This window comes from Exiguobacterium alkaliphilum, assembly GCF_018138125.1.
In the GTDB taxonomy this organism is placed as follows: domain Bacteria; phylum Bacillota; class Bacilli; order Exiguobacteriales; family Exiguobacteriaceae; genus Exiguobacterium; species Exiguobacterium alkaliphilum.
In genome coordinates, this window is sequence record NZ_CP073101.1 from 2,133,234 (window position 1) to 2,247,841 (window position 114,608).

A 114,608-nucleotide genomic window follows, 5' to 3' on the forward strand; every position below is an offset into this window, starting at 1 on the left:
GATGTCTTCGGTCGACATGAATCCTTGGGCCGCATGGGCGTGATGTTCGGCTTCGATGAGCGCGTCCATGACTGGTGTGTGCGGTTTTTCAAGTTCTTTCCCTTCGAGCGTGGCAAGGAACCCTTCATAGATGACGAGTAACCCTTGTCCACCAGAGTCGACGACGCCGACTTCTTTCAATACCGGAAGCAAGTCCGGTGTGCGATCGAGCGACGCTTTCGCCTCGGCGACGATTCGCTCCATCAACTCGTTGAAGTCACTTGTCGACTCGGCCGCGACGAGTGCCTCGTCTGCCGCTTCACGGGCGACCGTCAAAATCGTTCCTTCAACCGGTTTCATGACCGCTTTATACGCCGTATCGACACCGCGTTTGAGCGCTTCTGCGAAATCGAGAGTCGAGAGTTCTGACTTGCCTTCAATCGACTTGCCGAATCCACGGAATAATTGACTTAAGATGACGCCTGAGTTCCCACGCGCCCCCATCAATAACCCGCGCGCAAATTTCGCCGACACGTCGGCCGCGTTCTTTGTGTTGAGTGCCGCGACTTCCTTCGCTCCTGACGTTATCGTCAAGTTCATGTTCGTTCCTGTATCCCCGTCTGGGACCGGGAAAACGTTAAGCGAATCCACGTAATCCGCATTTTGACTTAAGTTGGCTGCTCCGTTTGCAATCATGTTCGCGAGCACCAATCCATCTAGACGTTTTAAACCCACACCAAATCCTCCTCCGTTTCCGTCAGTCATTCGTCAGCCGAACGCCTTGGACGAATATGTTTACTGACGAAACGTTTAATCCTAACGTTTCACCGAGCGTGTACTTCACGCGACTTTGCACGTTATATGCTACTTCTGACACTTTCGTACCGTAGCTGACAATAATGTGCATGTCGATATGTACATCATCACCATCTTGTCGTACGACGACACCGCGCGCGTAGTTCTCACGTTTCAATAGTTCCGCGATTCCGTCTTTCAATTGAGCTTGAGACGCCATGCCGACGACTCCGAAACATTCCATCGCCGCGCCACCCGCGAGTGTTGCCACGACGTCGTTCGTAATGTCAATATTGCCATATGTTGTCTTCATATCAATTGCCATATGGAGTAGCCTCCTTCATTCGGAATGATTCCTTCACTACATTCTACAATATCTACCTCGTTATTTAAAGGACCTGCTCCTAAACTCGGTCAATTGTGGTCGTAACCCTCATCCATTATTAAAATCCTTACCAGTAATGTCAAGTTTTTTTCTTGTCATACTATTATTTTCTAGTTGCATCGGGAAAAAACCCGTGCTAATATAAACGAGTGTCTATTAGGACGAACCCACATAAAAAAGGAGGGGAAACGCATGGCACGTAAATGCTACGTAACAGGTAAATCACCTAAGTCAGGTAACAACCGTTCGCACGCACTCAACAAGACGAAACGTACTTGGGGTGTAAACGTACAAAAAGTTCGTATTCTCGTTGACGGTAAACCGAAACGCGTTTGGGTTTCAGCTCGCGCTCTTAAATCAGGTCTCGTTGAACGCGTATAATCTTATACACGAACGAAACAAATCCCAGCGGCATGCGCCGATGGGATTTTTTTTGTGCTTATTTTTTGACGTACAAGACGAGGACCATACCGTCATGTACGACGAGTTCTGCCGTTTTTGCGTCCCACTCGTTTGAAATCGTCAACGCCTCGTGGCTGACGACGTCGTGACGGTCGAGCGGGTATTTGACGCCACGGATCGTGACGTTCGCCCGCTTCCATGGAATGAGCGACAAATAATGGTCGTCACGCCGCGCAAGCGCGTGTCGGCCCTCCCGTGCGAGAGAGACGATTTGGCCGTCGGCATAAAGACACATCTCCGGGTAAGCCTCGAGCAACCCGATGTTCCCGAGCGTCATGTCGAGCCTGCCTCCGAGCGCTCCGTAGACGAGCATCTCGTCAGCCCCATGCCCGCGTGCCGCCTCGAGGGCGATCTCGAGGTCGGTCACGTCTTTTTCAGACGGATAGCGTAACGCCTCATCCGGTACGACTCCCGTGAACGAATCGAAGTCGCCGACGACGAGGTTCGGTTCAATCCCTTGGGCGAGGAGCGTCGCGTAACCCCCGTCGACGGCGATGACGTAATCGACGTCGTCGGGAAGAGACGGAACGGGTGACGGACTAGCCGCCACAATCAAGACACGCATTAGCGGACGTCCCGCGTGGCGAGCGTCGCGAAGCGCGGCGCCGTCGTGAACAAGAGCACGAGCACAATCGTCGCAATCAAGAAGGACGGGAGCATATACGTCATGTTATAGCCGAGCGAATAGGCGACGACCGGCCCTTCCGCATATTGGGCGAAGAAGACGATTCCCGACAGGACGTGCGCGGCGTAACGGAGGAGCGAACCGAGGAGCGCCCCGAGCACCAAATAGAGGACGAGCGTCTTTTTCGAACCGTCTTTGGCGGCCCGTTTCACTTGTCCGGCGAAGACGCCCGCCATCCCGACGAGGCCATACGCGAACGTGTAGTCGACTAAAAATTGGACCGGCGTGAAGATGTAGGCGCCGAACAGCAGTTGGAGCGTCCCGACGAGCGCGCCGGTCGCGAGACCGCCTTTTAATCCATGGCGATACGCCATCACGAAAATCGGCAACATGACGAGTGTGATCGACCCACCTTGCGGCATCCGATACGGCATGAGCAAATCAAAGATCAAGGCGAGCGCCGAGAAGAGTGAAATCTCAATCAGCGCCTGTAGTGTTAATTTTTGTTTCATTTTCCATTTCCCCCTTTATCGTAAAGAACGACAAAAAGCAGCATGACGTAAACGCCATGCTGCTTGGATTCGCAACGTGCATTTTCGCCACATCCCTACGTCCGTGTGAACGGAACAGGTTCAAAGGGTTAGCGCATGCCTCTCAGCCACAGATGTGACACCCCTTGCGACAATATTTGTTGTTCTATCCTCGATTATACACGAGATGCGTTGCGAATGCCATCGATTGCTGCTTTATAGTCCGGTTCGTTGTAAATCGCCGAGCCCGCAACGAGGACGTCAGCCCCTGCGTCGATGCACAGTTTCGCCGTCGTCGCGTTCACGCCGCCATCAATCTCGATTTCAAAGTCGAGCCCACGTGCTTGACGCATCTCGCGGAGTGCCGCGATTTTCGGAACGACCGACTCGATGAACGCCTGCCCCCCAAAGCCCGGGTTCACGGTCATAAGAAGCACCATGTCGACGTCTTGGACGACATGCTCAATCGTACTGATTGGCGTATGCGGGTTCAAGACGACCCCACTTTTCGCCCCGGCCGCCTTGATTTGTTGCAAGACGCGATGTACGTGATTCGTCGCCTCGACGTGGATCGTGACGATGTCCGCTCCCGCTTTAATGAAATCATCGACGAACCGTTCCGGCTGGTCAATCATCAAGTGGACGTCCAATACCATGTCGGTCTTTTGACGTAAGCTCGAAAGGACAGGCAAGCCAATCGAGATGTTCGGGACGAACTGTCCGTCCATGACGTCAAAATGGATATAATCGGCCCCGGCCGTCTCGACCGCTTTCACTTCTGCTTCTAGGTTGGCGAAGTCCGCCGCTAAAATCGATGGTGCAATTTTAATCATCAGTTCAGTACCTCCGTTGTCTATCGTTAATCTCTTCCATAAACGTAACATAGTTGTCGTAACGAGTGGAAGCGATTTCGCCCGATTCGACGCCCGCCTTGACGGCACAGCCCGGCTCGTTCACGTGGGCACAGCCCCGGAACTTGCAGTCGTCATGTCGTTCGACGAACTCGGGGAAGCACCAACGCAACTCTTCCGCTTCGAGCTCTTGTGGGAACTCGAGGCTTGAGAAGCCAGGCGTGTCGGCGACGAGACCACCGCCGAGTTGAATCAGCGTGACATGACGCGTCGTATGCTTCCCGCGGCCGAGCGACTTCGAGATTTTCCCGGTCGCAAGCTCAAGATCTGGCGCGACGGCGTTCAACAGTGAACTCTTCCCGACACCGGTCTGGCCCGCAAATACACTTGTCTTCGCCTCGAACAAGTCCCGTATCGCCTCGACCCCAGACCCTTTCTCTGTCGACGTCTCGATGACGTCATAGCCAATCGACCGATAGAGCGAAGCCGCCTGTTCAATTGCTTCCATCTCATCCTCATTCAGCAGGTCCATCTTCGTCAACACGATGATCGGATGAATCTGTTTCGATTCAATCAAGACGAGAAAACGATCGAGCAAGTGATACGAGAACGCCGGTTCCTTCACCGAGAACAGTAAGAACGCTTGATCGATATTGGCGATCGGTGGTCGGACGAGGTGGTTCGACCGCTCGTCGACGGCTAAAATGTAGCCGGTCCCGTCTTTTTGATCTTGAATCTCAACATCGTCTCCGACGACCGGCGAGATGTTGCGATTACGGAAATTTCCGCGTGCACGACAGCGAATCTCTTGCTTTGTTTCTGTCATGACATCGTAAAAACCGCCTTGTAGGCGAATGATCGTTCCTTTCATCCTGTTTCCTCCTAGAAAAAGAGGTGACGCGCACGCCACCTCTTTGTTATTGTGCATCCTTCGCTTGGGCGTACGTGACCGAGTCGGTCCGAACGACTTCCCCATCGACTTCAATCGTCGCCGTCCCGACTTCGTCAGGCGCGATGACGAGCGTATAGGAGTATGTCGTCGTCTCCGTTATCTTATCACGGAGCACTTCAATCTCGCCACGCGCATCGACCGTCCGAATGACGACCTCGACGGGATCAGGCGTCTCGCCATCTGCCGGTGGTTCGATCTCTACGCTCACTTCTCGTTCGATGGACGCATCCGTCGGTTCGACACCGAGCGAGACGATGACCGTCAATTCCGTACCTGGGTCAACGGCCGTGCCTGCTGTCGGCAGCTGGCGGATGATTTGGTTCGAAGGTACGCTCGTCGAATACTCGTCACGCTTGACGATTTTCAAGTTGTTTTGTTCGGCGTACGTCGTCGCTTCTTCGAACGTGTAACCGGCCAAGTTGGCAAGTTCGATTTTATTGCTGCCCGTCGACACGACGAGCGTGACCGTCACTTCTGACGGGACGACTTCTTCGCCCGGAGCGAGCGATTGTGAGATGACATCTCCGTTATCGACCGTCTCCGAAGCTTCTTTTTGGATGTCGATATCCGTGAAGTCCAAGTCTTTCAACGTTCGCTCTGCCGCCGACTGGGACAACCCTTCGACGTCCGGCATCCGGACCGTCTCTTTCCCTGCCGAGACGACGAGCGTGACCGTCGTACCGCGTTTTGGCTTCCGTCCGGCCGGTGGATTTTGTGAAATGACGTTACCAGCTTCGATGTTGTCACTAGCCCGTTCCGTCACATCGACGACGAAGCCCGAAGCCTCGAGTTCTGTCGTCGCCTCGTCTTCAGTCATTCCGACGACGTCAGGTACGACGGACCGTGACATCTCGTCTGCGACGACGTACGCCCCGATTCCACCGCCGATGAGTAACAGCGCGAGCAATAACCAGAGCCACCATTTGCGTTTCTTCGGCTTCTTGGCGTCCGGTTTCGGTTCGACCGGTGCGACCGGTTTCGACGGCTGCTCGCTCGGTGGCGTCGTCTCTTCCGCGACGACCGGTGCCATGACGAGCGTCTGGTCGAACGCATCTTGTTCCGCATTCACTCGTTTCGGCTCGTTCGCGCGCGCCGGATCGAGTGAAGTCATGCAGTCTTTCTTGAATGAGGCGACCGACGTGTGTCGTGCGCCAGGCGATTTCGCGAGCGCCTGCATGATACAGTTCTCGAGCGCTTGCGGAATCTTCGGGTTCAAGTCCATCGGTCGAATCGGGTCGTCTTGCAGATGCTGAAGTGCGACGGCGACCGGTGTCTCTCCGATGAACGGAACACGTCCGGTCACGAGTTCGTACAACACGGCACCGAGCGAATAAATATCCGATTTCTCGTCGGCGAACTTTCCACGTGCCTGCTCTGGTGAGAAGTAATGGACCGAGCCGAGCACCGACATCGTATGCGTGAGCGTCGCGTTCGACATGGCGACGGCGATGCCGAAGTCCGTCACTTTCACGTTCCCGTTTTGGTCGATCATCATGTTTTGCGGTTTGATGTCGCGATGGATGATTCGGTTCGCATGGGCGTGGTCAATTGCATCACAAATCTGTCCCATGATGCGTAACGCCTCTTCGACAGATATGTATTCTTCTTGCAAGTATTGTTTGAGCGTCATCCCATCGACATGTTCCATGACGATATAATAGATGTCTTGCTCATCCCCGACGTCATAGATGGCGACGATGTTCGGATGGTTGAGGCTAGTTGCCGCGTGGGCTTCTCGTTCGAACCGTCGGATAAACTGTTCGTTATGCGAGAATTCAGATCGTAACACTTTGATGGCGACAGTACGGTTCAAAATCTCATCGTGGGCCCGATAGACATTTGCCATACCCCCGCTGCCGATTTGCTGTTCGATCCGATAACGATCGTTAATTCGTTCTCCGCTTCGCATCGGATTCATCCTCTCTTTCTATCTGTAAATTGGACGATAGCGACGGTAATGTTGTCGCTTCCGCCCAAGCGGTTGGCTTGATTGATCAATTGATCGGCTTTGACGTCAGCAGAAATCGGACGTTCGAGCACGAGCAAAATATCTTCATCCGTCAAGTGATTCGTCAACCCGTCCGTACAGATTAAGATTGTGTCGAATTCAGGTTCGGCAAATACTTGTAAATCAGGTTCGACGTGCTCGTTCGAACCAATCGCGCGCGTGATGATATTCCGTTTCGGATGGACCCGCATCTCTTCCTCGGTCAGTTCACCGAGCTGTTTCAAGACGTTGACGTAAGAATGGTCTTCGGTCAACTGATGCAGCGCCCCGTCGCGTAACGCGTAGACGCGGCTGTCCCCGACGTGAACGATGACGATCGTCTCATCGTGCCAGCACACCCCGGCAATCGTCGTCCCCATCATGACGAGGTTCGACTGTTTTGAAAAGGCGAGCACTTGTTCATTGGCTAGTTCCACGTTGTCGCGGAACCACTGCTCCATTTCCATCGGCGTGGCCGGAAGCGTCGGGAAAGCGCGTCGGAACTGTTCGATGACGAGTTCACTCGCGACTTCCCCGGCTTCATGCCCGCCCATCCCGTCGGCAACGAGGGCGATTCCGGCGTGCTCGTCCCCTAAAATCAGAACGGCATCCTCGTTTTGCGTCCTCACTTGCCCACGGTCGGTTCGATAGGCTAATTCCATCTTTCCCATTACCTCGTTTCTTGTTCGCGCTCCTTCGCTCGAAGCTGCCCACAAGCGGCATCGATATCCGAACCTTGTTCGCGACGAATCGTCACGTTCACTTTTCGATCTTTGAGCACTTTTTCAAAGGCAAAAATTTGTTTACGCGGTGTGCGGACGTAGTCACGCTCCAGTACGTGGTTGACCGGAATCAAGTTGACGTGACATTTGACGCCTTTCAACAAGTCGGCGAGTTGATGCGCGTGCTCTTCCGTGTCGTTGACGCCACCAAATAAACCGTATTCGAACGTGATGCGGCGACCGCTCTTCTCCGTATAGTAATTGACGGCTTCCATCAACTTATCCAAGTTGTAGGCCCGGTTGATCGGCATGAGACGTGTCCGGATTTCCGTCGTCGGCGCGTGAAGCGAGATGGCGAAGTTGATACGCATCCCTTCATCGGCGAACTTGTAGATTTTCGGTACGATCCCACTCGTCGAAACCGTGATGTGGCGTGAACCGATGTTCAAGCCGTCGTCGTGGTTGACCGTGCGCAAAAAGCGCATCAATTCGTCGTAGTTATCGAACGGTTCGCCAATTCCCATGACGACGATCGAGTCGACACGTTCACCGCTCGCGTCGAGCGCGCGTTGGACGTCGAGCACCTGGGCCGTGATTTCACCGGCTTCTAGGTTACGTTTCAAACCGCCGAGCGTCGAGGCACAAAACGTGCAGCCGATGCGGCAGCCGACTTGGGTCGTGACACAGACCGAGTTGCCGTACTCATGGCGCATGAGCACCGTCTCGATGGAATAACCGTCTTGAAGCTCGAACAAGAACTTGATCGTCCCGTCCTGTGACTCTTGACGGACGAGTTCTTTGAGTGTCGTCAATTGGAACGCCGCATCTAATTTCTCGCGGAGCGGTTTCGAGACGTTCGTCATGTCGTCGAACGATGTCACCCGCTTGACGTACATCCAGTCGTATAACTGTTTCGCGCGGAACGACTTTTCTCCTGCCTCGATGAGCCACTGTTCGAGCTCTGCGTACGTGAGGGAATAAAGTGACGGTTTGGCACCGACCAATGGATTTTTTTCAACTGCTTTTGGATTCATGTTTATACCTCTTTCTTGAATGCGGCGATATAGAAGCCGTCCGTCCCGAACGACGTCGGGAGTAATTTAAGTTCAGCACGGTCCGATGGCACCATCGAACGTACAGCGTGCGGGAGTCGCTCACGGAGCGTGTCATCCCACGTCAATCCGTTCGACAAGATATAGTCGGCCTGCTGCTCATTCTCAGACGGGTCGATTGTACATGTCGAGTACACTAGCGTACCACCTCGTTTTAAGAGAGGCAAGACAGCGTCGATAATTTCCCGCTGGACTTTCGGTAGCCCTGCGAGTCCGGCTTTGTCTTTTGTCCACTTGATGTCCGGTTTCCGGCGAATGACGCCTAACCCTGAACACGGGACGTCGAGCAAAATTCGGTCAAAGCTCTCTCGTTCGAACTTGTCTCCGGCGCTACGCGCATCGAGGGCAAGTGCGGTCACTCCATCGATCTGAAGACGTTTCGCTTGGCGTTCAATCAATTTTGCTTTGTGCGGGTGCAAGTCGAGCGCCGTGAGCGAGCCACCGTCCATCCGTTCGGCCGTATGCATCGCTTTCCCGCCCGGGGCGGCACATGCGTCGAGCACGTCATCATTCGCGTCGACACCGATCGCGTCGGCGACGAGCATCGAACTCTCATCTTGGACGGAGAGCAACCCTTCATCAATCAAGGATGTCGCGTGGACGTTCCCCGATTCGATGACGAGCCCGTCTTCTGACAACTCGGAACGTGACGTCAGTACCCCTTCGTCGGCTAAACGGTTCATCACCGCCTCGACGGTCGTCTGTTTCCGGTTGACCCGGACGGTGACCGGTGCCGGCTCATTGTTCAATTTACACATCGCCTCTGTCGCTTCGACGCCGTACGTATCGACCCAATCGGCGACGAGCCAATCGGGATGGCTATGTTCGATGGCGATGCGTTCCACGTCCGGCAATGTCGACAAATCAGGGAATCCGTCGCGAAGCACGTTTCGGAGTACGCCGTTCACGAATTTACCGGTGCCCGAATGGCCACGCTTTTTCGCGATTTCGACCGCCTCATGCAAGACGGCGCGGTCAGGCACTTTGTCGAGATAAAACAGTTGATACACACTCATGCGCAACAACGGCAAAACGAAACGGTCGAGCTTCCTCGGATTCTGAATCCGTTTCTCTAAAATATAATCGAGCGTCCGTTTCCGCCCGAGCGTCCCGTAGACGAGTTCTGTGTAGAGGCCGACATCTTTCGGGGCCAACTTCTTTTGTTTCAACAAATCGTTGACGGCAATCGTCGAATAGGCCCCGCCTTGTTCAATTTTAATCAGCGTATCAAGCGCTGCTTGTCTTACGTTCATGTCATCCTCCTAATTGGTCGCCCACTTGCAGTTTCTGTCCAGCTCCACGCATGAACGTGGCACCGTCCATTTGTTTTTTTCCAGCCGGTTGTAACAACGTCACTTTGATGGCGACATCATTTCCGGTCGCGACGACAAATCCGTCCTCCTCGAGGCGGACGATCGTGCCCGCTTCCCCGCTGCCCGTCGTCTTCTCGCTCGCGAACACTTTGACGCGTTCTCCGGCAATCGTCGTATAGGCGGTCGGGAACGGGTTCATCCCGCGGATATGGTTGTAAATCGTTTCGCCCGGTTGCGTCCAGTCGAGCGCTTCCCGCTCGCGACTGATGTTCGGCGCGAACGTGACGTCTTGCTCGTCTTGCGGCACTGCTTCAATCCAGCCTGCCAAAAATGCCGGTAGCGTCCGAATCAACAAGTCAGAGCCAGAAACGGCGAGCTTGTCGAACAGTGTGCCAACCGTATCCGTCTCCTCGATTGGCACGATCGTATTCGCAATCATGTCACCCGCGTCGAGTTGATCGACCATATACATGATCGTGACGCCCGTCTCGCGCTCTCCGTCGAGAATCGCTTGATGAATCGGCGCCCCGCCGCGGTACTTTGGTAGCAATGAAGCGTGAACGTTGATGGCGCCGTGTGGCGGTGCCTCTAACAGCTCCGTCGGGACGATTTGTCCATATGCGGCCGTCACGATCAAGTCTGGCTTGAGCGCGAGGATGTCCGCATAATCGGTGCGAACTTTTTCCGGCTGCAACACCGGGATGTCGTGGCGAAGCGCACACGCTTTCACCGGTGTCGGTTTCAATTCACGTTTGCGGCCGACCGGTTTATCCGGTTGCGAGACGACACCTACGACATTGTATCCTTCTTCGAGCAGGCGCTCAAGCACAGATACGGCAAACGTCGGCGTTCCCATGAAGACGATTCGCTTGTCCGTCCCTTTATCCGGAACGGCGAGCTTATCCGTGAACAACACACCATCTAAGTGGTCAATCTCATGTTGAATCGCTCGAGCGAAAAAACCGCTCGCTTTCACGCGCTGCTCGCGCCCTTTTAAATCTTGTGTCTTGACGACAATCGTCTCATGGCGTTCGACGAAACCGAATTCACCCGGAATGCTCAAACAGCCTTCGAGCCCGACTTCTTGACCCGACGTCTCGATGATCTCCGGGTTAATCAAGACGAGCGGTCCCGTCTCGTCATCCGTATGGACGACGGCGAGACGTTGGTTCAAGTTCACTTGCGGGGCGGCGACGCCGACCCCGTCATACTCGTACATCGTGTCGAACAGACGGTCGACCGTTTGACGCAACTTTTTATCAAACTTCGTCACCGGCTCACAGACGACCCGTAAAATCTCGTTTGGTACTTCTACTACTTTATACATCAAGTTCCACCTCACATGAATACGTATGGATTTACATCGATACTCAATTGATATTCTTTTTTGCTTATCGCTTTCGCCCGTGCCTGTTGGAGCGTGGCGAGCGCCGGATAGAGCGACTCGGGCTGTTTCGTCTTGATGAACAGCTGATAGCGATACATATTTTTCAATTTTGACAGCGGCGCCGGCATCGGTCCGTTCAATCGCGATTGGTCGATGTGCATGTTCATAAAGTCTTCGGCGAACTGCTCGGCCTCGGTCTGCGCGACGATCGGGTTCTCGGCCGCGATCGTGACGAGCGTGACGTACCAATACGGTGGATGCGTCCCGACTTGCCGCAGTCGCATCTCCTGCTCATAAAATGCTTCATAGTCATGTTCACTCGCCGTCTCGATGACGTAATGCTCCGGGTTGTACGTTTGGACGTACGCCTCTCCCGGAAGCTTACCTCGACCGGCACGGCCCGCCACTTGTGTGACGAGTTGGAACGTGCGCTCGGTCGCCCGAAAGTCCGGCATGCCGAGCGTCGCATCGGCCGCGAGTACCCCGACGAGCGTGACGTTCGGGAAGTCGAGCCCTTTGGCAATCATTTGCGTGCCGAGCAAGATGTCGGCCTCGCCGTCCTCGAACCGTTTCAGCAGTTGTTCATGCGCTCCTTTGCGTGACGTCGTGTCTTGGTCCATTCGGATGATTCTCGCGTCCGGGATGCGGTTGAGCAGCTCCGTCTCGATTTTCTGGGTACCGGTACCGAACTGTTTAATTTTTTTACTGTCGCACGATGGACATTTGGATGGCATCCCCATCTCATAACCACAATAGTGACACTTCAATCGATCGCCGTGTTGATGATACGTCAAGTTGACGGCACAGTGCGGGCACGTCAGTCCCTCCCCGCAATCCCGACACATGACGAACGTCGTGAACCCGCGCCGGTTGAGCAAGATGACACATTGTTCTTTTTTCGCGATGCGGTCGTTGATGGCGACAAACAAATCTTCCGAGAACATCGTCGTGTTGCCTCGTGCGAGTTCGCGCCGCATATCGATAATGTGCACCGGCGGCATCTTACCACCGTAACGCTCTTTCAAATGAAGATAGCGATAGACGCCGCGTTGCGCCCGTGCATACGACTCGAGCGACGGTGTCGCACTGCCGAGCACGACCGGACAGCCGTGATAGCGGGCCCGCCAAATCGCCACGTCCCGCGCATGATAGCGCGGGTTCTCTTCTTGCTTATACGTCGTCTCATGCTCTTCATCTAAAATGATGAGCCCGATGTTCTCGAGCGGGGCAAATACGGCCGAACGGGCCCCGACGACGACGTCGACTTCACGGCGCTTGATTTTACGCCATTCGTCGTATTTCTCTCCTTGGGAAAGCGCGCTATGGAGCACAGCGACGCGGTCCCCGAAACGGCGTTTGAATCGCTTCACCATCATCGGGGTCAAACTGATTTCCGGGACGAGTAAAATCGCTTGTCTGCCTTCATCGACGACTTGGCCAATCGCTTCGAGATATACTTCAGTCTTTCCGCTCCCTGTCACGCCATGCAACAACAGCGTCTCCCCGGCCTCCGCTTCACGAATCGCTCTCACGGCGACCGTCTGACTGTCGTTTAACTCGACCGTCTCGGTCACTTGCTCAATCAAGGCGTACGGGTCACGATTCAATTCAACCTCGGTCACCCGGACGGCGCCGAGCGCCTCGAGTTTTTGAAGCTGTGCCCGTGACAGGCCGATTTGCCTGAGCGACGACCAATACATGCGGGGCACGTCTTCAAGCAGACGCATCGCTTCTTGTTGCTTTTTCGCCCGGGCCGGAACGACACTCGCATCCAATCGTTCGATGACGAGGTCTGTCTTCACGGTCCGTTTTTCTTTTAATACAGGCGACAACGAGAGCTCGCCTTTTTTGGCGAGATCGAGAATGACGGACTGGACGTCTTTCGGATATTCCGACAAATGTGTACCGGCCCGAACCCCTTCCGGGAGCACCTCGCCTTTTATCTCTTTGTCATAACTGACTTTGAGCGCGGCCGGGAGCATGGCGAGTAAGGCTGATGATCGGAAACAGAGCGTCGTCTGTTTCACGTGGGTCGACAAATCGAGCAGCTCATCGGTCAAGGACGATTCCTCATCAAGAAGTGCCTCGAGCGGCTTGAGCCCGTCCCGGGTCCCTTCGGACAGACCGGTGACGATTCCAAGGAGTCGCCGCGTTCCGAACGGGACCGAGACACGCATCCCCGGCTCGATGAGCGATTCGAACTGGACCGGCACTTCGTAATCGAACGGCCGGTCTATCGTGATGACCGGTGCATCGACGTGGACGTGTGCAATCATCGAATCGCTTCCTTAAATTGAAGCAACAGCGCATGCGCCAACTCCTGTTTCGATTGGCGCGGTAGCCGGTGAACCGAGCCGTCCGCACGGAAGAGGGTGACCTCGTTCTCGTCTGCCCCGAACCCGATGCCCGGTGTCGCCACGTGATTCGCCACGAGATAATCGACACGCTTTTTCTCGAGTTTGGCGCGGGCATGCGTCTCGAGCTGCTCGGTCTCGGCGGCGAAACCGACGAGTATTTGGTCCCTTTTCTTCATCCCGAGCGTCTTTAATATATCTGTCGTCTCTTCGAGCTCGATCGTCAACGGCCCATGGACTTTCTTATGTTTCTCGGCATGGACGGTCGTCGGTCGATAGTCGGCGACCGCGGCCGATTTAATGACGAGGTGCTGGTCGTCGAAATGTGCGAGCACCGTCTCGAGCATTTCCGCGCTCGACTCGACGGGGAGCGCGGTCATGCCGTCGGGAATCGGGATTTGAAGCGGCCCGTGCACGAGCGTGACGTAGGCGCCCATATCCCGGGCCGCCTCGGCGAGGGCGACACCCATCTTCCCGGATGAGTCGTTCGAAAGAAACCGGACCGGATCAATCCGTTCGACCGTCGGGCCGGCTGTCACGAGCACGCGTTTACCGAGGAGATGTTTTGGGACGAATTGGCTCGCGATGATGCGCAGTAAGTCTTCCGGTTCCGGCAGACGTCCTCCGCCAATCCAACCGCAGGCGAGGTTGCCGACGCCAGGTTCAATGATTTGATACCCGTATGATTTGAGCGTCTCGATGTTACGGCGCGTCGCCGGATGGTCGAGCATGTTGACGTTCATCGCCGGCGAGATGATGACCGGACACGTCGCAGCTAAAATCGAAGTCGTGATAAAATCGTCCGCTAACCCGTTCGCGAGCTTTGCAATCATGTTCGCCGTCGCTGGTGCGACGACGATCAAGTCACTCGTATCCGGGACGTCGATGTGCGCGATTTTTGTCGGGTCATGTTCTTCGAACACATCCGTATAGACCGGATTCCGGCTGAGCGCTTGGAACGTCGCTTGACCGACGAACTGCTCGGCAGATGCGGTCATGGCGACGCGCACGTTCGCGCCCGCTTGTACGAGTTTCGACGTGAGTGCACACGCCTTGTAAGCAGCGATCCCACCGCTCACACAAAGCAAGATGTTCCGATCGTTCACCATTCACCATTCTCCCCTTTATAGACAATGAGACCCAAGTCGCAAACGACTTGGGTCACACTTCATCCGTTGTTCTTTTCGTTCGCGATGATTGTCGTGTCACCCGAATACAGTTCTTCTAGCGCTTGTCCGACCGGCTTATACGATTTTGGCGCGGCAACTTTCGGAGCTTTTCCGTCCTGAATTTGACGGGCCCGTTTAGCAGCGACCGTCACGATCGTGTACTTCGACGGGATTGTACGTTGTAAGGCATCAATCGAAGGGTATAACATTAAATGACCTCCATCATGGCTTTTTTATAGAGAGACGCGACACGTTCACGTTTGCAATGCTCGGCCGTCACGATCGCTTTGATGCGTTCAATCGCTTTTTCGACTTCATCATTGGTCACAACGTAATCATAGGCATCCATCAATTCGATTTCTTCACGAGCGACGAGCAGACGTTGTTTGATGACTTCTTCCGATTCCGTACCTCGACCGACGAGGCGGTTGCGGAGCTCTTGCAGGCTCGGCGGGGCCAAGAATAAAAAGACGGCTTCCGGGAAGCGTTCCTTCACTTGGAACGCACCTTGGACTTCAATCTCTAAAATGACGTCCTTCCCACCTTCGAGCGTTTCGCGTACCCACTCGACCGGTGTCCCGTAATAGTTCCCGACGAACTCGGCATGCTCGAGCAATTGCTTATGCTCAATCATGTCTTCAAACTGTTCTCTCGTTTTAAAGAAGTAATGCACTCCTTCAATCTCACCTTCACGTGGTTTCCGTGTCGTCGCCGATACAGAATATTGAAGGTTGTTATCCTCTTCCTCACGGAGTACGCGGCAAACGGTTCCTTTGCCGACACCGCTTGGACCGGACAAGACGATTAATAAACCTCGTTCTTTAAAATTCAATGCATTGCCCTCCATCTTCTAACATCACATTTCATAATAATAGCAGTCCACCGATTGTTACGGCAAGAAGAAGTTCGGATTTCCTACTTCATCGTACCATATTTTCCGTTAATCTGATAACGTAGAGACAGAAAAAGAACAAAGGTGATGAGACTAGTGGCATATGATGGATTAATGACATACCGAGTCGTGACGGAACTTCAGGCGCTCGTCGGTGGACGAATCAACCGCGTCCACCAGCCGTATGCGCTCGACTTGATGATGCAAGTGAGATCGAATCGACAGAACGTACAATTGCTCGTGTCAGCGAACGCGATGTACGCCCGACTTCAATTGACTGATACCGCAATTAAAAATCCGCAAGAACCTCCGATGTTTTGCATGATTTTACGAAAACATATCGAAGGTGGATTTATCACGGCTGTCGAACAAGTCGGCCGTGACCGTGTCATCGTCATTTCGGTCCGTTCGCGAAACGAGCTCGGTGACGAGGAGAACAAACGGGTGTATATCGAATTGATGGGGCGTCACTCGAACGTCGTCTTGACGAATGAGGACGGCAAAATTTTAGACGCCATCAAACATTTACCACCGTCCCAAAACACGTACCGGACAATCATGCCGGGTAGCGAGTACTTGTTGCCACCCGCTCAAGACAAATGCGACCCGCTGACAGAACGAGTGGAAGGATTAAAACGCATCGACTGGAATGCAGGCAAGCTCGATAAACAGCTCGTCTCAAGTTTCGCCGGGATGAGCCCACAAATCGCACAAGAAATCGTCTATCGGGCCAAAACGCCTAACCGCGCGAGTCTCGAGGCGGCGTTTGACAGTGTCATTGCTGACCTTGAAGGCGAATACGTCTTCCAACAGCTCGCCTCCGGAAAAGAACGGTTCGCTCCCGTCCGCTTGACGTTCGGTGACGTCATGTCAGAAGAGACGTATGACTCGAGTAAAGACGTGCTCGACCGCTTCTTCTATGAGAAAGCGAACCGCGACCGCGTCAAACAGCAGGCGCACGATGTCGAACGGTTGCTCAAATCCGAGCTCGAGAAAAATCAGTTGAAACGAAAACGTCTGCTCGATGATTTGAAGGCGACGGAACGGTCCGATGAGCTCCAAAAGTATGGCGAGCTGTTGACGACCTACTTATTCCAACTCGAGAAAGGGATGACCATCGCTCACGTCGTCGATTATTATGACGAGGACGGTGCCATGATCGACATCCCACTCGACCCGCTCAAGACACCGAACGAGAACGCGCAACGCTATTATAAGAAATACAACAAATTGAAAGTCGCAAAAGTCGAGGTGCAAAAGCAAATCGAGTTGAACGAAGCTGAGATCGTCTATTTGGAGACGTTGATCGCGCAACTCGATGTCGCCGCGCCGTCTGACATTATCGAGATTCGAGAAGAACTCGCTGAAGGCGGGTATATCCGTCAAAAGGCGCAAAAGAAGAAACAGACGAAAAAGATTGCCCTCGAAGGGTACGTCTCGTCGACCGGCACGGAGTTTTATGTCGGGAAGAACAACACGCAAAACGACCATTTGACGTTCAAATTCGCACGACGTGACGAGATTTGGCTTCACGTGAAAGACATTCCAGGCTCCCACGTCATCATCCGTTCGGTTGAACCGGACGAGACGACACTCCTCGAGGCGGCGACGGTCGCCGCCTACTTCTCGAAGGCGCGTGCCTCGAGCGGGGTTCCGGTCGACTACACGAAAGCGCGCCACGTGAAAAAACCGAGCGGCGCGAAGCCCGGGTTCGTCATCTACACGGATCAGCAGACGGTGTACGTCACGCCGGATGAGCGGCTCGTCAAATCACTCCAGCAATGAGCATTGGCCACGTCGCATGACGTGGTCTTGTTTGTGTAGATTCTTAGTATTGCCTTCGCTGGCACCCTCCGTTCCTGGGGCGATGCGACGGAGACCCAGCAGCGACTTCATGTCGCGATGCGGCTCCGGGATTGCCTGAGGAAAGCGTAGGCGCCGAGAGGACGAGCATTTTTATGAATCATGAACACAGGCTCCGTCATCGCGACGGAGCCTGTGTTTGTTTCGGGTCATGTTTGAACAACTCAAGCTGTTCATGGTAGTCAAGCAAGTGCCCGTGCAAGATTTCTGAGACGGATAAGTCTTCATGGGGCAACGTGAACAGCGAGTACGGCTTATCACACGTATAGAGGATGTCATGGTGATGGGCGAGTAAATATAAAAACTCGGCCTCGAACGTCTTTCGATCCTCCTCATCCATCAATAAGAGCGCCTCGCGATGTTCCGCTAAACTCTCGAGCAAGAGGACGAGCTTGTCCTCAAGGTGAATCAACAACCGATATTGTTTAATCGTTAAATGCTTCAACTTCACGTTCGTGACTTTCATGTCCTCTTGTAGCATCATGTGCAGTTCTTGATGACCGAGGATGCGGGCCCTCGTCTCGAGCAGTTCGGCCGGCGAACCGACGAGTTCACGCCAATGATGGAACATATAAGACGACGTCTTCCGAATCTCGCCGAGGAGTCGCTCCTCGTAACGCGGCGGCATGAACGCATAGTTCACACCGAGTGAGACGAAGACACCGACCGCGGTCAATAACGACCGGGTCCACGCGTAGTGGAAGAAGTCGGTCGTCGGATTCTCGAGCATGAGGACGATGGCGAACGCGGCGTACGTCGACATATGCGTCTTATCGAAAGTCGTGTTCAGCGTCAAGGCGACGATGACGGCGAGTCCTATTGAGATCGGGTTGACACCGAACGCATAGACGATGAGGAGGCCACACATCAGTCCGACCATCGTCCCGAAGATTCGACTGAAGACGATTTTTGACGAACGTTTGACGGTCGGCTGCATCGCGACGACCGCGGCGATGGCGCCCATACCGGAATAAATGCCGAACACGTACCACGATAACGCGATGGTGATGGCGACGGCGATGCCGGTCTTCAACGTCCGAAGACCGACTTTCGGGATGTATCGCTTATCCATCATCTCAACTCAACCTTCCCTGTCTCCGCAATCAAATCGATCGTCGGTCGGTTCGAGGTTGACAGCTGATACACACCGCTGCCAACCTCGTTGTAGCGTTCGGCAGCAGTCACGCTTCCTCCCGTATCGACGTTCACTTGACCAGTCGCATGTCGCGGCTCGAACGTGAGCGCTCCGGCTTCGGTTTGAACGGTCAACGCCCGGTTGACGACGATGTCGCGCACGGATGCCTCACGGTAAGAACGGATGTCCGCTTGGACGACCCGGACCGTCTCGAGCGTCACATCACTGCGCGTCTCGACACGTAGCCGGTCCGACTCGACTTTCGTCAAGTTGACCGCGTTCGCATCCAAGACGATCGACTTCCCAATCAACCCTTGACCCGTCACTTGCTCGGCAGTCACATCAATCGATGTCATCGAGCTCGGCAAGGCGACACGGATCTTATAGCGCGACGGGGATGCGCTCGGTCGGCTGCCGAACTGGCTGAAACGTCCGAACCGTTCGACGATTGAAATCGTATCCCCGACCGCCTTCACTTTGATCGTCCGTTCTTTCGAGTTTGTCTGTAGCACCTCGACTTGGACTTTTTCATTCGTGCTACGGACGAACTCGACGTTGCCATGCGCCGTCTCGAGCCGCAACTTCTTCATTTGATAACGGTCCTCATATTTGTCCCCGAGTGCCAACACGTCGCTAAATACGAATAAGTTCACGAAAAAGAGGGCGGGGAGGATGAGGAATACAAGGCCGAATGTGATTTTACGATGTTTCGGGACGTCTTGAAACCGGGCTTTCCATGACTTCCCTTTCATTCTAGAGTACGCCATATCTATCTCCTTCTTCATCTGCTTTCCCTATTCTAACACGTTCAGTATGTCATGATGCACAAAGAAAAAGAATCCGCCCGGAGGTGGATTCTTAGAAGAATGGATTATGATGTGACGCGTTCACTCCAACTTGTCGGGTCCGTTCGCCAATCATGTAAAGAAGCGGCCTCATCTTCACGGATGAGTTGTTGATCGACGGCGACATCAAGCAAATCTGATAAGGTCGTTAGCGCGAACGCAGTCAACCCCGAGTCCAACAGATTGGTGGTGAGTCGGTTTAAACTGTAGGAGAAGATCGCTTGAATCTTCACGACTTTCCCACCCGCTTTCTCGACCGCTTGAGCGGCCTTGATGCTCGATTCCCCGGTCGACAACAAATCTTCAATCACGACGACACGAGCACCTCGTTCGAACCGACCCTCGATTAAATTCCCTTTGCCATGCCCTTTGGCACTTGAACGGACGTAAACGAGAGGTAACCCGAGACGGTCGGCGACAAGCGTCGCATGCGGAATGCCTGCTGTCGCCGTTCCCGCGATGACATCGACGTCGAGTGGACGAATCGCTTCGACGAGCGCGTCGACAATCAAGTTCCGAACTTCGGGATGGCTAAGCGTCAAGCGGTTGTCACAATAGATCGGACTTTTCAGTCCGCTCGACCATGTGTACGGGTTCTCCGGCGAGAGTGTCACGGCTTCAATCTTTAGCAATGCTTCAGCGATTTGTTTCATACGTTCGACTCCATTCGTTAAGGTAATGTGTGTAAGCGGCGTTCGGGTCAACGGATCGGGTGATCGGTCGGCCGACGACGATGGCGGACACGCCGGCGTCGCGGGCTGCCTGAGGCGTGGCGACGCGTACTTGGTCGTCGGCTGCCTCGTTCAGTCGGATACCCGGCGTCACCGTCAAAAAGGTTGAGCCGAGCGCTCGGTGAATCGCCTCGGCTTCATGGACCGACGCGACGACCCCGTCGAGCCCCGCCCGTTGTGCCATCGACGCCTGCCTGAGGACGGCCTGTTCGAGCCCATCGCGAATGTGTAGCTCATCGGCGAGCATCCGTTCATCGGTCGACGTCAGTTGAGTGACCCCAATCAATCGCGTCGTGTCGGTCACGTCACGCAATCCCTCTAACGCATAGCGCATCATCGTCTCGCCCCCAAGCGTATGGACGTTTGTCAATTCGACGCCGAGGCGACCGATTTGACGGAGCGTCCGCCGTGCCGTCTCTGGGATGTCATGGACTTTGACGTCTAAAAACACCGGGTACCCTTCGCCGACGAGCCGCTCGACGAATCGCCCTCCTTCGCGATAGAACAGCTCCATGCCGACTTTTACGGCCGGTCGTGCCTCGATGCGCCGTAACAAGCGGAACGCATCGTCCGCCGTCTCGACATCAAGCGCGAGATACAGTCTGTTCATACGCTTTCCCCCTCACGTCTAAAATATGATCGATTCCGAGTTCGTCAAGTCTGTGCGGTAACGCTTCGATAATTTCTTGACAGACGTACGGATTCTCAAAGTTTGCCGTCCCGACGGCGACAGCCGATGCGCCCGCATAGATGAACTCGAGCACGTCATCGACCGTCCGCACGCCGCCCATGCCGATAATGGGGATATCGACTGCTTGGGCAACTTCGTATACCATCCGAATCGCGACCGGTTTGATGGCAGGCCCTGATAGACCCCCGATGCGGTTGGCAAGAATCGGTGTCCCCGTCGTGACGTCGATGCGCATGCCGACGAGCGTATTGATCATCGTGATGCCATCGGCTCCGGCCGCCTCAACCGCCTTCGCCATGTTCGTGATGGACGTGACGTTCGGTGACAACTTGACGTATACCGGTTTGGATGATGCCGCTTTGACGAGACGGGTCAGTTCGGCCGCCATGACCGGATCGGTCCCGAACTGCATCCCGCCACACTTCACGTTCGGGCACGAGATGTTCAGTTCGAGCGCTTTCACAGTCGGGTCCGCACTCATCGTCTCGGCGACGTACACGTACTCTTCCGGCGTTGAACCGGCGACGTTCGCGATAATCTCAGTATCGAACGTCGAGAGAAACGGAAGCTTGTCCGAAACAATCGCTTCAGCACCGGGATTTTGAAGCCCGATTGCGTTCAACATTCCTTCCGCCGTCTCAGCGACGCGCGGCGTCGCGTTACCGAACCGTGACTCGCCTGTCGCTGCCTTGATCATAATGCCGCCAAGCATCGATAAATCATATAATTTCGCGAACTCTTCCCCGAAACCGAAACAACCGGATGCCGGCATGATCGGATTCTTTAATTGAAGCCCAGGTAAACTGACATGTAACCTCATAGCGTCACCTCTTCTGCACGGAACACTGGCCCGTCACTACACACTTTGACATAACCGCCAGGCGCCTCGCACACACAAGCGAAACACGCGCCGATGCCGCAGCCCATCCGGTTTTCAATCGAGACGTAGCGCTCTTTGATATGCGACGCCGCAACCGCCTTGAGCATCGGTTCCGGTCCACAGCTGAACAAGACATCGGCCTCGATTCGCGCGAGCGGACCGGTCACAAATCCAGTTTCCCCGTAGGAACCATCGACCGTCGTAATGATTGTCTCTCCGAGCGCACAAAACGCCTCTTCATAAAACACACTTTCTTTTGTATCAAACCCGAGAATCGCAACCGTCTCAATCCCCTGATCGGCAAGCCGCCGTCTCGTATAGTAGAGCGGCGGCACGCCGATGCCACCACCGACGAGGACGACACGCTTACCCGTCTGTTCGAGTGGAAACCCGTTGCCGAGCGGACCGAGGACGTCTAATACGTCACCCGGCCGTCGTGCAGCGAGGTCTTGTGTCCCTTTCCCGATGACTTTGTATAGGAAGGTCACGACGTCCCCCTCGACGTTCGCGACCGACAGCGGGCGCCGGAGTAACTCGGACGTCTTCACATGGAAGAACGTCCCTGGCGCGATCACGCTGTCCTCGACCGACACTTTCATCTCCATCGCCCCTTTTGCGATTGGATGATTCGACAATACGGTTGCGAACTGTCTCATACGGTCACTCCGAACTCGGTGAATGCCGGCAGGCTCGTCGTCTGGAACGAGAGGCTCTCGATGACTTGGAGCAGCGCCTTCACCGTATCGAGCGACGTCAGGCAGAGCACCCCTTGCTCGGCCGCGGCCCGACGGATGATGAACCCGTCTTTCGTCGTGAGGGCGTCGCGTGTCGTCGTGTTCAAGACGATGTCGACACCACGTTCGATGACGCTCAGCATCGTCTCGCCTTCCTCACTGATTTTCCCGACCCGTTTTACTGGAAGTGCCGCTTGCTCGAGAGCGTGTGCCGTACCGCTCGTCGCCATCAATCGGAATCCGAGACGATGGAACCGCCGCGCGATGTCGAGCGCTTCGGCTTTATCTTGATCGGCGATTGTCAACAGGACGTTCCCTTTCAAGGCGATCGTCATGCCGGCGGCGACGAGCCCTTTATACAGCGCCTTCTCGAGCGTCCGGTCGGTCGCCATGACTTCACCGGTCGACTTCATTTCCGGCCCGAGCGTTGGATCGACTTCTTTTAGTTTTGCGAAACTGAATACCGGTACTTTGACCGAGATGGCGTCCGCTTCCGGATGCAAGCCGGTCCCAAGCCCGAGGTCTTTCAAACTCGTCCCGAGAATCGCCTGCGTGGCGATGCGCGCGACCGGGAGGCCTGTCACTTTCGAGATGAACGGGACGGTCCGGCTCGCCCGTGGATTGACCTCGATGACGTATAAGTCGTCGGCATAGACGAACTGGATGTTGAGCAGCCCTTTTATGCGGAACGCCTTGGCAAGTTTAATCGTGTAGTCGACGACTTGTCGTTTCAACTCGTCAGAGAGTCGCTGTGGTGGATAGACGGCGATTGAGTCGCCCGAGTGAACGCCAGCCCGCTCGATATGTTCCATGATGCCCGGGATATAGACGTCCGTCCCGTCACAGATGGCGTCGACTTCAATCTCGATGCCTGTCAAGTAGCGGTCGATGAGTACCGGGCGCTCTTTTGAGGCGACGACGGCATGGCGCATGTAGCGTTCGAGCTCCGACTGCTCATACACGATTTCCATCGCCCGTCCGCCGAGCACGTAGGACGGTCGGACGAGGACCGGATAGCCGAGCATGTCGGCACAGGCGACGGCTTCTTCGACCGTCACCGCTGTCTTCCCTGGTGGCTGGGCGAGTCCTTCTTTTGTCAACGTCGCCTCGAACGCTTTCCGGTCTTCGGCGCGGTCGAGGTCCTCGAGTGACGTCCCTAAAATCTTGACGCCTTCCGCTTCGAGCGAGGCCGCCAAGTTGATGGCCGTCTGACCGCCGAACTGGACGATGACGCCGAGCGGCTGTTCGTTCCGAATGACTTCGAGCACGTCTTCGGTCGTGAGCGGTTCGAAGTAGAGCCGGTCCGAGATGGAGAAGTCGGTGGACACCGTCTCCGGGTTGTTGTTGATGATGATTGCTTCATAGCCCGCGTCACGAATCGTCTGAATCGAGTGGACGGTCGCATAGTCGAACTCGACGCCTTGTCCGATGCGGATCGGACCCGAGCCGAGGACGAGAATCGACGGTTTTTCGGTCTTCACGGCCTCGTTCTCGACTTCGTACGTCCCATAAAAGTACGGCGTCTCCGAGGCGAACTCGGCGGCACACGTATCCACCATCTTATACACTGGCCGGACACCCCAGTCGTTCCGGAGCGATGTGATCGTCTCCACATTCTCGTTCACGATCCGGGCGATCATCTTGTCGCTGAAGCCGAGTCGTTTCGACTCGACGAGGCTGGCTGGTGTGAGCGGTTCACGCCGGAGCGTCGCTTCCTGTTGCCAAATGCGGGCGAGTTTCGACAGGAAGAAGCGGTCGATTTTCGTCAACTCATGTAACTGCTCTGGCGAATACCCGCGACGAAGCGCCTCATACAGCATCCATAACCGCTCGTCGGTCGGCGTCGTCAACTCGCGTTCAAGTTCATGTTGACTCAATTGTGCCAGTCGCGGCACGGCCAGGTCCTCTGTCCCGAGTTCGAGTGAGCGGACGGCCTTGAGGAGCGCCTCTTCGACGTTACGCCCAATCGCCATCACTTCCCCAGTCGCTTTCATTTGCGTGCCGAGACGGCGGTCAGCCGATTCGAACTTGTCGAAGGCGAAGCGCGGAATTTTGGCGACGACGTAGTCGAGCGCCGGTTCGAACGAGGCGTAACTCGTCTCCGTCACCGGGTTCTTCAGCTCCGACAGCTTATAGCCGACGGCGACCTTGGCCGCGAGCTTGGCAATCGGGTAGCCCGTCGCTTTCGAGGCGAGCGCCGAACTGCGCGACACGCGCGGGTTGACTTCGATGACGTAGTACGTGAAGCTGTCCGGGTCGAGGGCGAACTGGATGTTGCATCCCCCTTCGATGCCGAGGGCGCGGATGATGTCGAGCGAGACGCTACGGAGCATCTGATAGTCGCGATCCGACAACGTCTGAGTCGGGGCGAAGACGATCGAGTCGCCCGTATGGACCCCGACCGGATCAAAGTTTTCCATCGCACAGACGATGATCGCCTGGTCGCTCGAGTCGCGCATGACCTCATATTCGACTTCTTTCATCCCGGCGATCGACTTCTCGAGCAACACTTGTGTCACCGGGCTCGCCTTGAGACCCGACTCGACGATTTGCTCGAACGACGCCCGGTCGTGGGCGATCCCGCCACCGGTTCCTCCGAGCGTGTAGGCCGGACGGATGATGATCGGGTACCCGATTTGCTCCGCGAAACCCCAGGCCGCGTCGAGCGACTGGACGATCTCGCTTTCCGGTACCCCGTGGCCGAGCTTGTACATCAAGTCGCGGAACTGTTCCCGGTCCTCCGCTTGTTCGATGGCCGACAGTTTCGTCCCGAGCAATTCGACACCGCAGTCCGCCAAGACACCGCGACGGTCCAGTTCCATCGCCAAGTTGAGTCCGGTCTGGCCGCCGAGTGTGGCGAGAAGCGCGTCGGGACGCTCTTGACGAATGATCCGTTCGACGAACTCCGGTTCGAGCGGTTCGATATAGACACGGTCCGCCGTCGTCGGGTCGGTCATGATCGTAGCGGGGTTCGAGTTGACGAGGATGACTTCGTAGCCTTCTTCTTTCAAGGCAAGACATGCCTGTGTACCAGCATAGTCAAATTCTGCCGCCTGTCCGATGACGATGGGGCCTGATCCGATGACGAGGATTTTCTGAATATCTGGTCGTTTTGGCATGTCACATTCCTACTTTCTGTTTGTTTTCTTGAACGAGTTGCATGAAACGGTCGAATAAATCGTTAGCGTCGTACGGTCCAGGTGCCGCCTCAGGGTGGTATTGGACCGAGAACGTCGGATAGTGGAGATGTTTGACGCCTTCGACGGTCCCGTCGTTGACGGCACGGTGCGTGACGACGAGCCCAGTTGTCGCGAGTGACGACTCATCGACGGCGTAGCCGTGGTTTTGGGACGTGATCGTCACCGCCCCGGTCTCTAGTTCGAGCACGGGATGGTTGGCACCGCGATGGCCGAACGGGAGTTTGAACGTGTCTGCTCCGCCGGCGAGGCTAATCAATTGATGGCCGAGACAGATGCCAAACAGCGGTAACTTCGGCATGAGCGTCTCGATGAGCGGGAGCGCCGTCGGGACGTCTTTCGGGTCCCCCGGTCCGTTCGACAACATGATGCCGTCCGGTTCGTAGCGCAAAACTTCTTCCGCCGTCACGTCGTGCGGCAAGACGACGACTTCACAGTCACGTTTGACGAGTTCGCGCATAATCCCGAGCTTCGCCCCGAAATCGATGAGGGCGATGCGGGGACCGCTGCCGGTCGTCACATAGGCCCGCTTCGTCGAGACGCGTTCGACTTGGTTGGTCGGAAGCAGACCGTCTAAGCGGTCTTTGACGAGGTACCACGTCGATTCTCCGTCGACCATGACGCCGCGCATGACACCGCGAGAACGTAAGTGACGTGTGAGCATCCGTGTGTCGACGCCCGCAAGACCTGGAATGTTGAATCGTTTGAGCGTATCCGATAACGTCGCCGTCGAGCGGAAGTTTGAAGGTGCATCGCACACTTCCTTGACGATGAGACCTTTTGCCATCGGAACGGTCGTCTCGAAATCTTCACGGTTGACGCCATAGTTCCCAATCAACGGATTCGTCAGCACGATGAGTTGATCACAATAGGATGGATCGGACAACATCTCTTGATATCCGGTCATCCCAGTCTGGAAGACGACTTCCCCGGTCGTCTCGATGTCAGCACCAAACGCTGTCCCTACAAATGAAGTCCCGTCTTCAAGCCATAATGTTCGTTTCATCGAATCTCCCCTTATATACGATTTCTCCGGCCACGATCGTCAAGACCGGCCAGCCGACCAAGTGTTTCCCTGCGAACGGTGTGTTCTTTCCTTTCGACTTGAACGTCGTCGGGTCGACGACCCGTTCCGTCTCCGTGTCAACGAGGACGAGGTCCGCCGCTCGTCCGACTTCGATCGCACCGTACGGCAATCCGAATACGTCACTCGGACGTTTCGTCATCCACTCGATGAGCGCGACTTCTTCTAGCTGTTCCGTCTTGACGAACGTCGTGTATAGAAGCGGGAACGCCGTCTCGAATCCGGTGATGCCGAACGGGGCCCGCTCCATTCCTTCTGCTTTCTCTGCTGCCGTATGCGGAGCGTGATCGGTCGCAATCATGTCAATCGTCCCGTCCATCAACCCTTCGATAAGCGCCGCACGGTCGTCCGCACTTCGGAGCGGCGGGTTCATCTTGAAGTTTGGATCAAGACCCGGGATGTCGTCTTCACAGAGGACGAGGTGGTGTGGGGTCACTTCGGCCGTGACGTGGATGCCGGCACGTTTGGCGTCCCGGATGACGCGGACCGATTGCCGTGACGAGACGTGACAGACGTGATAGTGACAGCCCGTCTCTTCGGCGATTAAAACGTCGCGGGCGATATGGATACTCTCGGCGAGGCTCGGAATGCCTTGAATGCCGTGTTCTTCACTGAAGCGACCTTCGTGAACCGAACCGGCCTTCAGCGTATTGTCCTCACAGTGGGCGACGACTGCCTTGCCGAGTCGTTTCGCTTCCCGCATCGCCTGACGCATCATCGCGGCAGACTGTACGCCGACCCCGTCATCGGTGAAGGCGAACGCGTCCTTAAGCGAATCCATGTCGACTTGTTCGGTTCCGAGTTGCCGCTTCGTGATGGCAGCGTACGGAAGGACACGGACGATGGCGTCTTCTTCGATTTTACGAACCAGTCGATCCATCGTCTCGCGGTCGTCTGGGACAGGGCGCGTGTTCGGCATCGCACAGATTGTGGTGAAACCACCAGCTGCCGCGGCTTCGGTCCCGGTCTTAATCGTCTCTTTCTTCTCCCCGCCCGGTTCGCGCAGATGGACGTGGACGTCGACGAGTCCCGGGATGAGGAGCTTTCCGCTCGCGTCGATGACTTCGTGGCCATCGGTCGTGCCGTCATAGTCGACAGCGCGAATCTCGCCGTGTTCGATTAAGATGTTCGTCGTCCGTTTTGTGTTCCCGTCATACCAGGTTGCGTGTTGAAGTATCATGATTGTCCCCCTAATGCTCGATGTAAGATGGCCATCCGGGCGTATACGCCGTTCGTCATCTGTGGAAAGATGCGTGACTTTTCGTGTTCAATCAAACTGCCGGCAATCTCGACGTCCCGGTTGACCGGTGCCGGATGCATGATGATTGCGTCCGGTTTCATCCGTTCGACCCGATCGACCGTCAAGCCGAACTGGGTGTGATAGTCTTCTTTCGAGAAGATGTCGCCCATGATGTGACGCTCGTGTTGGACCCGGAGCAACATGATGACGTCACTCTCGTGTAACACGTCGTCGATGTTTCGCCGCTCGAGTCCCATCGACTCGTCCCACCACGACTCCGGGCTGCAGCCGACGACGTTCGCGCCGAGCCGTCGCAAGACCGAGGCGTTCGATCGGGCGACACGGCTATGGACGAGGTCGCCACAGATGGCGACGTTCAATCCTTGGAACGTCTTGAACTCCTCGTAAATCGTGACGAGGTCGAGGAGCGACTGGGACGGATGTTCCCCGCTCCCGTCCCCGCCGTTTAAGACCGGGATGTTCAATCTCTCGACGAGTTCGTGATAATAGCCCGCTTCCGGATGGCGGATGACGAGCGCATTGATGCCGATCGCCTCGAGCGTCTTGCACGTGTCGTAAAGCGTCTCGCCTTTCGTCACCGACGATGTCGCCACGTCGAACGGGATCTCTTGGATGTTCAAGTGACGCTCGGCCATTTGAAACGAGTTCTTCGTCCGCGTGGAGTTTTCAAAGAACAAGTTCGCGACCGTCTTCCCGTCAAACAGCGGCGGCATGTCGCCTTGCTTATAGCGGAGCGACTCTTCAATCAAGCCCATGATCTCATCGAGTGCGAGCGTGTCGAGACTGACAAAATGTTTCGGTTGTTGTTGAATCAAGTTCATGTTCGTCTCCTCCTTTTGTATAGAAGGCAAAGAGAAAAGGCGCCTCTTCACCTACGTGAAGGGACGCCTTCATTTGGGTGGACACACCCAAATAAACGAGCCTTCACTTTGCCGACCTCACGGGATCGAATTAAAAGTTACTTGCTTGTCGTGTTTCTTCAGTTGTTTCATTCGCTGATTCCGTCGGCTCTTCTTTCGGCAAGAAGGCGTTCAACAAAATGCCGACGATCGTCGCGAGTGCCATCCCTTGGACCGGGAAGCTGCCGAGTTGGACCATCGCCCCACCGAGACCGACGACGAGGATGACCGAGGCGATGATCAAGTTGCGTTTTTCGGCGAGGTCGACTTTGCTTTCGACCATCGTCCGAAGTCCGTTCGAGGCGATGACGCCGAACAAGAGAATCGAGATGCCGCCTTTGACCGGATTTGGAATCGTCGAGATGAACGCTTCGACGTGACCGAGGAAGCCGAAGCTGATGGCCATGAGCGCAGCACCGGCGATCACGTACACACTGTATACTTTCGTGATGGCCATGACACCGTTGTTTTCCCCGTACGTCGTACACGGTGGGCCACCGAGTGCCGAGGCGACCGCTTTCCCGACACCGTCGCCAAGGAGCGTGCGGTGAAGGCCCGGGTCTTTCATCGTCTCACGTCCGATAATCTTTGAGGTGACCATCTGGTCGCCGATATGTTCCGTCATCGTGACGAGGGCGACCGGGACGATGGCGAGGAGTGCCCCGATTTGCCACATCGGCATGTAGTCGACGAACACCATCGTGAAGTCCGGGAGTTGGAACAAGCTCGCTTGTCCGATGGCCGAGTAATCGATGATCCCGAACATGGCTGCGATGGCGTACCCTCCGACAATCCCGAACAAAATCGGCACGGCGCCCCAGACGCCTTTTAGCTTCGTCATCGCGAGCATCGTGATGCCGAGCGTGAGGAGTGCGATTGTGATGAACGTCCCGTTATACGCCCCGTTGTCATTCATCGACATGTCAATGGCGACCGGTGCGAGTGACAAGCCGATGACCATGATGACCGGGCCGACGACGACCGGCGGCAAGAGCCGTAACAGCCAGCGGACGCCCGTCTTATAAATGATGAGCGAGACGACGCCGTATACCGAGCCGGCGATGATGCCGCCGAACAAGGCGGCTTCGACGCCCCACTGTTGACTGACGGCGATAATCGGGGCGATGTAGGCGAAACTCGATCCGAGATACGTTGGGACTTTGAAGCGGGTGATGGCTAAGAATGAGAGCGTGGCCACGCCGGAAGCGACGAGGGCGACCGATGTGTTGAGCCCCGTCAAAATCGGGACTAAAATCGTCGCTCCGAACATGGCGAAGACGTGTTGCAAGCTGAAGAGCAGCCATTGCGGCAAGTGAGCGGGACGCTCGTGGATGTTGAGGATGGGTTGTTTCATGTCGTTCTCCTTCCTGGCCTCTCTGGACCACCTTAAAGGTTTATTGGGTTATTGCTGACTGATGAAGACTTCGTCTGTCGCGTCGACTTCACTGAGTCGAACGACGACTTGTTCCGACTTCGACGTCGGGACGTTTTTTCCGATAAAGTCTGGGCGAATCGGTAACTCGCGGTGTCCGCGGTCAATCAAGACGGCGAGTTGGATGTAATCTGGGCGACCGTGGTCGACAAGGGCGTCCATTGCGGCACGCACCGTCCGACCGGTGTAGAGGACGTCGTCGATGAGGACGACCGTCTTTCCGTTAATGTCATGCGGAAGTTCCGTCGCTTTCACTTCCGGGTCGAGCGACTTTTTCGACAAGTCGTCACGATACATCGTGATGTCTAAATTGCCGAGGGCGATCGGCTTGCCTTCAATCTCTTCAATCCGGCGTGCGAGCCGGTCGGCGAGCGTCTCGCCTCGGGTTTTTATCCCGACGAGCACGACGTTATCCGTCCCTTTGTTGCGTTCGATAATCTCATGGGCGATTCGTGTGAGCGCGCGTCGGATGGCGGCTTCATCTAAAATGGTAGAACGTTTCATGGCGTTCCTCCTTTCTACAAAAAAAGAAGACTTCCTCGTCCGGCTGGAAAAGGAAGTCTTCATATGTGAGGGCAGACGTCTGCCTCAAATAATCGACGTGTCGTGGCCGCGGCCACATTCCTTTCACAGCCTCTCTGGACTGGGTTTAAAGGTGTTATGCTTTCTAGACTATAAATCGGAATGAGCGGAATGTCAACGCGTTTTCTCGATTTTGTCCAATTTGGCAAGTTCTGTCTCGAAGTCGGCCGGGAGCTTCGCCTCGAATTCGAGCCATTCGTTCGTCCGCGGATGGAAGAACCCAAGCGTCGCCGCGTGAAGCGCCTGACCGTTCAATTGAATCGTCCGGCGCGGCCCATATTTCGGGTCTCCGGCGAGCGGGTGACCGATGTAGCGCATGTGGACGCGAATTTGGTGCGTCCGTCCCGTCTCGAGTTTACACTCGACGAGCGTGAAGTCTTTGTAACGCTCAAGCAGACGGAAGTGTGTCACCGCTTCTTTCGCGTTCTTATCCGTCACGGTCATACGCTGGCGGTCGTTCGTGTCGCGTCCGATCGGTGCCTCAATCGTGCCGAGCTCATGGACGAGTTCCCCGTGGACGAGCGCGATGTATTCACGCTTGATTTTACGGTCTTTCAACTGCGTCGCGAGCGACTCGTGAGCCAAGTCGTTTTTGGCGACCATCAAGAGGCCGGTCGTGTCTTTATCGATGCGGTGAACGATGCCGGGACGTTTGACGCCGTTGATGCCTGACAAGTCATCACAATGGTAAAGGAGCGCGTTGACGAGCGTCCCTGACGTGTGACCGGCCGCCGGATGGACGACCATGCCACGTGCCTTGTTGACGACGATGACGTCCTCATCCTCATAGACGATCTCGAGCGGGATGTCTTCCGGTAAGACTTCAAGCTCGACCGCTTCCGGTACGTTGACGATGATCTCGTCGCCGATTTGTAGTTTATAGTTCGGTTTCACGGCTTGACCGTTCACGAGCAGGTCGCCCGCTTTAATCCAATCTTGAATTTGCGAACGGGACCAATCGCTCTGTTCACTCATCCATTTATCGATTCGTGCCTTTTCTTCGGCGACAAATGTGAATGTTTCCATTACGCATGTCCCCTTTCTTTGTTTAGTTTTTCTTCGAACAAGACGCCGATGACCATAAAGATGACACCGAACGTGAGCGCCATATCGGCGACGTTAAAAATCGGGAAGTTGTAGCCGAACGGATACGTATCGACGAAATCGACGACTTCTCCTCGGAACAGTCGGTCGATGAAGTTCCCGATTGCTCCGGCAAGCAGTAACCCGACGCTATAGCCGAGCAAGTTGAATCCGTTCACTTCTTTATGCAGGAAGTAAATCAAGCCGACGACGACAATGGCCGTGACGATAAAGAAGAACGTCATCTGTCCTTCGAGCATGCCCCAAGCCGCTCCTTTATTGCGGTAAGACGTCAAATAGAGCCAGCCTGGAATGAGTTCAATCGACTGTCCAATCGTCATTGTCTGGACGACGATCCACTTCGTCACTTGATCGAGCACGATGAGAAATAGGGCCAATCCGTAATAGCGCTTCATCAAATTCTCCTTTCACGTCATAAGAAACCGGAGTGGACGTTCGCCACTCCGGTCCGGCTTATGCGATGACTTCCGTACAGCGCGGGCAAAGCTCTGGATGCTCGGCATGTTGACCAAGCTCCGTCGAGTACGTCCAACAACGGGCACAGGCGGCACCGTCGGCTTTCGTGACGGTGATTTCTGCCGTCGCATAATCGACATCCGCGTGCGCGACATAGTCGAGTTGCGACACTTGGAGCAGTTGACGAACGTTGTCGATCGTCTCGAGCAACGCTTTCGTCTCACCCTTCGGTGCGACGAGCAACTTCGCCTCGAGCGGTTTCCCAATCAATTTTTCACCGCGGGCGATCTCAATCGCTTTCAACACGTCATTACGGAACGTGAGGAACTTCGACCATTTCGCAAGTAACGCCGTCTCTTCTTCTGAGAGCGCGACGACTTCATCGAGATCCGACAAGAAGACGCTATCGGCTGTCTTCGCCGGAATCTCTTGCCACACTTCGTCCGCCGTGTGCGGAAGGATTGGCGCGATCAACTTCGTGAGCGCGATGACCGTATCGTACATGACCGTTTGAACGGCACGACGGCGTGCGTCATCTTCACGCTCGATGTAGAGGATGTCTTTCGTGAAGTCGAGATAAAACGAAGACAACTCGTTGACACAGAAGTTGTGAATCAAGTGGTAGACGGCCATGAAGTCGAACGTGTCGTATGCTTTGATGACTTTCGCCTGCAACTGCTTGAGTTTCGTCGCCATGAATTGATCGGCTTCTGGCATGTCTTCGAAAGCGACGCGCATCGACGGGTCGAACCCGTTCAAGTTCCCGAGTAAGAAACGGAGCGTGTTGCGGATTTTCCGGTACACTTCCGACACTTGCTTGAAGTTGTCGTGCGAAGCGCGTACGTCAGATTGGTAATCGACCGACGACACCCAAAGACGGACGATTTCGGCACCGTATTGTTTTACGAGATCGTTCGGCGCGATCGTGTTGCCGAGCGATTTCGACATCTTACGTCCGTCGCCGTCAAGCACGAATCCGTGACTGAGAACCGTACGATACGGCGCTTTCCCGGTCGTCGCGACAGCCGTCGAGAGCGATGAGTTGAACCAACCGCGATACTGGTCTGACCCTTCCAAGTAGAGGTCGGCCGGACGGCGAAGGTTGGCGCGTTCTTCGAGCACACCTGCGTGTGACGAGCCCGAGTCGAACCAAACGTCCATAATGTCGAGCTCTTTACGGAACTCCCCGTTCGGGCTGTTCGGATGCGTGAACCCTGCTGGGAGCAAGTCTTTCGCTTCGCGCTCATACCAGACGTTCGAGCCATGCTCGCGGAACAAGTTCGCGACGTGGTCGATCGTCTCGTTCGTGATGATCTCCGTGCCGTCTTCCGCGTAGAAGATCGGGATTGGCACACCCCATGCGCGTTGACGGCTGATGACCCAGTCCCCACGGTCACGGACCATGTTGTAAAGACGCGTCATGCCCCATTCCGGCACCCAGTTCACTTCTTCGATCTCACGAAGCAAGTCACTCCGGAAGTCTTTGATTGACGCGAACCATTGCGGCGTCGCACGGAAGATGACCGGTTTTTTCGTACGCCAGTCGTGCGGGTACGAGTGTTTGATGAACTTCAAGTTGAGGAGATAGCCGTTCTCTTCGAGCTTCATCCCGATTTGTTTGTTGGCATCTTCATAGAAGAGCCCTTCAAATCCTGGAGCCTCGTCCGTCATGTAGCCGCGATCATCGACCGGGCAGAGGACGTCGAGCCCGTACGCTTGTCCGACACGATAGTCGTCTTCCCCGTGTCCTGGTGCCGTATGGACGAGACCTGTCGCGTCAGCCGTGACGTGGTCACCAATCATGACGAGAGACGTCCGGTCGTAGAGCGGATGTTGCGCCGTCATATGTTCGAACGCCTGTCCGTTCCATGAACCGTCGACCGTGAAGTCGGTCCAGCCGAGCGCTGTCGTCACGTCTTCCACGAGGCTTTCTGCGACGATATAGCCTTTGCCGTCATGGTTGATTCGCGTGTACGTCAATTCATTGCTGACGGCGATCCCGAGGTTGGCCGGAATCGTCCACGGCGTCGTCGTCCAGATGACGAAGTGGTCCGTCGTATCGAGGACCCCTTTTCCGTCGACGACTTGGAACGCCACATAGATGGCGGGCGACTTCTTGTCATAGTACTCGATTTCCGCTTCGGCGAGGGCCGACTCCGAAGAAGGTGACCAATAGACCGGTTTCTTCCCTTTATAGATGTAGCCTTTTTCAGCCATCGTCCCGAATAGACGGATCTGGGCCGCCTCATATTCTGGAAGGAGCGTGATGTACGGGTTCTCAAAGTCTGCGAGTAAACCGAGACGTTTGAACTGTTCGCGCTGCGAGTTCACTTGCTCCATCGCATACGCCGCACATTTCTCACGGAACTCGGCGACCGTCATCTCTTTACGATTGACACCAGCTTTTTGGAGCGCGTTCTCGATTGGAAGACCGTGCGTGTCCCAGCCCGGAATCATCGGCGACTGATAGCCGTTGAGTGACTTGAAACGGACGATGATGTCTTTCAACACTTTGTTGAGGGCGTGCCCCATATGGATGTCGCCGTTCGCGTACGGCGGGCCGTCATGCAAGATGTATTGTGGTTTCCCCGCATTCTTTTCGAGCACACGGTTATAAAGGTCCATCTGTTCCCATGCTTCTTGCATTTGTGGTTCACGTTTCGGCAGGTTTCCGCGCATGGCGAAATCTGTTTCGGGCATCAATAGGGTGTCTTTATAGTTCATTGAAACTCCTCCTTATTTTTTGACAACAAAAAAACCCGTCCCTAAATAGGGACGAGTTGGTCGACTCGCGGTACCACCCTACTAGTCTCGACATAGGTCGAGACCGCTCTTGGCGACCGATAACGGGGTCAGGCGGTCGTGCTTACTCGTTTCAGCACGACACTCGTAGGGGATACCGAATAAAGTCTTTCTCTTAGGCTCCCACCTTCCCTAAGTCGCTTCGTAGGTATGACTTTATCGACGTGTCCTAGTCGACGTATTGTGTATTATCCGTGATGTTTGTTTGGTATGACTTCGTCGTCATTATACGGAAGTTCAGTCGTATCGTCAAGAACCGTTTGGACCGGGGGCTCCCCGACGATCGTATCCCATTCCGTACTGTTCAACAGCTCCATTTGGGCATCGACGAGAACGCGGAAACGTGTCCGGTACAGCTCGACTTTCTTCAACATTTGGACGACCTCGCGCTCGGCGAGTTGCTCTTTGCGTGCCGCTTCCTCTTCACGGGCGAGTGCTTCGCGCTCCGCCTGTTTCAAGATGAGGCTCGCTTCTTTCGTAGCGTTCGTCTTCACTTCTTCCGCCGCCTCTTGCGCGACGATAATCGATTTGTTCAACGTGTCTTCCATCGAGGAGAAGTAGTCAATCCGAGCTTGCATATCGTTGACGAGTTCTTCATACCTTCTATTCTCACGAATCAACAGTTCGAACTCTTTGATGATTTGATCTAAAAATTCATTGACCTCATCGATGTCGTACCCGCGAAAACGAGTCGAGAACTCTTTATTATGAATATCAATCGGTGTCAACGCCATTCGACTTTCCTCCTAAATTCAACGTATGATGCCATACTGGATTTTTATTTTCTCACGTTTCGTCGAGCCGAGAATCGCTGTCAATTTCACTCGACCGTAGCCGCGAATCGAGATTAAATCATCGGGCTCTAAGACGAAGCTTGCGTCCTCGATTTGTTTATGGTTTACTTTGCAGTCGCCGTGTTTGACGAGCGCCTGCGCTTTTTGCCGTGATAAGTTGAGTACTTCACTCACGACGACATCAAATCGAAGCGATGAGACGATTCCGAACTCTTCCGTCCACTTCGTCTCCGGTACGATGAGCACGGCTTCCGGTGCCACGTTTGAAATGCGGATGCGAGCCTTTCCGACCCGATCGACGTTCATTTCGATGAAACTGGCTGCCTCGGCGGTCGTCGCGAATTGAGCGATTCCGTCTTCTAACACGACGTCGCCAAACTTCTGACGCTTCAGTCCAGCGTTCAAGAGCGTGCCCGTCACTTGACGGTGGGTCAAGTCGACAAACTTCGTCGGATAGTCGATTTGACGGATTGCGATTTCAAAGTCGTTCGGCTCGAGTTCATAATAGTCCGGCGCCAAGATGAGCCGACGCCGTTCCGCTCCTTCAAAACCACCGTCATCGAAAATCACCAGACGCTTCCCGACGATTTGTTTGACGATTTGTTGTTCACGCGGGTCTAAAAAGTCCGTCAGTTTGAACAAGTAGTTGTCCTCGACTTGTTGCACCCAGTCGAGCACTTGCTCGATGAACGCCCGTTCGCTCGGACGATAATGGTCGAAGACGCTCATTTACAGACCGAAAATCGCTCGCACCCCAACCTGCGCCATTCGAAGTACGAACAAGGCGACGATTGGCGAGATGTCGAGCATGCCGCCGATTGGCGGAATGATGCGGCGGAACGGGTTGAGAAACGGTTCGCACAAATAAGACAAGATTTGTCCGAACTTAGACTCGCGCGCGTTCGGGAACCACGACAACAAAATATAAGCGATTAACACCCAGCTATAATACACGAGAAGCGTAACAATCGTATTTCCTAAAGCTTCTACTACGTTATTCATTCACTTACCATCCTTTACTATTGAGTTCGTCCTCCGAAATCAAGTTCGAGATCGACCCCGTCAACTCGATATTGTTCGGAGTACATAGAATCGTGTTATGTCCAATCGACGTCATCGTCCCTTCGAGTGCGTAGACGACACCCGATAAGAAATTGACGACTTGACGAGATTGTTCTTTTGACATGCGTTGAAGGTTGACGATGACAGCGCGGTTTTCTTTCAATTGGTCGCTAATGTCTTGCGCTTCGGCGAAGACGCGCGGCTCGGCAAGAACGACTTTCGAACGTTCTTTTTTCTTCGAGTTGAACGCGACGAGATTGTTTGACGTTTTGGGGCGATCGTCTGTCTTGACGATTTGCTCGGTCATCGGCTGTTGCTTCGTCTCGGCGACGACATACTCTTCTCCTTCATACGCATTCCGTTCTTCTTCTTCGAGTCCGAAGAAATCTTTCATCTTGTTTTTGATTGACATAACGGATTCCTCCTTAAGATATATTATTGCACAAGTATGGTTCCAATACGAACAAACGATGCGCCTTCTTCGACGGCAATCGGATAGTCATTCGACATGCCCATCGACAGTTCCGTACACGGGGCGTGAGCGTACCCTTTCGCCAACACGTCGTCACGTAACGTCCGCAACTGATGGAACGTGTCGCGAAGTACCGACTCATCTTCTGTCAACGGTGCCATGGTCATGAGACCGATCACCCGGATGTGCGGATACTGTTTACAGTTCTCGATGAAGGCGTGCACCTCCTCTTTTTCAATCCCATGTTTCGATGCCTCGCCCGACACGTTCACTTGGACGAAACAGTCGATGACACGATTCGCTCGCTTATCGATTTCCGCTGCGAGCGACAAGCGGTCGAGTGAGTGGATGGCCGCGACGCGGTCGATGATTTGTCGCACTTTGCGCGTCTGCAGGCTTCCGATGAAATGGATGAGCGCATCATCTGGCAACACTTCTGCCTTTGCCAACAGTCCTTCCGGTCGATTTTCTCCGAAATGACGTACGCCTTCTTCATAAAGGGCGGTCGCCACGTCCGGACCGACCGATTTCGTGACGGCGATAAGGGTCACGTCCTGTCCGGCTCGATGTTGTTCGATGGTTTGTCTGACATGTTTCACGTTATTCGCTATACTCACGACTTCTTCTCCTTGACGAGGACGGCCGCAAATCGACGTAACGCATCCCCGTTCCGATACGAGAAAAACGTTCGGTCCGAGACGGTCGACAAGTTCGATTGGGTGACGTCCAGTTTTCTTTCGACGGCGAGCGTCTCATTCACTTGTTGTAGCGACAAGTGCGCATGTCCGTCTCGCTCATCTGTGACCGCGGCGTCATATGCCGCTTCCGACACGTCTTTGACGGCGTCGAGCACTCGTTGGTCGACCTCATACGCGTCGGCCGTGATGGCCGGCCCGACGACCATGTCAATCGCATCAGCGGGCACCCCGAGTTTGGCGAACGCATCGGTCATCGAGGCGACGATGTTGCCGACCGTACCTTTCCAACCCGCATGGGCCATACCGATGACGCCATGATCTTTCGCACAAAAGAACAGTGGGACGCAGTCGGCGAAGACGAGGGCGAGCGGCATGTCCTCCGTCGTCGTGATGAGGCCGTCTGTCGCTTCAATCGCTTCCGCGTAATCATACGCCCCTTTGCCTCGATCGTTCGTATCGACGAATGCGACACGATTGCCATGAACTTGGTCGGCCCAAACCGAGTCAGTTAACGCAAGACCGGCGTCCATAAAGAAACGTTCTCGGTTTTTCACGACGAGGGCACGGTCGTCTCCGACGTGGAGGCCGACATTCCCTTCATTGTGCCAATCTGTGCGGGTCGTCACGTAGGCCGAGTAGCGCTCCGTTTCAGTTTCCCATGAATGAATCAATCGCATGTCGTTCTCCTTTTTTACAAAAAAGGAGTGCCGAGAACCGGCACCCCCTATTTTTTAGTTACGGCGTTGTCTTACGAACGCTGGGATGTTGATCGTCTCGTCTGGGACGTCACCACCATAGACCGGTCTATGGAAGTTCCCTTCTTCTTGTTGCGCAGAGTCCGCTTTCGGTTGAGCCTCTTTCTTCACTTCTGCCTCAGGTTGTTTCTTCGGCTGTTGAAGGAACGGGTTCGAGCCTTGTGCTTCTTCTGCAAATTCAGTTGCGATGACCGTCACGATAATCTCGTCGTTCAAGTTTTCGTTGATGACCGAACCGAAAATCAAGTTCACTTCTTCATCCGCAGCACTTTGAACGATTTGAGCCGCTTCCGTCACTTCATAAAGACTGAGGCTGAGACCGCCCGTGATGTTCATCAACACGCCTTTCGCGCCTTCGATTGAAGACTCGAGAAGCGGTGAAGAGATGGCTTTCTTCGCGGCTTCAACGGCACGGTTTTCACCTGTCGCGACACCGACACCCATAAGGGCCGAGCCTTTTTCAGTCATAATCGTCTTCACGTCAGCGAAGTCGAGGTTGATGAGACCTGGGATAGCAATCAAGTCCGTGATCCCTTGTACACCTTGGCGCAAGACGTTATCCGCTTCACGGAACGCCTCAATCATCGGCGTGTTGCGCTCGACGATTTCAAGAAGCTTGTCGTTCGGGATGACGATGAGCGTGTCAACTTTTTCTTTGAACGCTTGAATGCCGTGTTGGGCATGTTGCATCCGCTTGCGTCCTTCGAACATGAACGGTTTCGTGACGACACCGACCGTCAAGGCGCCGATTTCTTTCGAAATCTCTGCGATGACAGGGGCTGCCCCTGTACCCGTTCCGCCACCCATACCGGCTGTGACGAAGACCATGTCCGCGCCATCAAGCGCTTCAATCAACTGTTCACGGCTCTCTTCGGCTGCTTTCTTCCCGATATCAGGATTTGCACCGGCACCGAGTCCGCGTGTCAATTTCGCACCGAGTTGGAGCTTCACGTCCGCTTTCGACATGTTGAGTGCTTGCGCGTCCGTGTTGACCGCGATGAACTCGACACCTTGCACGCCGTGTTCGATCATGCGGTTGACGGCGTTTGAACCGCCGCCACCGACTCCAATTACTTTAATTTTTGCTACGGCGTCAATCGCCTCATCAAAGTACATCATTCAGGTATCCCCCTACGTAATTTCCGATTGTGAATCGCATCAGCTTACACGCCAAATAATTTTTCCATTAACCGTCCGAATCCGTTTTTCGATTCGCGCTCTGTCGAATCGTACTCGTCACCAGCATCCGGTTGTCGATCTGTCTTCGTTGTCGACGAGACGACTTCGCGTTCTTCCGGCTTCTCCAAGTTTTGCTTCGAGACGTGGTGATCGCTCATGAGCACGTACTTGAGGACGCCGACAGCTGTCGCATATTTCGGATGTCTGACACCGATGGACGATGGTTGATAAAGTCTCGTCTTTTGACCCATGACACGGGTCGCCAGCTCTTGGATGCCAGGCAAGGCAGCGGCGCCACCACAGAGCAAATAGCCTCCGCTCAGTGCCGGAACTCCTACCTTTTGCACTCTATTCAACACCAATGTAAACATTTCCTCTATTCTCGCCTCTAAAACATAACTAATTTCAGCTTGCGGCTCATACGCCACTTCCCCGTTAATGTTCGTGAACGAGAATCCTTCAGTCGCATCTGCCATTTCTTCAAGCGCAAGACCATATTCTTCTTTCGCGACTTTCGCATCTTGGTATTTGCAGTTGAGCTTGTATACCAAGTCGCGCGTCATATGATCGCCCCCGACTGGAAGGATGTAAGAATAGACGAGGTCACCACGGTAGAAGACAGATACAGTCGTCTTCTCGTGTCCGATGTCGATCAAGCCGATCCCAAGGTCAATCTCATCCACAGAAGCGGCACTCATGCCGAGCGCCAAATTGCCGAGCACGAATCCGTCGAGCTTCAGTCCCGCCCGCTCAATCGAACGACGGATGCTATGTAAGATTGTCTTCGAGCCCGTCACCATCTTCCCGTGCATCTCTAACCGATAGCCGAGCATCCCACGCGGGTCCACGACGCCGGTCTGTTGATCGACCGTGAACGAGGACGGAATGACGTCAATCACGCTCATCTCGTCGGGTAGACGCATCACTTGTGCCGAATTGATGACTTCAATCACGTCGGCATCCGTAATTTCTTGGTCTTCTCGTTTGACCGAGGCGATTCCATGACATGGGGCAATTTGGATATGTTCCCCTTCGATGGCAACGTATACCGAACGAACTTGATCACCGAGTGCCGCTTCGGCATGTTCGACGGCTTGTTTGATGGCTTGAACCGTCTTATCGATGTCGACGACGGCGCCACGTTTTACTCCTGCAGACGGAGCACAACCTTCTGCCAAAATGTTAAGCGTTCCCCCGAGCAATTCACCCACGACAAGCTTAATTTCTGACGTTCCAATATCTAATGCGGCTACATAACCATTCGCTTCCAACAGGGAAACACCTCCGCGCTAAAATTTCAGTTTCAGTCTTCCATTACAATATTACAGATATCCAAAAATATTGTTAGGTCCGGCAAGATATCTCACGTCTAAGTTTACAACAAATAAGATAGTGAGAAAAGGTAGAATCCTACAAATTAAGCGGTTTTGGGGTGTCAATTCGATTACAAACGATAAAAAAACAGCCCCGGCATGTCGCAGGGCTGTAAAAATTCAGACTATTCTTCCGATTTTTCATATGGGACGAAATAATAGCCTCCATCCATGACGACCGTTCCTCGCTGTCCTTTAGGGATATTTTCAAAAATTTCACCGTACTTGGACACCGTTTGACTCAGTTTGAACGTCGGTGTGAGCAACGTGTTCCCGTCGTTCATGTAAATCTCATAACGTGTCGGTTCGCCTTCTTGTTGTTTGAACACGATCTCAGACATTCTCGCCCGTAACGCGTCATCGACCTGCTCGAGCTCACCGGCCACTTTCTCAAGATCGGCCTCTTTGTCAAACTGTCTCAAGAGCGGCCCGTCTTTCAACTTTGCCGGGTCATCGATTTGCCCGGTCGGATGAAGCGAGCCGTCCGCTAAGACGACGACTTCCCGGTCGTCCGTCCTCGAATAGGCGATCATCTTCTCCTCTTCGAGCTTGATGGTGACGATATTGTACCAACTTCGATCCACTTCAACGTCTTTTACGCCGGGAAGTTCACGAATCGCCGTCTCGAGTCGGCTAGGAGACACTTCGACGATTTTTGACTTCGTGTCTAGGTCAATTTGTTCCAACACGTAAGACTCGGTCAACCAAGCCAAGCCAGACACGTTCACCGCCTTCACGTCAGACACCGACGTCTGCATATAGACGACGAGGGCGATCAATACGGCGAACAGCAGCAAAATCGCAGACAATCGACGGTTCGCCTTCTTCCGTCGCTGATCTTTCATATATGGAATCCGGTCTTCCAAACTACGGACGGTGTTCTGACGTGTCTCCATGCTTCCTCTCCTTTAGCGACTTACTTCTTCTACAAGCGCGGCGAGGGATTCCGCGGCCTGCGGGAACCCTAACCGTTTCGACGCTTCCGCCATCTGTTGTTCGTTTTCCAAGACGTGCTGTATCTTCTCGACGAGCGTTTTGCCCGTCAAGTCCGCTTCTCGAATCAAGACGGCAGCTCCGCTCTCAACGAGTGCCGAAGCATTTTTCGTTTGATGGTCGGCCGTGACATACGGGCTCGGAATCAAAATGCTCGGCAAACCGAGCGCCGTCAATTCAGAAATGGTCGATGCACCCGCCCGTGACACGACGAGCGTCGCACAGGCGAGCAGGGCAGGCATATCGTAAACGTATGGCAAGATATGGACGTTTTCCGCCGGCTTCGCTTCGGCGACGACCGCCTCATAGTGCACGTTCCCGGTCACATACAGTACGTTGACCGGTTGTTGGCTCAGTTCCGGAATCGCTTCGAGCACGGCCCGGTTGATCGCCTCGGCCCCACGGCTCCCGCCATAGATGACGATAATCGGACGCTCATCGATTCCGTACGTCGCTCGGATTTGAGTCGGGTCGGCGACTGTCTGTAACACTTCGCTCCCGCGCGGGTTGCCGATGACGCGAACGTTCGCCCCCGGGAACTGTGACTCGGACCCGGCGAACGACAGCGCGACACGGTCAGCTTTCTTCGATAAGAACTTGTTCGTCAGCCCTGGGATGCTGTTTTGTTCGTGAAGGATTGTCGGGATGCCCAACTGCTGGGCCGTGAACACGACCGGCCCGGACACGAAACCGCCTGTCCCGATGACGACGTCCGGACGGAACGCCTTCATTTCTTTTCTTAGCTGACGGACCGATTTCAAGAACCAATAGCCCGTCTTCACGTTCTCAAGCGACAATGACCGCTTCAACCCGGCGATTCGAATCGATTTGAACGGGATGCCGGCCCGTGGCACGAGATCGGCCTCGAGTCCGTTCTCGGTTCCGATATAGAGCACCTCTAAATCGTCGTGACGCGCCTTTAACGTGTCGAGCAATGCGAGGGCCGGATAAATATGGCCTCCCGTCCCGCCTCCTGAAATGATGACTCTCATCGACTCGCCTCCTCGATTGAACGGACGAGGTCGACGAAATGGGCACCGCGTTCCTCGAACGTCTTGTATTGATCCCAACTTGCGCAAGCTGGCGATAATAAGATCACGTCTTCTTCTGCCGACTGCTCGAACGCGAGCGGTACGGCTTCTTCTAATGTTTCGACAGCAAAGGCCGGGACTCCTTGGGATTCTCCGAGCGTCTTGAACCGTTCGGCCGTCTCCCCGTACGCGACGACCGCTTTGACACGTGACATCGCCGGGACGAGTGAAGACAAGTCAGCGCCTCGCTCGAGTCCGCCGCAAAGCCAGACGATTGGCGCATCGAAACCGGCAAGTGCCGCTTCGGTCGCCACGTTGTTCGTCGCTTTCGAGTCGTTGTAAACTCGGCGGCCAAGCACGCGGCCGACGTTCTCCGTCCGGTGGGCGACCCCGCCGAACGTGCGCAACACACGCTCAACATGTTCACGCGGGATGTTGAATGGTTCGACGAGGAGCAGTGCAGCCAAGACGTTTTCCACGTTATGGGCACCGCCGAGCGCGAGTTCAGACACGCGGACGATGTTGTCCCCATGAAGTGTAATCCAGCCGTCTCGTACGGAAGCATCGCCGGCATCATAACCGAACGTCGATGCGTGTAACGCGTCAGGGACACGCTTCATCACTTCTTCGTCGGCTCCTTTGACGACGATTCGGTCCGAAGAAGTCATGTTGCGGAACAAGTTTGCCTTCGCATCGGCATAGGAATCAAAGTCGCCGTGATAATCAAGGTGCGCTTCCGATAAGTTCAGTAGCGCCGCTGCTTTCGGATGGAACGTCTCGACGCCCATCAGTTGAAAGCTCGACAGTTCGATGACGATGAGATCATCCGGCTTGGCGCGGGTCGCCACCTCGATTGCTGGGAAGCCGATGTTTCCCGCCACGTGCACGGGACGGTCACCGCCTTTTAACAGTTCGTGGACGAGCGTTGTCGTCGTCGTCTTCCCGTTCGACCCGGTGATGGCGACGAACGCAGCGTCTGTCGCCATATAAGCGAGTTCGACTTCTGTATAAATCGGGATGCCTCGATCCATCGCTGCTTGGAGGAGCGGGATATGGTACGGGATTCCCGGATTTTTGACGATGACGTCTGTGTCATCCAATAAGTCGAGTGGGTGCGAGCCGAACACCGACGTGATGCCCAACTGCTCAACTTTCGTCCGCTCTTCTGTCGACGGCTCCGAACCTGTGTTCATCGTCACGATCGCCCCGACACCTACCAAATAAGTGGCGGCGGCGATGCCGCTGCGTGCGGCGCCGAGGACGAGTACGCGCTTACCTTTCCACTGTGCTTCCATTTGTTCCACCATCCATTACATAAGAAGTAACGACAACACTGCCGTGATCAAGCTGATTCCACCGAACGTCAAGACGATGCGCCATTCCGACCATCCGACCATTTCAAAGTGGTGATGAATCGGGCTCATCTTGAAGATGCGCTTCCCGGTCGTCTTAAATGAGATGACTTGCAAGATGACGCTGAGCGTCTCGATGACGAAGATGATTCCGACGAAGACGAGCAACAGCTCGAGCTTCAACATGAGCGCAAGTCCGGCGACCGCGCCACCAAGTGCGAGCGATCCCGTGTCACCCATGAAGATTTTCGCCGGATATTTGTTGAAGACGAGGAATCCGAGAAGTGCCCCGACCGCACTGAAGGCGAACCAGGCGATTCCGGCCTCGTCTTGCCCAAGCGCATAAATCCCGAAGAACGCGAACGTCGGGAGGGCCGAGAACGAGACGAGACCATCGAGACCGTCCGTCAAGTTGACGGCGTTCGAGAATCCGACGAGCCAGAAGATGACGATGGCGACATACAACCAACCCGTATCAAACGCGATCGAAGTGAACGGGATTTGAATCGTCGTATCCAAGCCGTCTCCGAGTGACAAGAACCAGACGAACAAGACCGAGACGACAATTTGTCCAATCAACTTTTGGAGTGATGTCAGACCGAGGTTTCGTTTGTTCACGACTTTAATATAGTCGTCGAGGAAGCCGATCACACCGAACGCGAGCGTGACGAACAAGAGCGTGCCGAAACCCGCGACCGCGTCTCCGAAGATGAGCGAGACGATGAATCCGATGACGAGCGCGAGCAAGATGACAATCCCGCCCATCGTTGGCGTTCCCGATTTCTTTTGATGCCAATCCGGACCTTCATCCCGAATCTCTTGACCGAACTTCAGCTGCCGGAGCGCGGGAATCGCGCGCGGCATGACGACCAAAACGGTCAATAATGAACTGATTAAGACGATTAAACTAATTAACATGTTCGTACCTCACTACTCTCTATTATTGAACTAGACGCTCGAGCGCCAGTCCTCGCGATGCTTTTAACAATATCACAGTCTGTGGTCGTTGATAACTGCCAAGGAGCGGTTTCGCCTCTTCGACCGTCTCGACGTGCGTCACGTTGACGGACGCGTCCGAAATCCCTTCGGCAATCCATTTCGCCTTGTCGCCAATCAAAATGACATCCGTCACCGGGGCCGTGATGGCATGCCCGACTTTTACGTGTTGCGCCTGTTCGTCGGCACCGAGCTCATACATGTCGCCGAGCACGAGGACACGGCGCGAGAATCCAACGAGCGACTTTACCGTCTCAATCGCCGCAATCATCGAGGTCGGACTCGCATTGTAAGCATCGTTGATCAAGTGCGCATCCCCGAACATCTGTTTCTCCATGCGCATCGTCGTCAGCTTGACCCGGTCGAGACCGCGTTGGATCATGGCATGGTCGAGCCCGAACTGACGGCCACACGCAATCGCGTACGCGGCGTTTCGAATCTGATGGGCACCGAGCACTTTCAATTCAAACAGTTCGCCATCATATCGGAAAATCGACGCGTCGAACGTCGTCTCGACAACCTCGATTTTCCCATCGGCATCGTCAGCGTAGCCGACGCGGAACCCTTGATCAGATAGAAGCGGCTCATCCGCATCGACAATCAAGAGGCCTTGTTCTTTCAACCCGGCCTTGATTTCAAGTTTCGCTTTCGCGATGCCTTGACGGCCCCCGACTTGTTCCCCGTGCGACTCACCGATATTCGTGACGAACGCGACGTCCGGCTTCGCGATGTTCGACAACAGTTCGATTTGCCCGAACCCGTTCATGCCCATCTCGAGGACGGCCACTTCGGTATCGCGTGGCATGCGGAGCACCGTGAGCGGCAAGCCGACGTCCGAGTTAAAGTTTCCGGCCGTCTTGTGCGTCTTGAACTTTTCCTCGAGCACGACCGCGACCATATCTTTCGTCGACGTCTTGCCGTTCGAACCGGTGATGGCGACGACGAGCGGATCGATTTCTGCCAAATAGCGGGCTGCCGCTTCTTGGAGTGCCTTGAGCGGTGACGGCACCGGGATGACAATGATCCCTTCCGGTCGTTCCCGTCCTTCTTCCCAAAACGTGACGATGGCGCCTTGCTCGATCGCCTTGTCAATAAAGTCGTGCCCGTCGACGCGCGCCCCGATGATTGGGACGAATAGTCCGTCGCCGTTCTCATCACGCGAGTCCGTCGCCACTCGGCGTACTTCCCGTGTGTCTTCAATCGTCACACCGAACCAGCTGGCCAATGTTTGAATCGTTAGTTGTTCCATCGTATTTCCTCCTGTGACAAAGGAAAAGAGAGCCGAGGCCCTCTTGATCCTGTTGCGTTAATTCGACGGGGATTGGAGCTTCACCTTAAGTGTCGCCCCGGTTTTGACAGGCTTGTCTTTCCCGATAGACTGGGAAGTGACGAAGCCGGTCCCGTCGATTTCTAAATTCAATTGATACAACGTTGCCAATCGTTTCACATCTCGGAGTGACCAACCCGACAAGTTCGGCATCGCGAACGTATCGTCGGTCTTGAGCAATAACCGTTCGCCCGTGACGTACGACTGACCTTCGACTGGGCTTTGGGCCGTCACACTACCGCCACTGCCGAGAAGGACCGGTGCGAACGCGGCTGCTCGCGACGTGTCGACTGCTTCCTTCCGACTGAGGTCGATGTAGGATGCAGTCGTCTTCGCTGAGGCCTCGACCGCTTTCTCTTGCTTCTCCGGCTCGACGCTCCGATAGCGGAGCGCCACGTCCATGACGTCCTTGAACAACGGGGCCATGATCCGCGGACCGGTCGTCGACGAGTCGCTGTTCGGACGATCGACGGCGATATACATGACGAGCTCCGGATCCTCTTCTGGGGCCATGCCGACGAACGAGTGAATGTACTGGCCACTTAAATACTTCCCGTTCTCGGCAATCTGGGCCGTTCCCGTCTTCCCGATGACGCGGTAGTTTTCGAGGGCGTACAGTTGCCCGGTACCGAGGTCGCTGTTGACGACCCCGTCGAGTGCTTCTCGCGTCTTTTGGGCCGCCTCGGCCGTAATCGGTTGTCCGACGACTTTCGGGTTCGTCGTCCGAATCGTCTCACCGGTCTCGCGATTGACGACTTTTTTAATGACGTGGGGCTGTTTCATCGTCCCATCCGTCGCAATCGCCGACGTCGCTTGCAAGATTTGCATCGGCGTCACCGCGGTCGATTGTCCCCATGCGGTGATGAGCACGTTGAGCGGGCTGTCGAAGTCGTATTGACTGTTGACCTCGCCCGGCAAATCGACGCCTGTCCGTTGATCGAACTTGAAGGCGTTGAAGTAGTCTTCGTAACGCCCGAGACCGAGCCGTTCGTTCGCCATGATGGAGAATGCGACGTTCGACGAATGCCAGACACCTTCTACCATAGGGATGGTACCCCATCCGGTAATATTGTAATCATTGAACGTCGTCCGTCCATACGTGTAAGAGCCGGACTTGTACAGTTCGTTCGGATCGAACACGCCTTCGTTGATCGCCGCGGCGAGGGTGAAGATTTTCATCGTCGATCCCGGCTCGAAACGTGACGAGACGGAAAAGTTGCTGTACGACGTGATTTCACGCGTGTTCGGGTCGAACGACGGCCGGTCAGACAAGGCGACGATCTCACCCGTCTTCGGGTCCATGATGATGGCCGTCGCATTTTTCGGTGCGTACTCTTTATACAATTCATCCATCTTCGTGTCGAGTAGTTGCTGAATCCGGTGGTCGATCGTCAACTGGACGTCGGCCCCGTCTTCCGGCTCGATTCGCAGCTGCTCGTCGCTCGCGATGAGCGGACGACCGGCCAAATCTTTCTCGAACCGGGTCAGTCCATACGACTCGCTCAAGATGTCGTTTAGTGACTTCTCAATCCCGAGTTCGCCGACGAGTTCGATTCGTCCGTTCTGATCGATTTTTTGCGCATACCCGATGACGCTTGATGCGAACACTTTGTTCGGGTAATAGCGTTTCGGTTCCTCGACGAACGTGATGCCTGGAATCTCGAACGCTTCAAGCTCTTCTTTTTGCTCGACCGTCAAATCACGTCCGGGGACACCGAACTCGATTTGTCCACGGTCGACGTTTTGTTCGAGCCGTTTTAAGATGTCCGCTTCGGTCATAGGAATGACGCTCGCGAGTTCGCGTGCGGCTTCTGGAAACTCTTCGGGCATGAGCGTCTTTCCTTCGACGCGCTCGCCGCCGAGCTTCAAGACCGCCACGACCCGGTAAGACGGGATGTTGATGGCAATCGGCTGACCGAACCGGTCAAAGATTTCGCCACGTTCTGCTTTCAACGTGCTGACCGCTTTCCACCGTTCTTCTTCGGCGAACGCGAGCATATTCTCACCTTTGTACGTTTGAAAGACAGATAGATAGAAGAACCAACCGACAAAAAATAAAAAGAGTGGTGTGAAGCAAACAATCGCTACCCACGCCACTCTTTTTTTACTCTGTTGTAGAGAGTTCATCTGTCAATCACCTTGACGTTCTTTTCGTTGAACTGCATTCCGAGCTTTTCAGCTATCGCATAGATTCTCTCTGGCGAGCTTAATTGGGCGATCTCATATTTCAATTCTTCATTTTCTTTGGCGAGGGCGTTCGTCTCTTGCGTGATTAACGCCGTGTCGCGCATGATGTTGTACGCTTCGTTATGTTTCGACACCGTGATGCCACCGAACAAGACGACAGAACCAATCATGGTCGGATACAAAATAGCTTCGAACAAAGTTAACGTACGTCGTTTTGGAGCAGGTATCGGTCGTTCTTGCGGAATCGGATTTCGATTCGGTGAAATGTGAGGCTGCAAAGCCTTGCGGGCAGCTTCTGGCATCAGGTATCCCTCCTACGTACAGTCTATTTTTGTTTTTCAGCGACGCGCAGTTTCGCAGAGCGGGCGCGGCGGTTGTCTTCGAGCTCTTCCCCGCCGGCCGTAATCGGCTTTCGGGTGATGAGTTTAAGTTCAGGTTCAAACTCTTTCGGAATGACCGGCAACCCTGGCGGAAGCGGCGGGTGCTGACTTTTCTCTTTAAAGACTTGTTTACAAATCCGGTCCTCTAATGAGTGGAACGTGATGACACAGATGCGGCCGTTGATGGCGAGCATGTCAATCGCGTCTTGCACGGCGCGGTCGAACACGTTCAATTCATCGTTGACCGCGATACGAATCGCTTGGAACGTCCGCTTGGCAGGATGTCCGCCTTTGCGTCGTGCCGGTGCCGGGATCGCATCTTTAATCAAGTCGACGAGTTCGAACGTCGTCTCAATCGGTTTTTCGGCACGTGCCTGCTCAATCTTTCGGGCAATCTGTTTCGAGAACTTCTCTTCCCCATATGTATAGAAGATGCGGGCAAGGTCCCCGAACGCCCATTCATTTACGACGTGATAAGCCGAAAACGGCTTCGAGCGATCCATTCGCATGTCGAGCGGCGCGTCAAAGTTGTAACTGAACCCTCGTTCCGCCTCGTCGAGTTGTGGCGAGGAGACGCCGAGGTCAAATAAGACGCCGTCAACTTGTGTCACACCGCGACTGAGAAGCTCGTCTTTCAAATGGACGAAGTTGCTCTGTATAAAAGTAACCCGGTCTTCATATGGAGCCAATCGCTCTTTCGCATGTGCGAGTGCGACGTCATCTTGGTCGAACGCGTACAGATGACCGGTCGTCAATCGCTTCACAATCTCTTCGCTATGACCCGCTCCACCTAATGTACAGTCGACATAAATGCCGTCCGGCTTGATGTTCAATCCTTCGATGGACTCCATTTTTAAAACCGTTTCATGCTCAAACATACAAAAACCCTCTCAACCTACAAATTTCAACTGTTTTATTACACTTACTTTATCATAAAAATGTCAAGCACCGCATTCGTTTTTAGCGAAAAGAGGAAACAAAAAGGTAACAAACGAAAAAAGATTCCCTGTTTTCAAGGGAATCAAATTTTAAACATCCTTTTTCTTACAATTTAACTAAACATCGCTCAATTTCAGAGGTTTCATACGCACGGAACAGACGTTTGAACAAATCGAGACCGTGCCGGTTCAACATCGGCACCATCGACCAAATCCGCTCTTGCGGCGCATTCATCGGGACGAGACGGGTCGACAGATGGATGCGACGATCGTTCAACCGGTACTGTTCACGCTTCGCCTCGGCCCGCATCTCGTCGGCGAGCCGCTCGAGCAATTGTTTCGCGCTCGATTCAAACCGATGACCGTGACGCCCTGCTTCTTTACCGACCGCCGCGGCTAACGCCCGATAGCTATACAGTTGTTCATCGAAAGCCGCATCGTCGAACGCATGGTCCGGGAGCGGCGTTGCCAAGTATTCCGCGAGGTCGACCCCTTCTTGCCGTAACTTCTTCTCATCATTTGACGAGAGGAGGACCGCACCGAGCCGCGGAAGCAGGATCGGCATCTTCCAGCCGAAGACGTGGAACAACGGACGCAACTGAAGCCAATAGGCGATCTCACCTGGCCCGGCGACATAGGCGAGCGTCGGGAACAGATAGTCTTGCATGAGCGGACGCGAGACGACGTTGTTCGAGAACCGCTCCGGGTGCGCTTCGATTTCTGCGAGCAGCTCCGCCTCTGTGAAACGATGTCCCCGCTTCGTCGTGAAGACATCACCTTCTTTCGTCAACAGCTCACGCGTCCCGTCATGATAGAAGACGTGTGCCGCTTCTCGGTTCAGCTCCACTTCCGGCATCCCCGGTTCGTACGCCTGCAGGAAAGCCTGTTTTACTTCGTCGTGCCCTTTGATGAGCCGACCGAACGCCGTCTGTCCGAGTGTCCGCACTTCTTTTTGGTGCGGGTCGAAGAGGAGGAACTCCTGACCGACAAAGCGACGCATCATCTTCCCGAAAAATTGGGCGAACGAATGCGACTGTTGCAACACGTCCACGAGCTCACGATAGAGGGAAGGGGTGTGGACCGTCTCCGTCTCGGCGAGGAGCATGCGCTGTAGCATTTGAACGAGTTCAATTTTCAACCGATCGAACTCGAGCTCTCCGACCGAAGCCTTTCCGGCAAGCGGGACGACCGAGAGTGTTTCTTTACGGAACTGACGGGACATCGGTTGCGGGATGAAGACATGGTTGATTTCGGCGTAATCATGGTCCTCCGTCGCCATCCAGAAAATCGGCAATACCGGTTTATTCAACACGGCCTCGGCTTGTTTGGCCCGTTTGAGCACGGTCAACAGCTTGTACACCGCGAACAATGGACCGCCGAACACACCGACTTGTTGTCCGGTCACCATCGTATACGCGTCACCGTTCGCGAACGCTTCAAGCTTTCGTTCCATCGCTTCTGATAGCGGGCCGTACTCGGCTTGTTGGGTTCGTAAGATTGACGCGAGCGCTTCTCGATGCGGATACGTCCGTCCATCGAGCTCTTCTGCCCGCGCCTTCAACTCACCCATTCCTTTATAATCAAGCCAATCTGCATACCCTTCCTCGATTTGAATCATCGGAGAAGACGAGGCATACATGGCATCAAGCGACTCTATCCTCACGTATAACGACTTCCTTTCAATCAATCAATACATCATATGCTTGGCGATGCCGACGATGAACAAGACGGCATGGGTCGGGACGAGCAATAAAAAGAGCAAGCGCCAACCATGGATAAACATCTTCGTGAAGATGACCTCCTCGTGCCTCACCCGCTGCCAAATCGCGTTTATCGGAAAAATGGCAACGCACGCGGCGAGCAACAACCAAAACAGGTCATCCCCGACAATCGCCTCTAACAGGACGGCGCACGCATAAAACCAGAGCACGACGCCGACATCACAAACCAGCTTGAACGTATTGACCGATTTCGGCATAATTTTTCTAAGTATCATATACACCATAAACCAAATGATGAGTGGAAATGAAACGATATACACTAACACGATGCGCTCGCCCCTATAATCAATTTTTGCATGAGCGGGATGGCCGTCAGTTCGACCCCTCGCGTCTCCGCCCGTTTCAAGAGCGGCGTCAGGATAGCGTCCACTTCGGTCGGCCGGCCGGCTTCTATGTCCCGTAACATCGAGGAGCGATTGGTCGCCGTTTTCTCGATGATCGACTCGATATATGTATAGGGTACGGACTCGTCGAACAGCGACGTCAATTCCTTATAAATCGCGAGTGCGATGTCTCGGCACGGCGGTTGCCCGACCATACCGTTTGGCACCCGACAAAGCGCCGTGATCGGATTGATGATGGCGTTCGCGAACAACTTCTCGACGACGACGTACCGGATATCGGATTCCCAGACGATCTGTAACGGGGACGCGCTAAAAACGAGCGGCTCCATACCTGTCAGGCTGCCGATTCGGACACGCCCGAGTCCGCTATGGCGGATGGTCGTCCCGTCACGTGTCACGCCGTGTTCGACGACTCCAAGCTGAAACCCACGCCGTTCTGCATAATCGAGATGGGCAATCCCGTTCGCACAGATAAACACGGGCACGTTCCCCGTCAACCGCTCGGTCGCCGCTTCCACGTGATGCGCTTTTGTCGTCACAAAAAAGACGTCCGCTTCCGTCTCGTCAAGCAGATGAATCGGTTTGGACACGACACGTGCCGTCCCGCTCGTCACCCCAACGCGTTCGATTGTGACGTCACCGTGTTCGCCGTTTCGACCGTATAACGTCACCGTATACTCTTCTGCGAGGAACGACGCCATCAACATGCCGACGGCTCCGTTCCCGATGATGCCTATCCGTTCAATCGGTCGCATCGGCAACCCTCCTTCTCGTCATACACAAAAAGAGTTTACCACAATCCGAATCGATGACCATAAAAAAAGAAGCGGCCTCCTAAGAGACCGCTTCTTCAAGCATTATTTGCTTGTTACTTCTTTACCGTTGTAATGTCCGCAAGATTTGCAAACACGGTGTGAAAGTTTCATTTCGCCACAGTTCGGGCACTCGTTCATACCAGGTACGTTGAGTTTGAAGTGAGTACGACGAAGACGTTTGCGAGTTTTCGACGTTCTACGGAATGGTACTGCCATCGTTGTCCACCTCCTTGAAAAGTTAGCCTTTCTCGTCCTCTTTTTTCGAGAACAAGTCGGCAAGTCCCGCGAGGCGCGGGTCAATTTTTGGTTGGTCGTCCAGCTGATCCTCTACGAGGGCCCAGCCTTCCCCTTCAACCTGAGTTTTGTCTGTTTCGTTCCCGAACACTTGCATCGGGACGTCTAACATGATGAGCTCACGTACGATCGGTCGCAGATCAATCGTATTTCCTTCTGGCAAATTGACGTCATCGAATTGCTCCGTGTAACGCCCGTTCTCCAAAAAGAAAGGCTCGAGTGATTCAATATCGAATTCATACATGACATCGTCTAACGTACGCGCATCTGGCAACGTCAGGTCACCTTGAATCTTCAGATTGAATGTAACTTGATTAGATGTGAACGACGCATCCCCGTGCACATGCACTGAGCGAATCGATCGGATATCCGGATGGAGCTGAGTCAGCTCCGGAAGTTCGACCGTCTCATCGACGATAAAACTGTCACCTTGGTTTCGAAGCTTAAGTAGCTGTGCAATAGACCATTTCATCCGAATCACCTCAATTGCAACAATATGAATTATAGATAGGCCAACTTGTTTTGTCAATGTTTTTTCTTTACACTAAAATCAGTTGACGACGGCGCTTTGTCAAAGCGTACTTATCCATCTTACACCAATCCAATCGACATTGCAAAGGAGTAATTTTATGCAAAAGACGGCCATCATCGCCGAGTATAATCCGTTTCACAACGGTCACCTGTATCAAGCGGAAACCGCCCGGCTCGAGACCGAGGCCGAAGCCGTCATCGCCATCATGAGTGGACAGTTCACCCAGCGCGGCGAACCGGCCGCCTTCGACAAGTGGTCACGGGCTCGAGCGGCGGTCGAGACCGGGGCAATCGACCTCGTCGTCGAACTCCCGACCCGCTACGGCGTTCAACGCGCCGACCGCTTCGCGAGCGCAGCCGTCCATCTCGCCGAGCGGATGGATTGCCAGACACTGTCGTTCGGAAGCGAGAGCGGTGACGTATCGGCAATTCAGCAGGCCGCCAAGTCCGAGGTCGAATCGACACCGGCCTATCGTGACGCGTTCCAATCTGCGTTAAAGGAAGGATCGTCCCCGGCGAAGGCATCGAGTACGGCGTTCGCTTCCCTGTATCCCGATTTTGACTTGACGCTCCCGAACAATATTTTGGCCTACCACTACGCGCAAGCGGCCAGTTCCATCAATCTTCATACCGTCCGGCGTCTCGGGGCCGGTTATCACGACACCGGCGTCTCGGACGTCATGTCGGCCACGGGCGTCCGCGCCCATTACCTTGAGGCCGGAAGCGTGCGAGCGGTGCCTGAGGCCACGCGGAGGCTGTTTGAACGTCAGTCGATGGCGCATTGGTCGCTCTATTGGCCGATGCTTCAATATAAGCTACGGACGACGCCAAAATACGTGCTCGAGCAGCTCGTCGGCATCGACGCCTCGCTCTCGCCGCGTCTCATCGAGGCCGGGATGGAACCGACGTTCGAACGGGCCCTCTCGAAGATGCTGACGCGCCGGTATACGCGGACGGCGATTCAGCGGGCGCTCGTCTCGGTGCTCATCCACTTCGAGCGGACAGAGTTGCCCGTCCGTTTCGATGACGTCCCTTACGTGCGTCCCCTCGCCTTCAATCCGGTCGGCCGACGCGTCTTGAACGAATTAAAAAAGACGGTACCGCTTCTCAGCAAGTACCATCCTGACCTCGCCTTCGAGGCGCGCGTCACCGAGGCGTACCGCCTCCCGCTCGGCCTGTCCCGGCCCGAATATAGGGAGACGCCTCAGTTCATCGACTCCAAATAACGAATCGCCTCTTCGACCGTCTTGACCGGTACGACTTCAATGTCGGACTCGAGCCGGTCGAGGGACGACCTCGCTTCCTCGTAGTTCGGTCCGTCCGGCACGAAGAACACGGTCGCCCCGGCACGGTCGGCGGCGACAATCTTTTGCCACGCCCCACCAATTGGTCCGACGTTCCCTTCCTCATCGACCGTACCGGTCCCGGCAATCCTCTCTCCGTTCGCCAAGTCACCCGGCGTCAATTGATCATAAATCTCAAGCGTGAACATGAGACCGGCCGACGGTCCCCCGACGTTCGTGAGTTCAAAGGCGACGGACGGGTCCGTGACGACGTCCTGGACAGGTAGTGGCTCATAGATGCCGATGCCGACCCGATCGCCGGAGCGGTCGAGCGGTTGGACGAGCGTGGTGACGACTCGTTCCCGCCCGTCCCGTTCAATCGTGAGTGTCACCTCGTCGCCTGCCTCAAACGTCGCCACTTGATCGAGAAAGTCAAGTCGTGACATGAAGGCGCGGCCGTCGATTGCCGTGATCACGTCGCCGGGCTTCAATACGTTCGAAGCGAGCGACCCGGTGATTGGGGCCGAGACGTACATGCCATTGAAATCGACGTCTACGTCCGCCTCGGCGAGCGCGTAGGCATATTGGATCGCCGCTTGTTGCGAGGAAGCCATGAGCAGCTGTTGACGCCGTTCGTAGTCCCGTTCACCTTCCCCGTCATATAAATAACGGCTCGATGGGCTCGATTCGGTGAACGGCGTGAACCAGCTCCCGACGAGCCACAGTGGTGTCGCCCGTCGCTGCGAGATGGTGACCATCATGAGCTCGCCCGGCTCTTTCTCTCCATCTTCGACCGTCATGAACCGTTCAATCGATGTCGCCTCGCCCGGATACGTGATGTAATACGGGAGCGGGACGAACAAGAACATGAGCACGGCGACGAGTAAGCCGAGTCCGATTTTTAACGACTTCATGGTTGTCGGCTCGCTTCAAACTTTCTGCGGAGCGCCTCTTCGACTTGAACCGGAACGAGCTCATTGACGGAAGCCCCGTATTTCGCGACTTCTTTGACGATGGAAGAGCTGAGGAACGAGTATTGACTGTTCGTCATCATGAAAAGTGTCTCGACGTCTTCGTTCAACTTTTTGTTAATGGACGCGATTTGCAACTCATACTCAAAGTCGGAAACGGCACGCAAGCCTCGGACGATTGTCGCCGCTTCCCGCTCGGCGGCGTATTCGACGAGCAAACCGCCGAACGCGTCGGCCGTCACGTTCGGCAAATGTATCGTCACGTCACGGATGAGCGTGAGCCGCTCCTCGACGTCAAATAACGGTGCTTTGCTCGAGTTTTCGAGGACGGCGACAATCACTTCGTCAAAGATGGCCGCGGCGCGCTCGATGATATCTAAATGACCGTTCGTAATCGGGTCAAAGCTTCCTGGACAGATGGCGATGCGTTTGGACATGTTCTCACTCCTCAGTTGATGCGTACTCATAAAAACTGATCGTGATCACGTCTGAGTAGCGCTGAACTTTTATTTTTTCGAGTCGCCCGACACGTTCCGGCAACTCGGCCTCACTCCCATGTTCGCAGACGACGACCCCGTTATCGGTCAGGAGGTGGTTCGCCTCGATGAGCTGTAAAAACGTCTCATGTGCTTCGGCGTGATACGGTGGATCCATGAAAATGAGCTTGAATTCTCGTCCGCTCGTGATCAGCTCGTCGAGCGCTTGTCGTGCGTCTTGACGATAAACGGTCGCATTCGCTTCGTAGCGCGTGACGCGCAAGTTCTCTTGAATCGTCTGAATCGCCTTCGTCTGCTTGTCGACGAACACCGCGTGGTCACAGCCACGGGAGAGCGCTTCGATTCCGAGCCCGCCACTTCCGGCATACAAATCGAGCGCGTCTCCCCCCGCGAAATAAGGACCGATGATGTTAAATAACGATTCTTTTACTTTATCTGTCGTCGGACGTGTCGCCGACCCCGGGACCGCTTTTAATCGTGTCCCTTTGCGTTCTCCTGAAATGACGCGCATGGTTCTCTCCCCCACCAGAAAAGATGAAGGTGTCGCCACCTTCATCTTGTTTCGTTTTATTTCTGTTTCGGCGCATACGTCTCGGCGATGAACGGCCGTTCGCTACGCACGACGTCCTCGACGAACGGCAACGCCCGCATTTGCTCGATGACCGCCTCGTGTCCGTCCAAGTCCGTATACAAAAAGGCATACTTCTCCCGTTTCGACACATAATACAAGTTCGCGTATCGTCTGAGCACTTTCACTTGTTTAAGCGACTGGACGTACACGACAAGGCCGATGCGTCCGTTCAGCTCAAACGAGTTAGACAGCACATCCACAGCTTCCGCCTCCTCCGCCACAGCTTCCTCCGCCGGAACAGCCACCCTCATCGAAGAACGGGTTGCCCGTCGGGACTTTTATTTTCGGGGATACGGAGTGGGCCAGTAAGCCGCTCACTTCCCCGAGCAGTTTGTCCAAATTCCGCTCCGCTTTCTTGAAAGCGGCCACTTCCGGTTGGACGTCGAGCCGACGCTTGACGAGATGCATCTCTTTTTTGATGCGGTCATGGTCCGGGTGATGTTTGCCGAACCGCTGCACGTACTCGTAATCTTCTTTCATGCGTAAAAACTCACGCTCTACGTCACGCGCCTCGTCTGACGCCAGGCGTGCCCGCTTCGTCGTGATATATGTTTGGAACGACTCGCTCGACTCAATCCATTCGGCCAACGTTTCGGCCTGGTCGAGAAGTGCGATCGTCTGTTCAGTGATAATCATGGCTTTCACCCTTTCTGACATGATTTTACCACAATTGATTCCCTCTGTGAGCAATCGGCTTTATAATTGAATGTGACTCATGCGTTCAGAACAGAAAGGAAGTGAATCACCGTGCCTGCACGGTGTCCGATGAAAAAAGTCTCGTTCAATATGATTCGCTCGGCCGGCATCAAAACCGACTACGCGAAACCAGAATACTACTTTGACCAACTCGATAAAGTACGCGCCGCTGAACTCGTCTTGTTCCCCGAATATTGGATGGTCAATTCCATCATCTACGGTTTAAATAAACCGATTTATCCGTCTCCAGCGACGTATCACCTCGGCCACGATAAAATCGAGATGACGCGGGCGTTCAAGGCGACGTTCCCGGACCGCATCCCAAAGACCCTCATTTACGGAAAGAACGCGTACACGATTGAACGCGTGCTCGAGGAGTTCACCTATCCGTTCGTCGCCAAGACGGCAAAATCGTCGATGGGGCAAGGCGTCTGGCTCATCAAACAGGAGCAAGACTGGCTCGAGTATGTCGAGAAACACGATACGTTTTACGTACAGGAATACATCCCGAACGACCGTGACCTTCGCATCATCATCATCGGCGAAGACGTCGCCGGCGCCTACTGGCGTGTCAGCGAGGCGTTCCTAAACAACGTCGCCCAAGGCGCTCACTTCTCATATGACGATATCCCGCAAGACGTCGTCGACGAAGTGCTCGAGATTGCGAAGACGCTGCACATCAACCACGCGGCGTTCGATGTCATCGTCACCGCCGAAGGCTTTTATATCCTCGAGTTCAACGTCTTCTTCGGTTCAGAAGGCCTGATGCCGCTCGGAGTCCGCTTGGCAGAGAAGATTGACGCCTACCTCGAGACGCTTCGTTGACCGTTCATCTTTTTTTCACAATTTGAACACACGTTATTCCAACAATGTTTTTGGATATGATATGATGACATATGAGGTTTATTGAAAAAAGGGGGATTATGATGAAATTTGAGCAGTTCCACATCGAGGGAAAAGAGATCCGCTTCGGTTTGCTCGAGACGATCATGGATCATCATCATTTCATCCGTGAAGGCGCTTGGGACTATGAGCGTGCGACGTATGATATGAAATACGAGAAGCAATCGACGGGCGAGACGTTCTACCTTCGCTTACCGGTCTACGCGATTGAAGGCCAAATCGAGGACCGTCACGCTGTCGTAAAAATGTTGACACCGATTCTCGGAAAACACTATTACCCACACGGCGTCGAATATGACGAAGAGTTTCCGGAAGAGATTGTCCGCGACTGCGAGCGTCGCTTGACGGCTCTCGCCGACACATTAGAAGTCAAACCCCTTTAATCGTAAAGGGGTTTTTCATTTGAAGACATATGTCTGTCAACGAAAAAGGACCCCCTATAGAGTCCGTATCCTGTCATGTTCAACCCCCAAGTCAAGCAGGTAAGTCCTCCACTCGAATAATCTTGCAGCCTTTCCCTTCATAATACTGAATCATCTCGGCAATCTTCTTTTGATCATAACTTGTTATACAATCGGACAAGACTTGAACATCATAGTTTGATTTTCGCATGTTGTAACACGTCGACTTCACGCAGGCGATGGCATCCGCCCCGGTGATGTAGAACGTCTCGACTTCATGCTGCTCGATGAAGGTTGCGAACGCTTCGCTCGTTAACGCGTTTCCTTTATATTTCGTGAAGACGTGGTCAGACACCACCTTCAAGTCCGGGACGAGCTCGGCCCCGCGCGTACCCGTTTTAAACGTCCTCGTCCCTGCCGAGAGATTCTCATGACGGATGTAGACGACCGGCACGTCATGCTCGACGGCCCAATCAATCGAGTGATTGACGTTTTCAATCACGGTTTTGTAATTTTTCGTAATATCGTTTTGAAGATCAATGACGACTAACGCTTCTTTTCCCATCCTCTTTCCTCCTCATATCGAACAAATGGCTCGGTAGTCTTTTCTTTTCCTAATCATAACAGAGTTCACTTATGGAAAATATAGGTACAAAGAAAACAGGACTGCGTTGTTGCCCTCGAGCTGTGGATGAGACGAATCGTGACCTGCGATTCGGTTCGTCTTCTTTGGGTTCAATGGTCCCGAGGCGCACGGCCCGACATAAAAATTGAAGAAACGCAAAGACGAGAGGCCGCACAAAGGCGGCCTCTCGCGGCGCTCATCCGACGGCGCCGTAGACAATAGCGAGCGGAGGGAGACCCGGCAGCGTTACCCGATGCGGCTCCCTGCTCGCCCTAAGAGCGGAGACGCCAAGAGGATGAGTGAAAACATTCTGTTCGTCAACAAACGGAGGACCGCAACGCGGCCCTCCGTTGTCGTTACCTCGCGATGACGTTCAACGTCACATCGACTTGCCCGAGCAACAAATCGAATTGATCTCGGATGTAACGGTACAACCGTTCCGCCTCTGCGAGCGAGAGCGGTGCGATCACTTGATAATCGTAGCGATCTTTCGACAAAGAAACGACTTTCACTTCAGCCAAGCCGAACTCGATTGCACTACATGCAATCAAATCCTCAATCGCCCGTTCCGCAATCGTCACATCTCCATACGAATAATCGTTCCCAATCACAGCCATCGTATCGTTCATCGTCTTCACTCCTTTTCAGCAACGAGCACGTTCACGTCCTCCATGATAGATTCTATATCGACCGGCTGATCTCCTGTCGTCGCCATTTGCGCGACGGCCCGCACGTCATGCTGTCGATCGACGATATACATCGTCGTGGCGTGCGTGACGAGCCCGCTGTTCGCCTTCGAATAATAGAATTGAAGCTGGCGCGTGATGCGGTCGATGTCCGCTTTCTCACCCGTCAACACTTTCCATCCTGTAGGTTCCGCTTGAAAGGCGGCACCGTAATTTTCAAGCACCGGTACCGTATCGACTTCCGGGTCGACCGTGATGGCGACGAGTTCGACATCGGTCCCATACAATCCGTCGGCCTTCAACTCTTGCTCGAGTTTCATAAAGTCCCGGAGCGTGAGCGGACAGATGTCCGGACAGTTCGTGTAAAAGAACGTAATCACTTTTACTTTCCCGTTGTCGGAGTTGTACGTCTCACCATCTAGTGCATTCGTGAGTGTGAACGGTGTCGGTTCTTGAATGACCGGCAAATCGTCCTGTTTAAAGAATAAGAAATAAGATGCGACGCCGATGGTGATTAGGACGGCTACCGTCAAACCGACCGTCATATAACTGTTCCGTTTCATCCTCATCCCCCTCTCTTGGGTCACCCTCCGATAATGGCGCGGAAGACGTTCGTCGTCTCACCCGGCTCGAACGCGACATAGAGGAGAACGTATACCGTGACACCGGTAATCGCCGTGAAGAACCAGACGACCGAGGCTTTCGGGGCAATCTTGCGGTGTTTTGCGACTTTGTTTTTATAACCGAGGTAGAGCGTGATCAAACCGAGCACGCCCCCCGTCGTCGCGAGTAAGATATGGAAAATCATGAACGCCAAATAATATGGTTTGATGCTGTCCGGACCGCCGAACGCCGTGTTGCCGACGAAGATGGTGCGTGACACGTAAAGAATGAAGAACGTCGTGGCGGCCACCGCTGCGGCCGTCATGACTTTTTTGTGCTTCTCGATGTCACGGCGGTCCCGTGCGATGATGACCCAGCCGATGGCGACTAAAATCGCGCTGAGCACAATGAATGAAACACTAATCAATGCAAGATAATTCATCGTTGTTTCCCCTTTGCCTTAACTCATTTTTTCTCTTGTTGCTCTTGCGGCGAGAACGACATGCCTTCCTCGAGCGCGAGCGACTTCGTCCGGCGAACCCAGCCAAAGAACGTCCAACCGAAGAAGAAGCCGTAGACGAGTTCTTGACCAAGCTTCATCAATACCCCGCCGAAGCGTTGGTCTTCTAGCGCACTATTCGTCGCACCCATGAGCGCGTTCAAATCGAGTCCTGACACGTCGCCGTTCGGCATACAGTAGCCGAGTACTGTCGCGAACGTCTCGACGTCCGTGTACGCATCGTAAAGGATATTATGACTAAAGATGATGAGCGCACATGCGGGCGTCAAAAGCACCCCGTTGGCGATGATGTATACCATCCGTTTCAAATCGGACATGCCTTCTTCTTCCTCTGAGAGGAACGGTGCGATCACCGGATACCACATCGTCAAACTGAAGACGAGGAGCGCACCGTGGAAAATACGGTGGACTTCATAATTCGTCAACACGTAATCGAAGATGAATGGCATATGATACAACGTGAATAACGCGTTGAACAAGATGAGCGCGATGAGCGGCTTCGTCATGAACTTGAGTGTCGGCCCAATCACTTTATAGCTAAATAATTTTTCAAATACCCAATACGGCAACCCGTAGACGACGAGCGCCGGTGCGAGCACGTAGACGAGCACCATTTGGAACATATGCACCGAGAAGATGATGTGCGCGAGCACGTCGACCGGGCTTCCGAATCCGATGTAATACAAAACGATGGCAAATAGCATACTGAACTTTTGCAACAACGTGGTCGACTCATATCCCCGCTTCGCCATTTTCTCTGTGACGACCGCGTACAGGACGTACAGTCCTACCATGAGCAATCCGAAGAATGGACTCCAAAGCGTCATCCAATCGAACTGCCTGAGTAGCTCTGATGTATTCCAGAGCATCCCTTCACCCCTTTTCTCTCTCTCCCAAACCGATGAAACCGTTCACTTCAAGATTACTATTCCTTTATTTTTGAAGTAAAGCAAAAAGGACCGAATCATCTGTGTTTCCACAGATGTTCAATCCTTTGTCACATTTACCAAATGAGCAAACGAAGTGCCGCTACCGTGATGACGGCGACAAAAATGCCGAGCCACATCATCCCAACGATCCATGTGTTACCACGGTTGTTCATATGCATGAACATGTACAACTGCAAGAACACTTGAATGATGGCGAGGATAATCAAGAAACCACCCGCCGCCCACACCGGCATGAGTTCAGCGTACACAGCGCCGAACGCTAGGAATGTGAGTAAAATCATCATGGCGAAACTGATCAACTGGAGCTGATATTCGCGTTTCGACTCGGCTTTTACTTCGAGCTCTAACTGCTTGTGCGATTCGTTCATTGGACGTTTTTCCATATTAGCTCACCATCCCTAGGAGATAGACGATCGAGAAGATGAAAACCCAGACGACATCGATGAAGTGCCAATACAGGCTCGACACATAAAACTTCGGTGCGTTGTACACATCGATTGGACGGTTCCAGTTCCGGATGAGAAGCGTCCCAATCCAGAATAGACCGAACGTGACGTGCGCGCCGTGGAATCCGACGAGCGTGTAGAACGCTGAACCGAACGCGCTCGACGTGAACGTATGACCGATATGGTAGTAGTGAATGAACTCGTAAATCTCAGCTGCAAGGAAGCCCGCACCGAGAACGAGCGTGACGATCAACCAGAACTTCATGCGGCCAGGGTTGTTCGCTTTCATATTCATCATCGCGAGCACGCTCGTAAGCGAACTCGTGAGGAGGAGCATCGTCATGAAGAAGACGAGCCCCATCTCAAAGATATTGTACGAGCGGAGTTCCTCTGGCGCACCAGAGTTCAATAGGCCGACATACGTTCCGAATAGCGAGGCGAAGAGAACGGTCTCTCCACCAAGGAAGAACCAGAAGGCCACATATTTATTTTTCCCATCCAGCGTGGCTTTCTCTGGATTGGCCGGAAGGCCGGTTACCGGGTGTTTTTCAACTGCATGTGCCATTTATTGTTCTCCTTTCTCACGAATCGCTTTCAAATCCGCTTCGACTTGTGATTTTGGAATGTAGTACCCGTGATCGTCGATCCATGAACGGAGGAACATCGATACGAATGTCATGAGTAAACCGAATGCGATGAGCGACCAACCGATGATCATGTTTTCCTTTTGGAAAATCGCGCCAAGACCGGCGATGAACAGTCCAAGTGACATGAAGAACGGAATCAACGAGTTGTTCGGCATGTGAATGTCTGTCACCGGTTCAGAGACAGACACCCGTTTGTTGCCAGCCATCTTCTCGAGCCAGAACGTATCGAGACCTTTGACGAGTGGCGTTTGCGCGAAGTTGTACTCTGGCGTCGGCACGGGAAGTGTCCACTCCAATGTACGACCGTCTTCCCAATGGTCTGGTTTGACAACTTGTTTCGACATGAATGCTTTCACGACTGCGACGAGCAAGATGATCGTCGACACACCCATGAAGAAGGCACCGATTGTCGACAGTAAGTTCATCGTTTCAAACCCTTGGTTCGGAAGGTATGTGAAGACGCGGCGTGGCATCCCGAACAATCCGAGGAAGTGTTGAGGGAAGAACGTCAAGTGGAAGCCAATAAAGAACAACCAGAACTGCCAATAGCCGAGCTTCTCAGAGAGTGCCTTACCGAACATGAGCGGGAACCAGTAGTAAAGTCCAGCAAACAGTCCGTAGACGACCCCACCTACGATTACGTAGTGGAAGTGAGCGACAACGAAGTAACTATCATGGTACTGATAATCCGCCGGTGCAACCGAGAGCATGACCCCTGTCATCCCTCCGACGAGAAACGATGGAATGAATGCGACCGAATAAAGCATCGCGACGTTGAACTTAATTTGGCCGCCCCATAGCGTGAACAACCAGTTAAAGATTTTAACCCCGGTCGGGACAGCGATCGCCATCGTCGCGACCGCGAAGATTGAGTTGGCAACCGGTCCGAGACCGACTGTGAACATATGGTGGACCCAAACCATGAATCCTAAGAACCCGATGAGCATCGTCGCAAATACCATCGTCGTGTAACCGAAGAGGCGTTTACGTGCGAACGTCGGGATGATTTCCGAGAAAATACCGAAAGCCGGTAAAATCAAAATGTATACTTCCGGGTGACCGAAAATCCAGAAGAGGTGTTCCCAGATGATGACGTTTCCGCCCATCGCCGGGTTGAAGTAAACGGCTCCGAACAGTCGTTCGAACATCAACATGAACAATCCGACCGTAAGTGGCGGGAATGCGAAGACGATCAAAGCCGAAGCGACGAACGTCGTCCATGTGAAGAGCGGCATGCGCATGAGCTTCATGCCCGGTGCACGCATGTTTAAAATCGTGACGAGGAAGTTAATCCCGGCCATGAGTGAACCAAAACCTGAAATTTGAAGACCGAGCGCATAGAAGTCAACGCCCGTCGCTTCCGGTTGTGTCGAGAGCGGCGCATAAGCCGTCCACCCTGCGTTCGGTGCAGCGCCGAAGAACCAGCTCAAGTTGAGCATGACGCCACCGAAGAAGAACAACCAGAATCCAAGTGAGTTAATGAACGGGAACGCGACGTCGCGTGCCCCGATTTGAAGCGGTACGACGGCGTTCATGAAACCGAAGAGCATCGGCATCGCCGCTAGGAAAATCATCGTCGTTCCGTGCATTGTGATCAATTGGTTAAACGTCTCACCGCTGACGAAGTCGTTCATCGGACGAACGAGTTGCCAACGAATGAGTAACGCTTCAATTCCACCGAGAAGGAGGAAGAAAATCCCTGAGAACAAATACAAAATACCGATCTTTTTGTGGTCAACCGTCGTAATCCAGTCCATAAGGCCATTGTATTTACGCGATTGCTGCAATGCAGTGGTCTGTGCCACGTGAAATCCCCCTTTTCCCGTTAGTCAATCTTCTGATCGTACAAGAAGTCAACGAGTGCGTCTAACTCTTCATCACTGATTTGGCCTTCCGTGAAGCCAGGCATGAGCGCGCCTTGTTTCAAGCTTTGCGGGTCACGAATCCATTGCTTCAACTCTTCCTCGTTGTTCTCGAGGTAGCCAGCCAACCATTCGCGATCCCCATAGTTCGTCAAACTCGGCGCAACTTTCCCACCACCGTGACAGCTCAAGCAGCTCTCGACGTATACGGCTTCGCCGACTGTGAGATTTTCGTTGTTCGCTGTGAGGCGTTCCGCATCTTCATCTTGCTTCGCTTTCATGTCCTCAAGCCATTGATCGTAATCCGCTTGATCGAGCGCGATGACTTTAAAGTCCATGAGTGCGTGTGACGGACCGCAAAGCTCGGCACACTTCCCGTAAAACGTACCTGGTTCGTTTGCATGGAGCCACATTTCGTTGTCGAGTCCAGGGTTCGTATCCGTTTTACCAGACAATGCCGGAACCCAGAACGAGTGAATGACATCTTTTGACGTCAAGTTGATGCCGACACGCTTGCCTGTCGGGATGACGAGTTCTTGACCAGTGACGACGCCCGCGTTCGGGTACTCGAATTCCCACCAATAAAGGTTCGCCGTGACGTTGATTTCTTCTTCTTTTTTCGCTTCTTTCGCTTTCGCGAGTTCGACGGTCGTCGTGATCGTCGGGACAGCGAGAATGATAAGCAAGATGATTGGAACGACTGTCCAAATCAATTCGAGTGTACTGCTTCCTTCTACCTGTTTCGGAATCGAATCATCTTTCCGACGGAATTTCATAAGGACGTACACGTAAATAACCGTAACGATGACGAGTACGAAGAGCATGATTGCCAAACTGATGAGAATGATTCGAAGCTGAATCTCAGCCCCTTCTCCCATCGGCCGCAATGCAGACAATCCCTCAACGCCACACCCTGATAACAGGAGTGCAAACATCATCATCGGGACGATGCCAAACAGAAGCTTCTTAAATGATTTCACAACAATCCCCACTTTCTCCCAAAATGATGTGCAAAAGTATCTATATAGTGAGTGCGATTAAAACTTGCCGTCACGATGAAGGCAATGCCGTCAACATGAGGGCGACAATCCACACGACTAAATAAATTAATGAATAAAAGAACATTTTATTGGCCCACTTGATTTCGTCATCGGCTTTAAACCCTTTCAAACCGAGATACAACCAGTACCCCCCGAGTACGGCCGCGATAATCACGTAGACTGTACCGTAGTGCATGAAGAGAAGCGATGCCGGAATGAGCGTTGCGATCCACCAAATGATTTGGCGTTTCGTAATGGCGAATCCGTTCACGACAGGTAGCATCGGGATGCCAGCTGCGCGATATTCCTCGACGCGACGCATCGCGAGCGCGAGGAAGTGCGGCGGTTGCCACAAGAACATGACGAGGAACATAAGCCACGCATCGATATGAAGCGCCGGGTCGATTGCTGCCCATCCGATAAGCGGTGGGACCGCTCCCGAAATGCTACCAACGACCGTGTTCAACGTGTGCGTCCGTTTCAGCCACATCGTATAGATGACGACATAAAAAAATGCCCCGATTAAACCGAATACTGCTGCCACATACGACACAATCAAAAGCATGAATGTCCCGACCGCAAGTTGCGTCAATCCGAGGAGTAAAATGCGTTCTCCTGAAATTTTTCCGGTGACACTCGGTCGATTGTCTGTACGTCCCATCAAGTAATCGATATCTCGGTCCACGAAGTTGTTTAGGTAACAACTCCCGGAGATGACGAGTGCGCTGCCTAACATGGTTAATAAGAGCTGTGGCCATACTTCAAATAAATAAAGCACAGGCGTGTCGCTCTGATATGTTGCTGCTACAAAGAAACCGGCAAACACTAACAATAAGTTAGCACGGACGATTCCCATTTTTGCGAGAGCAACATAGTCACGGAATGAGGCGGATTCTGTATATTCTACTTCTGCCATCATTCTTGGGTTGACTTTTGTCATACTGACCCCCCCACATAATCACGAAATCCTCGTATTCTTTTCACAAAAAAAACACAATATAAGCAAAGTACACCTAACTCATAACAAAGATACCATATTTTTAAAAAGAATACGTCGTTTATGCTTGTAAAATAGCGAGTTTTTTGTGACGAACGTGTGATAATTGTCACACCAAAAACCCATTACTAATACTAGAATAACGATTTTGATAGCGATTGCAAGCTTTTCCGTTTCGTTTTTTGGATCGAAACCCGTATAATAAGTATGGCGAAAAAAATAACAACTTACAAGGCGCAATTGTCGTGATTTTTCTCAAAAGCAGGTGGTAACGAATGCATAAAAAACTCGCACTCTTCTCTGGGTTTGTCACCCTCGGGATGATGCTCGTCCTCATCATGGGTGGAACCGTGACGAAGACGGACTCGGGTGACGGCTGCGGCACGGACTGGCCGCTCTGTCACGGAAAACTGATTCCGACGAACCCGAGCATCGAGACGATGATTGAATACAGTCACCGGGTCGTCTCCGGGATTGAAGGGCTTCTCATCATCGCCTTGACGATTTGGACGTTCGCGGTCGTGAAAAACCGCTTCGACGTCAAAGTGTTCGCGTTCCTCGCGTTCATCTTCATGTTGATTCAGTCGATCATCGGAGCCGGTGCCGTCATCTGGCAACAGTCGGATGCGATTCTCGCCCTCCATTTCGGCATCTCGCTCGTCTCGTTCGCATCCTTACTCATCTTGACGATTCTTTTATTTGAGGGTGAGCGGGTTCATAAGACCGTGTCTGAAAAATTAAAGATCCATCTGTACGGCTTGACGATTTACACGATGGTCGTCGTCTACACCGGCGCTTACGTCCGTCACCTCGGCGCCACGTACTCATGCGTCGGCTGGCCGATTTGCGCACAAGAAGTGTGGACGTTCGAATCCTGGGTCCAAATGGGCCACCGTGCCATGGCCGCGTTGCTCGTTTTCTATACGCTATACGTCCTGTACTTGGCACGCCGGGAGACGAACCGTCTCGTTGAACGTGGCATGTGGGCCTCGCTCTTCTTCATCATGCTGCAAGTCGGCACTGGCGCTTGGATCGTCCTCGGGGGGCACGCGACATACGTTCCACTCCTTCACGCTTTCTTGATCACATGCTATTTCGGGATTATCTCGTACTTGGCGTATCATGCGTACCGAGCCCAAGCACGTAACGACGCCTCGAAACAACAGATCAGTTAATACGAAAACGAACCAAGCCGCTTTCGCGACCTGGTTCGTATCTCGCCTTCCGACACGTCGGAAGGCCTTTTTTATTGCGCCTCTTTAAATCGTTCGAGCGCCCTTGCCCGTGCTTCTTTATGGTCGACGACCGGGTCGACGTACCCGTCCCGTTCGCTTGCATCAGGGAAATGAATCGCCTTCGCGTCGAGATGGTCCAGCTCAGGCACAAACTTCCGGATGAACGTCCCGTCTTTGTCGAACTTCTCCGACTGCGTCGTCGGGTTAAAGATGCGGAAGTACGGTACGGCGTCCGTTCCGACCGAGGCGGCCCATTGCCATCCGCCGATGTTCGAGGCGGCCTCATAGTCGATCAACTTCTGTTCAAAGTAGCGTTCACCTTTACGCCAATCGATGAGCAAATGTTTTGATAAGAACGAGGCGACAATCATCCGTAAACGGTTGTGCATCCAACCCGTCTCGTTCATTTGGCGCATCGCCGCATCGACGATCGGATAACCGGTCTCCCCTCGGCACCAGCGGTCGAACTGTTCGTCGTTGTCCTCCCAGTCGAGGTGTTTATACTTGTCGTTGAACGGCCGGTCTTTCAGCCCTGGGAATTGGACCATAATCATGTAGTAGAACTCGCGCCACAACAGTTCGTCGTAATACGTGTCACGTCCTTTCGACTTCGGTGCCGACAAGACGGCGTCGGCGACGGTCCGAATCGATAAGACGCCGGTCCGTAAATACGGGGACAGACGGCTCGTCCCGGCGATGGACGGAACGTCACGGTCCTCGTCATACTGGTTGATCCGTTCGTTCACGAAGTCGGTCAACCGGCGTTTCGCAGCCGTTTCCCCGAGCGCTTTCCATTCCCGCTCGCACCGGTCGAACTGTTTCTTCAGTTCAGGCGGTACCTCGTTTTTTGACGTCACAAGTCGTTTCAAACGGTCACGACTCACTTCATACGGTTTTGGCGGCACCTCTTCATAGGCCGCCTTTTTGAACGGAGTGTACACTTTATAGGGATCACCGTCTTTTTTCGTGAAGGCGTTCGGTGCGAACAAGTGTCGATCGAGCAACCGGACGACGAGCACCTCATCCCCGAGTAACTTGATGACGTTGTCGTCCCGTTGTTTGAACGGCTCGACATACTCCGCATTGAAGTAAAGCGCCCCCACCGCTCCGAGTTGGTCGACAAAATCATCTTCCGTCTCAGCCACGATTACGTGAAGGCCGAGGCCGTGTTCGTCGAGGTCATCCATGAAATGGCGCATCGTTGAGAAGTAATAATCGTGTCGCGTGTCGAACGGGTCGTAATATTTCGGGTTCAGCCAAAACACGAACGCTACCTCGTCCCCTTCTTCCGCGTCTTTCAAAGCGCGATGCAGCATATGGTTGTCATGCAACCGAAAATCGGACCGGAACCAACAAACTCGTCTCATCTTTCCCTCTCCCATCTAAAAAAGAAGCATAGCCATGCTATGCTTCTTCCCATTATACGAACTCGATTAACAAGTCGTCACTTTGTATTGTGTCGCCTTCCTTGATGTGGATGGCTTTAATCTCTCCGTCCTGGGCGGCTTGGACGGTCGTTTCCATCTTCATCGCTTCCGTGACGAGCAGCTGCTCGCCCCGGTGGACGCGACTTCCTGGCTCGACGAGCACTTTCAACACCGAGCCTGGCATCGAGGCCCCGACTTGTTTCGGGTTCGAGCGGTCGACTTTCGGACGGCTCGTCGTCGCCGATTTTACGTTCACGTCTTTAATCTCGATTTCACGCGGTACCCCGTTCATCTCGTACGAGACGAGACGGATGCCATCCTCGTTCGGCGCACTCACCTGGACGAGCTTGATGATGAGCGTTTTCCCTGTCTCAATCTCGACTTGAATCGTCTCACCGACGTTCAATCCGTAGAAGAACGTTAACGTGTCGAGCACCGAGACGTCACCGTACGTGTTCGTATGTTTGACGTAGTCGTCATACACTTTCGGATAAAGCGCATGGGCGAGCAACTCGAAGTCTGTGACCGGACGTTCGAACTTCTCGAACAGCTCCGTCCGCGCCGCTTCGAAATTATACGGTTCAATCAACTTGCCAGGACGAACCTCGAGCGGGTTCTCCCCTTTCAAGATCGCTTGTTGCACATCGGTCGGGAAACCACCCGGAGGCGTCCCGAGCTCGCCACGCATCATCTCGACGACCGAATCCGGGAAGTCGAGTTGGTGGCCACGGTCAATCACATCTTGTTCATTCAAGTCGTGTTGGACCATGAAGAGCGCCATATCGCCGACGACTTTCGACGACGGGGTCACTTTGACGATATCTCCGAACAACATGTTCACCCGAGCGTACATCGCCTTCACCTCGCCCCAGCGGTCGCCGAGACCGACGGCTTTCGCCTGCTGTTGCAAGTTCGAGTACTGGCCGCCCGGCATCTCGTGCTCATACACGGATGGATGCGGCGCGCGCATATCGCTCTCGAACGGCTCGTAGTTGTGGCGCACGTCTTGCCAGTAGTCGCTGATGACCTCGTAATGTTTCACATCGACTTTCGGCTGGCGTTCGTGATGGTCGAGCGCATAGATCAAACTGCCACCTGAAGGTTGCGACGTCATCCCTGACATCGAGCTAGCGGCGACGTCGACGATATCGACACCTGCATCCGTCGCCCGCGCGTACGTGAAGATCCCGTTGCCGGAAGCATCGTGCGTGTGCAAGTGGATTGGTAAATCGACGGCGTCTTTCAATGCCGAGACGAGCGCGTACGCGGACTCCGGCTTCAAGAGACCCGCCATATCTTTAATCGCCAAGATGTGGGCGCCGCTCGCTTCGAGTTGCTTCGCAAGGTCGACGTAATACGGCAAGTGATACTTCGGACGGTTGCCGTCGTACAAGTCACCCGTATAACAGATGGCCGCCTCGGCGACTTTCCCAGTCGGAAGCGTCGCATCGATGGCGAGTTGAATCGATTCGATATTGTTCAAGCTGTCGAAGATCCGGAAGACGTCGACACCGGCATACGCCGCCTCGTGCACGAACTTCTCGATGACGTTGTCGGCATAGTTTTTATAGCCGACGGCGTTCGCCCCACGTAAGAGCATTTGAATCAAGACGTTCGGCATCCGTTCACGCAGGCGCATGAGTCGGACCCATGGGTCTTCTGACAAGAAACGGTACGCCACATCGAACGTCGCCCCGCCCCACGCCTCGACCGAGAACAGTTCCGGCATGAGCTTGCTCGTCGGCTCCGCGATATTTAAGATGTCTTGCGTGCGCATCCGGGTCGCGAGGAGCGACTGATGGGCGTCGCGCATCGTCGTATCGGTCAATAACAGCTCAGGCTGACGTTTGACCCAATCGGCGAGACCGGTCGGACCGAGCTCCGTCAAGATTTGTTTCGAGCCCGGCTTCGCCTCGGCCGGAAGGTCGTGCGGAATCCGGACCGAGCGACTGATTGGTTTGTCTTTCAATCCGACGCCCGGGAATCCGTTCACCGTGACGTCGCCGATATAGTTGAGTAACTTCGTTCCACGGTCTTTCCGTTTCGGGAAGACGAACAGTTCCGGCGTTTCATCGATGAACGACGTGTTATAGTCACCGCTAATAAAGTTCTGGTGCTTCATCACGTTAATCAAGAACGGGATGTTCGTCTTGATGCCGCGAATCCGGAACTCGTTCAAGTTACGGACCATCTTCGAAGCAGCTTGTTCGAACGTCATCCCATGCGTCGACAACTTGACGAGGAGCGAGTCATAATATGGTGAGATTTCAGCCCCGACATAAGCGTTCCCGCCGTCAAGGCGAACCCCGAAACCGCCCGGTGAACGATACGCCATGATCTTCCCGGTGTCCGGCATGAAACTGTTGGCCGGGTCTTCTGACGTGACGCGCGATTGAATCGCGAAACCGAGCAACTTGATATCTTCTTGCTTCGGCATGTGAATCATTTCACCGTGGAGCGACTCGCCTTGCGCGATCATGAGTTGCGTCTGGACGATATCGAATCCGGTCACCATCTCGGTGATTGTATGCTCGACTTGGATGCGCGGGTTGACCTCGATGAAGTAGAACGACTCGTCTTCTGTGACGAGGAACTCGACCGTCCCGGCGTTCACGTAGCCGACATGGCGCATCAGCTGGACGGCCGCGTCGCAAATCGCTTGGCGCGACTCCTCCGAGAGCGTCACACACGGTGCGACTTCGACAACTTTTTGGTGACGGCGCTGGACCGAGCAGTCGCGTTCGAACAAGTGGATGATGTTACCGTGGTCATCACCGAGGATTTGGACCTCGATATGTTTTGGTCGTTCGACCAGTTTCTCTATGTACACTTCGTCCGAACCGAACGCTTGCTTCGCTTCTGACTTGGCACGTTCAATCAAATCTTTCATCTCGGCTTCTGAACGGATGACACGCATCCCCCGTCCGCCTCCGCCCATCGCGGCTTTGACCATGAGCGGGAAGCCGTGTTCGTTTGAGAACGCCAAGGCGTCTTCATATGATGTGAGCGGCCCATCTGAACCCGGAATGACCGGAAGCCCGGCCGCAATCGCATTTTGACGGGCGCGCACTTTGTCGCCGAACGCATGCAAATGCGCTTCGTTCGGTCCGACAAAGATGATCCCTTCTTCGCGGCAACGACGTGCGAGTTCAATGTTCTCCGACAAGAAGCCGTAGCCTGGGTGAATCGCGTCAGCCCCCGACTGTTTCGCGATTCGAATCACGTCCTCGATATCGAGGTACGCATCGATCGGCTTTTTATCCAGACCGACCAAGTACGCTTCGTCCGCTTTAAAACGGTGTAACGACCCGCTGTCTTCTTGTGAATAGATGGCGACAGTGCGCATCCCTAACTCTGTGGCGGCACGAAATACGCGAATGGCGATTTCCCCACGGTTGGCTACTAGTAATTTGCTAATTGGTTTCAAATGAATTCCCCCCATTAAAGTAGTCCTTTCAGTCTTACCTTACTACATGCAACGACGAGCTTTGAACGTTTTCTGCTGACTTTTCTCGAATCTCAGCCCGTCTCGTCGCTTCGCGATGCCGGTTTCGCATCGAGATGCTACTCAATACGCCGAGGATGCCCATCGTCATGATGAGTGACGTCCCCCCGTAACTGACGAGCGGAAGTGTGACCCCGGTACCCGGGAACCAGCCGGACATCGCCCCGATATTGATGGCCGTTTGAACCATCAACTGGGCCGCAATCCCGAACGAGACGAACATGGCGAAATGGTTGTCCGAATGGTTGGCGATGTTGATGGCCCGGAACGCGATGAAAAAGAGTAGCGTCAAGACGGCGACCACGCCGACAAAACCGAGCTCTTCCGCGATGATGGACATAATATAGTCCGTCTCCGGCTCCGGCAAGTACCCGTACTTCTGATAACTGTTGCCGAGCCCGACGCCCGTCAAGCCCCCATGGACGATGGAGATGATCGACATGAGCAACTGATGTCCGTAACCTTCCGGGTCCATGAACGGATTGAACACGACGTCGACGCGACTCACTTGGTTATCGGTGAAGACGAACGTATACATCGCATAGACGAAGCCGATCCCCGCCAAGATTGCCGGGACGATAATCCGAAGCGGTGAACCGACAGCGAGCCACATCATGAACATGATGGCCCCGAGGACGAACAGCCCCCCATGGTCCGGCTGACCATTGATGGCGATGGCGTACGGTAGGAAAAAGTAAATGATCGGAATCAAGAAAAATGCGCCGATTTGAGCACGCCACCCTTTTTTGACGATGGCGGCCCGTCCGATTCGGCCCGGGAGACCTTTGAGGTCATCGTTCCACAGGCGGTGATAATAGTTCGCCAAGAGCAAGATGAGCGCGAACTTGGCGATCTCGACCGGCTGCATCGTGAAGCCGCCGACGACGAGCCACGCCCGAGCCCCGTTTAGTGGCGGCATCGCCCATGTGACGAACAACAGGATGACCGTTAACGCATACAGCCCATACAGGATATGTGGTTTCCGAAAGTTCTCATAGCGGAATAGCGTCGCCACCAAATAGACGACGATCCCGATTCCGGCGTAGACGAGTTGTCGGTAAAACAGACCACTATTCGCATAATCCCCGCGGTTCCACACACTGGCACTGTAAATCATGACCGAGCTGATGCCAACGAGCATGAGCACGGCGATAAACAACGTAAAATCAAAATACTGAAATCTCGTTTTCATCTGTTCACTTCCTTATGTACAGCAATCCGATTGACCATTATAAAAAAATACTCAAACAGCGCCGCTTGCACAGTTTGAGTATAAGGTTCATAGTTCTGAAGCTTCCGCGAGCGCGGATAACTTTTGTTCCAATGAATCGAGCAGTCCTTTACCTTCAATGTCTGAAATGAGTCCAAGACGGACCGCGAAATCAATTTGGCGTGATAGACCGAACATATGTGTATCAAGCACCTCTTCATAAAGCGGGCACTTCGGCATTTTTAGGTTTTCTAACTGCACTTCAATCAAACAACGGATTTTCTCCGCATCGGCTTCAAGTAATTGAAGCGCTTGCTCCCGTTGGACTGCAGCCAAATTTGTCGCCACTACGACCCCTCCTCCGTACAATGACAGACTGTTTGTCATAACTCAACTGTACATTATATTTCATCATAATTCAATGAACAGTCGTGATTCAAAGCGAGTTTCTGTCTTGTTCCCAAATTGATGCCAAACCTTGTATAATGAACAGTGTATCGTGAATAAAGGGGGACTACCAATGATTTTTCCGTTGGACGGGGCCGTGCGTCACGCGTTGACGATCGACCCGACCGTTTGGATTTTTGACGAACGCAAGCGAAATGTCGAAGCACTTGATTCTGAACTCGAAAGCGATCAGGACGCCTACTATGCCAAAATGGGGAAGGCATGGGACGAGGGACTGACCCAAGGCGCTCGGATTGACCACAACAAGCCGATGTCACGCGCCGATAAAGATGCTGCGCTCCGCGATTCGTTCGCCATGCCGTTCGCTCCGTTTTTGCAAAACGCCGAACCGCTCACGACGGCGACCCACGTCAGCTTTTACGGGGAGACGACGTTGACGCTTTCGCTCGCAGAAGCGCGCACCGTCTATCTTCAATTCTCAAAGGACGGCAAAGTGCTCACAGACGGGCCTGTATATGTGCTCTATGACAATCAGTGCATTCGCTCGGTCGACCATATCGTCGTCCGGAGCAATGGATGAGGAGGCTTCGGCCTTCTCTTTTTTTTAGACTTTTTACTTCATAAAGTGTAAGATATACCGTATGTAGAATATGATGGAAAGGAAGTGACGCTCACGGTGCCACTGTGGAAAAAGAATCTACTCATCGTTTGGCTCGGGAGTTTCTTGACGGCCGCTTCGATGAGTCTCGTGTTGCCGTTCCTGCCGCTCTTCATTGAAGAGCTGGGTGTGCACGACCCGGACGACGTCGTCACGTGGTCGGCCATCGCGTTCGGTGCCACGTTCCTCGTCGCCGCAATCGTCTCCCCGCTGTGGGGACGGCTCGCCGACCAAAAAGGGCGCAAGTTGATGCTCATCCGGGCAAGCCTCGGGATGGCAACGGTCATGACGCTCATCAGCTTCGTCCAAGACGTCTATCAGCTCGTCGGGCTTCGGCTCTTGATGGGTGCCGTCTCCGGGTTCATCTCGGCCGGCATCACGCTTGTCGCTTCACAAACACCAAAAGAGAAAAGTGGCTGGGCGCTCGGTACGTTGTCGACCGGCGGCATCACCGGTGGTCTCCTCGGTCCGTTGATTGGCGGACTGCTCGCTGACTGGGTTGGGCTTCGATCCGTTTTTCTCTTTACCGGAAGCGCGCTCTTCTTGACGTTCCTCATCACGCTCGTCTTCGTCAAAGAAGACTTCGTGCCCGTGGCGCGCGAAAAACTCGATTCGACGAAATCGATTATCCGCTCCGTGCGTCACCCGCAATTGATTCTCAGCTTGTTTCTCACGACGTTCTTAATCACGTTCTCGACACAATCGATCGGTCCGTTGTTGACGCTATACGTCCGCGAGTTGAACCCATACACGACGTCGCTCGCATTTCTTGCTGGAATCGTCGCCTCGGCCCCGGGAGTCGCCGCCCTGATTTCGGCGCCGCGGCTCGGCCAATGGTCGGACCGATTCGGCGCGGAACGCATCTTGTTTTGGGCGCTCATCGTCTATAGCGCGCTCCTCATCCCACAGGCGTTCGTCACATCGACAACACAGCTCGTCTTCTTGCGCTTCGGTCTCGGGTTCGCGACAGCGGCGCTCCTGCCGTCCGTACAGTCGTTGCTGCGGCAACATACGCCGAGCTTCGCCACAGGTCGAATCTTCTCATACAATCAGTCCGCCCAGTTTATGGGGAACTTGCTCGGTCCGTTGTTCGGATCTCAAATCGTCGTCCATTTTGGATTTTCGGCTTTGTTCGTCGTCACCGGGCTCATCATGTTGATGAACGCATTATTAGAGAAATCAAACGTTCGTTCACTTGTTGCAAAGCCAAAATAAAACGCCGAACGTTAACTCGGCGCAGGATGTTGACGAACCAAATCGCCCCTTGCGATTTGATTCGTCTTTTTTGTGTTCAACGAGTTCAATCTACTCACCCCGACACGGAATGGATGACGTACGATGTCGACGTTCGTTTCGGCTATCATGGCGACAGAAATAGAAAAACGGCCGTCAGATGGCGACCGTTTGCGTTGCTCGTCCGACGGCGCCCCGACTCCTGCAGGAGAGCAATCCGACGGAGACCCAACAGCGACGCTAGTCGCGATGCGGCTCCGGGATTGCCTGCGGAAAGCGTGGACGCCGGAAGGACGAGCGATTCGATTGATGTTAGTCAACAAGCTGAAAACGCCGAGCGCGCGCTCGGCGTTTTTTGTTATAGCAAGTCGGCGGCCAACCGGGCGAGCGACGAACGCTCCCCTTTGACGAGTTGGACGTGACCGAACACGTTTTGTCCTTTGAATCGTTCGACCGCATACGTCAACCCGTTCGAATACTCATCCAAGTACGGATGGTCGATTTGATACGGATCGCCGACGAGGACGATTTTCGAGTTTTCGCCGACACGGGTTAAAATCGTCTTAATCTCATGCTTCGTCAAGTTCTGCGCCTCATCGATGATGATGAACTGGTCCGGCATGCTGCGTCCGCGAATATACGTGAGCGCCTCGAGTTGAATCGATTTGATGCCGGCCAAGATATTGCCGAGTTCGTCTTTTGAATTGGCGTTGAATAAAAATTCCAAGTTATCATAAATCGGTTGCATCCACGGACGGAGTTTCTCTTCCATCTCGCCCGGTAGATACCCGATATCGTTCCCCATCGGGACGACCGGCCGCGCGACGACGAGCTTGTTGAAGCGATGTTCGTCCTCGACGAGGGAGAGGCCCGCCGCGAGCGCGAGCAACGTCTTCCCGGTCCCGGCTTTACCGAGCAGCGTGACGAACGGGATGTCATCACGGAGCAGTAAATCGAGTGCCATCCGTTGTTGGACGTTACGCGGGTGGATGCCCCAAACATGGTCGGCATCGAGCGATAAAGGCCGGATGATCGGTTGCAACGCGTCGACGACGGCGAGAACGCTCGCTTTCGAGACGTTGCTTTTCAAGACGACGAACGAGTTCGGATACAGCTGATTTTTCGAAATGGCCGACACAGGCAATTGACGCACTTTATAGAATTCGTCGATGAGCGTTTGGTCGACCTCAAATTCGCGGTACCCGGCATACAGGTTCGTCGTATCGACGATATGGTCCGTCAAATAGTCCTCGGCTTCGATGCCGATGGCGTCCGCTTTGACACGGACGAGTATATCTTTCGACACGACCACGACTTTTCGGTTCGGGTCGTGCTCGTATTGTTTCATAAGTCCTAATGCGACGGTCAAGATCCGGTTGTCATTCGTCATGACGTCGAACGGAAAATCGACCGAATGTTCATGGCCGATCTCGACGAACAACCGGCCTCCGTTTTCGAGCGGCACCCCGTCGTGCAGTTTCGCGGTCGTCCGAAGTTGGTCGAGGACACGCGCCGTCTCTCGGGCGTTGCGACCGACCTCATCCATGTTTCGCTTCTTCCCATCGAGTTCCTCTAAGACGATCGCCGGGATGACGACATCGTGCTCATCAAATTGAAATAAAGAGAGTGGATCGTGTAAGAGTACGTTCGTATCGAGCACATATGTTTTTTTCATAGACTTTGCCGCCCCTCGCAAATTGTTGGTGATCAGGAGTTCAAGCTTTCCTTGACTTCACGGTCCAACTTTTCTGCTGCTTCCACATCGTACGTCTTGATGATTTCCGGTTGCCCGAACATGGCGCCGTAAAACGAGATGTTTCGAACTTCCTCGATCCGCCCTTCGAAAAAGCGAAGGTGTAGCGCCGGAACGATACTAGGTTCAAACTCCGCGACCGGAGATAACGTCGCGTTGTACGCCGAGCCGTCTTCGATAAAGACGAGGCTCGCTGTTCTCTCTTGCTGTAATAGCGTGATTAAATGTGAGTTTTTCGTCAGGGCGAACCGAATCGTCTGTCGCGTCGGGGCTTGCACCCAACTGATGGCATGTGTCGTCGGCCATCGCTTCGCTTCGTCGAACGCGACTAATATCGATAACGGCATGTCGTTCAACGCACCCTGTTGCGCGTCAGACAGCTCAAACATCGCTTTACTTGCCATACACTCCCCTCCTCCACGGGTATATGAATTGCTTTCGCCCTTACCTCATTCATTCCCTGCTTTTCTATTGTGAAATCATGCTATAATCGAGAAAGAGGAAGGTGAGACCATGCGCGTAAAGTGCTCTCTTTGTGATAAAGTCGAAACGATTGACTCGTGGTCGTTTGAAGCGAAACGGCTTCGCAACAAACCCGCCAAAACGTATATGTGCCAAACGTGCCAAGAACGTATTTCCGAACGAACGGCAGAGCGGAATGCGACCGGTCACTTCAACTTATATCCGTCGTTCCGCCAAAAGCGGAGATGGTAATCAAAAATGACGCCCCGCATAGTGCGGGACGTCATTTTTTTAGTGGGATTCGATCCCTTGGCGGCGGTTCCACCAAAGGCGTCCTCGATAAATCGCCAAGACGATCGCCATGACGAGAAGCACTTCGGGAATCGGCCACGTGAAGAAGACGAGCGCCATCGTTCCGGCACCGAGTGACAAGAGAATGTAGACGACGAGTGATTTCCACCACGTCAACTGTTTGGCAAAACCTAGTTTGAACACGAGAATCGTAAGTAAGATGACCGTGATAATCAACGCGTTAAACCCGACCGAAAAGTCGTTCGCGTCACTGCCGACGCCGAGGAGCGAGGCAATCCACGGCACATCGATTTGTGTGATGTCCATCGTTTGAGAAGCTTTCAAGCTGATAATCCCCCTTTACTTCATACACATCCATTCTACACTATCCAAAACAAAAGGGAACGCCGAGGCGCTCCCATTTCATTATTCTTTACCAAGTTTACGACGCTTGTCAGCTTTCTCGCGTTCGTTCTTGTTCAAGACTTTCTTACGGAGACGAATTGACTCCGGCGTGATTTCGCAGTACTCGTCGTCGTTCAAGAATGTGAGCGACTCTTCGAGTGAGAAGACGCGTGGACGCTTCAAGACTTGTGTCGAGTCTTTTGATGACGCACGCATGTTCGTTAACTGCTTCCCTTTGACGGCGTTGATGGCGAGGTCGACGTCACGGTTACATTCACCGATGATCATTCCCTCGTACACATCCGTACCTGGCTCGATGAAGATCGTTCCACGGTCTTCAAGCGCACCGATTGAGTAAGCCGTCGACTTACCAGGTTCGATACAAACCATGACACCGCTACGGCGGCCGCCGATGTCAGCAGAGATGAACGGACGGTATTCTTCGAACGTGTGGTTCAAGATTCCGTATCCGCGTGTCGCTGACAAGAACTCGTTACGGTATCCGATGAGCCCACGTGAAGGAACGATGAATTCCATACGCGTCTGACCGTTGTCGTTCGTGTTCATGTTCGCAAGTTCACCTTTACGGAGACCGATCGACTCCATGACTGAACCTGTGTACTCTTCTGGCACGTCGATGATGACGCGCTCGAACGGCTCGATTTTCGTACCATCTTCGTCCTCACGGATGATAACTTGTGGCTTCGAAACTTGAAGCTCATACCCTTCACGACGCATGTTCTCGATCAAGATCCCGAGGTGAAGTTCACCACGGCCTGAAACGATCCATTGGTCAGGTGAGTCTGTGTTTTCGACACGGAGCGAAACGTCCGTCTCGAGTTGTTTCATCAAACGCTCTTCGATTTTACGTGCTGTCACGAAATCGCCTTCGCGTCCTGCGAACGGTGAGTTGTTTGTCATGAAGCGCATTTGAAGCGTCGGCTCATCAATGCGGAGGAGCGGAAGCGGCTCTTCTTTTCCGACCGGTGTGACCGTCTCCCCGACGTTGATGTCTTCCATCCCGGCGATGGCAATCAAGTCACCGGCTTTCGCTTCGTCGATTTCAACGCGCTTGAGGCCGAAGTAACCGAACAATTTCGTTACACGAAGTTGCTTGATTGAACCGTCTGTTTTGCAAAGTGACACAGACTCGCCGACTTTGATTTTTCCACGGAAGACGCGACCGACACCGATCCGGCCGAGGTAGTTGTCGTAGTCGAGCATCGTGACTTGGAACTGAAGCGGCTCATCCGAGTTGTCGATTGGCGCTGGCGTGTTCTCAAGGATTGTGTCGAGCACGTACGTGATCGTATCTTCTTGCTTCTCTGGATCAGGATCGAACGAACTTGAACCGCTGACTGCAGACGTATAGACGACAGGGAATTCAAGTTGATCTTCATCTGCTCCAAGGTCAATCAACAAGTCGACAACTTCATCGACGACGTCGAGTGGACGTACCATCGGCTTGTCAATCTTGTTGACGACGACGATTGGACGGAGACCTTGGTCGAGTGCTTTCTTCAATACGAAACGCGTTTGCGGCATGCAGCCTTCACGCGCGTCGACGACGAGGATAACGCCGTCAACCATACGCATGATTCGCTCAACTTCTCCACCGAAATCGGCGTGACCTGGCGTATCTACGATGTTGATGCGTGTGTCTTTATAATCGATTGCCGTGTTTTTCGCGAGAATCGTGATTCCGCGCTCACGTTCGATATCGTTCGAGTCCATGGCGCGCTCAGCGACCATTTCATTTGTCCGGAATGTCCCAGACTGTTTCAACAATTCATCGACTAGCGTTGTTTTACCGTGGTCAACGTGGGCGATGATGGCTACGTTCCGAAGGTTTGTTCTTACGTTCATGTAGTTAGTCCTCTCTTATTTAAAAAAGTTTCATCTTTTATTCAACTTTAAGAGTATAGCACACGTCCCACTACCTTTGTCGAGCGTTATCGACTGTTACCGTTTCCATTTATCATCTTTTTTGCATACAATAGAGGAGATTAGACAATAAGGGGGAATCTCCATGCAAAAGCTGTTCGTGCTCATCGCCATCGCCGTCGTTGCCGGGTTTGTCGGTATCGGGGTCGGCGTCGCCGAAAGAAGTGCCGCCATCATCATCGGTAGCCTCGCGTTAAGCGCGGTCGCCACGTATTTCGGAATCAACTTACGCCGTCGCATCCTCTCGAACCAACAATCATGACAAAAGCCCGGGCACAGTCGATGCCCGGGCTTTTCCAATTTATAAATCTCGCGTCAAACAGATTCGGTCGAGAAGTGGGAGACCGTCCTCTTCAATCGCCGCGTACCCATGGTTCGGGAAGTAATCGCGTTCGACCGATTCGAAACGAAAACCGGCTTGTTGATAGAAACGGAGCTGGACGACACTCGAGTTGCCCGTGCAGACGAGCATCCGCTTTGCACCGCTCCCCTTCGATCGCCGAATCGCGTCTTGGAGCAATCGTTGGCCAATCGTCTGATTTTGGCGTTCCGGCTTGACGGCGATGTTGACGAGCTCAATCAACTCGTCGCTGCGCCGAACGAGCATGTATGCCCCGACGAGTTCGCCTCCGAGCATCGCGACATACGTCTCCCCCGCTTTGAACTGTTCTTGAATCATCGCTTCCTGCGGGTTTGCCAAAAGCAGTAACGTCTCGACATCTTTGTAAGACGCCTGTGGCTGAATCTCTAAGTCAGGCCGTACTTCCGGCGTCGCGCCTTTGGCGATGACGTAATGCTTGACGACATCGTTGACGAACGTCTCGCTTCCGGCGAGGACCGACGTCTTGCCATCGTAACGAATCGGCTCCCCATATAAGGAAGCGACCCGTCCACCTACTTCTTCGACAAGCAACTTACCGGCCGCATAATCCCAGGGCATGTTGCGCATTGTGATATAGCCGTCGACGCGACCTGCCGCAAGCCACGCCAGTTCGAGCGAGGCGGCACCGTGCGCACGTGTCCCGACCGAATCTTTGACGATCGGCGCCAACACTTCCGGTGCGATTTGTCGGTTCGGCGTCACCCACGTCGCGTTCATGCTGAGGAATGCATCTCTTACGTAATGCTCTCTGATGGCAGGCAAGATCCTACCGTTTAACGTCGCCCCCTGATTTCGACGCGCGACGAACAGTTCGTCCGCCATCACATCGTAGACGAACCCATATTCGACGACCTCGTCAATCATGATAGCGACCGAGATGGCGAACATCCGCTTTTGATGGATAAAGTTCAGCGTGCCGTCAATCGGGTCGACGAACCAAACCGTCCCCGTCAAGTCGGCCGGTCCGGTTGAGATGCCCTCTTCGCCTACAATATGATGGTTCGGATAGGCGTCTTGGATCCGGTCGACAATCAGCTGTTCGACGGCCCGGTCGATCTCCGTTACCAAGTCGCCTTTCCCGGTCTTTCGCTCAATCTCGTACCGCTCGTCAATCTGTTGCCGAATATATTCCCCCGCTTGCTTGATTAAGTCGATTGCAAACCATTCCAACATGTATATCACCTCTATCTGCATTGTACCAAACAAAAACCAGTATTCGCATGGAATACTGGTTGAATGGGTGGTTGTGGGTCAGGCTTCGAGACGCAAAAGTTCTTGGCGGTATTTCTCTAACCGATGCTTGCTAGCCTGGACAGTGGCATCATCTTGTGACGCCATTGCATCGAAGAGCGTTGCCAATTCATAATCAATCTCTAAGCGCAGCACCGGAATCCGTTTTTCTGCGTCTTTTCTTTTGAATGCCTCGATCACTTGTTTCATGAGATGCCACACTCCTTTAGTTGGGCTACAAGTTACGGTTTAGTGAGTTGAATTGAGTATATCAGATGAGATTCAAAAAAGAAAGAGAATTGTCTGACTATTTTGAATTTTTTATCTTAGAGAGTATATTCCCACTTCAACCGGTCCTAAACCTGATTTAACTGTTAGTGATATGTACCCTATTTCTGCAGGAATTAACAAAAAAAGCATGAGAAAACGGTTGCGTCTCCTCACACTTTCTACACTCACACTTTTAAAATCTTTGTATTTGATTTTAATGCCGCTTGGACCGTACGATAGGTGGAGTATCCGGTCTGTTCATCGTGGACGGCACTCAATTGTTTTTCCTCGGACTTCGACGTCACGATTCGTTTGAACGTCCGATACGCGTCTAAAAATGCCTCCCGTTCGACGCCACCTTCGTTCGCGAGTGCGACTTGGTTATAGAACTCGACGACGTCGATTAACTCCTCGGTCGTCCAGTCCGGATTGATTGGATAGTTGATTTGCATATTGTTCACCTCGTCACTCATTGTATCAACAAAAAAAACTATTGCAAGTTGGGTTGGAAATCTCTATAGTTTTTTTGTTGCATCATTTTTATCACTAGTTCCTAAACGTCAATTGGGGAAAGACATATAGTTTGATTTTATTGACCGACCTCACCTACAAACTGATTCCAAGGAGGGCTCACTATTGAAATTGAAAGCTGCCACACAGCTCGAGACACCGCTTTTTGACACGTTGCTCAAACACGTCGACACGAATCCAATCGCATTCCACATTCCTGGCCATAAAGGCGGAAAAGGAATGGATCCTGCGTTTCGCGACTTCATCGGCGAGAACGCACTCAAAATCGATTTAATCAACATCGCACCGCTCGATGACTTGCATCACCCGAAAGCAGCTATCGCTGAAGCGGAACGACTTGCCGCCGACGCGTTCCGTGCCGACGAGACATTCTTCTCGGTGCAAGGGACGTCAAGCGCCATCATGGCGATGATCATGGGTGTCGTCGGACCGAACGAAAAGATTATCGTCCCGCGCAACGTGCATAAGTCTGTCATGTCGGCGCTCGTTTTGACAGGAGCCCACCCGGTCTTCATCCATCCGGAGTTTGACGAGACGTATGGCATCGCCCACGGCATCACGGCGAGCGCTGTCGAACGTGCGCTCGAGTTGCACCCGGACACGAAAGCCGTCCTCGTCATCAACCCGACATACTTCGGGGTGGCCGGTGACTTAGAGCGCATCGTCGCGGTCGCGCACGCTCAGGACGTGCCTGTCCTCGTCGATGAGGCGCACGGCGTCCACTTGCCGTTCCATGACGAATTGCCGCTCTCGGCCATGCAAGCTGGGGCTGACGTCGCGGCGACGAGCGTGCATAAGCTCGGAGGTTCGATGACGGGAAGCTCAATTTTGAACGTCCGTCGGGGCCTCGTCTCACCTGAGCGAATTCACGCGATGTTGTCGATGATCACGACGACATCGACGTCTTATTTGTTGCTCGCCTCGCTCGACGCGGCCCGGCGACAACTCGCGACGAAAGGTGAGGCGATGAACAACCGTGCCCTCTCGCTCGCTCGTACAGCGCGTTCGGCCATCAATAACATGCCGCACCTATCCGTATACGGCCACGCCGAACTGCATTCTGAGTCGACGTACGCCCTTGACGAGACGAAAGTGCTCGTCTCGGTCAGAGAGCTCGGAATTACCGGCTTCGAGATTGAGAAGTATTTACGTGAGAAGCATCAGATTGAAGTCGAGATGTCCGATTTATTGAACGTCCTCTTCATCGTGACGAGCGCGGACGACGAATCGACGATCCAAGCATTGATTGACGCGATGCGCGACGTCGTTTCGGTGTATAACACGTCTGACAACGATTCGTTGTCCATCATGCTCCCGGAGATTCCACCGCTCGCGCTCAGCCCGCGTGACGCGTTCTACGAAGAGACGGAGACGATTCCGCTCGAGAACGCCGTCGGGCGCATCTCGGCCGAGTTTATCATGGTCTACCCGCCAGGAATCCCAATCATCATCCCGGGCGAGCTCATCACCGCATCGACGCTCGAGTATATCATGGCGAACATCGAGGCAGGCCTTCCGGTCCAAGGACTCGAGGACGAGTCGCTCCAAATGATTAAAGTGATTCAACAGACGAAAGCCATCCGTTAACACGAAAGCGCACCGGTCGATTGACCGGTGCGCTTTGTTGTCATCAAAAGAAAAGGTGGCTTATGATGATCGAATTGCTTCCCCTTCACCCATTATAAGAAAACGCTTACATTTTTTCAAGAGAAGATTCTTCCGAGTCTATTTCTTTTTCTTCTAAACATAACCGCAAAAACTCAGCGACATGATCCGTGTCTCGTAATGCAATCCCGAGCATCGGGTACAGCTGTCTCGGCTCTTCTAATGCATGTTGATCGAGAAGCGCGGACTGGCCGGTCTGCATGCAGACGACGAGTACCTTGCCCATGAATTGATGCGTATAGACGAAACCGAAATCGTAGCGGGCCCTCTCCGTCTCGATGCCCGTGAAACGGACACGGCTCGTCTCAGAGACCGTATATAAGAGTTCTTCATCGAACGCCATCATGGAGTCCCTCCTTTCTAACATCTCTATATATTTTTCCTTTATACTTGATGTATGAAACCTAAAAGGAGGTGGCGCGATGCAGATTAAAAAGGCGACGTCACGTGACGTACACACCCTAGTCCGTTTGATGCATCAGCTTTGGCCGGATGCGCCAGTCGCCGAGCTGTCGGCCGAAGTCCGACTTGGCCTTCGTTCCGACAAGATGCATTACTTCCTCGCCATCACGGAGGAGCCGATCGGATTTTGCCAACTGAGCTTTCGATATGACTATGTCCCTGGGGCCACGGAAGAACCGACGGCATTCATCGAAGGGATTTACGTCATCGGTCCGGAACGAGGCAACGACGTGGCGACGCAACTGATCGAGACGGCTACAAAGTTTGCCCGCTCGAACGGTTGCTATGAGCTCGCCTCGGATACCGAGATTGACAATACAGGTAGCCAACAGTTTCACGAGCGTCTCGGCTTTGAAGAGGTCGAGCGGACGGTCCATTACATTAAAAAAATCTCTCGCTACGAATAGCGAGAGATTTTTTGTCGTTACTTGACGACGTGGATTGGCATACCGATTGCGATTTCTGCAGCTTCCATTGCCATCTCACCGAGTGATGGGTGAGCGTGGATTGTAAGTGCGATATCTTCAGCCGTCATACCTGCTTCGATGGCGAGGCCGAGCTCGGCGATCATATCAGAAGCGCCTGTACCCGCGATTTGAGCACCGATCAAGAGACCGTCCTCTTTACGCGTGATGAGCTTCATGAAGCCGTCTGGCTCGTCGAGAGCGAGGGCACGACCGTTTGCAGCGAATGGGAATTTCGACACTGTGATGTCGAGTCCTTCTTCTTTTGCGAGCGGCTCTGTGTAACCGACTGTCGCGAGCTCAGGGTCAGTGAAGACGACCGCTGGGATTGCTGAGTAGTCGAGGTACGCAGGCTTGCCTGCAGCTGCTTCTGCCGCGATTTTCGCTTCATACGAAGCTTTGTGCGCGAGCGGTGGTCCCGGTACGATGTCACCGATCGCGTAGATGTTTTCGTTAGACGTCTTGCACTGGTCGTCGATTTCGATGATGCCGCGGTCGCTGACTTTCACTTCCGCGTTCTCAAGACCGATATCACCAGTGTTTGGACGACGGCCGACTGTGACGAGGACGTAGTCCGCTTCCACAGATTGCTCTTCGCCGTTCACTTCAAACTTAACGGTTACGCCGTCTTCTGTCTCTTCGACGCCTTTTGCAAGCGCGTTCGTGTGAATCGTGACGTTCCCTTTTTGTTTGAGCTTCTTCTTGACGATTTGCGTCATTTGCGGCTCGAAGCCAGACAAGATGTCGCTAGCGCCTTCAACGACGACGACTTCTGTATCGAAGTTCGCGTACGCTGTTCCAAGCTCCATACCGATGTATCCGCCGCCGATGACGACGAGCTTTTTCGGTACTTCTGGAAGCGCCAATGCGCCAGTTGAAGAAAGGACGCGTTTTGACCATTTGAACGATGGAATCTCGATTGGTGTCGAACCAGTCGCGATGATCGCTTTTTTGAACTTGTAAGGAGTCGAGCTGTCTTCTGTGATGACACGGACTGTGTCTTCAGATGCGAAGAACGCTTCCCCTTGAACGATTTCAATCTTGTTGCCTTTCAAGAGGCCTTTAACGCCGCCAGTCAACTTGTTGACGACCGACTGTTTCCAGTCTTGGACTTTCGTGAAGTCGACAGCAACGTTATCCGACGTGATCCCCATTGATGAGTGACCTTTCGCGTGCTGGAAGTTGTGACCAGCCGTGATTAACGCTTTTGACGGGATACATCCGACGTTCAAGCAGACGCCGCCGAAGTTACCCTTCTCGACGATCGTCACTTTGAGGCCGAGTTGCGCGCCACGGATGGCTGCGACGTATCCGCCAGGACCGGCGCCGATGACGATTAAATCAGTTTCTTGTGCGAATTCTCCTACTACCATGTTCTTATCCCTCCATCATTAGAAGTGCTGGATCTTGAAGCAAACGTTTCACCATGTTGAGTGCGTTTTGAGCAGTCGCACCGTCGATGAGGCGGTGGTCAAAGCTGAATGAAAGCGCGAGCACTGGTGCTGCAACGATTTCGCCGTCTTTGACGACAGCTTTTTCAGCGATGCGGCCGATACCGAGAATCGCAACTTCTGGGTGGTTGATGACAGGTGTGAACCATTGTCCACCAGCAGAACCGATGTTCGTGATTGTGATCGATCCGCCTTTCATGTCGTCCCCAGCGAGTTTACCTTCACGTGCTTTACCGGCAAGCTCATTGATGTTTGTAGCGAGTGCATAGATTGATTTACGGTCTGCTTCTTTGACGACAGGAACGACGAGGCCGTTGTCCGTGTCAGCAGCGATACCGATGTTGTAGTAGTTTTTGTAGACGATTTCTTCGTTCACATCGTCGATTGATGCGTTGATCGCTGGGTAAGCTTTCGCTGCAGCTGTCAATGCTTTCACGACGAACGGCAAGTACGTGAGTTTCACGCCTTGGTCAGCCGCGACTTGTTTGAACTCTTTACGGAGTGCGACGAGTTTCGTGACGTCGACTTCGTCCATGAGTGTAACGTGTGGCGCTGTGTGTTTCGAGTTGACCATCGCTTTCGAGATCGCTTTACGGATTCCACGGATCTTCTCACGCGTTTCGAGTTCAGGTGTAGCTGACTCGTAAGGCTTGATTTCCGTTTTCGCTGCCGCTGCCGGAGCTACAGATTCTGTTTTCTCTGTTGTAGCTTCTGCTGCTGGTGCTTCACCGTTAGCGAACGCATCGATGTCTTCTTTCAAGACGCGACCGTTATCGCCTGAACCTTTGACTTCACGGATGTCGACGCCTTTTTCGCGAGCGTACTTGCGAATCGAAGGCATCGCGATGACGCGCTCCGACTTGTGAAGTTGAACTTCACGCGGGCCGTCTTCTTTCACGTCAGCTTGAACTGTCTCTTCAGTCTTCTCTTCAGCTTTTGGCTGTTCAGGAGCTGCTTCCTCTTCGCCTGCTGGCGCGTCACCTTCGATGTCGAACGTGATGAGGACGTCACCGACGACGGCAACTGTTCCTTCAGAGACTTTGACTTCTTTGACTGTTCCATCAACTGGAGCTGGGATTTCAACGACAGCCTTGTCGTTTTGTACTTCGAGGAGGATATCATCCTCTTTTACTGTGTCCCCGTCTTTTACGAACCACTTGACGATTTCACCTTCGTGAATTCCTTCACCGATGTCTGGTAATTTAAATTCAAATACTGCCACTGGTTTTTCCTCCCATCAAATAATCATGTAAACACGACGAGGGAGACAATTCTCCCTCATCGCCAAATGAACACGATCAGAAGTTGATAACTTCCTTAACTTTTGCAACGACATCTTTATGGTCAGGTAACCATGCGTCTTCTCCTTGTGCGAAGGCGAAAACTGTGTCAGGTGCAGTCACACGAAGCACTGGTGCTTCGAGGTGAAGAATTGCGCGTTCTTGAATTTCAGTTACAACGTTTGCCGCGATACCTGCTTGACGCTGTGCCTCTTGAACGACGATCGCACGGCCAGTCTTTTTAACAGACTCGACGATTGTATCGATATCAAGCGGGCTCACTGTCATGAGGTCGATGACTTCTACGTTGATGTTTTCTTTTTCGAGTTCTTCCGCTGCTTTGAGTGACGTGTGGACCATCGCACCGTATGTGATGATTGAAACGTCAGTCCCTTCACGCTTCACGTCTGCTTTTCCAAGCTCGATCGTGTATTCGCCTTCAGGTACTTCGCCACGGAATGAACGGTAAAGCTTCATGTGCTCGAGGAAAACGACAGGGTCGTTGTCGCGGATTGACGCGATCAAGAGTCCTTTTGCATCGTACGGAGTCGACGGGATGACGACTTTAAGACCAGGTGTCTGAGCCATCAAGCCTTCGAGGCTATCCGCATGAAGTTCAGGTGTTTTTACACCGCCACCGAATGGTGAACGGATTGTGATTGGCTGGCTGTAAGCGCCGCCTGAACGGTAACGCATCCGTGCCATTTGAGCTGCGATTGAGTCAAATACTTCGAATACGAAACCGAAGAATTGAACTTCCATGATTGGACGGAAACCAGTGAGACCGAGACCGATGGCAAGACCACCGATACCAGACTCAGCAAGCGGCGTGTCGAAGACGCGGTCTTCGCCGAGCTCGTCTTGGAGGCCTTCTGTCGCACGGAATACCCCACCGTTTTTACCAACGTCTTCTCCGAAAAGAAGTACTTTCTCGTCGCGCTTCATTTCAACGCGCATCGCATCAGTAATCGCTTGGATCATTGTCATTTGAGCCATAACTTACTTCGACTCCTTTGCAGTATATTCTTCGAGCTGCTCTTTCAAGTTAGCAGGAAGTTCTTCGAACATGTTGTTGATGAAGTCCGAAACTTTTTGTTTTGGTTCTTTGTCAGCGAGGCTGATTGCTTCTTTCACGTCAGCTTTCGCTTGCTCGATCACTTCGTTCTCCATGTCTTCGTTCCAAAGCTTTTTGCCTTCGAGGAAGAGACGGAAGCGTACGAGTGGATCTTTTTCCTGATACTCTGTGTCGAGTTCTTTCGTACGGTAACGTGTTGGGTCATCCCCAGCGAGCGTATGTGGTCCGTAGCGGTATGTGAGTGCTTCGATGAGCGTCGGCGTTCCGTCAAGTGCGTCTTTACGCGCTTGTTGCGTTGCGGCGAGGACAGCGAGAACGTCCATTCCGTCAACTTGGATTCCGTTGATGCCCGCTGCGACAGCTTTTTGCGCGATCGTTTTAGCTGCAGTTTGCTTCTCGACAGGAGTCGAGATCGCGAAGCGGTTGTTTTGAACGACGAAGATGGCTGGTGATTTGAATGCACCTGCAAAGTTCAAACCTTCGTAGAAGTCACCTTGTGATGAACCACCGTCACCCGTGTAAGTAATGGCGACGTTTGTGTTGCCGTTGCGTTTGAGGCCCATGGCCACGCCCGCTGCTTGGATGATTTGTGCGCCGATGATGATTTGTGGCATCAAGACGTTGACGTCTTCAGGGATGCGGTTCCCTGCAACGTGTCCACGTGAGAACAAGAACGCTTGATAAAGCGGAAGTCCGTGGAATACGAGTTGTGGGATATCACGGTAGCCTGGAAGGATCCAGTCTTGTTTGTCGAGCGCGTATTGCGTTCCGATCATCGTTGCTTCTTGACCTGCCACTGGCGCGTAGAAACCTAGGCGACCTTGACGGTTAAGTGAGATTGCACGTTGGTCCCAGATTCGAGTATAGACCATGCGGCGCATAAGCTCCTGAAGTTGCTCGTCCGTTACGTCGGGCATAGCGTCTTGGTTGACGACTTCGCCCTTCTCGTCGAGAATACGGAACGTTTGGAAGTTTTCTTCCACGTTTTGAAGTACCTGAACGTTGTTCATTCGTTTCACCTCATCCTTTCAACTATGAGACAATTGTCTTTTTTGTGATCAAACACTACCTCAAATCTTAAGTGTATCTGTCCAAAAAAGCAATCTGTATTAACGTGATACAGGAAAGTAATTCTGTTCCTGCCGTTTCTTAGACAGTATAAAACGGGTTGTTATAATAACGCAAAAAATATGCTTACCTTATAAGAACGCTTACATGAACACATCTTTTCACTCATTTCGCCTCTGTATCATTTTCGTTTCACCTTCTGTACCATCTCGAGGATTTCCCCATTAAATATGATATAATGAGGCATATCGAAATTGGAAAGGAAGTTGTACATGTTAACGATGAAAGATGTGATTCGTGAAGGGGACGACCGACTTCGCCTTCGCTCGACAGAAGTCCCAATCCCTCCTACGGCTGAAGATTTGGCATTGCTTGACGAGATGGAGACGTTCCTCGTCAATAGCCAGGACCCGGAGATTAGCGAAAAATATGAGCTTCGCGGAGGCGTCGGAATTGCGGCACCGCAACTCGGCGTCAATCGCCGCTTCTTCACCGTCCTGTTGCAAGAGGAAGACGAGACGTTCAAGCTGTCCATTTTCAACCCAAGGATTACGAGCCACTCGGTGGAGCAGACGTACTTGAACGGCGGTGAAGGGTGCTTGTCTGTCGACCGTGTCGTCAACGGAAATGTGCCGCGCCATCGCCGTATCACCCTCGAAGGGTTCGATTGTGACGGCAACCCAATCAAATTGCGCCTTCGTGGCATGCGGGCCATCGTCTGCCAACACGAGCTCGACCACTTAGACGGCGTCATGTTCTACGACCGCATCAACCCGACCAATCCGCTTGAGACTTATGGTGAGCCAATCTGAGGTGACGAACGTGAAAAAAAAGGCGCTGTTGTTAGTATTCCCATTTTTATTTCTTTTAATCGGGGGATGTGTCCGCATCGAATATGACGCCACTGTTCATTATGATCAATCGGTCACGCTCGAGACGACGTATGCGTTTCGCGACCACCCCGTCATGAAGCTGCTCAATTTGCGGCTCGATTGGGATACGTGGAAGCAACAAGCGAACGATAACGGTTACGCGACACGTGACTACTCGAGCGAAGACGATTACGAGGGCATGGTGCTTAAGAAGACGTTCGACAATGTCGATGAGTTACAAAACATTAAAGAAGAATGGAAGACCGGTCCAGCCGGTATCCTCGTCCCGCCTGACATGGAGTTCGATGTGCAAAAAGAAGAAGGCATTTGGTTCGACTCCTATGTGCTCAACACGAACCTGGATTTACGTCTCGACCGAATCGAGCTACCAGGCCTCAACTTGAGCGGCTCACCGAAACAGCTCGCCGAACGCTATGTCCGTCAAGCCGATATTCGTTTTAACTTGACCGTACCGACGGGTGTGTTTGTTGAAGACGGCACCGGGCTCGACCTCCGTTCGATGAAGCATGTCCAATGGCAAGTGTACGGAGGCCGGCAAAACAATATGACGCTCGTCGCCCATGTGCCGAACGTGAAGGCGTGGATCATCACGGTCGTCGCTTTCGTCGTCGTTAGCCTCGCCAGTTTCTTCATTTGGCGGAAATATCGACAGAACGCCGGCGACCCGAACAAAACGTCCATTCGCTCGCGTCTACTCGGTGTGCTCATCGTCGTCTTGGCACTCTCCATCATCATCGTGACCGTCCGGGAAGAGTTGACGACCGAACGGAAAGCCGAGGCGGTGCGCCAAGCGGCCCAGACCGACGAGTTCATCCCGACGTTCGCCGTCCATGGCCTGCTCGGGACGGACCGGACGTTCCTGCGCTTCTCCCAGTTCATGGAGCAGCGTGGCCTCGCCAAGGATGGCGCCCTCTGTACCGTTTCGACAGAGAGCGAGGTCGACTGCGTCATCAACGACTATAGCTCGAACCGTCCGATCGTCCGCATCGAATATGAAGACGCCGAGGCTTCGCTGAACAATCAAACGAAATGGTTGAACGCGGCGATTGAGACGTATAAGGCCGAACGCAACAAGTCGTTCGAGCGAATGTATTTGATCGGCCATAGTATGGGCGGCGTCGCGGCCGCGAACTATATCTTGAACCAAGACGAGTACTTGATTGATAAATTCGTCTCGTTCGACAGCCCGTTCGCCGGCACTCGCCTCGCCAACTTCGGTCTATCGGCGAGCAACTTCGGCGTCAACACAGGGAGTGCCGCCATCCGGGACTTGTCCCCAACATCGGACGGACTTGTGGCGTTCCAGTCGAAGCTCGAGACGTGGCCGCGTTCCGTTCAAGTATTGTCGTTCGCCGGGCGCGGCGGGGAGTTCAATTTGATCGAGCCCTCGAGCTCCCTCCTCCTCGAAGACTATACGAACAACATCACGACGGAGACCGTCCCGTACGACCACTTCTCGCTTCATCGGAAGACGGACGTGCTCCGCGATACGGGACGATTCCTGTACGAGTATACGAACGAGTTCAACCCGGTCGAAACGAACTGACGAAAGCCCGCCTTCGTGAATGTTTCTCTATCTCTCGTTTAAAAAAGGAACGGGGTACGAAAGAGCGATGGAGGCGTGGACCTACCGATGGTACGGCGAGACTTCTAGGGGAATAGCAAGCATTGGGAGACCCAGCAGCGTTAAGCGATGCGGCTCCCTGCTTGCCCCCAGAAAAGCGAGCTGTGCCTAGTCGGGCAAATAAAAAAACTGCAGACAATGTTTTGTCTACAGTCTGAACCCGCCCTCTTCACGAAGGCGGGTTTCTTTGTTAGTACGTCATCGTCCACGTCAGTTTTTGCAACCAGTAAATCAAGTACTTACCAATTGGCAAGTCCGTTTGAATCTCTTCGTACGCGAGCGTATACGTTCCTTCTTCATTGTTCCACAACCGTTTGAAGTAGCCGTCGACTTCGTTCATAAACTCCGTCTCGGTCGTCGCGACGACTTCGACATCGGCTTCTAAATTGTAGTCGTTCATGTTACGCGCCGTATAGTTCCCAGAACCGATGACGACGACTTGTCGTTCCCCTTCCACATACAACAGTTTCGGATGATACTGTTCGTCACCGACTTCGTACCACCGAATCTCGATTTGATCAGGGTTGACCGTGTTCAGTTCGGCTGTCACCGGCAAGTTCGGTAGACCCGACTTGTCCCGCCCGAACGCATTCGTGTTCGGGTCGAGGATCAGTTTGACGAAGACGCCCCGCTCTGCGGCCCGGTGAATGGCATGGATGATGTCTCGGTCAGCCAAATAGAACATGCCGACCCAAATCGTCTCCCCCGCTTTCGCCTGATCCATCCCGTCGATGACCGCATCTTCAATCTTCGACTCGGTCACGTATCGGATTTGCATCGGGCCGTCCGAGTCTTCTTCCCGCAGGTTCGCTAACTTCTCTTCATCGGGGAACCTCGCCTCGTCGCCTTTCGAGAATCGGGCAATCGCTTCTTCGCCTTCTAAAATATCAGCGAGGATTGGACCGTCAAGGCGGACCCCGACGTTTGAATGATACCCGCTCGCGTCATGCGGATTCGCCGACAAGACAAACCCTTCGTTCTCGGTCACCATGACTTTCCGATGGTTCGCCTTCACGTTCAACAGTCGTAAATAGGACCGGATGGTGATGTCCGGTGCCGACTTTGCCATCGGGTTCGGGAGCCAGCCGTTCTGGCTATCCCCAAACCATTGGAAAGCCATCCGATACACAGTGGAATACAGGATGTTTGGATCGCGAAGGGCATCTAAATTTGTATAGACGATTTCAGCGCCCGCCTCCTCCAATAAGTCGAGATGATCGGCAGGATGCCCGTTATACGTCGTGTTGATTTCATCGGTGATGACGACGACGTTCAAGTCCGGATACGCCTCCATCTGTTCGAGGAGCGCTGTCGTCAACCGGGCCGTGATGGTCGGATACTCTCGGTCCTCGTTCGAATAAGGGTTAAATAAGAAAAAGTCCATGACGACATACTCGCGCGCCTCACGGATTGAACGTTCGACGTCTTGGAAAATCTCTAACTCATTCACTTCGGTGTCTTCGCCTTGATACGTCAAGTCAAACAGGAAGTCGATTTGGTCATCCGAGATCGCAATCGGGTCGGACGCCCGGGATACGCCTTCCGGTAACGGCTTGACTTGATGATAAATCATCGTGGCGAGGAAGATGACGAGTAGTGCGGCGATGCCCCACTTGACCCATCCTCGCTTCTTCTTCTTTTGCTCCATATGCACCCGCTCCTTTTCGTTCGGTTCAAAAAACGGGCCGTAGTCTCCTACAGCCCGCTCGTTCATACTTCCATGATAATCGGAAGAACCATCGGGTGTCTTCTCGTTTTTTGTGCCAAATATGGCGTGAGGGTGTCCGCAACAAGTTGCTTCAACTCTGACCATTTCATCTGCTTGTTCGAGAGGCCTTGTTCGACCGTCTTCTTCAATAGACGTTCGCCGTCACGAATTAAGCTACCCGACTCACGCATATAGACGAAACCGCGTGAGATGATGTCCGGCCCAGAGACGAGTTTACGTGTCTTGCCGTCAATGCTGATGACGACGACGACGAGTCCGTCCTCTGAGAGGATGCGACGATCGCGCAAGACGATGTTCCCGATATCCCCGATTCCGTTCCCATCGATATAAACGGCGTTCGCGGAAATCTTGCCGGTTACGGCTGCCGAATCGGCGTCGACCGCGAGCACTTCCCCGTTATCCATGACGAAACTATTCTCTTTCGGAATCCCGACCGATTCAGCGAGTTCAGCATGTTTTTTCAACATTCGATACTCGCCGTGAATCGGCATAAAGAATTTCGGGTTGAGCAATCGAATCATGAGCAACTGCTCTTGTTGTGAGCCGTGACCTGACGTATGGATGTTCGTCAACTTGCCATAGACGACGTCCGCGCCCGCTTTATACAGCTGGTCAATCGTTTTCCCGACCGAGATAGCGTTACCTGGGATCGGTGACGACGAGAAGATGACCGTGTCACCTGGGATGATGGACACTTGGCGGTGCGTCCCGTTCGCGATTCGGCTAAGGGCTGCCATCGGCTCCCCTTGTGAACCTGTACAAAGAATCGCCACTTCGTTCGGGTCATAGTTGCGCATTTGGTTCGCCTCGATGATCATGCCTTTCGGGACGTTGATGAATCCGAGCTCTTGCCCGATCGTCATGACCTTCTCCATCGAACGGCCGAAGATGAGCAAGTGACGTCCAGTCTCGGCGCATGCGTCGATGACTTGTTGCAGGCGATAGATGTTCGAAGCGAACGTCGCGAAAATGATGCGTCCTTCCGCTTTGCGGAACGTCTCACTGATCGTGCCGCCGACGATACGTTCACTCATCGTGAACCCTTCGACTTCCGCGTTCGTCGAGTCGGATAAGAGACAAAGGACGCCCTCTTTCCCGATTTCCGCCATCTTGGCGAGGTCGGCCGGTTCACCGACTGGCGTGAAGTCGAACTTGAAATCGCCCGTATGAACGATGTTCCCTTGCGGCGTCTTGACGACGACACCGAGCGAGTTCGGAATCGAGTGGGTCGTCCGGAAGAACGAGATGCTCGTCTTACGGAATTTGACGATCGCATCCTCGTCAATCTCGTGGAGTTCTGCTTCGCGAAGCAATCCGTGCTCTTCAAGCTTCACTTTGATGAGGCCAAGCGCGAGCTTCGTCGCATAAATCGGCAGTTTCACTTGCTTCAAGAGAAACGGGATGCCGCCGATATGGTCTTCGTGTCCATGGGTGATGAATACCCCTTTGACTTTATCTTTGTTTTTAATCAGATAAGTGTAATCCGGAATGACGTAGTCGATTCCAAGCAAATCGTCCTCCGGGAACATGATACCGGCATCGATGACGATAATCTCGTCTTGGAATTGAACGACGTACGTGTTCTTCCCGATTTCACCGAGTCCGCCTAGTGCGAACACGGCCGTTTGGTGGTTCTTTACAAACTTCATTTAATCTCTCCTTACTAAAATAGTTGATTTCATCTATGTGAAACATAAGTGATTCTCGCAGTATGGTTACGTTCCTTAAGATTCTTTCTTCATTATAGCTCATATTGTGTCAATATTTCACTAATGACGTCAGATTGAGGGTTGTTTCGCGATTTCATGTTATGCTTTTGAGTATAGCAAGACCATTATCAGACAGAGAAAGCATGGTGGGTGAATGAACATGGAAGATCAGAAAGTTGTCTTTTTCGACATTGACGGGACCCTTCTTCACGACGGAACGTACATCCCGCCCTCGACCATCCGCGCAATCAAACAGTTACAGGTGAACGGTGTCGAGACGTTCATCGCGACAGGCCGTGGACCGGCGATGTTATCGAACATTCCCGAGCAAGTCGGAATCAATAGCTTCGTCTGCTACAACGGGCAAATCGTCGTGCATGACGGAGAAGTCGTCTATCGGAACACGTTGCCGACGAGCGCGTTGACGCGTCTGACCTGTCATGCCGATTCAAATGATCATACGCTCGTCTATCTCGGTCAGCATCGAGGCGGGGCGACCCGGCGAAACGATACCATCGTCGAGCAATCACTCGGCGAGCTCGACATACCGATTCCTTCGTTTGCGCCGAACTTCCATAAAGAACAAGACGTCTACCAGACGCTCCTATACTGCACACCCGAAGATGAGCACCATTACGTGAACGCCTACGAAGAGTTCGACTTCATCCGCTGGCACCCGCACGCGATGGACGTCATCAATCGCGGGGCGAGCAAGGCCGACGGCATTCGTCACTTCATCGAAGCGAACGGCTACCGGCTCGAGAACACGTATGCGTTCGGTGATGCGCTGAACGATTTAGCGATGCTCCAATACGTCGGAACTGGCATCGCGATGGGCAACGGACGCGTCGAGGCGAAAGAGGCGGCCGATTACGTGACGAAGTCCATCCTCGACGACGGGATTGAATACGGCTTGAAGAAAATGAATTTGATTTAACACAAAACGAGAGGCGCGCGCCTCTCGTTTTTATCTGGACCGAAGTGTACGTTCGAGTCGGTCGAGGTCGGTATCTTTCCCGATGATGATTAGAATGTCTTCCGGCAAAATCATCTCGTCTGCTTGCGGCGAGATGAGGACGTCGTCGTCACGGCGAATCGCCACGATGTTGACGCCGTATTTGGCGCGGAGGTCCAAGTCGATGAGCGACTTGTTCGACAGCTTCTCGCCGGCCTTGATCTCCACGATCGAATGTTCGTTCGAGAGCTCCAAATAATCCAAAATACTTTGGCTCATCAACCCATTGGCGATTCGGACGCCCATGTCACGTTCCGGATGGACGATATTGTCGGCCCCGATGCGGCGCAACACTTTCTCATGGTAGTCGTTCGTCGCTTTTACCGTGATGATTTGAACGCCGAGCTCTTTCAAGATGAGCGTCGTCAAAATCGACGCTTGGATATTCTCCCCAATCGCCACGATGACATGCTCGAAGTTACGAATTCCGAGACTCTTCAATACGTTCTCGTCTGTCGTATCGGCGATGACAGCGTGCGTGGCCAATCCCATAAATTCGTTGACGCGTTCTTCGTCCGCATCGATGGCGAGGACATCGTATCCGTTCGCCGACAACTCACGAACGATCGACCCGCCAAAACGTCCTAACCCGATGACTGCAAATTCACCTGTCATGATTCATACATCCCTTTCCAACCGCGCATTCTGTTCTCGATTCTTCGTTCAGTGTAACCGATTCACTAAAAAAAAACTATATAAAAAAAGACCGGGAAGACCCGGTCTTACGCTTTGCCGCTCGAACGTTTGCCACGCACGTAATCGTTGTCGAACAAGAACAGTCGAAGCAACAAATATAGTGCCGGAACGAGGAGTAACAAACCTAGAATGAAGACGACGACGAGCGCGATGGCCATCGACTCGTTGACGACGCTTCCGTTGATATCAATATACGGATACAAAATATACGGCAAATGCGTATATCCGTAGCCGAACCAGGCCGTGAAGAACTGACCCATGACCATGAGGAACGCGATTCCGTAGTTCCGCTTCAAATAGACGAGCGCGACCGCTGCGACGAAGAAGATGAAACTAACGGCGAACCACCACCAGTTGCCCGCCAAAATCCGCTCATAGTGCCAAGCCGCTTGTGACTTGAGACCAAAGAAGACGAGGCCCGAGGCGATGATGGTCGGAACACTCCAGAACAGCGCCCATTTCCGGACGAGCCCCATCGCTGTCTTGTCCCCGGCTTTATCCGCATAGAACAAGAGGAACATCGCACTGATGTAGAGCACCGAGACGATGGCGAGCGTGACGACCGTCCACGAGTAGAAGTTCGTGAACAACTTCATGCCGTCGAAAAAGACGCCAGCCTCCGTCTCGTTGATGAACCCGCCTTGACTGACCGTGAGGACAGTCGACATCGAGGCCGGAATCAACAAACCGGTCGCCCCATACAAGAACATATAGAGCGTGCTCTCTTTTGAACCGTAGTTCGCGAACGCGTAAAAGCTACCGCGAATCGCCAAAAGAATCAACACGACCGAGGCCGGGATGAGGAGTGCCGTCCCGTAGTAGTAGGCCGTATCCGGGAAGAACCCGACGATCCCGACGAAGAAGAAGACGAAAAACACGTTCGTCACTTCCCACGTCGGCGATAAATACCGTGCAATCAGACGGTTGACCATATGGTCTCGCTTCGTGTACTTGCTATAGAAAGCGAAGAAGCCAGCACCGAAATCAATCGATGCGACAATGAGATAACCGTACAAGAACGTCCATAAGACGGCAATCCCTAATTCTTGAATCTCCATGTCATACCCTCCGATCACACTTCATCGGCAAACATCGCTTCACCGCGATGTTCCGATTGTTTTAGTTCTTTCCCAACTGGGTTGTCCTTGAACAGACGCGTCAAGACGAGCACCGTGACCACGCCAAGAACCGCATAGAGGATCGCGAAAGCGACAAGCATCCAACCAACGTTCGCCGACGTCGTCGCCGCTTCACTCGTGCGCATAAGTTCATACAGCGCCCAAGGCTGACGACCGAATTCGGCGAAGAACCAACCAAATTCGATGGCCATCATCGCGAGCGGACCACCGGCTGCGATGGCGATGAGCATCGGTTTACTGAATTGGTTCAAGCGTTTAATATACCGTCCGAGCACGAATAGGAACGAAATGAGTGCCAAGAGCATCCCAATCCCGACCATCGCATCGAACAGATAGTGGACAAAGAGCGGCGGTTGGTCCTCTTTCGCGAACTCGTTCAATCCCGTCACTTCATAGTCCGGGACACCACCGGCTAAAATCGAGAGCGCATACGGAATCTTGATGGCCCCGCGCACTTCGTATCCACCCTGTCCGTCATCTTCGAGCCAGCCCCCTAAAATGAGCTCGGCCTCAGACGACGTCTCAAAGTGCCATTCCGCAGCCGCCAATTTGTCCGGCTGATACTTCGCCAAATATTTACCAGAGAAGTCACCGACGAGCGCTGTCGCAATCGCGAAGATCAACGCGACCGTCATCGTCAAGCGAAGCCCGCGCTTATGGTAGGCAATCGTCGCTTGGTCGAGCTGGTTGCGATGGCTACGGAGAAGTTGCACCGCAGCGATTGCCGCCAAAATGAAAGCAGACGTCAAAATGGCCGACGTGAGCACGTGCGACATCTTCGTCGGCATGGCCGGACTGAACATCGCCTCAATCGGACTCACGTTCGCAAGTCGTCCGTCGATGATATCAAACCCGACCGGTTGGTTCATGAAACTGTTCACCGTTGTAATGAAGAAACCGGAGAACAATGCCCCGACCGCGACGGGAATCCCGACGAGCATATGATGCCATGGGTTTTTAAAGCGGTCCCACGTGTACAAATAAATACCGAGGAAGATGGCTTCAAAGAAGAACGCGAACGTCTCCATGAATAGCGGGAGCGCAATCGTCTGACCGGCCACGCGCATCAAGTTCGGCCACAATAGGGATAATTGCAGCCCGATGGCCGTCCCTGTGACAACACCGACCGCTACGGTCACGACATACCCTCGTGACCACCGTCGGGCCATGAGTGTGTATTTTGGATCTTTCTTTTTAATCCCTAAAAATTCAGCCAATAAAATTAAAAGTGGAACCCCGACGCCGAGTGTGGCAAAAATCACGTGGAAGCCCAGCGTGAGTGCCGTTAACGCTCGACTCATCAGGACAGGATCTTGAAACATCTATTGATACCCTCCTATCTCTCTCTATCGCTTCAAACCGTTGCCTGAAACGCCAAATCAATGATGATTTCCATTGGATAACCTTATCATAAAGATTTTATATGGCGCTGTAATGTCTCAATGCTCAAGTTCGCAAAATGTTCACATTTGAGCAATCTTAACAAAATCGTCGCTTTACAATCATAATGAATTCCCGCTTTCTGCATATTGAAAGCATGATTTCACACATTTCCAACAAAAAAGACGAACCGATCGTCTTAGCGAAATGGTTCGTCTTTCTCGATATATGAATGGGGTTCAAGGCGATTATAAAATCGTGACCGTCCGGAAATAGTGGTCGAACAAGTCGATGGCGACATCGATGGCCCGCTCATCTGGGTTGAGCGTCGATTGATGCAACCCGGACCCCATGTCGTTCACACCGAGCCATACCATAAACCCGGGAACTTGTTTGAGCATGTACCCGAAATCTTCTCCCGTCATGGCCGGCACGCACGTCTTGTACGAATAGCCAATCTCCTCGACCGCCTCTTCAAACTGATACAAGTAACGCTCGTCGTTGACGACCTCGTGATACCGGTTGCCGAACTCGAGGTCGATGTGAACGTTATACGTCATCTCGACACCGGCGATGATTTGACGGATACGTCGTTCGAGGACGACCATCTCTTTGTCCGACAGCGCCCGAATCGTCCCATCGAGTTTCGCTGTGTCGGCGATAATATTCTCTTTCGTACCGGCCACGACTTTACCGATGCTGACGACGGCACTGCCCATCGGGTCGATGTTGCGCGAGACGACCGTCTGTAATTGCATGATGAGCGCCGCTTGCACGATGACCGCGTCGATGCCGGCATGCGGGAACGCCCCGTGCCCGCCTTTTCCGTGAATCGTCATGTGAAGCTCACGTGCGCTCGCAAACAACACGCCTGGACGCGAAGCGACCATGCCGACCGGGTACTCCGGAGCGACGTGAAGTCCAAACATCGCATCAGGGCGGAAATGATAAAACAGCTCTGACATCGCCATCGGCTCGGCACCGCCCGGCCCTTCCTCGGCCGGTTGGAAGAAGATGACGAGGTTATGGTCGAGCGGTTCCTCGACCGAGCGTTTAATGAGACCGAGCGCGATCGCCATGTGCACGTCATGGCCACACGCATGCATCATCCCTTCATGGAGCGAGGCGAACTCGAGACCGGTCTCTTCCGTGATTGGCAGACCGTCCATATCGGCCCGATAACCGATCGTCTTGTCGCCGACGAGTCCGTCGACACGGACGAACAGCCCGGTGCGCCAATGCGAGATGTGCACCCGCGGTGACTCGAGCGAGCGAATCAACTGCTCGAGCGTCGCTTGCGTCTTGAACTCTTCATACCCTCGTTCTGGAATCAAATGTAACTGCCTTCTTGCTTCAATCGCCCAACTCATTCCACACTCTCCTTCGTCACTTCTTCAACAACTTCCCAAAACGCCCGCACTTGTGCCAATTCAAGCATCGACTCGGTCGACAGCATCCATGTGTCCCGCACGAGCGGTGTCCCGTTCGACGACGTGAGCGGGATCTTATGAATCGACTCGACATCCCGAATCGTCGACTCGGGCAAAATCGCAAAGCCAATCCCATGGAGCGCCATCTGTTTACACGTCTCGATTTGGTCGACGACGAGCGTCGTCATCGGCGGGCTCGAGAACCGTTCTTGCCACCATTCGAGTATCTCTTGATAATACGTCGAGTCGCTCTTGAACTGGATGAACGAACGCTCGTTATTCTTCAACTGTTTTAAATCCGTCATCTTCAAATCGACGAGGTGGAGCGAATCCGAGAACAAACGCATCTTCTCGCCTCGCCAATCCGGATTGCCACGGATGATGCCGATATGAAAATTTTCTTCTAACATATAGCGCATCATCTCGCTCGACCAACCGGTCACCAATTTGACACGGACCGATGGATAGCGCTCAACGAAACGCTTCAAGACGCGCGGCAACCAATACTGCCCCATAATCGAGGCGACGGCAATCTTTAACGTACCATACACCTCACCTTGCTTCGCCGTCAACTCTCCGCGAAGCTCTTGCTCTTCACTGTACATCTTTTTGGCAAAGTCGATAATCTTCTCACCGTCCGGGGTGAGGGCGAGTCCGCGGGTCGAGCGGACAAAAATTTTCTTTCCCCACTGATGCTCGATCGTGACGAGCCGTTGACTGAGCGCCGGTTGCGACACGAAAAGTCGTTCTGCGGCTTTACGCATATTCAATTCCTCGGCGAGGACGATTAACACTTCCACTTCTGATACTTGCATGACGTCACCTATTTCTCTATCGTTTCGAAACCTGTATACTGGATACGTTATTGCTTCACTGTATCATATCATGTTTAATCAATTTTTTGAGTTGTCAGGAGGAACAATGATGCAACGTCACCATTTTGCCTTTATCGTCGCCACGATTGCGACGCTCGGCAGTCTTTACTTTTCTGAAGTCATGCTTTACTTGCCGTGCAAGTTATGTTGGTTCCAACGCATATTTATGTATCCGCTCGCGATTTATTATATGACCGTCATGTTCACGAACCGTTGCGTCAACGGATTGTTCGTCGGCCTCATGGCGGGAACGGGATGGGCCATCGCCCTCTATCATGTCATCCTCGAGCGTATCCCGAACGGAGATGCGTTTTGCAGCAATGATTGCCTCATTCGCTGGGTCAACTATTTCGGATTCGTCACGATTCCGCTCATGAGCCTAATCGCCTTCACACTCATCTTGCTCATTCAGTTCGTCCCGTTTCGTAAGCGATAATTCAGGAAAAGAAGCGTTGGCCCTGTGGGGCCGACGCTTCTTTTCAATCACTGCCACCACTCGTCATAGAGCGAGGCCGGCATATGGTGCTTGTGACGTGCCCGCTTGAAAATCGTCTCGATCCGCTCTTTGATGGCCGCATCGACGTCTTTCCCTTCGAGATAGTCGTCGAGTTCATCATAGGTCATGCCGAGTGCGACTTCGTCCGGGAGACCCGGTTTGTCGTCTTCTAGGTCGGCTGTCGGCACTTTGTAAATCAAGCTCTCGTGTGCCTCGAGCTCGTGCAACAGCGCTTTGCCTTGCCGTTTGTTCAGCCCCGTGAGCGGTGTCAAATCACAGGCGCCGTCGCCATGTTTCGTATAAAAGCCCGTCACGTACTCGGCCGCATGGTCGGTACCGACGACGAGCGCCCCGAACGTCGCCGCGATGTCGTATTGAACTTTCATCCGTTCGCGCGCTTTCGTGTTCCCTTTATGGAAATCACCGAGTTCAAATCCGGTCGCCTGTTGGAACGAGGCGACCGAGGCGTCGACGGCCGGTTTGATGTTGACCGTGAACACATTGTCCGGACGGATGAACTCGATGGCCCGTTGCGCATCGTCTTCGTCATGTTGCTCGCCATATGGGAGACGTACCGCATAGAACGTATAATCGCCGCCGTCCTGACGTAGTTCTTCCATCGCGAGCTGACAAAGTTTTCCGGCAAGCGTCGAATCTTGGCCTCCCGAGATGCCGAGCACGAGGCCTTTCGCTCCGGCCCGTCTGACGTAAGCCTTTAAAAAGTCGATTCGTCGGCGCACTTCCTCAGCCGGGTCGATGTTCGGTACTACGTGTGTGGATTCGATAATATGTTGTTGCATCAATGGTTTCCTCCCTCATCATCAGTTCGTTTGTCTCATTGTCTGACAATGAAACCTTATCGTCAACTTCTTTCATTCCCATATCAAAAAGACGGAAACCTCGGTTCCCGTCTCATGATTCGTTATTGGATGCGGAACGCTGTGACGTCTCCGCCAATCGGAAGCAATTCAAGGAATAGCGATTGACCTTCTGTCGGCTCTTCATCTAAAAGGGCGCCGAACACGAAATCTCCTGTCGAAGCTTGCGCCGCACCTTCTGCGTACACCATATGTCCGTCGGAAATGCTCCACTCGAACTCTTCGACGTCCGTAAACCCTGAGACCTCGATCAACGTGCCGTTACGTTTGATTGTCACGTCACGGAAATCACCATCCGTTTGCGGACCCTCGGTCGTCTCCGTGCCCGACTCTTCGGCCGCTTCTTCGGTCGCTTCTTCACTCGACTCCTCAGCAGGGGCTTCAGTCGCCTCGACCGTGAACCGCGTTTGGTCGGTCACCGCCATTTCCGGAGCGCCTTCGACTTGCCCGAGACTGACAAAGTCGGCCGTGTAGTCCCCTGCCGCTAGGTCGAGCGGGAACGTCTCGTCGAACACTTTCGTTTCGCCGGCTTCCCACGTCTCTTCAATGATCGATTCCGTGAACATGTACTCGCTACCGTAATCGAATACCGTCGTCTCCCCGTTCATGACCATCAATTGGAAACGTTGCGACGAGTTGAACGTCACGTTCACCGGCACGTCGTTCGGGTTCGTCATCGACACACGGACGACCAACTGCTTCGCGGCCGCATCGTAATTCGCATCCGTCTCAAGCGTCAACAAGGCAGGTGGTGTCGACGTGTTCCCGTCCACATCACTCGCATTCTCTTCTTCTTTCCCACACGCTGCCACGACAATGAGCAATGCCGCGACCGCGACGAGCAACCAAGTTTTCTTCACGTATCCCACTCTCCTCTGAAAAATAAAAAAACGTCTATAGCACTAGTGTATACGTTCGTGCAGACGTTTGTAATCTATTTCCTAATATTATTTACCTTTTTTATGAAACTTGAAGCGTTTCAGCGTATTGTTGTAAACCAATCATGAACAACGAGTCAGCGACGTCGATGTCTGAACGAACTTGTGCAGAGATCGAGAACGTCTCACTATGGATTGACTCAAAGATGACGGTGATGATGCCATCGACCACTTCCTTATAGGCTACGAGTTCGGGTGTTTCTGCAAAAAGCATCATGAGTATGGCTCCTTTTTCGATATGAGATATACTCAGTGTAGCAACGTTTCAAAAAAAATAACGTCTTATCGTTCGACAGGTCGAACGACCTAGTCGACAACGTGTCGAATGTATGGAATGAATTGTTAACCGTTTTCAATTAGAGACTTCTTTCCTATAGAAAAAGAGAGGAAGAACGCAATTCGTCCCCCTCCCTTTGCCTATTCTTGTAAAAGATGACGAAACTTTGTTGTCGAATGATTTATTTCGCACGATTCGAAATTTGTTGCCATACCGTCCCGAGTGCCGTCTCGCCGCTCGTGATCCGCTCTTTCGCCAAACGCGCTTGGAGCGCCACTTCGAACTCGGCGTCGTCCTCAGCGATTCTCAACGCCGGTACGGCTTGTTCGTCACCACAATCGAACAAGAAGCGGGCCGCTCGCCAGCGGACGAGCTTACTCTTATCTTTCAACGCTTCAATCATCGAAGGTTGCGATTGCGGGAGCGCCCAGTCGGACACGGTGTCCCCTGCTGTACGACGCACGATCGGCGATGAGTCGACGAGTGCCTGTTCGATATACGTGACGTACTCTTCCCGGTTCGTTTCAAACATCCCAATCATGACGACCGCTTGACGGCGAATCGCCATCACGTTATCCTCGAGCGCACGTCGGAAATAGACGATATTATCCGGGACAATCTCGAGTTCGTCTAGAAACGCCAATCGCTCTTTCCAGTTATCGGATTGCAAACGGTTCGCATTCGCCTCGTAGTCGGCCTCACGTCCGAACGCGCGCGCGACGATTCGCGTCACGCGGTCTTGCGGGTACGCCGCCTCGAGTTCCTCCAAGACGACGTCCGCCACGTCTCCCAATTCACCATAGCGCGGTGCCTGTTCGACCCAGCGCCGGTCTTGAATCACATTTTTCACTTGTGCCTGCACATCAATCGCCGCATCGACGAAACGTTTCGATAGGCCGACTCGCTTCTCTTCGTCCCCTTTGACGAGCTTGATTTGCATCGGCACGTCTAAAATGAACTGGATCGACACATGTACCGGCTCGTAATCCGCTGCCATCCGAGCGGCGGACACTTCTGGCACGTCTTCACCGAAGGCGCGACGAATCTCGTTCATGACGTCGTGCCAGTCATGCTTCGGATGCCGCTCGACTGCCAAAAAGTCCGAGACGGCATAGACCGACTTGACGCCGCGCAGGGCAACGATATCTGAAATGACGTCCGGGACGTCCGTGCTCGCCTTGTCATACGTGACGCCTCTACCTGTGAACGCTGGCTCGACGATAATTTTCAGATTGTTCGGGCTCGGCGTCGGTTCGATTGCTATCAGTTTCATTGTCATCACCTCACCCTCAATCGTGACGAAAACGACAAAAAAACGCAAGCGAGTCGCTTGCGTTTGTGAACGTTAGAATAGGGCGATGAACTGTTGGAGTGAATACGTTTCGCCTTCGGCAGTGAACGTATCGTCTTCGGCGATTGGCTCGAGGAAGAACGTTTTCTCGCCATCAGCTTTCACATAGCCAAAGATGTGACCCGTCTGATAGAACATCTCCACAATCGTCACTCGTCCGAACGTCATCCCGTCATTGATGACTGCCCGGTCCTCTAACTCGCCGCCGTTGTACAGTTCAATATACGTTTCCATGTTGTAGTCGCTCCCTTTGTGTTTGTTTTCACAATTCATTTCTATCAAACAAATGAAGGGAGTTCAAGTTAAGATTTTGCGTGACGCTTCCAAAAATCAATCCAATTGTAATACTCAGATAACACTTTTTGAATTTGAACAATCGACTTCTCATCATGCAATCCATCAGTACCAATCTTTTCTTTACAATGCGTAATGAAAATTTCGTTTCCTGGTAAAACGTTTGCCTTATTTGTGGCAAATATTTGACGGAGGTGGATTTGGCAACGGGCCGTCCCGAGGATGCCCGGCGAGGCGCCGGCAATCATAACCGGTTTACCGCCGAGCGGTGAACCCGGTTCGAGCGAGAGCCAGTCGATCGCATTTTTCAGGACGCCAGGGATGCTATGGTTATATTCGGGCGTGACGACGAGAAACCCGTCCGCTTCACGCACTGCTCGTTTGAATGCGATGACCGCTTCCGGTTCATCCGGATCGATTAAGTCATCGTTATATAGCGGCAGTTCGATCGAGTGAATCGAAATGTCGAATCGACCGCGTGCAAGTTCGATAATCGAGTGCAAGAGCGCCGTGTTGTATGATGCTTTACGTAGGCTGCCCGATACTGCGACGAGTTTAAACGGTTCCATGGAATTCCTCCTTAAGCCAAGCGTTGATGAGTCGTGCCTCTTCTTCTGGTGCTTCCATCATCCCCATATGACTGACGGGAAGTTTGCGGCAAGTATGACGTTCGGCACCGAGGAACGCCCGCGCCTCATCCATGTTCGGGTCTTTCTTTCCATATACGAATAGGCCCGGCAAGCCCGTATGGCGCACCGTATCGGTCTCATCGGCCCGGTCTCGGATGGCGAGTTGGGCCGAGATGATGCCTTCCTTCGACATCTTGTAGCCGATCTGTTTCGCTCGTTCGATAAGCGCTTCAGCGGAATCCTTTGCGAACACGCTCGGAATCATCGTGTCGATAAACGGAACGACCCCTTCTTCAACGACGCGCTCGATTGCTTGATTGCGCTTTTCCCTTGCCTCGTCCGTATCCGAAGCGGCGGTCGAATGAATCAAACCGAAGCCCGACAATTCGTCCGGATACCGGCGCAGCAAGTTCGTCGTGATATAGCCACCGAACGAGTGGCCGAGCACGACCGGGCGCGCGATGTCCCGCAATCGAATTTCTTCGATCACCCAATCCGCAAACGCATCCATCGTCTCCGGTCCGCCAACTTGTCCGTTATGGCCAGGTAACGTCAATGCATACACCTCCGCCTCAAGGAGCGGCTCGAGCGCGTCGAAATAATCCGGCGATCCACATAACCCGTGCAACATTACGACGTTCATCCTCGTTCCCCCCTCATCACCCACTCGTCTCGTAACAACCGGTACATCGTCAAATCCATGAATCGTCCATGACTATACGCATAGTCATGGAGCAACCCTTCTTCGGTGAAGCCAAGTTTTTGAACCAATCGATTCGACCCGTCATTCTCCGGGGCGACGAGTGCCGAGATGCGATGAAACTTGAACTCGTTGAACCCGTGGTTGATGACGGCCGTCGCCGCCTCGTGCGCCACACCCTGGCGCCAATGACTCTTCGCGACTTCAAAGCCAATCTCGGCCCGGTAATATTGCGGGGTCCAATTATGGAAGCCAATCGTCCCGACCAGCTCGTCGGTCACACGGTCGCAAATGGCCCAACGGATCGCTTTGCCTTGCTGGAACTGGTCTTTGAAATAGGCGATGACGTTCTTTGCTTCATAGACGGCAAGGAGCGGGTCGGACCCGTAGTATCGCATGACGTCCTCGGTCGACAAAATCGTATAGAGCGCCCGGGCGTCACGAGGTTCAAGCTCTCTCAGCGTGAAGCGATTCGTAGCGAGCTCCGGAAAACTTTTCTTTAACCCCCACATAATGAACCCGCCTTTCTTTATCCTTTTTTCAATTATAGCTTGTTTTCCTCCAAAATCGTCAGTTCAACCCTCTCGAACATGGCGTACCGGAAATGGATTTGCTAAAATTAAGGAAAGCGACTTCGAACTGAGGGGATAAACATGTCAAAACAGTTATTCTACATGAAACAAGACCGGGAATTACAACGTTTCACACTGCACGGCGTAACGTTGAGCGATGTCGCCGAGGCGCTCTCGCTCGCCCGCCCGATGATTATCTGCCGAACGGACGTCAAAGGGATGCGCCAATCGACGCGGACCCGTTTCCGTTATATCGAGGCGCATGAACTCGCCACGTTTTCATCACGATATTTGAACAATCAGACGACGTTCACCGCCATCGACTTTCCGGACTATCATGTGCTCGAATCGTTATCGGACCACGAGATTGCCGAGATTCTGTTTTTAAGCCATATGGAACGAGGGTTGAAAACGCCGTTTCTTCACTCGATTCAAAATGAGATTGCGTTCTTCAACGAAGCGAACGATCGACATAGTAGCCTATACATAAGAGATTGGGCCTCGATCAATCGTTTTCTTCAAAGCGTGCTTCAGAGCAAACTCGACCGTGACATCCGAAACATCAGCTTCGTCCCGATCCCGCTCCAAGTCATCGATGAATTGCTCACCCTTGCCCCGCAAGGGTTGATTATCGACTTCGACCATACGAAACGGAGCTTGTTCAATCGCTATATCACCATTTCCTTCTACGTGGCGGGCCGTTACGAGGACATGTCGGTGTTAGAAGAAGACTTCGACGCGAAGAAAGAATCGATTGCGCTCAAAGGCCAATTGACGTATCGACGCCGCACATGGGAAATCGAGCGGTTTTAAGTTCATCGATGTACCGAACAGACAAGAGCCTTCATGTTTTAGGTTCTTTTTTGTTATTGCGGGCAGGCAAAATCTACTTGAAACCGCATCGGACCGGCGCATAAATACTATTTTTAAATTTTGATAACAAATTGTCTAAATTTTTCGTTAAATTGACTCTTTTCTTTTTGGGACAGGGCGTTATACTAGGAATAACCTTCTCGAGGAAGCGAAGGCAATATAGAGAAAGCGAGGTGAAAATCTATTCATCACGCAGATGGATAGATACACGAAATGGAACAACTGAAAGTACAGGGAATCTCTTCGTTCACCAAGTTTGCGACGAATGGAAAAATGCTGAAATTAAAAGATGCCATTGCCGGCGAGCAACGAATTTCGCTCCAAGAAGCGACCGATATTCAAGTCTCGATGCTCGACGAGGACCATTCGCGCTTCACTATATTCGGTCAGACGAACCCGCTCGTGGAACTGACCTTGCCTCACCACTCTTGTGACGTGCTCCATGCCTGGTTACTGCACAAGCTGAAACGACAAAAAATCAAATTGGCCTCGAACGCCTGACGAAAAGCCGTCCCCTTTGAAAGGGACGGCTTTTCTCATGCGCCTCACGTGAAGAGCGAGACGAACCAGCTGATTAGAATCCCGACGAGCGCGAAGTCGGAGTCGCCGAACGTCGTACTCTCGAACCCGAGATTTCCGAGGAGCGGCAACAATAGTGCTGGCAAGAAGGAAATCAATAACCCGTTCGCAAACGCACCGAGCAAGGCACCACGCCGTCCGCCGGTCGCGTTCCCGAACACCCCGGCCGTTGCCCCAGTGAAGAAGTGTGGCACTAGACCTGGGACGATGACCGCGAGCCCGAAGAGCGGCAAGAAGAACATCGCAATCAATCCGGCCGTGAAGCTCGCCAAGAAGCCGATGATGACGGCGTTCGGTGCGAACGGGAAAACCGTCGGACAGTCGAGCGCCGGTTTGGCGTTTGGTACCATCTTGTCGGCAATCCCTTTGAACGCAGGCACGATTTCCGCGATCAACATCCGGACACCCGCGAGGACGATATAGACACCCGCCGCAAACGTGATTGCTTGAATGACCGAGAAGACGATATAGTTCGATCCGCCTGAAAGTTCACTTTCAATGAACGCCGGACCGGCGAACAAGGCGACGACGATGAACAAGAGCGTCATCGTCAAGGAGACGGCGACTGACGTATCGCGAAGGAAACCAAGCTGTTTCGGTACTTTAATCTGTTCCGTTGAATGCTCTTTGTTCCCGGCATATTTCCCGATCGTCCCAGAGACGAAATACCCGAGTGAACCGAAGTGTCCGACCGCAAAGTCGTCCGATCCCGTGATTTGACGGACGAACGGTTGCAAGAGCGCCGGGAAGAGCACCATACACAATCCGAGTAGCACCGAGCCGACGGCGACGAGCATGACGCCTTCAAGTCCCGATACCGAAAGAATCGCAGCGAGCAAGCTCGCCATGAAGAGCGTATGGTGACCCGTCAAGAAAATATACTTGAACGGGGTGAAACGAGCCAAGACGATGTTCATAATCATCCCGAACACCATGATCATCGCCGTCTCGACACCGAACGCGTCTTGAGCGACGGCGACGATCGCCTCGTTGTTCGGGATGACCCCGCGAATACTGAACGCCTCATCGAACATCCGTCCAAAGATGTCGAGCGCGGCGATAATGACACCGGCCCCGGCGCCAATGATGACGAATCCCATGATCGTCTTCAACGTCCCCGAAACGACGGACGCGACGTCTTTCTTTTGAAGCATGAGGCCGATCAGCGCAAACAACCCGACCAGAATCGCTGGTGTTCCCAATATATCTCGCATTATCAAATCAAGCATACGTTGTTCCCCCTCCCTGTCCCGAAATTGTTCGTTAAAGCTTGTCGCTCAAGTGAGCTTTGATCTGCTCGATATCCATCACGTTCTCGAGTGCGACGATCGTCCGCGTCCCGTCATCTAACGTCGTGATGATGTCTTTTGCGCCGAGGTAAATATCCGCCGGTTCCGTCCGAGCCGTGGCGATGTCCGTGTGCGACACTTCCGCTTCCTTCCCCATCTGTTCGAGCGCTTTTTTCACGTTCAACTCCATGATGAAACTTGATCCTAACCCGTTCCCGCATACTACTAAAATCTTTTTCATGATTTATTCCTCCTCCGAATATTTAGTGATGACTTGTAACATTTGTTCAATCGATTCGGCGTGTAATACTTCTGACAAATCGGTACCGTTACCGAGCAGCTCTGTCAGTTGTGCTAGTGCTTTTAAATGTGTCGTCTGATCGATCGCCGCGAGGACGAAGAAGAGACGGACGGGCTTGTCGGTCGGAAAGACGACCGGTTCTGTCAGTTTTAAGACGCTCATGCCGAGCTCGCGGACCCCGTCTTCAGGACGAGCGTGCGGAATGGCCACGTCCGGCATCAACACGATATACGGGCCATGCTGTTCCACGTTGTCAATCAT

118 protein-coding genes, 1 pseudogene and 1 riboswitch (2 of these 120 cut by a window edge) are annotated in these 114,608 nt (G+C 53.4%); of the genes and pseudogenes, 18 read left to right on the forward strand and 101 right to left on the reverse strand.

Annotated elements, in window-relative coordinates:
• Positions 1-714, reverse strand: the 5' end (the start) of a protein-coding gene (locus KB235_RS11035; protein WP_211779651.1) for a DAK2 domain-containing protein. The gene continues 981 nt to the left of window position 1, outside the view; 714 of the gene's 1,695 nt are visible here — the first part of the coding sequence; it begins with the start codon at positions 712-714; its stop codon lies beyond the left edge, outside the window.
• A gap of 22 nt (positions 715-736) precedes the next feature.
• On the reverse strand, positions 737-1,099 hold the full coding sequence (locus KB235_RS11040) for an Asp23/Gls24 family envelope stress response protein (RefSeq protein ID WP_034808973.1): 363 nt from the start codon (positions 1,097-1,099) through the stop codon (positions 737-739).
• 252 nt (positions 1,100-1,351) lie between these two features.
• On the opposite strand from KB235_RS11040, the gene rpmB reads away from it, so the two are divergent.
• Positions 1,352-1,540: a 50S ribosomal protein L28 gene (rpmB, locus tag KB235_RS11045; RefSeq protein ID WP_015881349.1), complete on the forward strand. Its 189-nt coding sequence runs from the start codon at positions 1,352-1,354 to the stop codon at positions 1,538-1,540.
• Between the two features lie 58 nt (positions 1,541-1,598).
• On the opposite strand, the gene KB235_RS11050 is transcribed toward rpmB, so the two are convergent.
• The 14 genes and pseudogenes from KB235_RS11050 to gmk all read right to left on the reverse strand — a co-directional run bounded on the left by KB235_RS11050 (position 1,599) and on the right by gmk (position 15,455).
• Positions 1,599-2,186 carry a thiamine diphosphokinase gene (locus KB235_RS11050; protein WP_034808974.1) on the reverse strand — a complete coding sequence of 196 codons (588 nt, stop codon included), beginning with the start codon at positions 2,184-2,186 and terminating at the stop codon, positions 1,599-1,601.
• Positions 2,186-2,758: an energy-coupled thiamine transporter ThiT gene (thiT, locus tag KB235_RS11055; RefSeq protein WP_034808975.1), complete on the reverse strand. Its 573-nt coding sequence runs from the start codon at positions 2,756-2,758 to the stop codon at positions 2,186-2,188. Before thiT ends, KB235_RS11050 begins: the two co-directional genes overlap by 1 nt.
• A 75-nt stretch (positions 2,759-2,833) precedes the next feature.
• Positions 2,834-2,933: riboswitch (TPP riboswitch) on the reverse strand.
• A gap of 19 nt (positions 2,934-2,952) precedes the next feature.
• A complete protein-coding gene (gene rpe / locus KB235_RS11060) occupies positions 2,953-3,609 on the reverse strand; it encodes a ribulose-phosphate 3-epimerase (protein ID WP_034815060.1) in 657 nt (218 codons plus the stop codon).
• 4 nt (positions 3,610-3,613) lie between these two features.
• Positions 3,614-4,498 carry a ribosome small subunit-dependent GTPase A gene (gene rsgA, locus KB235_RS11065; protein ID WP_211779652.1) on the reverse strand — a complete coding sequence of 295 codons (885 nt, stop codon included), beginning with the start codon at positions 4,496-4,498 and terminating at the stop codon, positions 3,614-3,616.
• A 46-nt stretch (positions 4,499-4,544) separates the two neighbouring features.
• Positions 4,545-6,488, reverse strand: coding sequence for a Stk1 family PASTA domain-containing Ser/Thr kinase (gene pknB, locus KB235_RS11070; RefSeq protein WP_211779653.1), 1,944 nt, complete (start codon positions 6,486-6,488; stop codon positions 4,545-4,547).
• Between the two features lie 5 nt (positions 6,489-6,493).
• A complete protein-coding gene (locus tag KB235_RS11075; RefSeq protein WP_034808987.1) occupies positions 6,494-7,228 on the reverse strand; it encodes a Stp1/IreP family PP2C-type Ser/Thr phosphatase in 735 nt (244 codons plus the stop codon).
• Between the two features lie 8 nt (positions 7,229-7,236).
• On the reverse strand, positions 7,237-8,322 hold the full coding sequence (rlmN, locus tag KB235_RS11080) for a dual-specificity RNA methyltransferase RlmN (RefSeq protein WP_034808979.1): 1,086 nt from the start codon (positions 8,320-8,322) through the stop codon (positions 7,237-7,239).
• Positions 8,323-8,324: 2 nt separating this feature from the next.
• Positions 8,325-9,653, reverse strand: coding sequence for a 16S rRNA (cytosine(967)-C(5))-methyltransferase RsmB (gene rsmB, locus KB235_RS11085; protein ID WP_034808980.1), 1,329 nt, complete (start codon positions 9,651-9,653; stop codon positions 8,325-8,327).
• Between the two features lies 1 nt (position 9,654).
• Complete coding sequence (fmt, locus tag KB235_RS11090; protein WP_276514431.1) at positions 9,655-10,626, reverse strand: methionyl-tRNA formyltransferase; 972 nt, start codon at positions 10,624-10,626, stop codon at positions 9,655-9,657.
• Positions 10,615-11,040, reverse strand: a pseudogene (gene def / locus KB235_RS15720) (peptide deformylase); the annotation flags it as partial. The pseudogene def (KB235_RS15720) and the gene fmt, both read right to left, overlap by 12 nt.
• A gap of 11 nt (positions 11,041-11,051) precedes the next feature.
• Complete coding sequence (priA, locus tag KB235_RS11095; RefSeq protein ID WP_211779655.1) at positions 11,052-13,376, reverse strand: primosomal protein N'; 2,325 nt, start codon at positions 13,374-13,376, stop codon at positions 11,052-11,054.
• The gene (coaBC, locus tag KB235_RS11100; RefSeq protein ID WP_034806388.1) at positions 13,373-14,563 is read right to left on the reverse strand and encodes a bifunctional phosphopantothenoylcysteine decarboxylase/phosphopantothenate--cysteine ligase CoaBC; all 1,191 of its coding nucleotides are present in this window, start codon (positions 14,561-14,563) and stop codon (positions 13,373-13,375) included. The genes priA and coaBC overlap by 4 nt, the downstream gene beginning before the upstream one ends.
• A 59-nt stretch (positions 14,564-14,622) precedes the next feature.
• Positions 14,623-14,832 carry a DNA-directed RNA polymerase subunit omega gene (gene rpoZ / locus KB235_RS11105; protein WP_034806394.1) on the reverse strand — a complete coding sequence of 70 codons (210 nt, stop codon included), beginning with the start codon at positions 14,830-14,832 and terminating at the stop codon, positions 14,623-14,625.
• Positions 14,832-15,455, reverse strand: a complete 624-nt coding sequence (gene gmk, locus KB235_RS11110; RefSeq protein WP_081825825.1) for a guanylate kinase — start codon at positions 15,453-15,455, stop codon at positions 14,832-14,834. The genes rpoZ and gmk overlap by 1 nt, the downstream gene beginning before the upstream one ends.
• Before the next feature lie 156 nt (positions 15,456-15,611).
• Between gmk and KB235_RS11115 the strand changes: the two genes are divergently transcribed.
• Positions 15,612-17,300, forward strand: coding sequence for an Rqc2 family fibronectin-binding protein (locus KB235_RS11115; RefSeq protein ID WP_211779656.1), 1,689 nt, complete (start codon positions 15,612-15,614; stop codon positions 17,298-17,300).
• A 196-nt stretch (positions 17,301-17,496) separates the two neighbouring features.
• Here the strand turns inward: KB235_RS11115 and KB235_RS11120 are convergent, their stop codons facing one another.
• The 36 genes from KB235_RS11120 to KB235_RS11295 form a co-directional block, all read right to left on the reverse strand.
• Positions 17,497-18,453 (reverse strand): FUSC family protein, encoded by a 957-nt coding sequence (locus KB235_RS11120; protein ID WP_034806401.1) that lies wholly within the window; start codon positions 18,451-18,453, stop codon positions 17,497-17,499.
• Complete coding sequence (locus tag KB235_RS11125; protein ID WP_211779657.1) at positions 18,450-19,280, reverse strand: DUF4097 family beta strand repeat-containing protein; 831 nt, start codon at positions 19,278-19,280, stop codon at positions 18,450-18,452. The genes KB235_RS11120 and KB235_RS11125 overlap by 4 nt, the downstream gene beginning before the upstream one ends.
• A gap of 104 nt (positions 19,281-19,384) precedes the next feature.
• Entirely contained in the window at positions 19,385-20,011 is a 627-nt protein-coding gene (gene pyrE / locus KB235_RS11130; RefSeq protein ID WP_211779658.1) for an orotate phosphoribosyltransferase, read from the reverse strand.
• Complete coding sequence (gene pyrF, locus KB235_RS11135; protein WP_211779659.1) at positions 19,995-20,699, reverse strand: orotidine-5'-phosphate decarboxylase; 705 nt, start codon at positions 20,697-20,699, stop codon at positions 19,995-19,997. Before pyrF ends, pyrE begins: the two co-directional genes overlap by 17 nt.
• Positions 20,674-21,600: a dihydroorotate dehydrogenase gene (locus tag KB235_RS11140; RefSeq protein WP_211779660.1), complete on the reverse strand. Its 927-nt coding sequence runs from the start codon at positions 21,598-21,600 to the stop codon at positions 20,674-20,676. The genes pyrF and KB235_RS11140 overlap by 26 nt, the downstream gene beginning before the upstream one ends.
• Positions 21,597-22,316 (reverse strand): dihydroorotate dehydrogenase electron transfer subunit, encoded by a 720-nt coding sequence (locus tag KB235_RS11145; protein WP_211779661.1) that lies wholly within the window; start codon positions 22,314-22,316, stop codon positions 21,597-21,599. The genes KB235_RS11140 and KB235_RS11145 overlap by 4 nt, the downstream gene beginning before the upstream one ends.
• Entirely contained in the window at positions 22,313-25,513 is a 3,201-nt protein-coding gene (carB, locus tag KB235_RS11150; RefSeq protein ID WP_211779662.1) for a carbamoyl-phosphate synthase large subunit, read from the reverse strand. The genes KB235_RS11145 and carB overlap by 4 nt, the downstream gene beginning before the upstream one ends.
• Before the next feature lies 1 nt (position 25,514).
• Positions 25,515-26,597, reverse strand: a complete 1,083-nt coding sequence (locus KB235_RS11155) for a carbamoyl phosphate synthase small subunit (protein WP_211779663.1) — start codon at positions 26,595-26,597, stop codon at positions 25,515-25,517.
• Positions 26,575-27,855, reverse strand: a complete 1,281-nt coding sequence (locus KB235_RS11160; RefSeq protein ID WP_211779664.1) for a dihydroorotase — start codon at positions 27,853-27,855, stop codon at positions 26,575-26,577. The genes KB235_RS11155 and KB235_RS11160 overlap by 23 nt, the downstream gene beginning before the upstream one ends.
• Positions 27,852-28,757, reverse strand: a complete 906-nt coding sequence (locus KB235_RS11165; RefSeq protein ID WP_034806422.1) for an aspartate carbamoyltransferase catalytic subunit — start codon at positions 28,755-28,757, stop codon at positions 27,852-27,854. Before KB235_RS11165 ends, KB235_RS11160 begins: the two co-directional genes overlap by 4 nt.
• Positions 28,758-28,887: 130 nt before the next feature.
• Positions 28,888-30,189 carry a uracil-xanthine permease family protein gene (locus KB235_RS11170; protein ID WP_034815044.1) on the reverse strand — a complete coding sequence of 434 codons (1,302 nt, stop codon included), beginning with the start codon at positions 30,187-30,189 and terminating at the stop codon, positions 28,888-28,890.
• Positions 30,190-30,237: 48 nt separating this feature from the next.
• Positions 30,238-30,771, reverse strand: coding sequence for a bifunctional pyr operon transcriptional regulator/uracil phosphoribosyltransferase PyrR (gene pyrR / locus KB235_RS11175; protein WP_211779665.1), 534 nt, complete (start codon positions 30,769-30,771; stop codon positions 30,238-30,240).
• A gap of 192 nt (positions 30,772-30,963) precedes the next feature.
• Entirely contained in the window at positions 30,964-31,875 is a 912-nt protein-coding gene (locus KB235_RS11180) for an RluA family pseudouridine synthase (protein WP_211779666.1), read from the reverse strand.
• On the reverse strand, positions 31,875-32,348 hold the full coding sequence (lspA, locus tag KB235_RS11185; RefSeq protein WP_034815042.1) for a signal peptidase II: 474 nt from the start codon (positions 32,346-32,348) through the stop codon (positions 31,875-31,877). The genes KB235_RS11180 and lspA overlap by 1 nt, the downstream gene beginning before the upstream one ends.
• Before the next feature lie 58 nt (positions 32,349-32,406).
• Positions 32,407-35,133 (reverse strand): isoleucine--tRNA ligase, encoded by a 2,727-nt coding sequence (ileS, locus tag KB235_RS11190; protein ID WP_211779667.1) that lies wholly within the window; start codon positions 35,131-35,133, stop codon positions 32,407-32,409.
• Between the two features lie 266 nt (positions 35,134-35,399).
• Entirely contained in the window at positions 35,400-35,945 is a 546-nt protein-coding gene (locus KB235_RS11195) for a DivIVA domain-containing protein (protein ID WP_211779668.1), read from the reverse strand.
• A gap of 18 nt (positions 35,946-35,963) precedes the next feature.
• Positions 35,964-36,734, reverse strand: a complete 771-nt coding sequence (locus KB235_RS11200) for a YlmH family RNA-binding protein (protein WP_211779669.1) — start codon at positions 36,732-36,734, stop codon at positions 35,964-35,966.
• Positions 36,735-37,007 (reverse strand): YggT family protein, encoded by a 273-nt coding sequence (locus KB235_RS11205; RefSeq protein ID WP_211779670.1) that lies wholly within the window; start codon positions 37,005-37,007, stop codon positions 36,735-36,737. It abuts the gene before it with no gap.
• 4 nt (positions 37,008-37,011) lie between these two features.
• Positions 37,012-37,479 (reverse strand): cell division protein SepF, encoded by a 468-nt coding sequence (locus KB235_RS11210; protein ID WP_034805588.1) that lies wholly within the window; start codon positions 37,477-37,479, stop codon positions 37,012-37,014.
• Between the two features lie 23 nt (positions 37,480-37,502).
• Positions 37,503-38,156 (reverse strand): YggS family pyridoxal phosphate-dependent enzyme, encoded by a 654-nt coding sequence (locus KB235_RS11215; RefSeq protein WP_034815038.1) that lies wholly within the window; start codon positions 38,154-38,156, stop codon positions 37,503-37,505.
• Positions 38,153-38,914, reverse strand: a complete 762-nt coding sequence (gene pgeF, locus KB235_RS11220; protein ID WP_211779671.1) for a peptidoglycan editing factor PgeF — start codon at positions 38,912-38,914, stop codon at positions 38,153-38,155. Before pgeF ends, KB235_RS11215 begins: the two co-directional genes overlap by 4 nt.
• 54 nt (positions 38,915-38,968) lie before the next feature.
• The gene (ftsZ, locus tag KB235_RS11225) at positions 38,969-40,111 is read right to left on the reverse strand and encodes a cell division protein FtsZ (protein ID WP_034805598.1); all 1,143 of its coding nucleotides are present in this window, start codon (positions 40,109-40,111) and stop codon (positions 38,969-38,971) included.
• A gap of 44 nt (positions 40,112-40,155) precedes the next feature.
• A complete protein-coding gene (gene ftsA / locus KB235_RS11230; protein WP_034805600.1) occupies positions 40,156-41,442 on the reverse strand; it encodes a cell division protein FtsA in 1,287 nt (428 codons plus the stop codon).
• Positions 41,443-41,669: 227 nt separating this feature from the next.
• Positions 41,670-42,440, reverse strand: a complete 771-nt coding sequence (locus tag KB235_RS11235) for a cell division protein FtsQ/DivIB (RefSeq protein ID WP_211779672.1) — start codon at positions 42,438-42,440, stop codon at positions 41,670-41,672.
• A 12-nt stretch (positions 42,441-42,452) separates the two neighbouring features.
• Positions 42,453-43,529 (reverse strand): undecaprenyldiphospho-muramoylpentapeptide beta-N-acetylglucosaminyltransferase, encoded by a 1,077-nt coding sequence (murG, locus tag KB235_RS11240; RefSeq protein ID WP_211779673.1) that lies wholly within the window; start codon positions 43,527-43,529, stop codon positions 42,453-42,455.
• Positions 43,526-44,863, reverse strand: coding sequence for a UDP-N-acetylmuramoyl-L-alanine--D-glutamate ligase (murD, locus tag KB235_RS11245; RefSeq protein WP_246514193.1), 1,338 nt, complete (start codon positions 44,861-44,863; stop codon positions 43,526-43,528). Before murD ends, murG begins: the two co-directional genes overlap by 4 nt.
• Positions 44,864-44,878: 15 nt before the next feature.
• Positions 44,879-45,838 carry a phospho-N-acetylmuramoyl-pentapeptide-transferase gene (gene mraY / locus KB235_RS11250; RefSeq protein WP_211779675.1) on the reverse strand — a complete coding sequence of 320 codons (960 nt, stop codon included), beginning with the start codon at positions 45,836-45,838 and terminating at the stop codon, positions 44,879-44,881.
• 22 nt (positions 45,839-45,860) lie between these two features.
• Complete coding sequence (locus tag KB235_RS11255; protein WP_211779676.1) at positions 45,861-47,165, reverse strand: UDP-N-acetylmuramoyl-tripeptide--D-alanyl-D-alanine ligase; 1,305 nt, start codon at positions 47,163-47,165, stop codon at positions 45,861-45,863.
• A gap of 57 nt (positions 47,166-47,222) precedes the next feature.
• Positions 47,223-49,370 carry a penicillin-binding transpeptidase domain-containing protein gene (locus KB235_RS11260; protein ID WP_211779677.1) on the reverse strand — a complete coding sequence of 716 codons (2,148 nt, stop codon included), beginning with the start codon at positions 49,368-49,370 and terminating at the stop codon, positions 47,223-47,225.
• Positions 49,367-49,732: a cell division protein FtsL gene (gene ftsL, locus KB235_RS11265; protein WP_034805621.1), complete on the reverse strand. Its 366-nt coding sequence runs from the start codon at positions 49,730-49,732 to the stop codon at positions 49,367-49,369. Before ftsL ends, KB235_RS11260 begins: the two co-directional genes overlap by 4 nt.
• A gap of 23 nt (positions 49,733-49,755) precedes the next feature.
• Entirely contained in the window at positions 49,756-50,688 is a 933-nt protein-coding gene (gene rsmH, locus KB235_RS11270; RefSeq protein ID WP_211779678.1) for a 16S rRNA (cytosine(1402)-N(4))-methyltransferase RsmH, read from the reverse strand.
• A 166-nt stretch (positions 50,689-50,854) separates the two neighbouring features.
• Positions 50,855-52,411: a bacillithiol biosynthesis cysteine-adding enzyme BshC gene (gene bshC / locus KB235_RS11275; RefSeq protein WP_246514194.1), complete on the reverse strand. Its 1,557-nt coding sequence runs from the start codon at positions 52,409-52,411 to the stop codon at positions 50,855-50,857.
• A gap of 24 nt (positions 52,412-52,435) precedes the next feature.
• Positions 52,436-52,795 carry a DUF3397 domain-containing protein gene (locus KB235_RS11280; protein ID WP_034805628.1) on the reverse strand — a complete coding sequence of 120 codons (360 nt, stop codon included), beginning with the start codon at positions 52,793-52,795 and terminating at the stop codon, positions 52,436-52,438.
• Positions 52,789-53,628, reverse strand: coding sequence for a ketopantoate reductase C-terminal domain-containing protein (locus KB235_RS11285; protein WP_211779679.1), 840 nt, complete (start codon positions 53,626-53,628; stop codon positions 52,789-52,791). The genes KB235_RS11280 and KB235_RS11285 overlap by 7 nt, the downstream gene beginning before the upstream one ends.
• Before the next feature lie 102 nt (positions 53,629-53,730).
• Positions 53,731-53,904 carry a 50S ribosomal protein L32 gene (gene rpmF, locus KB235_RS11290; protein ID WP_015881300.1) on the reverse strand — a complete coding sequence of 58 codons (174 nt, stop codon included), beginning with the start codon at positions 53,902-53,904 and terminating at the stop codon, positions 53,731-53,733.
• A gap of 22 nt (positions 53,905-53,926) precedes the next feature.
• Positions 53,927-54,454 (reverse strand): YceD family protein, encoded by a 528-nt coding sequence (locus KB235_RS11295; RefSeq protein ID WP_211779680.1) that lies wholly within the window; start codon positions 54,452-54,454, stop codon positions 53,927-53,929.
• Between the two features lie 157 nt (positions 54,455-54,611).
• Between KB235_RS11295 and KB235_RS11300 the strand changes: the two genes are divergently transcribed.
• Positions 54,612-55,739: a tRNA(Met) cytidine acetate ligase gene (locus KB235_RS11300; RefSeq protein WP_034815019.1), complete on the forward strand. Its 1,128-nt coding sequence runs from the start codon at positions 54,612-54,614 to the stop codon at positions 55,737-55,739.
• Here the strand turns inward: KB235_RS11300 and KB235_RS11305 are convergent.
• Genes KB235_RS11305 through KB235_RS11325 form a run of 5 tightly spaced genes read right to left on the reverse strand, consistent with a single transcriptional unit; the run spans position 55,718 to position 58,531 of the window.
• Positions 55,718-56,710 (reverse strand): SepM family pheromone-processing serine protease, encoded by a 993-nt coding sequence (locus KB235_RS11305; RefSeq protein ID WP_211779681.1) that lies wholly within the window; start codon positions 56,708-56,710, stop codon positions 55,718-55,720. The two genes, KB235_RS11300 and KB235_RS11305, sit on opposite strands and share 22 nt — an antisense overlap.
• Complete coding sequence (coaD, locus tag KB235_RS11310) at positions 56,707-57,204, reverse strand: pantetheine-phosphate adenylyltransferase (RefSeq protein WP_211779682.1); 498 nt, start codon at positions 57,202-57,204, stop codon at positions 56,707-56,709. Before coaD ends, KB235_RS11305 begins: the two co-directional genes overlap by 4 nt.
• Before the next feature lie 4 nt (positions 57,205-57,208).
• Entirely contained in the window at positions 57,209-57,775 is a 567-nt protein-coding gene (gene rsmD, locus KB235_RS11315) for a 16S rRNA (guanine(966)-N(2))-methyltransferase RsmD (protein ID WP_034805646.1), read from the reverse strand.
• A 56-nt stretch (positions 57,776-57,831) separates the two neighbouring features.
• The gene (locus KB235_RS11320; protein ID WP_051622553.1) at positions 57,832-58,095 is read right to left on the reverse strand and encodes a DUF2129 domain-containing protein; all 264 of its coding nucleotides are present in this window, start codon (positions 58,093-58,095) and stop codon (positions 57,832-57,834) included.
• On the reverse strand, positions 58,079-58,531 hold the full coding sequence (locus tag KB235_RS11325) for a YlbF/YmcA family competence regulator (RefSeq protein WP_034815012.1): 453 nt from the start codon (positions 58,529-58,531) through the stop codon (positions 58,079-58,081). Before KB235_RS11325 ends, KB235_RS11320 begins: the two co-directional genes overlap by 17 nt.
• Positions 58,532-58,642: 111 nt before the next feature.
• Between KB235_RS11325 and KB235_RS11330 the strand changes: the two genes are divergently transcribed.
• Together KB235_RS11330 and KB235_RS11335 are read left to right on the forward strand one after the other, a co-directional pair.
• Positions 58,643-59,416: an ATP-grasp domain-containing protein gene (locus tag KB235_RS11330; protein ID WP_235193391.1), complete on the forward strand. Its 774-nt coding sequence runs from the start codon at positions 58,643-58,645 to the stop codon at positions 59,414-59,416.
• Positions 59,417-59,517: 101 nt separating this feature from the next.
• The gene (locus KB235_RS11335; protein WP_034805655.1) at positions 59,518-59,877 is read left to right on the forward strand and encodes a YugN family protein; all 360 of its coding nucleotides are present in this window, start codon (positions 59,518-59,520) and stop codon (positions 59,875-59,877) included.
• Positions 59,878-59,968: 91 nt separating this feature from the next.
• Here KB235_RS11335 and KB235_RS11340 read toward each other — a convergent pair whose 3' ends face one another.
• The 10 genes from KB235_RS11340 to cyoE all read right to left on the reverse strand — a co-directional run bounded on the left by KB235_RS11340 (position 59,969) and on the right by cyoE (position 68,214).
• Positions 59,969-60,460: a cysteine hydrolase family protein gene (locus KB235_RS11340; RefSeq protein ID WP_034815008.1), complete on the reverse strand. Its 492-nt coding sequence runs from the start codon at positions 60,458-60,460 to the stop codon at positions 59,969-59,971.
• A gap of 416 nt (positions 60,461-60,876) precedes the next feature.
• Positions 60,877-61,149 carry a hypothetical protein gene (locus tag KB235_RS11345; protein WP_211779683.1) on the reverse strand — a complete coding sequence of 91 codons (273 nt, stop codon included), beginning with the start codon at positions 61,147-61,149 and terminating at the stop codon, positions 60,877-60,879.
• 5 nt (positions 61,150-61,154) lie between these two features.
• Positions 61,155-61,769: an SCO family protein gene (locus tag KB235_RS11350; RefSeq protein ID WP_034815004.1), complete on the reverse strand. Its 615-nt coding sequence runs from the start codon at positions 61,767-61,769 to the stop codon at positions 61,155-61,157.
• A 20-nt stretch (positions 61,770-61,789) separates the two neighbouring features.
• Positions 61,790-62,251 (reverse strand): DUF420 domain-containing protein, encoded by a 462-nt coding sequence (locus KB235_RS11355; protein WP_034805677.1) that lies wholly within the window; start codon positions 62,249-62,251, stop codon positions 61,790-61,792.
• Positions 62,252-62,274: 23 nt separating this feature from the next.
• Positions 62,275-63,198 (reverse strand): cytochrome c oxidase assembly protein, encoded by a 924-nt coding sequence (locus tag KB235_RS11360; RefSeq protein ID WP_034815003.1) that lies wholly within the window; start codon positions 63,196-63,198, stop codon positions 62,275-62,277.
• 134 nt (positions 63,199-63,332) lie between these two features.
• Positions 63,333-63,662 (reverse strand): cytochrome C oxidase subunit IV family protein, encoded by a 330-nt coding sequence (locus KB235_RS11365; protein WP_034815002.1) that lies wholly within the window; start codon positions 63,660-63,662, stop codon positions 63,333-63,335.
• Between the two features lies 1 nt (position 63,663).
• Positions 63,664-64,290, reverse strand: a complete 627-nt coding sequence (locus tag KB235_RS11370; protein ID WP_034815001.1) for a cytochrome c oxidase subunit 3 — start codon at positions 64,288-64,290, stop codon at positions 63,664-63,666.
• Complete coding sequence (ctaD, locus tag KB235_RS11375; protein WP_211780960.1) at positions 64,291-66,129, reverse strand: cytochrome c oxidase subunit I; 1,839 nt, start codon at positions 66,127-66,129, stop codon at positions 64,291-64,293.
• Between the two features lie 68 nt (positions 66,130-66,197).
• A complete protein-coding gene (gene coxB / locus KB235_RS11380; RefSeq protein ID WP_211780961.1) occupies positions 66,198-67,175 on the reverse strand; it encodes a cytochrome c oxidase subunit II in 978 nt (325 codons plus the stop codon).
• A gap of 109 nt (positions 67,176-67,284) precedes the next feature.
• Positions 67,285-68,214: a heme o synthase gene (gene cyoE / locus KB235_RS11385; RefSeq protein ID WP_211779684.1), complete on the reverse strand. Its 930-nt coding sequence runs from the start codon at positions 68,212-68,214 to the stop codon at positions 67,285-67,287.
• A gap of 332 nt (positions 68,215-68,546) precedes the next feature.
• On the opposite strand from cyoE, the gene KB235_RS11390 reads away from it, so the two are divergent.
• Positions 68,547-69,446 carry a COX15/CtaA family protein gene (locus KB235_RS11390; RefSeq protein ID WP_211779685.1) on the forward strand — a complete coding sequence of 300 codons (900 nt, stop codon included), beginning with the start codon at positions 68,547-68,549 and terminating at the stop codon, positions 69,444-69,446.
• Positions 69,447-69,517: 71 nt separating this feature from the next.
• On the opposite strand, the gene KB235_RS11395 is transcribed toward KB235_RS11390, so the two are convergent.
• The 4 genes from KB235_RS11395 to KB235_RS11410 form a co-directional block, all read right to left on the reverse strand.
• On the reverse strand, positions 69,518-70,873 hold the full coding sequence (locus tag KB235_RS11395; RefSeq protein ID WP_211779686.1) for a cryptochrome/photolyase family protein: 1,356 nt from the start codon (positions 70,871-70,873) through the stop codon (positions 69,518-69,520).
• Positions 70,874-70,925: 52 nt separating this feature from the next.
• Positions 70,926-74,366, reverse strand: coding sequence for a pyruvate carboxylase (locus KB235_RS11400; RefSeq protein ID WP_371816132.1), 3,441 nt, complete (start codon positions 74,364-74,366; stop codon positions 70,926-70,928).
• Positions 74,367-74,394: 28 nt separating this feature from the next.
• Complete coding sequence (locus KB235_RS11405; protein WP_211779688.1) at positions 74,395-75,630, reverse strand: FtsW/RodA/SpoVE family cell cycle protein; 1,236 nt, start codon at positions 75,628-75,630, stop codon at positions 74,395-74,397.
• Between the two features lie 87 nt (positions 75,631-75,717).
• Positions 75,718-75,996 (reverse strand): Fpa/YlaN family protein, encoded by a 279-nt coding sequence (locus KB235_RS11410; RefSeq protein ID WP_034805704.1) that lies wholly within the window; start codon positions 75,994-75,996, stop codon positions 75,718-75,720.
• 172 nt (positions 75,997-76,168) lie between these two features.
• On the opposite strand from KB235_RS11410, the gene KB235_RS11415 reads away from it, so the two are divergent.
• Both KB235_RS11415 and KB235_RS11420 read left to right on the forward strand, forming a co-directional pair.
• Positions 76,169-76,636, forward strand: a complete 468-nt coding sequence (locus KB235_RS11415; RefSeq protein ID WP_211779689.1) for a hypothetical protein — start codon at positions 76,169-76,171, stop codon at positions 76,634-76,636.
• Positions 76,637-76,732: 96 nt separating this feature from the next.
• Complete coding sequence (locus KB235_RS11420) at positions 76,733-77,929, forward strand: multidrug efflux MFS transporter (RefSeq protein ID WP_211779690.1); 1,197 nt, start codon at positions 76,733-76,735, stop codon at positions 77,927-77,929.
• Between the two features lie 376 nt (positions 77,930-78,305).
• On the opposite strand, the gene KB235_RS11425 is transcribed toward KB235_RS11420, so the two are convergent.
• Positions 78,306-79,622 (reverse strand): PhoH family protein, encoded by a 1,317-nt coding sequence (locus KB235_RS11425; protein WP_034805711.1) that lies wholly within the window; start codon positions 79,620-79,622, stop codon positions 78,306-78,308.
• 32 nt (positions 79,623-79,654) lie between these two features.
• The gene (locus KB235_RS11430) at positions 79,655-80,104 is read right to left on the reverse strand and encodes a PNPOx family protein (RefSeq protein ID WP_034818024.1); all 450 of its coding nucleotides are present in this window, start codon (positions 80,102-80,104) and stop codon (positions 79,655-79,657) included.
• A 109-nt stretch (positions 80,105-80,213) separates the two neighbouring features.
• On the opposite strand from KB235_RS11430, the gene KB235_RS11435 reads away from it, so the two are divergent.
• The gene (locus KB235_RS11435) at positions 80,214-80,414 is read left to right on the forward strand and encodes a YlaI family protein (protein WP_024369989.1); all 201 of its coding nucleotides are present in this window, start codon (positions 80,214-80,216) and stop codon (positions 80,412-80,414) included.
• Positions 80,415-80,453: 39 nt separating this feature from the next.
• Here the strand turns inward: KB235_RS11435 and KB235_RS11440 are convergent, their stop codons facing one another.
• Together KB235_RS11440 and typA are read right to left on the reverse strand one after the other, a co-directional pair.
• Positions 80,454-80,798, reverse strand: a complete 345-nt coding sequence (locus tag KB235_RS11440; RefSeq protein ID WP_235193430.1) for a YlaH-like family protein — start codon at positions 80,796-80,798, stop codon at positions 80,454-80,456.
• Positions 80,799-80,879: 81 nt separating this feature from the next.
• On the reverse strand, positions 80,880-82,724 hold the full coding sequence (typA, locus tag KB235_RS11445) for a translational GTPase TypA (protein ID WP_034807539.1): 1,845 nt from the start codon (positions 82,722-82,724) through the stop codon (positions 80,880-80,882).
• A 163-nt stretch (positions 82,725-82,887) separates the two neighbouring features.
• On the opposite strand from typA, the gene KB235_RS11450 reads away from it, so the two are divergent.
• Positions 82,888-83,064 (forward strand): DUF5325 family protein, encoded by a 177-nt coding sequence (locus tag KB235_RS11450; RefSeq protein ID WP_211779691.1) that lies wholly within the window; start codon positions 82,888-82,890, stop codon positions 83,062-83,064.
• A gap of 39 nt (positions 83,065-83,103) precedes the next feature.
• Here the strand turns inward: KB235_RS11450 and KB235_RS11455 are convergent, their stop codons facing one another.
• The 3 genes from KB235_RS11455 to KB235_RS11465 form a co-directional block, all read right to left on the reverse strand.
• A complete protein-coding gene (locus KB235_RS11455; RefSeq protein WP_034818022.1) occupies positions 83,104-84,357 on the reverse strand; it encodes an inositol monophosphatase family protein in 1,254 nt (417 codons plus the stop codon).
• A 78-nt stretch (positions 84,358-84,435) separates the two neighbouring features.
• Entirely contained in the window at positions 84,436-84,624 is a 189-nt protein-coding gene (locus KB235_RS11460) for a hypothetical protein (RefSeq protein ID WP_015881266.1), read from the reverse strand.
• A gap of 245 nt (positions 84,625-84,869) precedes the next feature.
• Positions 84,870-85,136, reverse strand: coding sequence for a UPF0223 family protein (locus tag KB235_RS11465; protein ID WP_034807542.1), 267 nt, complete (start codon positions 85,134-85,136; stop codon positions 84,870-84,872).
• Positions 85,137-85,320: 184 nt separating this feature from the next.
• Here KB235_RS11465 and KB235_RS11470 point away from each other — a divergent pair, with 184 nt between their 5' ends.
• A complete protein-coding gene (locus tag KB235_RS11470; RefSeq protein ID WP_034807544.1) occupies positions 85,321-86,802 on the forward strand; it encodes an aminotransferase class I/II-fold pyridoxal phosphate-dependent enzyme in 1,482 nt (493 codons plus the stop codon).
• A 106-nt stretch (positions 86,803-86,908) separates the two neighbouring features.
• Here KB235_RS11470 and KB235_RS11475 read toward each other — a convergent pair whose 3' ends face one another.
• A complete protein-coding gene (locus KB235_RS11475) occupies positions 86,909-87,226 on the reverse strand; it encodes a DUF3055 domain-containing protein (RefSeq protein WP_034807546.1) in 318 nt (105 codons plus the stop codon).
• A gap of 76 nt (positions 87,227-87,302) precedes the next feature.
• Here KB235_RS11475 and aac(6') point away from each other — a divergent pair, with 76 nt between their 5' ends.
• Positions 87,303-87,749 carry an aminoglycoside 6'-N-acetyltransferase gene (aac(6'), locus tag KB235_RS11480; protein WP_211779692.1) on the forward strand — a complete coding sequence of 149 codons (447 nt, stop codon included), beginning with the start codon at positions 87,303-87,305 and terminating at the stop codon, positions 87,747-87,749.
• Positions 87,750-87,766: 17 nt separating this feature from the next.
• Here the strand turns inward: aac(6') and lpdA are convergent, their stop codons facing one another.
• The 4 genes from lpdA to pdhA all read right to left on the reverse strand — a co-directional run bounded on the left by lpdA (position 87,767) and on the right by pdhA (position 92,622).
• On the reverse strand, positions 87,767-89,179 hold the full coding sequence (lpdA, locus tag KB235_RS11485) for a dihydrolipoyl dehydrogenase (RefSeq protein ID WP_034808641.1): 1,413 nt from the start codon (positions 89,177-89,179) through the stop codon (positions 87,767-87,769).
• Positions 89,180-89,183: 4 nt separating this feature from the next.
• Entirely contained in the window at positions 89,184-90,479 is a 1,296-nt protein-coding gene (locus KB235_RS11490) for a dihydrolipoamide acetyltransferase family protein (protein WP_034808640.1), read from the reverse strand.
• A gap of 76 nt (positions 90,480-90,555) precedes the next feature.
• Entirely contained in the window at positions 90,556-91,533 is a 978-nt protein-coding gene (locus tag KB235_RS11495; protein ID WP_034808639.1) for an alpha-ketoacid dehydrogenase subunit beta, read from the reverse strand.
• Positions 91,534-91,536: 3 nt separating this feature from the next.
• On the reverse strand, positions 91,537-92,622 hold the full coding sequence (gene pdhA, locus KB235_RS11500; protein ID WP_034808637.1) for a pyruvate dehydrogenase (acetyl-transferring) E1 component subunit alpha: 1,086 nt from the start codon (positions 92,620-92,622) through the stop codon (positions 91,537-91,539).
• 330 nt (positions 92,623-92,952) lie between these two features.
• Between pdhA and def (KB235_RS11505) the strand changes: the two genes are divergently transcribed.
• Positions 92,953-93,492, forward strand: a complete 540-nt coding sequence (gene def, locus KB235_RS11505) for a peptide deformylase (protein ID WP_211779693.1) — start codon at positions 92,953-92,955, stop codon at positions 93,490-93,492.
• 1 nt (position 93,493) lies between these two features.
• Positions 93,494-95,119: an alpha/beta hydrolase gene (locus KB235_RS11510; protein WP_211780962.1), complete on the forward strand. Its 1,626-nt coding sequence runs from the start codon at positions 93,494-93,496 to the stop codon at positions 95,117-95,119.
• A gap of 268 nt (positions 95,120-95,387) precedes the next feature.
• Here KB235_RS11510 and KB235_RS11515 read toward each other — a convergent pair whose 3' ends face one another.
• Positions 95,388-96,845, reverse strand: a complete 1,458-nt coding sequence (locus KB235_RS11515) for a phospholipase D family protein (protein ID WP_211779694.1) — start codon at positions 96,843-96,845, stop codon at positions 95,388-95,390.
• 62 nt (positions 96,846-96,907) lie between these two features.
• On the reverse strand, positions 96,908-98,575 hold the full coding sequence (rnjA, locus tag KB235_RS11520; protein WP_211779695.1) for a ribonuclease J1: 1,668 nt from the start codon (positions 98,573-98,575) through the stop codon (positions 96,908-96,910).
• A 220-nt stretch (positions 98,576-98,795) separates the two neighbouring features.
• Here rnjA and KB235_RS11525 point away from each other — a divergent pair, with 220 nt between their 5' ends.
• Complete coding sequence (locus tag KB235_RS11525) at positions 98,796-99,572, forward strand: Cof-type HAD-IIB family hydrolase (protein WP_211779696.1); 777 nt, start codon at positions 98,796-98,798, stop codon at positions 99,570-99,572.
• A 30-nt stretch (positions 99,573-99,602) separates the two neighbouring features.
• Here the strand turns inward: KB235_RS11525 and KB235_RS11530 are convergent, their stop codons facing one another.
• The 5 genes from KB235_RS11530 to KB235_RS11550 all read right to left on the reverse strand — a co-directional run bounded on the left by KB235_RS11530 (position 99,603) and on the right by KB235_RS11550 (position 105,110).
• The gene (locus KB235_RS11530) at positions 99,603-100,265 is read right to left on the reverse strand and encodes a potassium channel family protein (protein WP_034818017.1); all 663 of its coding nucleotides are present in this window, start codon (positions 100,263-100,265) and stop codon (positions 99,603-99,605) included.
• A 107-nt stretch (positions 100,266-100,372) separates the two neighbouring features.
• Positions 100,373-101,404 carry a cytochrome d ubiquinol oxidase subunit II gene (locus tag KB235_RS11535; RefSeq protein ID WP_211779697.1) on the reverse strand — a complete coding sequence of 344 codons (1,032 nt, stop codon included), beginning with the start codon at positions 101,402-101,404 and terminating at the stop codon, positions 100,373-100,375.
• A 14-nt stretch (positions 101,405-101,418) separates the two neighbouring features.
• On the reverse strand, positions 101,419-102,807 hold the full coding sequence (locus tag KB235_RS11540) for a cytochrome ubiquinol oxidase subunit I (RefSeq protein ID WP_211779698.1): 1,389 nt from the start codon (positions 102,805-102,807) through the stop codon (positions 101,419-101,421).
• A 306-nt stretch (positions 102,808-103,113) separates the two neighbouring features.
• Positions 103,114-104,235, reverse strand: coding sequence for an N-acetyldiaminopimelate deacetylase (locus KB235_RS11545; protein ID WP_034818014.1), 1,122 nt, complete (start codon positions 104,233-104,235; stop codon positions 103,114-103,116).
• On the reverse strand, positions 104,232-105,110 hold the full coding sequence (locus tag KB235_RS11550) for a transcriptional regulator CcpC (RefSeq protein ID WP_211779699.1): 879 nt from the start codon (positions 105,108-105,110) through the stop codon (positions 104,232-104,234). Before KB235_RS11550 ends, KB235_RS11545 begins: the two co-directional genes overlap by 4 nt.
• Before the next feature lie 109 nt (positions 105,111-105,219).
• Between KB235_RS11550 and KB235_RS11555 the strand changes: the two genes are divergently transcribed.
• Positions 105,220-105,606 (forward strand): disulfide bond formation protein B, encoded by a 387-nt coding sequence (locus KB235_RS11555; RefSeq protein WP_211779700.1) that lies wholly within the window; start codon positions 105,220-105,222, stop codon positions 105,604-105,606.
• A 47-nt stretch (positions 105,607-105,653) separates the two neighbouring features.
• On the opposite strand, the gene nadE is transcribed toward KB235_RS11555, so the two are convergent.
• The 8 genes from nadE to KB235_RS11595 all read right to left on the reverse strand — a co-directional run bounded on the left by nadE (position 105,654) and on the right by KB235_RS11595 (position 111,245).
• On the reverse strand, positions 105,654-106,466 hold the full coding sequence (gene nadE / locus KB235_RS11560; RefSeq protein WP_034807626.1) for an ammonia-dependent NAD(+) synthetase: 813 nt from the start codon (positions 106,464-106,466) through the stop codon (positions 105,654-105,656).
• 122 nt (positions 106,467-106,588) lie between these two features.
• Positions 106,589-107,404, reverse strand: a complete 816-nt coding sequence (locus KB235_RS11565) for a BsuPI-related putative proteinase inhibitor (protein ID WP_211779701.1) — start codon at positions 107,402-107,404, stop codon at positions 106,589-106,591.
• Between the two features lie 100 nt (positions 107,405-107,504).
• Positions 107,505-107,699, reverse strand: coding sequence for a hypothetical protein (locus tag KB235_RS11570; protein ID WP_034818010.1), 195 nt, complete (start codon positions 107,697-107,699; stop codon positions 107,505-107,507).
• Between the two features lie 241 nt (positions 107,700-107,940).
• The gene (locus KB235_RS11575) at positions 107,941-109,032 is read right to left on the reverse strand and encodes a virulence factor (RefSeq protein ID WP_034807637.1); all 1,092 of its coding nucleotides are present in this window, start codon (positions 109,030-109,032) and stop codon (positions 107,941-107,943) included.
• Between the two features lie 72 nt (positions 109,033-109,104).
• Positions 109,105-109,344 (reverse strand): hypothetical protein, encoded by a 240-nt coding sequence (locus KB235_RS11580; RefSeq protein WP_034809525.1) that lies wholly within the window; start codon positions 109,342-109,344, stop codon positions 109,105-109,107.
• Positions 109,345-109,412: 68 nt separating this feature from the next.
• The gene (locus KB235_RS11585) at positions 109,413-109,973 is read right to left on the reverse strand and encodes an NADPH-dependent FMN reductase (protein WP_034809528.1); all 561 of its coding nucleotides are present in this window, start codon (positions 109,971-109,973) and stop codon (positions 109,413-109,415) included.
• On the reverse strand, positions 109,960-110,676 hold the full coding sequence (locus KB235_RS11590; RefSeq protein WP_211779702.1) for an alpha/beta fold hydrolase: 717 nt from the start codon (positions 110,674-110,676) through the stop codon (positions 109,960-109,962). The genes KB235_RS11585 and KB235_RS11590 overlap by 14 nt, the downstream gene beginning before the upstream one ends.
• Complete coding sequence (locus KB235_RS11595; protein WP_034809529.1) at positions 110,673-111,245, reverse strand: GNAT family N-acetyltransferase; 573 nt, start codon at positions 111,243-111,245, stop codon at positions 110,673-110,675. The genes KB235_RS11590 and KB235_RS11595 overlap by 4 nt, the downstream gene beginning before the upstream one ends.
• 141 nt (positions 111,246-111,386) lie before the next feature.
• Here KB235_RS11595 and KB235_RS11600 point away from each other — a divergent pair, with 141 nt between their 5' ends.
• Positions 111,387-112,118, forward strand: coding sequence for a hypothetical protein (locus KB235_RS11600; RefSeq protein WP_034809531.1), 732 nt, complete (start codon positions 111,387-111,389; stop codon positions 112,116-112,118).
• Between the two features lie 333 nt (positions 112,119-112,451).
• Positions 112,452-112,679, forward strand: coding sequence for an FHA domain-containing protein (locus KB235_RS11605; protein ID WP_245175556.1), 228 nt, complete (start codon positions 112,452-112,454; stop codon positions 112,677-112,679).
• 44 nt (positions 112,680-112,723) lie between these two features.
• Here the strand turns inward: KB235_RS11605 and KB235_RS11610 are convergent, their stop codons facing one another.
• The 3 genes in view from KB235_RS11610 to KB235_RS11620 are tightly spaced (at most 34 nt apart) and all read right to left on the reverse strand, a layout consistent with a single transcriptional unit that may run on beyond the window.
• A complete protein-coding gene (locus tag KB235_RS11610; protein WP_034809560.1) occupies positions 112,724-113,986 on the reverse strand; it encodes a PTS ascorbate transporter subunit IIC in 1,263 nt (420 codons plus the stop codon).
• Positions 113,987-114,020: 34 nt separating this feature from the next.
• Positions 114,021-114,287, reverse strand: coding sequence for a PTS sugar transporter subunit IIB (locus KB235_RS11615; protein WP_034809562.1), 267 nt, complete (start codon positions 114,285-114,287; stop codon positions 114,021-114,023).
• Between the two features lie 3 nt (positions 114,288-114,290).
• Positions 114,291-114,608 carry the 3' end of a BglG family transcription antiterminator gene (locus tag KB235_RS11620; protein WP_211779703.1) on the reverse strand. The gene runs 1,701 nt beyond the window's last position, so only the last 318 of its 2,019 coding nucleotides appear in the window; the start codon falls outside the window, past its right edge — the gene reads right to left on this strand; the stop codon is at positions 114,291-114,293.

Bases quoted from the DNA above. Each gene is read 5' to 3' on its own strand.
- KB235_RS11040 (WP_034808973.1), bottom strand. From the start codon at position 1,099: ATGGCAATTGATATGAAGACAACATATGGCAATATTGACATTACGAAC.
- rpmB (WP_015881349.1), top strand. From the start codon at position 1,352: ATGGCACGTAAATGCTACGTAACAGGTAAATCACCTAAGTCAGGTAAC.
- KB235_RS11050 (WP_034808974.1), bottom strand. From the start codon at position 2,186: ATGCGTGTCTTGATTGTGGCGGCTAGTCCGTCACCCGTTCCGTCTCTT.
- thiT (WP_034808975.1), bottom strand. From the start codon at position 2,758: ATGAAACAAAAATTAACACTACAGGCGCTGATTGAGATTTCACTCTTC.
- rpe (WP_034815060.1), bottom strand. From the start codon at position 3,609: ATGATTAAAATTGCACCATCGATTTTAGCGGCGGACTTCGCCAACCTA.
- rsgA (WP_211779652.1), bottom strand. From the start codon at position 4,498: ATGAAAGGAACGATCATTCGCCTACAAGGCGGTTTTTACGATGTCATG.
- pknB (WP_211779653.1), bottom strand. From the start codon at position 6,488: ATGCGAAGCGGAGAACGAATTAACGATCGTTATCGGATCGAACAGCAA.
- KB235_RS11075 (WP_034808987.1), bottom strand. From the start codon at position 7,228: ATGGAATTAGCCTATCGAACCGACCGTGGGCAAGTGAGGACGCAAAAC.
- rlmN (WP_034808979.1), bottom strand. From the start codon at position 8,322: ATGAATCCAAAAGCAGTTGAAAAAAATCCATTGGTCGGTGCCAAACCG.
- rsmB (WP_034808980.1), bottom strand. From the start codon at position 9,653: ATGAACGTAAGACAAGCAGCGCTTGATACGCTGATTAAAATTGAACAA.
- priA (WP_211779655.1), bottom strand. From the start codon at position 13,376: ATGATTGCACACGTCCACGTCGATGCACCGGTCATCACGATAGACCGG.
- coaBC (WP_034806388.1), bottom strand. From the start codon at position 14,563: ATGGTGAACGATCGGAACATCTTGCTTTGTGTGAGCGGTGGGATCGCT.
- rpoZ (WP_034806394.1), bottom strand. From the start codon at position 14,832: ATGTTATACCCTTCGATTGATGCCTTACAACGTACAATCCCGTCGAAG.
- KB235_RS11120 (WP_034806401.1), bottom strand. From the start codon at position 18,453: ATGATGGATAAGCGATACATCCCGAAAGTCGGTCTTCGGACGTTGAAG.
- KB235_RS11125 (WP_211779657.1), bottom strand. From the start codon at position 19,280: ATGGCGTACTCTAGAATGAAAGGGAAGTCATGGAAAGCCCGGTTTCAA.
- pyrE (WP_211779658.1), bottom strand. From the start codon at position 20,011: ATGAAACAAATCGCTGAAGCATTGCTAAAGATTGAAGCCGTGACACTC.
- pyrF (WP_211779659.1), bottom strand. From the start codon at position 20,699: ATGAACAGACTGTATCTCGCGCTTGATGTCGAGACGGCGGACGATGCG.
- KB235_RS11140 (WP_211779660.1), bottom strand. From the start codon at position 21,600: ATGAGGTTACATGTCAGTTTACCTGGGCTTCAATTAAAGAATCCGATC.
- KB235_RS11145 (WP_211779661.1), bottom strand. From the start codon at position 22,316: ATGAGACAGTTCGCAACCGTATTGTCGAATCATCCAATCGCAAAAGGG.
- carB (WP_211779662.1), bottom strand. From the start codon at position 25,513: ATGCCAAAACGACCAGATATTCAGAAAATCCTCGTCATCGGATCAGGC.
- KB235_RS11155 (WP_211779663.1), bottom strand. From the start codon at position 26,597: ATGAAACGAACATTATGGCTTGAAGACGGGACTTCATTTGTAGGGACA.
- KB235_RS11160 (WP_211779664.1), bottom strand. From the start codon at position 27,855: ATGATACTTCAACACGCAACCTGGTATGACGGGAACACAAAACGGACG.
- KB235_RS11165 (WP_034806422.1), bottom strand. From the start codon at position 28,757: ATGAACTTGATTCAACAACAACCGAAACATTTTGTCAGTCTCGACACG.
- KB235_RS11170 (WP_034815044.1), bottom strand. From the start codon at position 30,189: ATGAAACAACCCATCCTCAACATCCACGAGCGTCCCGCTCACTTGCCG.
- pyrR (WP_211779665.1), bottom strand. From the start codon at position 30,771: ATGAAACGTTCTACCATTTTAGATGAAGCCGCCATCCGACGCGCGCTC.
- KB235_RS11180 (WP_211779666.1), bottom strand. From the start codon at position 31,875: ATGGAAACATTCACATTTGTCGCCGAAGAAAAGGCACGAATCGATAAA.
- lspA (WP_034815042.1), bottom strand. From the start codon at position 32,348: ATGAAGCGCTATTACGGATTGGCCCTATTTCTCATCGTGCTCGATCAA.
- ileS (WP_211779667.1), bottom strand. From the start codon at position 35,133: ATGAACTATAAAGACACCCTATTGATGCCCGAAACAGATTTCGCCATG.
- KB235_RS11195 (WP_211779668.1), bottom strand. From the start codon at position 35,945: ATGGCGTTGACACCGATTGATATTCATAATAAAGAGTTCTCGACTCGT.
- KB235_RS11200 (WP_211779669.1), bottom strand. From the start codon at position 36,734: ATGAGCGTCTTCGACCATTATCGTCCGAGCGAACGGGCGTTCATCGAG.
- KB235_RS11205 (WP_211779670.1), bottom strand. From the start codon at position 37,007: ATGAATAACGTAGTAGAAGCTTTAGGAAATACGATTGTTACGCTTCTC.
- KB235_RS11210 (WP_034805588.1), bottom strand. From the start codon at position 37,479: ATGTCAATCAAAAACAAGATGAAAGATTTCTTCGGACTCGAAGAAGAA.
- pgeF (WP_211779671.1), bottom strand. From the start codon at position 38,914: ATGCGATTGATTCATTCATGGGAAACTGAAACGGAGCGCTACTCGGCC.
- ftsZ (WP_034805598.1), bottom strand. From the start codon at position 40,111: ATGATGTACTTTGATGAGGCGATTGACGCCGTAGCAAAAATTAAAGTA.
- KB235_RS11235 (WP_211779672.1), bottom strand. From the start codon at position 42,440: ATGGAGACACGTCAGAACACCGTCCGTAGTTTGGAAGACCGGATTCCA.
- murG (WP_211779673.1), bottom strand. From the start codon at position 43,529: ATGAGAGTCATCATTTCAGGAGGCGGGACGGGAGGCCATATTTATCCG.
- murD (WP_246514193.1), bottom strand. From the start codon at position 44,863: ATGGAAGCACAGTGGAAAGGTAAGCGCGTACTCGTCCTCGGCGCCGCA.
- mraY (WP_211779675.1), bottom strand. From the start codon at position 45,838: ATGTTAATTAGTTTAATCGTCTTAATCAGTTCATTATTGACCGTTTTG.
- KB235_RS11255 (WP_211779676.1), bottom strand. From the start codon at position 47,165: ATGGAACAACTAACGATTCAAACATTGGCCAGCTGGTTCGGTGTGACG.
- KB235_RS11260 (WP_211779677.1), bottom strand. From the start codon at position 49,370: ATGAACTCTCTACAACAGAGTAAAAAAAGAGTGGCGTGGGTAGCGATT.
- ftsL (WP_034805621.1), bottom strand. From the start codon at position 49,732: ATGCCAGAAGCTGCCCGCAAGGCTTTGCAGCCTCACATTTCACCGAAT.
- rsmH (WP_211779678.1), bottom strand. From the start codon at position 50,688: ATGTTTGAGCATGAAACGGTTTTAAAAATGGAGTCCATCGAAGGATTG.
- KB235_RS11285 (WP_211779679.1), bottom strand. From the start codon at position 53,628: ATGCGACCGATTGAACGGATAGGCATCATCGGGAACGGAGCCGTCGGC.
- rpmF (WP_015881300.1), bottom strand. From the start codon at position 53,904: ATGGCAGTACCATTCCGTAGAACGTCGAAAACTCGCAAACGTCTTCGT.
- KB235_RS11295 (WP_211779680.1), bottom strand. From the start codon at position 54,454: ATGAAATGGTCTATTGCACAGCTACTTAAGCTTCGAAACCAAGGTGAC.
- KB235_RS11300 (WP_034815019.1), top strand. From the start codon at position 54,612: ATGCAAAAGACGGCCATCATCGCCGAGTATAATCCGTTTCACAACGGT.
- KB235_RS11305 (WP_211779681.1), bottom strand. From the start codon at position 56,710: ATGAAGTCGTTAAAAATCGGACTCGGCTTACTCGTCGCCGTGCTCATG.
- coaD (WP_211779682.1), bottom strand. From the start codon at position 57,204: ATGTCCAAACGCATCGCCATCTGTCCAGGAAGCTTTGACCCGATTACG.
- rsmD (WP_034805646.1), bottom strand. From the start codon at position 57,775: ATGCGCGTCATTTCAGGAGAACGCAAAGGGACACGATTAAAAGCGGTC.
- KB235_RS11325 (WP_034815012.1), bottom strand. From the start codon at position 58,531: ATGATTATCACTGAACAGACGATCGCACTTCTCGACCAGGCCGAAACG.
- KB235_RS11335 (WP_034805655.1), top strand. From the start codon at position 59,518: ATGAAATTTGAGCAGTTCCACATCGAGGGAAAAGAGATCCGCTTCGGT.
- KB235_RS11340 (WP_034815008.1), bottom strand. From the start codon at position 60,460: ATGGGAAAAGAAGCGTTAGTCGTCATTGATCTTCAAAACGATATTACG.
- KB235_RS11345 (WP_211779683.1), bottom strand. From the start codon at position 61,149: ATGAACGATACGATGGCTGTGATTGGGAACGATTATTCGTATGGAGAT.
- KB235_RS11350 (WP_034815004.1), bottom strand. From the start codon at position 61,769: ATGAAACGGAACAGTTATATGACGGTCGGTTTGACGGTAGCCGTCCTA.
- KB235_RS11355 (WP_034805677.1), bottom strand. From the start codon at position 62,251: ATGAATTATCTTGCATTGATTAGTGTTTCATTCATTGTGCTCAGCGCG.
- KB235_RS11360 (WP_034815003.1), bottom strand. From the start codon at position 63,198: ATGCTCTGGAATACATCAGAGCTACTCAGGCAGTTCGATTGGATGACG.
- KB235_RS11365 (WP_034815002.1), bottom strand. From the start codon at position 63,662: ATGGAAAAACGTCCAATGAACGAATCGCACAAGCAGTTAGAGCTCGAA.
- KB235_RS11370 (WP_034815001.1), bottom strand. From the start codon at position 64,290: ATGGCACATGCAGTTGAAAAACACCCGGTAACCGGCCTTCCGGCCAAT.
- ctaD (WP_211780960.1), bottom strand. From the start codon at position 66,129: ATGGACTGGATTACGACGGTTGACCACAAAAAGATCGGTATTTTGTAT.
- coxB (WP_211780961.1), bottom strand. From the start codon at position 67,175: ATGATGATGTTTGCACTCCTGTTATCAGGGTGTGGCGTTGAGGGATTG.
- cyoE (WP_211779684.1), bottom strand. From the start codon at position 68,214: ATGACAAAAGTCAACCCAAGAATGATGGCAGAAGTAGAATATACAGAA.
- KB235_RS11390 (WP_211779685.1), top strand. From the start codon at position 68,547: ATGCATAAAAAACTCGCACTCTTCTCTGGGTTTGTCACCCTCGGGATG.
- KB235_RS11395 (WP_211779686.1), bottom strand. From the start codon at position 70,873: ATGAGACGAGTTTGTTGGTTCCGGTCCGATTTTCGGTTGCATGACAAC.
- KB235_RS11405 (WP_211779688.1), bottom strand. From the start codon at position 75,630: ATGAAAACGAGATTTCAGTATTTTGATTTTACGTTGTTTATCGCCGTG.
- KB235_RS11415 (WP_211779689.1), top strand. From the start codon at position 76,169: ATGATTTTTCCGTTGGACGGGGCCGTGCGTCACGCGTTGACGATCGAC.
- KB235_RS11425 (WP_034805711.1), bottom strand. From the start codon at position 79,622: ATGAAAAAAACATATGTGCTCGATACGAACGTACTCTTACACGATCCA.
- KB235_RS11430 (WP_034818024.1), bottom strand. From the start codon at position 80,104: ATGGCAAGTAAAGCGATGTTTGAGCTGTCTGACGCGCAACAGGGTGCG.
- KB235_RS11435 (WP_024369989.1), top strand. From the start codon at position 80,214: ATGCGCGTAAAGTGCTCTCTTTGTGATAAAGTCGAAACGATTGACTCG.
- typA (WP_034807539.1), bottom strand. From the start codon at position 82,724: ATGAACGTAAGAACAAACCTTCGGAACGTAGCCATCATCGCCCACGTT.
- KB235_RS11450 (WP_211779691.1), top strand. From the start codon at position 82,888: ATGCAAAAGCTGTTCGTGCTCATCGCCATCGCCGTCGTTGCCGGGTTT.
- KB235_RS11455 (WP_034818022.1), bottom strand. From the start codon at position 84,357: ATGTTGGAATGGTTTGCAATCGACTTAATCAAGCAAGCGGGGGAATAT.
- KB235_RS11460 (WP_015881266.1), bottom strand. From the start codon at position 84,624: ATGAAACAAGTGATCGAGGCATTCAAAAGAAAAGACGCAGAAAAACGG.
- KB235_RS11465 (WP_034807542.1), bottom strand. From the start codon at position 85,136: ATGCAAATCAACTATCCAATCAATCCGGACTGGACGACCGAGGAGTTA.
- KB235_RS11475 (WP_034807546.1), bottom strand. From the start codon at position 87,226: ATGATGGCGTTCGATGAAGAACTCTTATATACGGTCTCTGAGACGAGC.
- lpdA (WP_034808641.1), bottom strand. From the start codon at position 89,179: ATGGTAGTAGGAGAATTCGCACAAGAAACTGATTTAATCGTCATCGGC.
- KB235_RS11495 (WP_034808639.1), bottom strand. From the start codon at position 91,533: ATGGCTCAAATGACAATGATCCAAGCGATTACTGATGCGATGCGCGTT.
- pdhA (WP_034808637.1), bottom strand. From the start codon at position 92,622: ATGAACAACGTTCAGGTACTTCAAAACGTGGAAGAAAACTTCCAAACG.
- def (WP_211779693.1), top strand. From the start codon at position 92,953: ATGTTAACGATGAAAGATGTGATTCGTGAAGGGGACGACCGACTTCGC.
- KB235_RS11515 (WP_211779694.1), bottom strand. From the start codon at position 96,845: ATGGAGCAAAAGAAGAAGAAGCGAGGATGGGTCAAGTGGGGCATCGCC.
- rnjA (WP_211779695.1), bottom strand. From the start codon at position 98,575: ATGAAGTTTGTAAAGAACCACCAAACGGCCGTGTTCGCACTAGGCGGA.
- KB235_RS11525 (WP_211779696.1), top strand. From the start codon at position 98,796: ATGGAAGATCAGAAAGTTGTCTTTTTCGACATTGACGGGACCCTTCTT.
- KB235_RS11530 (WP_034818017.1), bottom strand. From the start codon at position 100,265: ATGACAGGTGAATTTGCAGTCATCGGGTTAGGACGTTTTGGCGGGTCG.
- KB235_RS11535 (WP_211779697.1), bottom strand. From the start codon at position 101,404: ATGGAGATTCAAGAATTAGGGATTGCCGTCTTATGGACGTTCTTGTAC.
- KB235_RS11540 (WP_211779698.1), bottom strand. From the start codon at position 102,807: ATGTTTCAAGATCCTGTCCTGATGAGTCGAGCGTTAACGGCACTCACG.
- KB235_RS11545 (WP_034818014.1), bottom strand. From the start codon at position 104,235: ATGAGTTGGGCGATTGAAGCAAGAAGGCAGTTACATTTGATTCCAGAA.
- KB235_RS11550 (WP_211779699.1), bottom strand. From the start codon at position 105,110: ATGCAAGTATCAGAAGTGGAAGTGTTAATCGTCCTCGCCGAGGAATTG.
- KB235_RS11555 (WP_211779700.1), top strand. From the start codon at position 105,220: ATGCAACGTCACCATTTTGCCTTTATCGTCGCCACGATTGCGACGCTC.
- nadE (WP_034807626.1), bottom strand. From the start codon at position 106,466: ATGCAACAACATATTATCGAATCCACACACGTAGTACCGAACATCGAC.
- KB235_RS11570 (WP_034818010.1), bottom strand. From the start codon at position 107,699: ATGATGCTTTTTGCAGAAACACCCGAACTCGTAGCCTATAAGGAAGTG.
- KB235_RS11575 (WP_034807637.1), bottom strand. From the start codon at position 109,032: ATGAAACTGATAGCAATCGAACCGACGCCGAGCCCGAACAATCTGAAA.
- KB235_RS11580 (WP_034809525.1), bottom strand. From the start codon at position 109,344: ATGGAAACGTATATTGAACTGTACAACGGCGGCGAGTTAGAGGACCGG.
- KB235_RS11585 (WP_034809528.1), bottom strand. From the start codon at position 109,973: ATGGAACCGTTTAAACTCGTCGCAGTATCGGGCAGCCTACGTAAAGCA.
- KB235_RS11590 (WP_211779702.1), bottom strand. From the start codon at position 110,676: ATGAACGTCGTAATGTTGCACGGGTTATGTGGATCGCCGGATTATTTC.
- KB235_RS11595 (WP_034809529.1), bottom strand. From the start codon at position 111,245: ATGTGGGGGTTAAAGAAAAGTTTTCCGGAGCTCGCTACGAATCGCTTC.
- KB235_RS11600 (WP_034809531.1), top strand. From the start codon at position 111,387: ATGTCAAAACAGTTATTCTACATGAAACAAGACCGGGAATTACAACGT.
- KB235_RS11605 (WP_245175556.1), top strand. From the start codon at position 112,452: ATGCTGAAATTAAAAGATGCCATTGCCGGCGAGCAACGAATTTCGCTC.
- KB235_RS11610 (WP_034809560.1), bottom strand. From the start codon at position 113,986: ATGCTTGATTTGATAATGCGAGATATATTGGGAACACCAGCGATTCTG.
- KB235_RS11615 (WP_034809562.1), bottom strand. From the start codon at position 114,287: ATGAAAAAGATTTTAGTAGTATGCGGGAACGGGTTAGGATCAAGTTTC.